This window comes from Flavobacterium sp. (assembly GCF_027484205.1).
GTDB lineage: Bacteria > Bacteroidota > Bacteroidia > Flavobacteriales > Flavobacteriaceae > Flavobacterium.
The window spans coordinates 115,344-228,158 of record NZ_JAIXUB010000026.1 but is presented as its reverse complement, the minus strand read 5'-3'; the positions used below and the strand labels follow the sequence as shown (position 1 = coordinate 228,158).

The window sequence follows — 112,815 nt, the reverse complement described above, 5'->3', positions numbered from 1 at the left end:
TCTTTTTCAATAGGATATAATTATGCGTTTGAAACTTTAGGAACTGATGTAAAAATAACTTTTGAATTGTTGGACATTGATAAAGTTGGAGTAGTAGCTTTTTTATGGAAACAAAGTCCATTTACAGAAACTCAAATGACCAACGTTTCAGGTAACACTTTTACTAAAACTATTACTGGTCAAACAATTGGATCAACAATTATATATGCTGTCAAGTTTGCTTATGCTGGTGGATTGTCGGTTACAAATTATTACACTTATGTTGTAGGAAATAATTGTGCTTTAGAAAATGAAAGTATTTCTGAATTAGATGATTTTTCATTTTTAAATCCAGTAAGTGATTATGTTGAAATTAGCTCTAAAAAGACTATTGATAAAGTTCAAATTTTCGATATTATTGGTAATCTGATTTTAGAAAATAATACCAATCCTAATAATATTGATGTCAAAAATCTTTCCAAAGGAATGTATTTGCTAGTTGTACATTCAGGAAATGGTAAATCTGTAAAGAAAATAATTATAGAATAATTGCCTATAATTTTATGAACCTTGCAATGTAACTTTATTTTGCAAGGTTTTTTTGTCGTTTATTTGCTACTTTTTCTATTTTATTGCATTCAAAATGTTAAAATTTAAAATTTTATTTGCATATTAAGAAAAGTTTATGTTACATTTGGCTATAATTTAATTAAAATTTAACAGTCGCCTATCGAAAAAAATTACTTTTAGAAAAAACATTACGATTTTTTAACTCAAAACTAAAAGGAATTTTTATGGCTACTACAAATCAAATCCCAGACGCTTTATTGGTAAAGAATTATATTGCTGGAGATGAAAATGCTCTGGCTTTATTAATCAACAAACATCAGACTAAAATCTACGGTTTTATTTATTCAAAAATGAATGATCGTGATGTAGCTGACGATATATTTCAAGATACGTTTATTAAAGTTATTAAAACTTTAAAATCAAATTCCTATAATGAAGAAGGTAAATTTTTACCTTGGGTAATGCGTATTTCTCACAACCTTATTGTAGATTATTACAGAAAAAATAAAAAAATGCCAATGCTTCGCGAAACCGAAGAATTTTCAATATTTTCAGTTCTTAAAGATTCTTCCTTAAATATTGAAGGAAAAATGATTAATGATGTAATTGAAAATGATTTGCAAAAAATCATACTTGAACTTCCAGATGATCAAAAAGAAGTTTTAATGATGCGCATTTATCAAGATTTAAGTTTCAATGAAATAGCAGAGCTAACAGGTGTTAGTATCAATACTGCATTGGGCAGAATGAGATATGCTTTATTGAATTTGAGAAAAATAATTGAAAAAAATAATATTATTTTAACCAATTAGACAATAAATCATTTGCTATAACGTTATAGAATTATAATTTAAACTATTCTATGGCAAAACTTTACTCTAAAAAAGCATTAGCAAACACAAAAATGTTACCAAAAAAAGAAACAATTAATTTCATACTTAATTATTCAAAAGCTTTGAAAATGGTCAAAGTGGGTAATATGAACTTCGAACTTCTTGCTAATTAAGAAATATCCCGATAGAATTTATCGGGATATTTTTTTATTAAATTCTTTTAAAAGTTCTTTTCTACCAATAGTTCTTGTAATAATATCTTTTTCTAAATCCCAACCTCTTGCAGGTGAATATTCACGTCCGTACCAAATGATTTGAAGATGTAAATCATTCCATAGTTCTTTAGGAAAAATGGCTTTTGCATCCTTTTCAGTTTCAACTACATTTTTACCTGAGGTTAAGTTCCATCGGTACATCAATCGATGAATGTGTGTGTCAACAGGAAACGCTGGAACTCCAAATGCTTGACTCATAACTACACTAGCTGTTTTATGTCCTACAGCAGGCAATGATTCTAAAGCTTCAAAACTTTGAGGAACTTCTCCATTATATTTTTCTATTAAAATTTGCGACAAACCATAAATTCCTTTAGACTTCATCGGAGATAATCCACACGGACGTATAATTTCTTTAATTTCTTCAACGGTCATTTTTATCATGTCATATGGATTATCTGCCTTTGCAAATAAAAGTGGCGTGATTTGATTGACACGAACATCAGTGCACTGCGCAGATAGTAAAACTGCGATTAAAAGTGTGTATGGATCTTTATGATCTAACGGAATTGGTATAGTCGGATATAATTCTTTTAACGTATTTATAACAAATGTTGCACGCTCTTTTTTGGTCATTTTTAATTAAATTTGGTATGTAAATATAAAACAAAATCATGGCACTATTAAACATTGGAGATAAAGCTCCAAATTTTTCAGCAAAAGATCAGGATGGTAAAACGCACACTTTATCAAATTACAAAGGAAAAAAATTAGTAGTTTTCTTTTATCCAAAAGCAAATACTCCAGGTTGTACTGCTGAAGCTTGTGATTTGAGAGATAATTTTGAACGCTTTCAAGCAAATAATTACGCTTTATTAGGAGTAAGTGCTGATTCTGAGAAAGCACAATTCAAATTCAAAGAAAAGTATGATTTCCCTTTTCCTCTTTTAGCAGATGAAGACAAATCGGTTATTGAAGCCTTTGGCGTTTGGGGTCCAAAAAAATTCATGGGAAAAGAATATGACGGAATCAACAGAACCACTTTTGTTATAGATGAAAACGGAATAATTGCCGATGTAATTTCAGATGTTAAAACTAAAGTTCACGCAAGTCAAATATTGAAATAGTTTATCGTTCCATAACAGGAACACTTCCTGAAAAATTTTCACCTACATCATAATCATCTATGGTGAACATATTATTGTCCCATTTTGATGAAATGACTTTAAACTTATAGTTGTTTTCAAATATTTTATAAGAAATTGTTTTTGTATTCTCATCAAAATAAATTTCGTTTGCTTCCTTTGGTGCTGACATTAAATCTTCAAATTCACATTCTAACAATAAAAAAGGTCTTTTGTTAACGAATTTCTTATTAAAATAGTCTGCATTAACTTGGCCAAAAGCTTTTCCTTTAAAAGCTTCTATAAGTTTCCATGTAGGTTGAGCACTTGAAAACACCATTGCTTTTTTACTTGTTTGTCTATCACCACTTTTTTCAATTAAAAGAATGTTTTTGTCATCTATTTCAAAAATGTTGTCGATATACATCATTCCGGGTTTTCCTTTATAAACTATAGTATTTGAGTTATTATTTTTTACAAAATAAGCTTTTCTAAACCCAGAACTATAACTATATACGGTATAACTTGCATTTTTTGCAGTAAACGTTTCAATGCAAACGTAAATCCTTGAATCGATATTACTAAATTTTACGTTACTATCGTTTAATGCAGTTTTGAAATTAGGTGAATTTTGACTTTCAGAATGAGTTATAAAAAGTGCAAAAGCATCATCTATTTTTTTTACTAATTTGTTATGATTGGCTTCGTTTTGAGGCATAGAAGGTACTTTGCCTAAACAATATTCAATAAAAAAATCTAATTCTTTTCTAAAATTTTCTAATTCAACTTCTTGCGAAAATGAACTTGTAGATGTAATAAATAATAGTAAATAAGTAAGTGTTTTTTTCATTGTTTTAATTTTATATAATAGCAAAAAATCCTTAATCAATTACTTAATTAAGGATTTATAATTTATTTAGCTTTTGTTTTCTTTATTGAAATAAACTAGATAATAATACATTTGCTTTTCTTCATCCCAACCTTTTTCTACAAACTTCTCGGCACTTTCAGGATTGATGAAATCTAATTTTATTTGAATGTTAGTATCTAGATTGATGACATTTTTAATTGATTTTCTTGCATCGCTAACTGCAGCATTTGCAATTGGAAAACTTGTAACATCTTCGATACTATATTTTTCGCCTCTATCTGCTTTGTAATTTTTAAATTCTGGAATCAAATCTGGATTTTCCATAACCTCATTCAAGAAAGCAGTTTCTTCAAACTCATCGTTTTTTGCAAAGTGATTTACTGCACGATTCATAAACATTACTTCTTGTTTTTTATCTTCAGCTGGGAAAACTACCTCTTTAGCAAATTCTTGACAGAATTTCAAATACTTTTTAGTCATGAAATTTTCATCCTGAAAAGCATCAACAGATAGGAAATGTTCTAACCAATATCTAGCGTCATAACGATTGCTATCAACAGTTAAAATTTTGTATCCTTCTTCTTTTTTGTAATTGAAAATTAAACAACCTTTATCTAGTTTATTTAAGTTAATTCCTTCTTGAAGAATCATTTCTAAATTACTATCCTTTTCTTCAAATTGTAAAAAATCGGTTCGCAACTCACTTTTGAATACACCAATGGCATCTACAACATTATTATCGATAGAAACGTTTGTTAAATAAGTAACATAAACTTCTCCATTTTTAATATGTGGATGATTTGATTGCTCAAATAAATGTTGTGTTATTTTTTGAGAAACGTCATGAATTGAACTAGGGTTGGTAAAAACCTCTGTTGCAAAATTGAACATTTCGTTGTATTCTAAATCTACTTCGTGTGCAAATTGAAAATAATTTTCTTCTTTTTCACGAAAGGATTTAAAGAAATATTCCTTCAATAAAGGAACAATTTCATCATTTAATCCATAAGGATTTTCAGATAGAAAAATGGCTTCGCTACGGCTTTTGTTTCCAACTCTATGGATGGATAAATTCTCGATGTGGGCGTTGAATAAATTAATCATTTTTGTGTGAAATTGTTAAAGGGTTTAAAGTTGTTTAAATTGGTTTAAAGTTGTTCGATTAGGAGTCGATATACTTTGTCCCTTTGAAATCTTTTTTGTTTAGATAAGTGATGAAATTATGTATTTTAACACTTAATTTTTCATATTCAGAAATTAAGTTGGTTAATCTTTCTTCATTAATATATTCATTATCAAAAACTCGATATAATTGTGATCTTGTTTCTCCTGCAGAGCCTTTTGCAATAGATAAAAATTGGCGAAACTCTCCGTTTCCATTTCTTTCAAATCCTTCTGCAATATTGTCCATTACAGATCCTGATGAACCTTTAATTTGGTCTTTAAGTTTAAAGTCTTTGCTTAATTCAGTGGTCTTCGAAATTAAAATTATTTCTATTGATAGTCTTCTAGCTTCTATCCAAATTTCTAAATCTTCAAATCTTTTAATAGTAGCCATAGAACAATTTTAAACCAATTTAAACAATTTTAAACTTTTTCCTAATTCCAATTTTCCTCAAATCCATAATCTTCAAAGCTATCGTCACTTCCAAAAGCATCAAGATCATCTTCGTCTAAATCGTCATCAAATTCGTTATAGCTTTCTTCTTCATCAAAATCGGCTTGAAAATGTTTTTCCATCGCTTCGGCTGGCATTTCTCCATGCGAAAAAAGTAAACTTGGATAGATAACTCCGGTTTCAATAGTGTCTTCAACCGCTGCAAGTTCTACTAAAAATGTCCACATATTGATAAAATCATAGACATAGATTATTTTAGTGTTGTCTTCGTCAAGAATATCTGCCAATTCGTAATCGCTCATGATTTTGTTTTCACCAGGAATATCACCAGAGTCAAACATTGGAATTTCATCTTCTTGGTTCCAAGTGTCATCACAAGTATAGAAAGAGGCTACTTCCAAACCATCAAAACCAAAAGCATTAACAATTGCATTGTGTAAATCTTCTAAAGTATCTGTTTCAAGAATTGCAATATCTCTAAAAATATCCTCTTCTGCATCAAGAATCACTCTAAATTTGTAAACCATAATCTTATTTTTAATAAAGCGTCAAAGGTAAAATATTAATTATGAAATACGAATTTTGAATTACGTTTTGTTAATAAGATTTCTATTCCTTTTCATAAAACTCTATGGGTAAATTGTCTGGATCAGAAATAAAGAAAAATCTTTTATTAGTAAATTCATCTGTTCGAATAATTTCACAAGGAATGTTATTTGAAATTAAAAAATCTCTTGTAAACTCAACAGCATCAACTTCAAATGCTAAATGCCTCAATCCACAAGCTTCTGGTTGCGAAACTCTTTGTGGAGGATTTGGAAATGAGAACAATTCAATACAATAAGTACCATTTAGCGATAAATCTAATTTATAGGAATCACGCTCTTTTCGATACACTTCAGAAATGATTTTGAATCCTAAAATTTCGGTATAAAATCTTTTCGAAATATCGTAGTTTGAGCAAATAATAGCAATATGATGGATTTTATTGAGTTGAAGCATTCCTAGATTTTTATGTGACAAAATTACAATTTTTTAAAATTGCTTTTCTTTTAATTTACAATTCATCCATTTAATTCTACAATTCAGTAAATACAAATTTATTTTTTAAAATTGTTACTGCAACTTTGCTTCATCAAAAACAATCAATAATGAAAACAACAATTACATTTCTTTTAGCATTAATTTCAACTTTTGCTTTTTCTCAAACCAAAATTTCGGGTAAAGTTGTAGATGAAAAAAATAATCCAGTGCCAAGTGCTAATATTTATATTGATGGTACTTACGATGGAGCAACATCTACAGAAAATGGAGAATTTACTTTTACAACTTCAGAAACTGGAAGCAAAGTTTTGGTAATTACTTTTCTTTCTTATGAAACTTTAAAAACTCCAATTGTAATTGAAACTTATCAAACTAAGACTTTCAAACTAAAAGAAAGTATGAATACTATTGATGCTGTTGTTATCAATGCAGGAACTTTTGAAGCTGGCGATAAAGCTAAAAACACAGTTTTAAAACCATTAGATATTGTTACAACTGCGGGTTCAAACGGCGATATTGTTTCGGCTTTGCAAACGTTGCCAGGTACACAAACGGTAGGAGAAAGCGGACGATTATTTGTTCGTGGTGGTGAAGCCGATGAAACGCAAACTTACGTTGATGGAATTCGTGTGGCACAACCTTTTGGTTCGACAACTCAAAATTTACCAACTCGCGGACGATTTTCACCTTTTCTTTTCAGTGGAATTTCTTTCTCAACTGGAGGTTATTCTGCCGAATATGGTGAAGCTTTATCTAGTGTTTTATTGCTGAATACAACCGATATGGCAACGGAAAACAAAACTGACATTTCATTTATGACTGTAGGTTTAGGTTTAGCAAATACTCAAAAATGGAAAAAAAGCTCGCTAACATTTAATACGGCATACATTGATTTGGCTCCATACCAAGTAGCAATTCCTCAAAATATAGATTGGAATAGAGCATTTCAATCGCTTTCAGGTGAAGTTGTTTATCGTTATAAATTAGAACGTGGTTTGTTTAAATTATATTCAGCTTTCGACGCATCACGATTTGATTTAAATCAAGAAAGTATCAATTCTGTTGCTAAAACCAGAGTCGATTTAAAAAATAATAATCTTTATGTAAATGCTTCTTATAAGGGAAGTTTTGGTTCAAATTGGCAACTTACAACAGGTTTGAGTTATGGATTAGGAAATAATAAAATTGGTTTGGATAACCAAAGAATAGAAAATACTGAACATGCATCTCATTTAAAACTAAAAATTAAAAAACCAATTTCAGATCGAATTAAATTATCTTTTGGTGCAGATTATTTCTTAACAAAATTTGATGAGGAATATTCATTTGTAACCGAAAGAACTGGTTATAATTCAAATATTGTAGCAGGATTTACTGAAGCTGATATTTTCTTTTCTAAAAAATTAGCAATGAAAGTTGGAGTTAGAGTAGTAAATAATGATTTATTGAATGAAACTTCTATTTCTCCAAGAACATCATTGGCATACAAAATTAGTAAAGCAAGTCAATTTTCTGTTGCTTATGGCGAATTTGAACAAGCTCCAAGACAAGATTATTTGAAATTTAATTCGGATTTTAAAAACGAAAGAGCATCTCACTACATTCTGAATTTTGAATATAATAAGAACAAACGTACTTTTAGAAGTGAAATTTATTTTAAAGATTACAATGATTTAGTAAAATATGACACTCAAGTAGCACAATACAATTCTAATTTTAATAATAATGGAGTTGGTTTTGCAAAAGGTTTAGATGTTTTTTGGAGAGATAATAAATCAATTAAAAATTTAGAATACTGGGTTTCATATTCTTATATTGATACTAAAAGAGATTATAAAAATTATGAAGCTGAAGTTACTCCAAGTTTCGTGGCAAAAAACAATTTTTCGATAGTAACTAAATATTGGATAAGCGATTGGAAATCAAGTGTTGGTTTGTCATATAGTTTCAATTCTGGACGACCTTATGACAATCCAAATGAAATAAATTTCATGAACGGAAAAACTAAAAGTTACAATAATGTGAGTATGAGTTGGGCTTATTTATTAAGTCAACAAAAGATATTATTTGTTTCGATTAGCAATGTTTTAGGAACTCAAAATGTATTTGGTTATGATTATGCAAATTCACCAGATTCAAATGGAGTTTTTCAAAGAAAAGCAATAATTCCTACAGCAGATCGATTTTTCTTCGTTGGGTTCTTTTGGACTATAAGCGATAATAAAAAGGATAATCAACTTGATAATTTGTAAATTAAAATTTTAATGAATCAGGATTTTGGCGTGTATCGTACAATCTTAAAATTTCAATTCTAGTATCCGTCTCTTTATAGTAAAGTGTGTTTTGCTTTGTAACGACACACTTTCTTATTTCAAGTTGTACGTTTAAAAAGGGAAACTGATTTGGGTTTTTATGAATTAAATCAATGCAGTAATCTAATTTAGATATGAATTTTAAACAAACATTTTTATTCCAACGGTGTTCCAAATATTCAAGTAATTTGGCAAAATCATCCTCTGCATGCGAAGACCATTTTATTGGTTTACGCATATTTCTTTTTGTATTTATCCATGATTGTTTTATGGTCAATTCCTTCAGAAGAACTCATTTCTTCAATAGCATCAATTAGACCACTTTGTTGAGAATTTGATAATGAATTCCATTCTTCGGTATCGTTTTCTTTGTTTATAAAATTAACAAATAAACCATAAACTTGTTCCAATTTGGATTTCTCAAGAGTATCAATTTCTCTGAATAATTTTAATTTTAATTCTGCTGAACTCATAACATTATTTTTATCAAATTTACAAAAAAAATCAATTGAATACAATTCATCCCAAAAAATCAACAATTCGGTAAGTATAAATTTCTCAACCAATAGGAACAGTATACTTTTACATCAGAATTAAGAACAAGAGTTTTAATCATCAATAAAAAATCAATTTTATAACAATTTAAAATTTAGAAATCATGACAAAAGTTATCACAACATTAGTAGTATTTTTAGCAACAGTTTTATCTGTAAATGCACAACAGTATGAGCAAGGAATGGGAAAAGCATTCGCAACATGGAGAACAGGAAATGCAACAGAAGCATCAGCTTTATTTGAAAGAATTGCATCGGTTGAAAAAACAAATTGGTTACCAAATTATTATGTAGCTTTAGTAAATACAACAGAAGCTTTTAATCCAGCAAATGCTAAAAATGCGACAGCTTTAATCAATAAAGCACAAGCAGCTTTAGACGCAGCCGAATTGATTTCGCCAAACAATGCAGAAATTCTAATAATGCAAGCTATGATTAATACGGCTTTAATTGTTCAAGATCCTATGACTAACGGAATGAAACTTTCTGCTCCAACAATTGAATTGTATGAAAGAGCATTAAAATTAGCTCCAGAAAATCCAAGAGCTGTTTTTGGTAAAGCAGAATTTGAAATTGGTGGTGCACAATATTGGGGAACAGATACTAAACCAATGTGTGAGCAAGTTGCAAAATCTATCGAATTATTTGCTAAATTTAAACCTGAAACAGAATTTCATCCAACTTGGGGTTTAGATAGAGCACAAGAAACATTGAAAAACTGCGGAAAGTAATATAAATATCCTGCAAGGTATTTAAATCCTTGGAGCTTTAAGTTAATAAAAGATGAAAAACAATAGATATTTAAGAGAATTTCCAAGAGCACTTTTAATAGGATTTGGTATTTTTTGTATCATAACTTTGATAAATGTTCTAAATGGTTCTAGCTTAAAATTTGATGAAAATTTGAAAGTTACTTTTCTATATACTTTGTTATATAGTGTTTCTCTTCATTTGGCTAATACCTCTTTATTTATTTTTCTTGATTCGATTTTTAAAGAAGAGCGTTTTTCTAAAAAGAGAATATTTATAGGCTTTACTTTATCATTTTTCTTATCGCTTTTTGTGATTTTTATATTAAGAGTTTTTGAAGATGTTGTAATTGAAAATAAAACATTTGACTCTTTTATATCAAATGAAAAACCATCAAATTATATTGTTGCATCGGCGTTTTCTTTTATTGTAATATCAATTGTTCATATAATTTATCTCTACAAATATTATCAAGAGACTAAACTTAAAGAACAAAAAATAATTGCAGGAACTGCTAATGCAAAGTTTGAAAGTTTAAAAAATCAAATTGATCCTCATTTTCTCTTTAATAGTTTGAATGTTTTGAGTTCATTGATTGAGGAAAACCCCGAAAATGCACAACAGTTTACCACTTCATTATCTAAGATTTATCGTTACGTTTTAGAACAAAAAGATAAAGAGTTAGTAACCGTTCAAGAAGAATTAGCTTTTGCTAAAACGTATATGAAGTTGTTGAAAATGCGTTTCGAAAACAGCATCACTTTTGAAATTCCAACTGATTTTGAAAATACCGATGCCAAAGTGGTTCCGTTGTCATTACAATTATTATTAGAAAATACCATTAAACACAATGTGGTTAGTGAAAACAAACCACTTCATATCAAAATTTATATAAAAGATAATTTTTTAGTAGTAGAAAATAACCTGCAAAAGAAAGAAGTTTTGCAAGACAGAAAAGGTGTTGGACTTCAAAATATTGTAAGCCGATATGCTATTCTTTCAGAAAGAAAAGTCTTAATTGACGAGAATAAAGAAACATTTGCAGTTTATCTACCTATTTTAACAAAACAAATAAGTATCATGGAAAAAACAAATACATTTAATGAAAACACTTCTTACTTGAGAGCTAAAGAACGTGTAGAAAAACTAAAAGGTTTTTATGGAAATCTGGCTTCTTATTGTGTCGTGATTCCAATTTTAATTATCATAAATTTAAATTCACCACATGATTTTCAATGGTTTTGGTTTCCAATGTTTGGTTGGGGTTTAGGAGTTCTGTTTCATGCTTTTGAAACTTTTGGATACGGAAAATCTTGGGAAGAAAAGAAAATTCAAGAAATATTGAACAAACAAAATAGTAACAATAATAAATGGAACTAATGATGAATTCTAATCAAGATTTTGAAAATTACCAAAAAGCAAAAAAGCAAGTTGAGGAAATTAAAGGATTCTATTCGCATTTAACATTTTTTATAATTTTTAATGCAATAATAATTTTTATCAATTTAAAATATTCACCTAATCATCTTTGGTTTTTTTGGACGACTTTCAGTTGGGGTTTGGGTGTACTTGTTCATGCAGTAAAAGTTTTTAATTGGTTTCCGTTTTTTGGAAAAAGTTGGGAAGAAAAAAAGATGCAACAGTTTATAGAAGAAGAAAACAATAAACAAAATAAATACGAATAATTATGACACCAGAAGAACAAATACAGTACGAAAAAGCATTAAAACGTGTCAAAAAAATAAAAGGTTTTTATACGCATTTATTGGTGTATGTTGTCATCAATTTAATATTTGTTGTGGTTAATATTCAAGACCTTGAAAAAGGTGAAAGTTATTTTCAATTTAAGAACTTTTTTACAGCTTTCTTTTGGGGAATTGGTTTAGCAGCACATGCACTTTCAGTTTTTGGACCTAATTTATTACTGGGAAATGACTGGGAAGAAAAGAAAATTAAAGAGTTGATGGAGAAGGAAAAGAGTGAAAAACAAAAATGGAACTAATGATAAATTTGGAACTTATTTTTAAAATTTTACTTGTGATTCATATCATTGCGGGAAGTGTTGGATTGATTACTGGAACAATAAATATTGCTCGTAAAAAAGGTGATAAATTGCACAAAAATGTTGGTTTGTTTTTTCTTTATGGGATGTTAATCAACGGCTTAGCAGGTTTATTAATGACCTTAATTCATAGTAATCCTTTTCTGTTTATTGTTGGAATTTTTTCAATATACATGGCAGCCACAGGACAACGATATCTTTCTTTAAAAGGATTGTTAAAAGGTGAAAAAGCCAAAAATATAGATTGGATTTTAAGTTCAACAATGTTACTTTTCGGAATTGGGTTTGTTATTTATGGAATCTTACTATTGGTTTCAAGCAATAATTTTGGAATAGTGTTGTTAGTCTTTGGATTTATCAGTGTTTCAATGGTTTATCAAGATTTTAAAAATTATAAAGGCCAAAATTCAATAAAAAACTTTTGGTTATTGGTTCACATTCAACGAATGATTGGTTCCTATATTGCAGCTGCTACGGCTTTTTTAGTAGTCAATAATACTATTTTACCAGGAATTGTAGCTTGGCTTTTACCAACATTAATTTTAACTCCATTAATTTTTAAATGGTCAAATAAATATAAAATCGTTTCAAAATAAGAATATGAACATAATAATTATAGAAGACGAAAAACCTGCTGCAAGATTGTTGCAACGAAAAGTTGAAAAATTAGGATTGCAAGTCAATCAAATGTTGCATTCTGTTGAGGAATCAATCCATTGGTTTAATAACAATTCGCATCCAGATTTGATATTTCTCGATATTCAATTGTCTGATGGTTTATCGTTTGAAATATTTGAACACTTCGGCAAAGCTCAGTGTGACATTAAAAGTGCTGTAATTTTTACAACAGCTTACGATGAATATGCGTTGCGTGCTTTTAAACTAAACAGTATTGATTATCTTTTAAAACCTATTGATGAGGATGATTTAGCAATTGCAATTACAAAATTCAAAAATCAATTTCAAAAAAGTCTAATTTCAGGTTTAGATTTTGAAGCCATAAAAAAGATGTTGGTAAACCCAGTTGACAGAGAATATAAAAAACGATTTACTATCAAAATGGGACAACAACTTAAAATGATAACTATTGATGAAGTAGAATGTTTTTACAGTGAAAATAAAGGAACATACTTGCATACATTCGATGGACGAGATTACTTATTAGACACAACTTTAGAGCAACTCGAAAGTGAATTAGATCCAAAAGATTTCTATCGTATTTCAAGAAAATTTATTATTCCGATGAAAGGAATTAAAGAAATTCAAATGCACAGTAATTCCCGATTAAAGGTAATTTTGCCAACTTACAAAGACGATGAAGTAATTGTGGCTAGAGAAAAAGTAAGCGATTTTAAAAGTTGGTTGGGTTAAGTAATAACTAGTTTCCTAATTCCAATCAATACAAAAATTAACATCGTATAAACAATAAAAAACGGAACTATAAATTCAATCCAACCTAAAGGCAACATTACTGCAATTATTAGCAATTGAAATCCTAATCCATAAATCGAAAGTAATGTCATAAACCAATTAGGAAATGTTTTTACTTTGTAGGCATCTTTATCTAACGCATGAATTATTTTATCAAAAACGCCATAGACTACAGTGTAAATTCCAAATAAAATATCGACTGATTTTTGTTTTTCTCCTGGTAAAGCTTTTGGTGATTTGTATTCAAATACTTTACTAGTAGTATCACCACCAACTGATTTATTTCGAAGAATTACATAGTAATAATTATATAAAGTTCCTTGCAATTGAATTCCTATAAACGCCAATAAGCAAAACCAAATAGTTGTTTTTGATACATAGCAAATAGTCATTAGAAATAAGAAGTTTAAAATAATATCAAAAACACTATCCAAATATCTTCCCACATACGAAGGTGTGTTTTTAAGTCGTGCTAATTCTCCATCGGCAGCATCAATTCCAGATTTTAAAACAATAAAAAATCCAGCCCAAAAATACTGATGTGTAAGTATGCAGTAAATTGCAATTAAACCCGAAATCCCAAATAAAATGGTAACATGAATAGGAGTGAAGCGAGTACTTTTAAGTTGATTTGCAAGGAATTTTCCAAAAGGTCTTCCGTAATCGGATAAGTCAAGAAATTTATCTTGCGCCGTAAGTTTTGACATTTAAAGTTAAGAAATCAAAAGAATGTGACAATATAGTCGGGCTACAAATATACTTTATAAATTGGATTTTTTGTTATTGGATTCTAAAATCATATAAAATTGGAAACCAAATAATAGCGTAGCTAACACAATATGAATGGTTTGCGTTCCAAATGGAAAATCAAAATAGTACATTGAAATTCCTGATATGATTTCAATTACTAACAAAATCATAACCCAATTTAATTTTTTAAAACCTAAATTCAGCTTTTTATTTTGAGTAAATAAATATAAATTAACTAGCAAAACTATTACTGAAAAACTGCGATGAATGTAAAAAGACAAACTCGGATTTTGAAGCCAAAAAACTTCTGGCGCTCCAGTTTCTGCAATGGTATCAACATGTTCTCTAACACTTGTTCCTAAAACGACTTGAATAATTGTTAGAGTTAAAGAAATAATTAAAATCCAATTAAATTTTCTGTTTGAAATTAGGGTTTTTTTATCTTTTTGAACCGTATAAATTGTAATTAATTGGAACGCAACAATAAGTAGTGCTGCCAACATATGTGTAGTTATTTTTACAGGATTTAAAACAGAATCTACAACAGTTTTTCCAAGCCAGGCCTGAAATCCCATTAGAATACAAATTAGAAATGAGAGTATAATGAGCTTTTTATTGTCTTTCCAAAACCAAAATGAAAGGATAAAAGTTACAAAACAAGCAATTCCTGCTAAAGCTCCTAACAATCTATTGATATATTCTACCCAAGTGTGTAGTGGATTGAAAACTGCATAATCATGTTTAGTATATTTTTCCCAATTTGAAGAGTCAAAAGTTGATTTTGATGTAAAATTCGTTTTTGCAACTAATAACGTTTCATCTTTTATAATTACTTGACCTTTATCATATTCTTTTCCGGCAGTAAAAAGTAATTCCTTTTCTTGTGTTGGCGGAATATAATATCCAAAACATTTTGGCCAATCAGGGCAACCCATTCCCGAACCAGTTAGTCGAACAAAAGCACCAGCAAAAATCACAAGGTAAACTAGAACTAAAGCTATTTTGGCCGATTTTAAAAAGTATATTTTCATCAATCTTATTTTAACAAATTTATTTTAATGTTTTTAATCCAAAACTGTAACAAAAGTTAATCTTTACTTATTTTCTACTTTTTTTAACCCTAATTTTTCTGCTCTATTCAGAACAAAATCATAAGCTGCTTGATATTCATTTGGAATTTTTCCATCTAAAATAGCTTCTTTAACTGCTTCTTTCAACATTCCAATTTCTCTTGATGGTTTTAAATTAAAGATTTCCATAATTTCTTCACCCGAAATTGGTGGCTGAAATTGACGTACATGATCGCGTTCTTCAACTTCAATAATCTTCTTTCGAACGATGTCAAAATTGTTGTGGTATTTCTTGAATTTCGCTGGGTTTTTAGTCGTAATATCGGCTTCACAAAGTGTCATTAAATGATCAACGTCTTCACCAGCGTCAAAAACCAAACGTCTTACTGCTGAATCGGTTACAATATCTTCAGCCAAAACAATTGGTCTCGAACTCAACATGACCATTTTCTGAACAAACTTCATTTTTTGGTTCAATGGCATATGCAATCTTTCAAAGATTTTTTTTACCATTTTTCCACCAAGAAATTCATGTCCGTGGAATGTCCAACCTTGTTTTTTGTTGAATTTTTTTGTTGGAGCTTTTCCAATATCGTGCAATAATGCTGCCCAACGTAACCAAACATCATCAGTATTTGGACAAATATTATCAACAACTTCTAACGTATGATAAAAGTTGTTTTTATGAGTATGACCTTCAATTTCTTCTACATTATTTAAAGCAGTTAATTCGGGTAAAATGATGTCTAAAAGTCCCGTTTTATATAAATGTAAAAAACCTATTGATGGTTTATCTGTTGATAGAATTTTGTTTAATTCATCTACAATTCGTTCTCCAGAAATAATCTTGATTCTATCTTTATTTCTTGAAATAGCTTCTAATGATTCGGTTTCAATTTCAAATTTTAACTGCGTTGCAAAACGAATACCGCGCAACATTCGCAAAGGATCATCAGAATAAGTAATATCAGGATTTAATGGCGTTTTTATGGTTTTATTTTCTAAATCGGTCAATCCATTAAATGGATCAACTAATTCGCCATAACTTGTTTCATTCAACGAAAAAGCCAATGCATTTATGGTAAAATCACGACGGTTTTGGTCATCTTCCAATGTTCCGTTTTCTACAATTGGGTTTCTGCTGTCTTGATTATAGCTTTCTTTTCGAGCGCCAACAAACTCAATATCAATTTCTTTGTATCGAAGCATTGCTGTTCCATAGTTTTTAAAAACCTGAACTTTAGGTTTGTTAGGCAACAATTCCGATACTTTCAAAGCCAAATCAATTCCTGAACCTACAGCAACAACATCAATATCTTTTTTAAAATCTCTTTGAAGTAAAAAATCACGAACAAAACCGCCAATTACATAACTATCAACATTGAGTTCTTGGCTAGCTTGAGCTATAATTTTAAATATTGGATTATTTAGTGCTTTAGTGTAGTTCATTAATATTGTTTCAAGTTTCAAGTTTCAAGTATCAGGAACAATAACATGAAACCAGAAACATTTATTTTCTTATTATTTTTACCTGATTGTCTAACGTTAGTTTTATAATCGTGGATGGATTTTTACAAACTTTATCATGTTGCAAATTTACTACATAGTCTACACCTTTAATAATTTCGGGACTAATTTCTTTGAAAGTTTTTGGTGTTACGTTTCCAGAAATATTTGCTGATGTTGAAACAAGCGGTCGTTTCATACGTTCCATTAGCTTGAAGCAAAATGGTTCTTTTACTAATCGTACACCTAATGTTTTATCCTCAGCAATAATATTTGCGGCTACATTTCTTGGATTATCTAAAATTAACGTCGTTGGTTTTTCAGATAAATCTAAAATTTCCCAGGCAACATCAGGAATTTCTTTGAAAACATTGTACATCATTTTTTCACCATTCATCAGCACAATCATGCTTTTAGAATCATCACGCTGTTTTAAGGCATAAATTTTTTTTATTGCTTCTTCATTAGTTGCATCACAACCAATTCCCCATACAGTATCTGTTGGATAAAGTATTATTCCACCATTTTTGATGACTTCAAATGCGTTGTGAACTTCGGTATTAATGTCCATATATTTTTTTTGCAAATATAATGTAAAGTTCAAGAATTTTGTTTTGATTATATTTGCAAAAATTTAAGCGAATGCAACTTTTATTATTTATTTTTTTATATCCAATTCTTTGGCTAATTTCAATACTTCCATTTAGATTATTATATATCTTTTCTGATTTTGTTTATATACTAGTTTACAGAATTATAAAATACAGAAAAAAAATAGTAAGAGATAATATAGCAATGGCATTGCCAAATTTATCTATTGATGAACGAATTTCTATTGAAAAAAAGTTTTACGCTCACATGTGTGATATGTTTTTAGAAATGATTAAAACCATGACCATATCACAAAAAGAGATTGAAAAAAGGTTTTCATTTACAAACTTAGATGTTTATTTAGATTTAGAAAAAAAAGGAAAAAGTGTGGCGTTACTTTGTTCACATTATGCAAGTTACGAATGGGTTTTGTCCATGAATAAATATATTACTTTTAAAGGTTTTGGAATTTATAAAAGAGTAAACAACAAGTATTTTGATAAACTTGTTCGAAATATTCGCTCAAGGTTTAAGGCAGAATTGATAACAACGAGAGAAACTAGACCAACAATCGAAAGAAACTCTAGAGACGGTGTTTTAAGTCTTTATGGATTTGCAAGTGATCAATCGCCACAAATAAAAACAAAAACATATTGGAGTACTTTCATGGGAATTGAAACTCCAGTTCACGTTGGTGCTGAAGTTTTAGCAAAACGATATGACATGAATATGGTTTTTTTGAAAGTTAGAAAAGTAAAACGTGGCTATTATGAAGCTGATTTAGAATTACTTTCGGAAAATGTTACTGAAATTCCCGATTTTGAAATTACTGAGATTTTTCTAAAAAAAGTAGAGGTTTTAATTAAAGAAGCACCAGAGTTTTATTTATGGACACATAAACGTTGGAAGCATAAAAAAAGTGTTTAATTTGTTTTAAATTACAAATTAGTTAGTTGTGCTATAAATGAATTAAAGTTTTGCATATCAAACTATTTATTTTTATGTTTGTGTACTATGAAAATTTCAGTAATAATTTCTACTTACAATTCTGAAGAGTGGTTGCGCAAGGTTTTATTGGGTTACACCATTCAAACAGAGAAGGATTTTGAAATTATTATTGCAGATGATGGTTCCACAAATAAAACTAAAGAACTCATTGATAGTTTTAGAAATCAATTTATCAACAAAATTAAACATATTTGGCATGAAGATAATGGTTTTAGAAAATGTAAAATTTTAAATAAAGCCATTGAAAATGCTACTTCAGATTATTTGCTTTTTACTGATGGTGATTGTATTCCGCGAAAAGATTTTGTAGCTACTCATTTGGCTAATAAAAAGCAAGGATGTTTTTTATCTGGTGGATATTTTAAGCTACCAATAGAAACGTCAAATGCAATTTCTGAGGAAATAATTACTAATGGCGATTGTTTTAAAGTTTCTTGGTTGACAAAAAATGGTTTGAAACTAAATTTTAAAGTTTCTAAACTCATAAAAAATAAACTCTTTTCATCTTTTATGAATTGGGTTACACCAACAAAACCATCGTGGAATGGACATAACTCATCAGGATTCAAATCGGATATTTTAGCAGTAAATGGTTTTAATGAATTGCTTTCTTATGGTGGAGAAGACAGAGAAATGGGCGAAAGATTATTTAATTTAGGAATTTTCTCTAAACAAATTAGATACAGTGCAATTTGTTTGCATTTGTATCATGAAAGAAATTATGTTGATTTAGAAAACATAAAACGTAACATGGAAATTAGAAAATTCAATAAGAAGAATAATGTAGTAAAAATTGAATTTGGAATAAATAAGCATTAATTGTCTATATAAAATAATAGAATTTATGGAAATGTCGGTTATTTTTAGCACTTATAATTCTGAAGAATGGTTAGAAAAAGTAATCATTGGATTTAGTGTTCAAACATTTAGAAATTTTGAAATTATTATTGCTGATGATGGTTCTAGAGAAACAACTAAACAATTAATTGATAAATTAAAAACAGAAATTGACATTCCAATAATTCATGTATGGCAAGAAGATAACGGATTTCAAAAATCACAAATTTTAAACAAAGCTATTCTTGCGTCTACTTCAGACTATTTGATTTTTACCGATGGCGATTGTATTCCTCGACAAGATTTTGTTGAAGTTCACAATAACTTTAGAGAAAAAGGATACTTTCTTTCCGGAGGATATTTTAAATTGCCTATGGATATTTCTAAAGCTATTACAAAAGAGGATATTGTTTATCAGCGTTGTTTTGATATTAATTGGTTAAAACAAAATGGTTTACCATCGAGTTATAAAAACATTAAGTTCACTTCAAAAGGTTTTATGTCAAAGCTACTGAACTTTTTAACTCCTACAAATGCTTCATGGAATGGTCATAATTCATCTGGATGGAAAAAAGATTTAATAGCCATAAACGGTTTTAATCAAGAAATGCAATATGGTGGTCAAGACAGAGAATTAGGTGAACGATTATTTAATTTGGGTTTAAAATCAAAACAAATTAGATATTCTGCTATTTGTGTGCATTTAGACCATAAACGCGGTTATGTAAATGAAGAAACTTGGAAGAAAAACCACGCTATTCGAAAAAATACTCGAGACAATAAAGTTGTAAAAACGCCAATTGGAATCGATTCTAATTAAAATTTTTTAATCGTATTTTCTTGTTTTTTATAATTTGATATTAAAATGTTCAACTAATGCATCCCATTGTTGATTGTTTTTTAGTTTTCCAACGTTTTGTTTTTTTAAAGATACTTTTTGAGTAGCCATTATTGGAATATTTTGCTTAGGTGTAATAGATACTTTTTTAATATTAGTTTTATTAAGTATTGCCATAGCTTTAAACCATAAATCATCTGCCTTTGGGGCTAATTTCATGTACAGTTCAGAATTTAAAGTTTCTTTAGGTAAAGAATTTGGAGGATATAAAATTCCATTATAACCTAATGCTAAAAAAGTACTTGGTTTTGACAAGTCTCTTAATTTCCATTGATTATACGGTAATATATTATTATCGTCATCATATTGAATTTGGCGTAATGTATAAGCAATAATATCTTTTGGACTTTTTAAATGTTCTTCATACAATCCTTTCAACCAATCTTTGTCATACATTAAATCATCATCGCAAGTAACTATAATTTCATTTGGATATTTTTCTAGCGTTGGAACTAGCTTCACATGAGAACTATTTAAAGTTGTAAATTCTATTGTGAAAATATCACCAAAAAGTCTTTTCAAATTATTTGGGATTTTGTTTTCCAAAGAACTATCTAACCACAAAATTATTTTTTTTGGTTTATTGGTTTGAATTAGCAAACTTTTCACTACAAGATGTAACCTGTTTAGTCTGAAAGGGATTGAGGTTAATGAAACGATTACGGGTATTTCATTACCTTCAAAATTTTTTAACTTTTTGGTATTAAGTAATCGTAACTTTAACTCAGAAATTATTGAATAGGGTACTTCCTTTGATTTCATTTATAGCTTAATTTTTGTTGTATTCTTATTTTTTGTTCAAATATACAATTTATCTAACCATTTTTTTATGTAGTCCACTTTAGCATCTGAATATAAATCTAAACTTTGAATATTTAAAAAAATCTTATTGGAGTTGATTTTACCCAAAAATAATCTAAGCTTAATCCAAAATATATTTTTTTTAGGTGAATCAATTTGTATTAGTTGATAATCATTTTTCAGTGTGGCATTATTTTTTTGAACTTCTTCGAAAGCTGATATTGATTGAGTTAAAACATTTTTACCACTTCTAAATTTAAAACTAATATTGTTCAGAAAAATGTCAGGATTTAATTTGTAAAAATTTTCCATGGTAGATTTTCTAAATGTAAATGGAGTATGATTGATACAAATTTTTTTGGATTGATTCATTAATTTGAAAAAGAAATCTTGTTTGCGAGTATATCCTAAATATTCTCTTTTTCTTGGCTTTTTTAAACCCAATTTTAAAGCTAATTTTTTATGAAGTTTATCAGATTCAAATGACATGAATTTACCTCTAATGATTGGAACACCATTACTGTCAAAAAAATCACTTGGTTTTGTAGGTTTAATTAAAATCATATCATCATTAAAACAAATATAATTTTCTGATAGATTTGGAATATTAACTGCCATTGTTTCAATTGCATTTGAATTAAAAACAGGCAAAAAGTCTTCATAACCTTTAAAGATTACCGTGTGATCAATGATTTTAACTTTATTGTATTTTTCTAAATCAGCTTCTTTATAGAAAGGAGGAACTTGGTTATCGGTTATTATGTATATGTTTTTAATGTATGGTGCAAACTTGATAATGGAATCTACACAATATTTAATTTCATTACTTTGATTGTATCGAGTTTTAAATCCTATTAAATTAACAACAGAATCATCTTCTAAATATTTTGAAATTTTAATTCTATGGTTTTCATCATCACCATCTACCCATAAAATTATAGCATCGATATCAAATTTTGCTTCCATAATAAAACCTTAAACTGCTACATCATATTCTCTTAAAGCATCGTTTAGAGAAGTTTTTAAATCTGTTGATGGTTTTCTTTTTCCAATAATTAAAGCGCATGGAACTTGAAAATCACCTGCAGCAAATTTCTTAGTATAACTTCCAGGAATTACCACAGAACGTGATGGAACATAACCTTTATATTCAACAGGTTCACTTCCTGTGACGTCAATAATTTTTGTTGATGCTGTTAAGCAAACATTTGCTCCAAGAACAGCTTCTTTTTCTACACGAACTCCTTCAACAACTATACATCTTGAACCAATAAATGCGCCATCTTCAATAATAACAGGTGCAGCTTGCAATGGTTCTAAAACACCACCAATTCCAACGCCACCACTTAAATGAACATCTTTGCCAATTTGAGCACAACTTCCTACTGTTGCCCAAGTGTCAACCATTGTTCCTTCATCAACATAAGCACCAATGTTTACATAACTTGGCATCAAGATTACACCTTTCGAAATATAAGCACCATATCTAGCTACAGCAGGAGGAACTACACGAATTCCTTTTTCAGCATAACCAGTTTTTAATAACATTTTATCATGATATTCAAAAATCCCAACCTCATGTGTTTCCATTTTTTGAATAGGAAAATACATAACTACTGCTTTTTTAACCCATTCGTTTACTTGCCATGAACTTGTGTTGTTCGATGTCGAAGCATTGTTTATTGGTTCAGCAACTCTAAGTTTTCCACTGTCAAGTAAAAAAATAACTTCTTTAATGGAATTAATTGTAGTTTCTTCTTTTAATAATTCTCGGTTTTCCCAAGCTTTTTCTATAATTGATTGTAAGTTTTGCATTTTTTTAAATTTTCACAAATATAAAACAAGTTAGGTTATTTAGTATCTTTACAAAAAAAATAATGCCAAGAATTCTATCTATTGATTACGGAATAAAAAGAACTGGAATTGCCGTTACCGATGAATTTCAAATAATTGCATCTGGTTTAACAACAATTCCATCAGAAACAACAATTGCTTTTTTGAAAGAGTATTTTACTAACGAAAAAGTTGAAAAAGTAATTATAGGTGAACCTAAACAAATGAATGGTCAACCTTCTGAAAGTGCTGAAATTATCGAAAAATTTGTTACCAAATTCAAATCAGAATTTCCAGATATGAAGTTAGATAGAGTTGATGAACGATTTACTTCTAAAATGGCATTTCAAACCATGATTGATAGCGGATTGAAAAAGAAGCAACGCCAAAACAAAGGTTTGGTAGATGAAATAGCTGCAACAATAATGCTTCAAGATTATTTATTACGATATAAAATTGTATAATGTAATATTGTATTGTTGTATAATGTAAAAATCCATTTTACAATAGTAAATATTATTAACTACAAAAAATACAATATACATAAAAAAGATGAATCAACCTGATGTAATCCTTATCGGAACCGGAATAATGAGTGCCACTTTAGGTGTTTTTCTAAAAGAATTGCAACCTGATATTACCATTGAAATTTACGAAAGATTAGACAAACCGGCACAAGAAAGTTCCTCTGCTTGGAATAACGCAGGAACAGGTCATTCTGCTTTTTGCGAATTAAATTACACACCACAAAAGGAAGATGGAAATATTGACGATAAAAAAGCCATCAAAATTGCTGAACAATTTGAGGTAACACGTCAGTTTTGGAGTTATTTAGTTGAACATAATAAATTATCAAATCCTGAAAATTTTATCCATTCCATTCCACATTTGAGTTTTGTTTGGGGAAAAGAAAATATTGAGTTTCTAAAAAATCGTCACCAAGCATTAATTCAAAATCCGCTTTTTTCAGAAATGAAATTTAGTACTGATTTGGAACAACTAAAATCGTGGATGCCATTAGTAATTCAAAATAGAATTGAAACGGAAGCAATTGCTGCTACGAAAATGGATTTTGGTACTGATGTAGACTTTGGCGAATTGACAAAACGAATGCTTGACTATTTATCAAAACAGGAAGGCGTTTATGTTCATTATAATCACGAAGTTAAAAGAATAAAGAAAAAAGAAGATAAAACTTGGCGTCTGAAAATTAAAGATTTGAAATCCGATGAAAAAATAAAATCCAACGCAAAATTTGTTTTCATTGGCGCTGGTGGAGCATCATTATTGCTTTTGCAAGAAGCCGATATAAAAGAAGCTGAAGGTTATGGAGGATTTCCTGTTGGCGGACAATGGTTAAAATGTAAGAATGAAGAAGTAATTCAAAAACATCATTCCAAAGTTTATGGAAAAGCATCTGTTGGAGCGCCACCAATGTCGGTTCCACATTTAGACACGCGAATCATTAATGGAAAAAAAGAACTTCTTTTTGGACCATTTGCAGGTTTTTCAACCAAATTTTTAAAGAATGGTTCTTACTTAGATTTATTAGATTCAATAGAATTAGATAACATAAAACCAATGCTTTATGCAGGTTGGAATAACATGCCTTTAACAAAATATTTGATTGAACAAGTAATGCAATCAGATGAAAAAAGAATGGATGCTTTACGCGAATATTTTCCAAATGCTGTTATGGAAGATTGGGAATTACTCGATGCTGGACAACGTGTTCAAATCATCAAGAAAGATGATAAAGAAGGAGGAACATTAGAATTTGGTACTGAAATTGTAACCTGCTCTGATGGAACTTTGGCTTGTTTGCTTGGCGCTTCACCTGGAGCTTCGACAGCTGTGTCTGCAATGATTGATGTTTTAAAGCAATGTTTCAAAGAGGAAATGAGTTCTGAAAAATGGCAGAAAAAACTAAAAGATATGATTCCATCTTATGGTCAATCGTTGAATGAAAATCCAGAATTATGTAAAGCAATTAGAGAAAAAACAAGCAAAACCTTGAAATTACAACACTAATTTATTTTTTTAATTACTTTTGCACTTCGGATTAAAAAATCTAAAATTTAAAATAAGAAATCAATAATAAGAATGATATTACCAATTGTAGGCTACGGCGATCCTGTTTTAAGAAAAGTATGTGCTGATATTTCTAAAGATTATCCAAATCTAAATGAATTTATAGCTAATATGTACGATACCATGTATAATGCTTATGGTGTTGGATTAGCAGCACCTCAAGTTGGAGAAGCAGTTCGTTTATTTGTAATTGATACCGAACCATTCAGTGATAGTGAAGATTTATCAAAAGAAGAACAAGAACAGTTAAAAGGATTTAAACAAACATTCATCAACGCCAAAATGTTGAAAGAAGAAGGAGATGAATGGGGTTTTAACGAAGGTTGTTTGAGTATTCCTGATGTGCGTGAAGATGTTTATAGAAATGAAAAAATTACAATTGAGTACTTTGACGAAAATTTTAACAAAAAAACTGAAGTTTATGACGGCTTGATTGCCAGAGTAATACAACACGAATACGATCATATTGAAGGAATTTTATTCACAGATAAAATATCTACACTAAAACGTACGTTAATAAAAAAGAAATTACAAAATATCATGGATGGAAAAGCAAGACCAGATTATAAAATGAGATTTTGCAACAAAAAAGGAAGATAAATTTTGATTTTTGATTTTTGATTTTTAGAAAACAGAAATTTTATTTTTTGATATTGTTATTGAAATTGAAGTTTTATAATATATTTGCCACCGCTTAAAATAATTTTTAGAAAATGAATGTAGATAAAATATTAGCCATTTCAGGAAAACCAGGTTTGTACGAATTAAAAGTTCAAACACGTTCAGGTTTTGTTGCTGAATCATTAATTGATGGAAAAAGAATTACTGTTGGAATGAGAAGTAACGTGAGTTTACTTTCAGAAATTTCAATGTACACGCATACTGAAGAAAAACCTTTAGTTGAAATTTTGAGAGCAATTGCTATCAAAGAGAATGAAGGTGCTGCAATTTCACATAAAGAAGATAATTCAAAATTAATTGCTTATTTTGCAGAGGTTGTTCCAGATTATGATGAAGATAGAGTTTATCCATCAGATATCAAAAAAGTATTGAATTGGTACAACATGCTTCAATCTAAAGGAATGGTTTCTAAAGAAGAACCAAAAGTTGAAAACGCTGAATCTGTTAAAGAACAAGTAGTTGAAGAAGTAAAAGCAAAAAAAGAAACTAAAGCTGACTCGAGCGATAGTGAACAGGCGAAGCAAAAACCAAAAGCTAAAACAAAAAAATAGTTAATTACTTTTTTATAAATACAAATCCTATTGCTCAAAATGTGTAATAGGATTTTTTATTTTTACAAAAATCAAAATTATGAATTCAAGACAGCAACAACTCGATGCATTTAGTAGATTATTAGATATCATGGACGATTTGCGTGCCAAATGCCCTTGGGATAAAAAGCAAACTTTAGAAAGTCTTCGTCATTTAACTATTGAAGAAACATACGAATTAGGCGATGCTATTTTAAATAATGATTTACAAGAAATTAAAAAAGAGTTAGGCGATTTGCTTTTGCATATTGTTTTTTATGCCAAAATAGGTAGTGAAACTAATGACTTTGATATTGCTGATGTTTGTAACGAAATTTGCGATAAGTTAATTCATCGTCATCCTCATATTTATGGTGATGTTGAAGTTGCTGATGAAGAAGAGGTAAAACAAAATTGGGAAAAACTTAAACTTAAAGAAGGAAAGAAATCGGTATTAGAAGGCGTTCCAAAAGGTTTGCCAGCATTAGTTAAAGCTTCAAGAATTCAAGATAAAGTGAAAGGAGTTGGATTTGATTGGGAAGAACCACATCAAGTTTGGGATAAAGTACAAGAAGAAATGCAAGAACTACAAGTTGAGGTAGTATCTGGAAATCAAGACAAGATTGAGGCCGAATTTGGTGATGTTTTATTTTCCATGATAAATTATGCGCGATTTCTAAAAGTAAATCCAGAAGACGCTCTCGAACGTACCAACAAAAAATTCATTAAACGTTTTCAATATCTTGAAAATAAAGCAGGTGAACTTGGAAAACCATTAATGGATATGACTTTAGCTGAGATGGATATTTTTTGGAATGAGGCGAAGAAACTTTAAAAATAGTTATTTATGGAGTTACCTTACTATGCAGTAATTTTCACTTCAAAAAGAACTGAAGTTGACGAAAATTATTCCGAAATGGCTACTAAAATGGTTGAATTAGCTCAACTTCAAGAGGGTTTTCTTGGCATTGAATCTGCTAGAAACGATATTGGTATTACTGTTTCTTATTGGAGAACACTCGAAGATATTAAGAATTGGAAACAAAATTTAGACCATCTTGATGCTCAAAAAATGGGAGTTTTAAAATGGTATGAAAATTATATAGTAAGAATAGCTTTGGTAGAAAAAGAATATAGTTTTGAAAAATAAATGTTATTCTGCCATTCTTTTTAACTTATTTCTGTCAACAATTGCAATCTTTTTACCAATCAATTCAATCAAACCACTTTTGTTAAATTCAGAAAGTAATCTAATACAACTTTCTGTTGCAGTTCCTATCATTCCTGCAAGTTCTTCTCTAGATAATTGTATATGAAGTGTTCCGTCTTCATTTTTTCCAAAAGTATCTTCAAGTTGAAGTAAAGTTTCAGCTAAACGTTCTTTCACATTTTTTTGTGCTAAGGAAACCATGTGATCGTCGGCATCTTTCAAGTCACCACAAATGGTTTTCATTACATTCATTGAAAATTGATTGTTCTCATTGAAGAATTCCATAATTTCCTTTTTTGGAATAAAACATACTTCCATATCTTCAAGAGCAACAGCACTTAGATTTGCAGGTTCATCACTAATCATGGAACGTTGCCCTAATAATTCGCCTGGTTTTACCAATTTTACAATTTGATCTTTACCATTGGCACTCAATTTTGTAAGCTTACAAACACCATCTTTAACACAGTAAATTCCATTTGTTGATTCTCCTTCTTCAAAAATTGGTTCTCCTTTTTTTATGGTATACGAAGTTTTGCATTCCGCCATTTTCAGAAGTTCGTCTTTGTTTAATGCCTTGAGCGAACTAAATTGTCTAACGATACACTGTTCACATTTATTACTCATTGGTGCTATTTATTTGGTTTCACAAAATTACAAATTAGTATGACAAATATCATATTTTACCTCTCTTTTATGTGTGAAATTTGTCTTAGGTAAAATGAGCAAATTTATGGACACAAAAAAATGTTTCCATTGTGGTAATGAAGTTATAGAAAAAGATGAAATTCTATTTGATGAAAAAAAATTCTGTTGTAATGGTTGTAAGACTGTTTATGAGATTTTTAGTCAAAATGATATGTCTTGCTATTATGATTTTCAAGCATCTCCTGGTGCAACACCACTGGATATTAAAGGTAAATATGATTTTTTAGACAATGAAGAAATTGTTACTAAACTTCTCGAGTTTCAAGAGGATGAAACAGCTATTGTTTCACTCTACATTCCTCATATACATTGTAGTTCGTGTATTTGGATTTTGGAAAATCTACAAAAGCTTCAATCAGGAATAAGTACTTCTCAAGTTAATTTTGGTGAAAAGAAAGTTAGAATTAATTACAATTCTGATAAAACTTCACTAAAACAAATTGTAGAACTATTAAGTTCTATTGGCTATGAACCTTATATATCATTAGAAAATTTTGATGAAGGAAAAAAGAAAGTAGATCGAACTTTAATTTATAAAATAGGAGTGGCATTTTTCTGTTTCGGAAATATAATGCTACTATCGTTTCCCGAATATTTCGAAGTAGAAGAATTTTGGATTAATCAATACCGTGGTTTTTTCCGATGGTTAATTTTTGCACTTTCACTTCCTACATTTATATATTCAGCTAGTGGATATTATGTTTCGGCTTGGAAAAGTATAAAATCTGGATTATTAAATATTGATATTCCCATTGCTTTAGGAATTGTAGTAATGTTTATTAGAAGTACAGTTGATATCGTTTTTGATTATGGTCAAGGATTTTTCGATAGCATGTGTGGATTGATTTTCTTTATGTTACTCGGAAAATTATTTCAAATAAAAACCTATGATTTTCTATCTTTTGAACGCGATTATAAATCGTACTTTCCAATTGCAGTGACCAAAGTTGCTTCCGATGGAAGTGAAGAATCGGTTCAGGTATACGATATTGTAAAAGGAGACAGATTATTAATCAGAAATCAAGAGTTACTGCCCGTTGACGGAATTTTAATTTCACCAAAAGCTTCCATTGATTATAGTTTTGTGACTGGTGAAGCTGTTGCTATTGAAAAAAAATCGGGCGATAAAGTTTTTGCAGGAGGAAAACAATTGGGTAAAGTCATTGAAATGGAAGTGCTTTTTTCGGTTTCCAATAGTTATTTAACCCAATTATGGAGCAATGATGTTTTCCAGAAAAGAGTCGAACAACAACACAAAACCATAACCGATAAAATAAGTCGCTATTTCACTCCAGCTTTATTAGGATTGTCTATTGTCTCCTTTTTATATTGGGTATTTATTGATGTTACTACAGCTTTTAATGTGTTTACGGCTATCTTAATTGTGGCTTGTCCGTGTGCATTAGCATTGACTGCACCTTTCACCATGGGAAATGTTTTGAGAATTCTCGGATACAGAAAATTCTATTTAAAAAATGCATTAGTTGTTGAGCAATTAGCTAAAGTGGATAGTATTGTTTTTGACAAAACAGGAACCATTACTACAAATGAAAAAACGGCTATTACTTATGAAGGTTCCGAATTGAATTTCTCCGAATTAAGATTATTGAAAAATGTGTTACGTGGTTCTAATCATCCACTGAGCAGAAGATTGTACGATTTTATTCCGAATCAAGAAAAGTTAGATACAACAAGTTTTGAAGAAATTATAGGAAAAGGAATTTTTGCTGAAATCGAAGGAGTTAAAGTAAAACTAGGATCGTCCCAATTCTTAAAAACCATGACAGAAAACACCCATAAAAAAACAAAAGTACACGTTGAGTTTGATGGAGTTTATAAAGGAAGTTATGTCTTTAATAATCAATATAGAGAAGGTTTAGAACAATTGTTTGAACAACTTTCTAAAAAATATAATCTAATTGTTTTATCTGGTGATAATGATGGTGAGCGTAAAATTTTGGAAAAAATGTTACCATTTAATACTTCTTTGGTTTTCAATCAAAAACCTGAACAAAAATTACAATTCATAGAAAGTTTACAAAAAGAAGGTAAAAACGTAATGATGATAGGCGACGGACTGAATGATGCCGGAGCTTTAGCACAAAGTAACGTCGGAATTTCTATTTCAGAAAATGTAAATGTTTTTTCACCTGCTTGTGACGGAATATTAGACGCATCTCAGTTCAATAAAATAGCTTTTTTTATGAATTATTCTAAAAATGCTTTGAAAACCATTTACATGAGTTTTGGACTTTCACTATTGTACAATATAGTAGGATTGAGTTATGCAGTTTCAGGAAATCTATCACCAATTGTTGCTGCCATTATTATGCCGTTAAGTACCATAACTATTGTAAGTTTTGTTACAATTATGACCAATATTTATGCAACAAAAAAATAGAGTAATGTAACTTTTTAATCAAGAACATCAATAATTTCAGTTCAAAAATTCAAGTATGATAAATATCATATTTTATAAATAAAGGGTAAAGTAATTTTGTTAACACAAATTTAAGGTATGAGTGTCATTTACATGTTAATCACAATTAGTATAGTCGTAGCAGCATTTTTTTTATATGCTTTTATTAGAGCAGTAAAAAATGGTCAGTTTGATGACGATTATACACCATCAGTCAGAATGCTTTTTGACGATGAACTTCTTAAAGAAACTAACAAAAATCAAATACAAATAACAGAAGAAAAACAATTATAATTATGGACAAGCAACAATTTTATTACGACAACAAAATTGTAAGGAATTTCATCTACGCTAGTATCGTTTTCGGTGTGGTTGGGATGTTAGTAGGGCTACTTTTGGCTTTTATGTTTTTATTTCCAAATTTAACAAGCGGAGTTTCGTTTTTAAGTTTCGGTCGATTAAGACCTTTACACACTAATGCGGTAATTTTTGCCTTCGTTGGAAATGCAATGTTTGCAGGTGTTTACTACTCTATGCAACGTTTGTTAAAAACAAGAATGTTTAGCGATTTATTAAGTAAAATCCATTTTTGGGGTTGGCAGTTAATTATTGTTGCAGCCGCAATAACATTACCACTAGGATTTACTACATCTAAAGAATATGCTGAATTAGAATGGCCAATAGATATTGCCATAGCATTAATTTGGGTTGTATTTGGAATTAACATGATTGGAACCATTATTAAAAGAAGAGAACGTCATATATATGTAGCTATTTGGTTCTATATTGCAACATTTGTTACCGTTGCTGTTCTTCATATTTTTAATAGTTTTGAATTACCTGTTTCTTTTTCTGGTATGAAATCATATTCAGTTTACGCAGGAGTTCAAGATGCTTTAGTACAATGGTGGTATGGACATAATGCAGTTGCATTCTTCTTGACAACACCTTTCTTAGGAATGATGTATTATTTCGTGCCAAAAGCAGCAAATAGACCAGTTTACTCATACAGACTTTCAATTATTCACTTCTGGTCTTTAATCTTCTTATACATTTGGGCTGGACCACACCACTTACTATATTCTGCATTACCTGATTGGGCTCAAAATTTAGGAGTTGTATTTTCTGTAATGTTGATTGCACCATCTTGGGGTGGAATGATAAATGGTTTATTAACGCTACGTGGAGTTTGGGATAAAGTTCGTACAGATTCAGTATTGAAATTCTTTGTTGTTGCAATTACAGGTTATGGTATGGCAACTTTTGAAGGTCCAATGCTTTCACTTAAAAATGTAAACGCTATTGCACACTTTACAGATTGGATTATTGCTCACGTTCACGTTGGCGCATTAGCATGGAATGGATTTATGTCGTTTGGTATGATTTATTGGTTGATACCAAGAATGACAAAATCTAAATTATTTTCTGAAAAATTAGCAAACTTCCACTTTTGGATTGGTACTTTAGGTATTATTTTATATGCACTTCCAATGTATGTTGCAGGATTTACACAAGCTTCTATGTGGAAACAATTTAAACCAGATGGAAGTAGTTTAGAATATGGAAATTTCCTTGAAACAGTAACGCAATTAATGCCAATGTATTGGATGAGAGCTATTGGAGGAACTTTATATCTAGTAGGAGTTTTAGTATTAGTATATAATATTATTATGACAGTTAGACAAGGTCAAGCTGTTGAAAATGAATTAGCCGAAGCTCCAGCATTAGAAGTTATAAGTAAAAACAGATTGAAAGGAGAAAAATGGCATGCTTGGTTAGAAAGAAAACCTGTTCAATTTATGATTTATACAACCATTGCAATTTTAATTGGTGGCGCAGTTCAAATATTACCAACTTTATTAGTAAAATCTAATATTCCAACAATAGCAGCAGTTAAACCATATACACCACTTGAATTGCAAGGTAGAGATTTATACATTCGTGAAGGTTGTGTAAGTTGTCACTCTCAAATGATTCGTCCATTCCGTTCAGAAGTAGAACGTTATGGAGAATATTCTAAAGCAGGTGAATTTGTTTATGATCATCCATTCCTTTGGGGTTCAAAAAGAACTGGTCCAGATTTAGCTAGAGAAGGTGTTACCGGAAATCCATTAAGTGGAGGTAGAGATGACGTTTGGCAATTCAATCACTTATACGATCCACAAAGTATTTCTCCAGGTTCATTAATGCCAAGATACCAATGGTTGATTCATAATCAGTTAGATAACTCAACTATTCAGGATAAAATGAAGACTATGGTAACTTTAGGAGTACCATATACTGACCAAGAAATTGCAGATGCTCAAAAATCAATCGACGCACAAGCAAGTAAAATAGAATCAAGATTGTTAGCAAACACTGAAATTAAAAAATCTTTTGGAGCTGAAGCGACAGTTCCTTTAAAAGATAGAGAGATTATTGCTGTTGTTGCTTACTTACAACGTCTTGGAACAGATATTCAAGTAAAAGATAAAAAATAAGTTATGTTAAAGTTTGTAAAACAAAATCTAGAAACAATTGATGGCGTATCAATTTACCCTATCATCTCACTTATCATTTTCTTTTCAGCATTTGTATTATATACTGTTTGGGCATTTACATACAGTAAAGAAAGAATCAAAGAAATGAGTAATCTACCATTAAAAGACGAATAATTATAAAATATAAAAAGTAAGACAATGAAAAAATTAATTCCATCATATGTAAGAGTTCCATTGATATTTGCAATAGTATTTGCAGCTTTGGAATATTTTATTGACTCAGGCGATAGACCAGCTTTCATAAAGTTTCCAATGGTTTCTATTTTCCTTGCAGTGTTCTTATTTTTATTAATTGCAATCGAAATTGTTGTTGGTGCAGTTGATAAAGTAACATATCACTTATTATCAGATGAACAGAAAAAGCAATTAGACGAAGCACAATCTGTTCCATTCACAGAAAGTAAATTCTATCAAGGTATTATGTCTAAACTTACTCGTTCTAAAACTATTGAGCAAGAATCCGATATAGTGTTAGATCATGATTATGATGGAATTAGAGAATTAGACAATGTTTTACCGCCATGGTGGGTGAATTTATTTTATGCAACAATAATTTTCGCGTTAGTTTACTTAGTACGTTTTCATGTCATAGACGATTATACGCAAGCAGAAGAGTTCAATAAAGAAGTTGCAATGGCTGAAGAATTTAAAGCTAGAAATGCTACTACAACTCCAGATAATATGTCTGTTGATAAAGTAACTCTTTTAACCGATGCAGAAAGTATTGCAAAAGGAAAAGAAATATTCACTAATACATGTGCATCTTGCCACAAAGCCGATGGTGGAGGTTTAGTTGGACCAAATTTAACTGACGACAGTTGGATTAACGGTGGAGGAATCAAAAATGTTTATAAAGTAATTTCTGAAGGTAGTCCAAACAATCCATCAATGGTTTCTTGGAAAAAAATCATTAAACCTACAGATATACAAAAAATAGCAAGTTATGTTTTAAGTCTTCAAGGTTCTAAACCTGTTGGTGCAAAAGCAGCTGAAGGTAAAAAATGGGTTGAAGAAGCTGCGCCTGCTACTGAAGTTAAACCTGCAACAGATTCAACTAAAGTAGCTACAACAAAATAAAATCAAGAGGAAAGGTTTTGGGTTTCGCTCAAGACCTTTCAAAATTATGGTTATCAAAATGTAATTGATGTAACCAAAAAAAATAAAAAAATGGCAACAAATAATGTTCCTGAAGAAGATTTCAGAGATTCAATTTCAACAATTGATAAATCAGGAAAAAGAGCTTTTATATTTCCAAAAATTCCAGTTGGGAAGTTTTATGATAAGAGAAAACTTTTAAGTTATGCACTTTTAGCTTTTTTATTAAGTGCACCATTTATAAAAATTAATGGAAACCAATTTTTAATGTTCAATGTTCTTGAAAGAAAATTTAACATTTTTAGTTTCCCTTTTTGGCCTCAAGATTTTCATCTTTTTGTAATCTCTATGATTATCGGAGTAGTTGGATTAGCTCTTTTTACAGTTGCTTTTGGTAGAATTTTTTGCGGTTGGTTTTGTCCTCAAACAATTTTTATGGAAATGGTTTTCCGAAGAATTGAGTTTTGGATTGATGGTGACAGAGCACAACAAATGCGTTTAACAAAGCAATCTTGGGATAGTGAAAAAATCAGAAAACGATTGACTAAATGGTTAGTGTTTTTTGTAATTTCTTTCATCATTGCAAATGTTTTTTTGGCTTATTTAATTGGAAGTGACGAATTATTTAAATTCATAAAAGAAGGTCCAGCACAAAATCAAAGCACACTTATAGCATTATTGATTTTTACAGGTATTTTCTATTTTATTTATGCATGGTTTAGAGAGCAAGTATGTATTATTGCTTGTCCTTATGGAAGAATGCAAGGTGTTTTATTAGATAACAAAACTATTAATGTTGCCTACGATTATGTTCGTGGTGAAGGAGAAAAAGGAAGAGCAAAGTTTAATAAAAATGAGGACAGAACTGCACTAGGTAAAGGCGATTGCATTGATTGTAAAGTTTGTGTTCATGTGTGTCCAACAGGTATTGATATTAGAAACGGTACTCAATTAGAATGTATTAATTGTACAGCATGTATCGATGAATGTGATACAATCATGGAAAAAGTTGGATTGTCAAAAGGATTAATCCGATATGCAAGTGAGGACGAAATTGTAAAAAAAGAAAAGTTCAAATTAACCACTAGAATGAAAGGTTATAGTGCTGTTTTAGCAATATTGATTGGGGTTTTCATCGGAATGCTTTTTTTGAGAAATGATGTTGAAGCAACAATTTTACACATGCCAGGACAATTATTTCAGCATGAAGGAAAAAACATTAGCAATATTTATAATTATAAAATTATTAATAAAACAGAAGGAGCATTTAATAATGTAACTTTTAAATTAGTTGGGATTTCAGGTGAAGTAAAAATGGTTGGAAACCAATCTGTTGTTGTGCCTAATCAAGGTGTTGCTCAAGGAACTTTGTTTATAAAACTCCCTGAAAGTACCTTAAAAGGTGAAAAAATGGAAATTGAAATTGAAGTTTTAAATGATAAAAAAGTTATTGAAACGGCAACAACAAATTTTAATGGTCCAAGAAATTTCAATCAATAAATTAATAAATCATGAAAATAAATTGGGGAACAGCAATTGTAATTGCATTTGGATTATTCATGACTTTCATTTTATATTTTGTTTTCAAAGTACAATCTGATAGTAAATATGATAACGAATTAGTAGTTGATAAGTACTATCAAAAGGAATTGACTTTTGAAGAACAAATGGAAAAAGAGCAAAACGCTCATGACATGACAGAAAGTGTAACCATTATTTCAACAAATGCTGGAATAAAAATTTCATTTCCTAAAGAATATGATATAACAAAAATAAATGGAAAAGTGTCCTTTTACAGACCGTCAAACAAAAAGCTCGATTTCGAAATGCCAATTTCGTTATCAAGTCCACATTTGCTCATACCTAAAAGTAATTTGGTTGGCGGTCGTTGGGACATTTCTGTAGATTGGTCTTATGAAGGCAAAGAATTTTTAAGCAAAGAAACAGTAATTCAATAAAAATGCTTTATACCGCTTTACTATTTGGATTAATAAGTAGTTTTCACTGCATTGGTATGTGTGGACCAATTGCTATGATGTTACCTGTAAATCATAAAAATCAATCGATTAAAGCGTTACAAATTTTAACTTATCATCTAGGTAGATTATCGGCATATGCTACTTTAGGTTTACTATTTGGATTTTTAGGAAAAGGATTTTATCTAGCAGGATTACAACAAACAATGTCAATTGTTGTAGGAGTAATGATGATTATAATTGCTATTGTTCCTGAAAAAATTTTTGCAAAATATAATTTTTCGAAGCCAATTTATAAATTGATTTCTAAAGTAAAATCTACTTTGGGAAGTCAATTCAAAAGAAAAAGTCCCGATGCTTTGTTTACTATCGGTTTGTTAAATGGATTTTTGCCGTGCGGAATGGTTTATGCTGCGCTATTTGGAGCCATCGCAATGCAAAACGAATTAATGGGTGTTTCCTATATGCTTTTATACGGTATTGGAACAATTCCTTTAATGAGTGCTGTTGTTTATGCTTCCAACTTTTTAAGCTTTCCAATAAGAGGAAAAATCCAAAAAGCAATTCCTGTAGTTACCGTTGTCATTGGAACATTATTTATATTAAGAGGAATGGGATTAGATATTGATTATGTATCACCAAGCAATTTAGATTTGTTTGTACAAGCCAATGCTAATTGCCATAAATAAAAACAAAAAAACTAAAATCATGGAAAGACACAATTTATTACACGAGTTCCCTGAATATCAGGAAAAAATACACCAACTAAAAGTTAGTGACCATCATTTTAGAAAATTATTTGATGAGTATCACGAATTAGAGCACAGAATTCATAACATTAATACAGGAGAAGAAGTTGTAATCGATGAGTTTGCTCATGAATTAAAAGCAAAATTACTACATCTTAAAGATGGTATTTATCAGTATTTGAATAAATAGTAATTTAAATTTGGGTTGAAATGAAAAACCATTCGCATTAGTGAATGGTTTTTTTATTTAATATTTTAAGTATAAAAAAAATAATTATTTCTCATTTTCTTAATTTCTAGTTTTATAAACTAAAAGTTTTTAAGTTAAAATAAAAGAGTTAAAGTATATTTTTCTTTTAATTACTTGTTGTCTTTTCGTTATATCTATGGACCGATAAAGAAAACCCTCACGTAAACTTAAATCTTTTTTAATAATTTCACATCAATAATTTAATCTTCAGAGTTTAAATTTTGATTTGTCGAAATAATTAAAACTTTGATTTGGTTTTACTAACAATACTATTTCTTCTTCAGAAGATTCTTTAGTATTATTTCCTCTCCAAAATTTTATAAATTCTTGTTATATGTATTCTATTAAACCAATGACAAGATCAGAAATAGATTAGTTTACGGTAAGTATTTTTTTCGTAACTAATTTTTAAACTTAGAGATTCTAATTTTTAATGAACTACATAATGTTATTTATTACAATTAAATTACAAGTAAATGGCAATTTATCTAATTTATAAGCTTAGTTTGACACAAGTGTTTTAAACTAATTTTCTTGGCAGCAAAGGAAACATTTAAAAAGATAACTTCCTATACGAGTTTTTTCGCTGATATTTTTTTTGGTTTGAATTTTGATTACTTTGGTGTGATATTAATTATCAATCTTTTGGAAAGTTCTATAGTTTTTAATATTTGGATATCTTTAGTATGAGAAGTTTAACATTAGATTATATATTTCAGGTCTTCTAATTCAAATTCAGGTGGTAAAATTTTATCATTAAAAAGAATTGTTGGAGTTGCATCAATTAATGAATATTTACACCATTCTTGATGTATGTTAATTATTTCATCAACATAATCAGTATTTATATCATTATTTATTGAATAGGTTTTAAGCCACTTATTATAATCATAAATACCCTCCGAATACCAATAATCAACTGCATTAATGTATTGTTCAACACCATCTGAAATGTAAATATCTAACATTTTTTGTGTAATTGATTTTATTATTCCCAAGTCATTAGTGATAAAATAAATTGTTTCAACTTCAACATCTTCAACATACTCAATAATTTCTTTCAAAATTCTATATTTTTCTGAACAATATTTACAAAATGGGTTAGTTACAAACGTAATTTTATTAGCACTTTCTTTATTACCAGTAAGTACACTTAATGTTTTTGGAATTGAAATTAATAGAGCACTTTTGTTACTACAATTTTCAAAAACTTCCTCATTGTTAATAAAAAGATTTAATCTCCTCCTTAAGTATTTATTTTCTGTAATGTTTATTGAAATATTTGAAAATAAATTAATAAAAGCTGTAATAATAAAAAAAATTAAAAGTCCAATAATAATTGAGTTAAAACTAACTTCGTATTTAAAATAAAAAATAAATACAACATTTATAATAAGACCTATTTGAATTAGTAAACATAAAGGGCACCAACTTTTTACGATAAAATATTGAAAATATATTGAATAAAAAGGAAATAATGAAGATATTGCAAAAACAAGTATTAAAGGAAACATTTCATTAAAACCTAAAAAAACAGGAGTAAGTAATGCGTAACTAAAATAAAGCAAGCCTATTTTATCGTATGAAATTATTCCTAATAATTTTGAATTTTTATGATTGATAACACTTAGACAGTTAGTTTTTTTTGTTACACTACAAATTTTACTTTTTTCTTGATTTTGTGTAATATTGATTTTATATAATTTAATACAGATAAAAAAACCAAATAGATTATTAGCTAAATAGAGTAAACTATAGGGAAATTTTATGTTTACAAATAAAGATGTTATAGTGATTGTTAAAATGAAAAAAAAAAATATTTTTATACTATTTTCTGTGATAAAATTTTTTATGTAATTTTTTTCTAAAGCTTTAAGAAAGTCTAATTCAATTACATTTTGAGTCCAATCTTTTTCAAAATCATTTTTTTTAATTTTGTAAGAATAGCCATCATTATTTGTATAAAAGAGTATATCATTCTCTAATTTTTCTAAAAGAACAATTTCCTCAGGATTTTTTCTATGAGTTATGAGAGGTAAATTTAGATTTTCTAATTCTATTGTTTCTATTTTTTTTGATACACATCCTACATTGTATTGTTTTAATATAGAAACAATTCCCAAAAAGTTATTACTATTGGGATCTAAAAGAATGTTTTTTCTTAAAATAGAACTTGTGTATTTAACTTTACCAGTTGTTAAAATTTTCTTATAAAAAGTTAATTCACTCATTTGTATCTATATATTTTTTAATTTCATTTAGTTCGTTAATATTATTAATAATTACTTTGCCATTTTGATCTAACAGAATCAAATTAGGAACAGCTTCAATATTGTATTCTTTTTTTATACCAAATTTATCTAATGGTAAGCCTGATAAATTTGACCAAGGCATTTTTTCTTTTAATACAGCTTTTTTCCAATTATCATAACTTTCATCAATACTTAAACTAACCAGACTAATAGTTTTTCCATATTTTTTGTTAAACTCTTTTAAATCTGGTATTTCAGCACGGCAAGGACCACACCAGCTTGCCCAAAAAACTAAAAGCATATATTTTTTATTGTTTAAAGCTTGTTTAAAAGTATGTTTTGTAGAATCAATATCAACCCAATTAAAATTAGTTGTATAACCATTCTTTTCTAAATCAATTTTCTTTACTAAGTACTTTTTTAAAATTTTATAGGATTTAGCCTGTTTTAAATCGTCAGAAAACAATTGCATCATTGAATTTAATTCAGCATTTGAATAATTATCTTTTTGCCAGAATAAATTGTGTAGTATCGCGTAACTATCCGTATTTGATTCAATATCAAAAGGTTGTATTTTGTTTGTGTTAAAATTTTGAAAAATATCATTTTCTTTCGTATTATCACTATTTACAATAAAATTTTTGCCATTACTACTTCTAGGATTTATATTGGTATTTTCTGTTAGAGTGATGTTTTCATTTCCTACATAAAAATTCCCAAATGTCATTGGAATTGTTTTTGAGTTTTTTGTATAATTTTTGTTTGCTAATGATAAACTGCCGACGAACTTTTTTTTCTTTAACAACTCGAATCGAATTAATTTTGATTCAGGAACATTGAATTTATAGGTGAATTTACCATTAATTGCTTCAATTGTATCTGTAGTTATTATTGAATCACCCAATAATTCATAACCACGCATTTCGATTGCAACTGCGTCAAATTTATCTTTCGATAAGTATAAATCCCCGTTAATTATACCTTCATTGTTTTTTTCTTTTTTACATGAAACCAAAATTCCAGTAAAAAAATATAAGTAAATGATTTTTTTTAAAAAACTCATATTTTAATATTTTATTCGAGGTAATAGTAAATATTACCTCGAAAAATTAAAGACTATTATGCCCAACAATGGCTTAAACCACCCGCATTGATATTTGTTGTTCCTCCTGCATCACAGTAACATGTTACAGATGAGCCAGACTGTGACATCTTACAAAATCCTGTTTCAACACTAACTAATTCGTTAAAACTATTTAATGATCTCACAGAGCATTTTGTTCCTGATTTACAATTTGGAGCGGCTATTAAAGCACCCGAAATTTTTCTCATTTCTTCTCTCGAAAGTTTTTTGAAATTTTTCATTTTTTCATTTTTTTAATATTAATAATTTTTTTTAATAAAAACAGCATAATTAATTAAAGGACTATGTACACTATCCAAAAAATAAATGTATTGATGTTTTAATTTGAGGCAAAAATGTATTTAATTTCTGACAAGCTGTATTTAAAAATTTACAGTAAATATGGAAAATTTATTTTTTTATGTTTATTGGTAATAAAATTGTAACAATCTATCAAGCTTATTATTTGTTTTATTATTTTAAAATTTTATGTCAAAATTCATCTTAATTATTAATAAACCAATGTAATACATTTTTTATTTGTTTTAATAAATACAATCAAAATGATAAAACTGAAGAATTTATAAATTAATCTGTGATAATCTTTGACAAAACTCATAAGGAAGAAAAAAAGTAATAAGCCGAAACAAAATACGAATCTACGGAAACTCTAAAGTAACCTACGGAAATTAAATAGTAGCTTACGGAAACTTCAAAGAAAATTCGGAAACTTTAAAGTAACCTACGGAAATTAAATAGTAGCTTACGGAAGCTTCAAAGAAAATTTGGAAACTCTATAACAACTTACGGAAATTAAATAGTAGCTTACGGAAGCTTCAAAGAAAATTTCGAAACTCTTAAGTAACCTACGGAAACTAAACTGTAATCTACGGAAACAAAAAAGCTATATAACTATCAACTTCTTAAAATTTTCTCCATAGCTTTTCCTTTTGCTAATTCGTCAACAAGTTTGTCTAAATAACGAATTTTTTGCATGAGTTTATCCTCAATTTCTTCCACACGATAGCCACAAATGACACCAGTAATTTTTGTAACATTTGGATTAAGTTGAGGAGCATTTTTAAAGAAATCTTCAAAATTTGTTTTATCTTCAATTAAATTTTGTAATTGCTGTTCGTTATATCCAGTAAGCCAAAAAATAATGGTGTGAAGTTCTTCTTTTGTTTTTCCTTTTTTCTCAACTTTAGTCACATAATGTGGGTAAACGCTAGCAAAAGACATTTTAAATACTTTGTGATTTTCCATGGTTGTTATTTTTCATTACTAAAAATTTCTTTTACAGCTTCTTGATAACTTCTTGGATTTGTTGCTTTTTTAATCTTCTTAAAAGTTTTTTGTGGATTGCTAAATGACGTTGAAAAGTATTCCCAAAAACCAAGCATTTTCATTTTTATTGGTGTTGGCCCAGAAAGTGCTGCATCATATTCATGAAAAATAGCGTCATGAAATTCATTGAAAATTTGCCATCTATTTTTTGGATAATCAGTTGAATTATTTTTAATCATACTTGGCAAAAAAGGATCAGCAATTAATCCTCGTCCAATCATGAAATGATCAATACTTGGAAAACGTTCTTGAAGTTCTTTAAATTTTTCAACAGATGTGATATCTCCATTATAATACAATTTATGTTTTGTGTTTTCAGTGCATCGCTGAAAGGCATCTAAATTTACACCACCTTTGTACAATTGTTTCCCAATTCGGGCATGAATAGCAATATTTTTTAAAGGATATTTGTCTAAAATAGGGAAGACGTCTAAAATTTCTTCCGGATTTTCATAACCCATTCGCATTTTCATCGAAACAACAACATCCGTTTCATTGTGAACCCGATTTAAAATATGATCTATTTTTGATGGCTGACAAATTAATCCAGAACCTAAACCTTTGTTAATCACCATTGGATAAGGGCAACCTAAATTCCAATTCAGCTCTTTATATCCTAATTCTTGAATATATTTTACAACAAATAAAAACTCATCAGCATCATTAGTCATTATTTGAGGTATGACTTCTATGGTAGTATTGTTTTCTAATTGAATGTCACGTTGATAGGAATTTTTGATAATCAGTTTCCCATCTAAACGAATATATGGCGAATAAAAAGTATCGATTCCACCAAAATATTTTTGAAAAGCATTTCGAAATCTAAAATCGGTAAAACCTTGTAATGGTGACGAAAGTAGTGTAAGAGTCATAGTTTTAATTGATTAACAAATATAGAATAATTAGATTTAGATATAAAAAATAATCCTCAACTGCTTTCACAATTGAGGATTATAATATTTACAGTTATTACTTATATCGCATTTACGATGGCAACAAAATCATCTGATTTTAAAGCAGCTCCACCAATTAATCCACCATCAACATCAGGTTTACTGAAGATTTCTTGAGCGTTATCTGGTTTAACGCTTCCACCATAAAGGATGGAAACATTTTCAGCAACATCATTTCCATAACGTGAAAGAATAGTTTCTCTAATAAAAGCATGCATTTCTTGCGCTTGCTCAGGCGAAGCAGTTTCTCCAGTTCCAATTGCCCATACTGGTTCGTAAGCTAAAATAATATCTTCCCAAGCATCATTTTCTAAGTGAAATAAACCATCACGTAATTGATTTTCAACTACATTAAAATGTTGTTTGTCTTGTCTGTCTTTCAATTCTTCGCCAAAGCAAAAAATGACAGTCATATCATGTTTTAAAGCAGTATCAACTTTGTAAGCAATAATGGAATCTGTTTCGTTAAAAATAGAACGTCTTTCAGAATGCCCTAAAATTACGGTGTTTACACCAATACTTTTTAACATATCTGCTGAAATTTCGCCAGTGTAAGCTCCATTTTCACTTTGATGCATGTTTTGTGCAGCAACAGTAATATTTGTAAATTCTAAATGGTCAACAGCCGAAGCCAAATTTACAAAGGTTGGAGCTACAATAATTTGTACTTCTTTATCATCAGGAAGTTTGTCGATTAATTCATTTAATAAATCTTCAGTTTCTTCACTGTTTTTATTCATTTTCCAATTTCCGGCAACAATTTTCGTTCTCATTTTTATTATTTTAGTTCTTTATTGATTTTGTCAAAGTCTTTTTCAATTGCTCTGTAAAGGGAAACTTCCATGTCGCCACGAACAATAATATATCTTGGAATCCAATCTAAATCAATCGATTGTCCAAATTCACCTTTCATTCCTTTTTCATCGTTTACCCAATAGTGCTCTCCTACAATTTCGTGTTTTTTGATACCATCTTTCCACTTATCCATAGTTTTATCCATGGATATAAAGATGTAAACTACATCTGAGTTTTCTTTCTGAATTTCCTTTAATTTAGGCATTGCTTTTACACAATCACTACACCAAGAAGCCCAAACTTCTATTAAAACGGTTTTTCCTTTATGCTTTTCAAGAACTTCTTTAAATGAAATTTCTTTTCCTTCACTTGTTGTTAAAGTTCCATTTAATGCTTGTTCAGAAAATTGTTTTTGTTGTGCATTGCTGCAAGAAATTGTTGTCATTACGATACTTAAAATTAAGAGTATTTTTTTCATAGCTAATTTTTTTTTAATTACAATTTTAAATCATCACTATCATTATGATGTAATTTTTGTTTTATTGTTCCTTTTTCTAAAACAATGATACTTGGATTAGCTCTTTCAATTGTTTTAATTGCAATAGCATCGCAGAAATAATAATCAAAAGTTTGACCATATTTTTTCTTTACCGAATCAGAAAGTTCTTTAGCAGATGCCGTTAAACCAATAACCTTATATCCTTTAGCTTTAGCATTTTGATTGATTTTTTCAAGTTTTTTCAAACCTTCAATATCCGATTTTTCTAAATCGTAAGTAGTGAAAATAAGTAATTTAGGTTCTTGTAATAACTCGTCTTTATAATCAGAACCATCAAGTTCTAGTGTAAAATCGTGAATTGGTGGAACATATCCTTCTTTAATAACTTTGTCTTTTCTGTCCACAAATTCAGCACCTTCAGGTAAATTCATTAAATCTTTTTCAGTAAATTCTTTTTCAACGCCATTTACTTTATAGATAAAAATCATTTCAATGACGCTTTTTTCTGCATTGGCTGGAATTTCCATTCCTTTTTGGATATTATTTCCAACTTTATAAGGACGAAAATCTTTTAACGGAAGATGATTTAAAACCCAATATCCCATAAATGCACAAAGTGCAACACTTAAATAAGCTAAAATATTTTGAACTTTTCCTCCAAACAATGGTTTTACCAATTTCATATTGAAGAATAAAATCAATATGAAAAACAACAATACAACATCTTTTGTAAATGATTCCCAAGGAGTTAATTTTAATGCATCACCAAAACATCCACAATCTTTAACTACATTAAAATAAGCAGAGTAGAAGGTAAGGAACGTGAAGAAAACAATTAGTAAAAGTAAACTCCAAATGGTGAATTTTGTTTTGTAACCAATTAATAACATTACTCCTAAAACTACTTCTAAAATCACTAAAAATAGAGCTAAAGCCAATGTATATGGCACAAGAAAAGGCATGTTAAATACTGGTTCACTAAAGTATTCTGCTAATTTATACGAAAATCCAACAGGATCATTTAGTTTAATTAACCCCGAAATAATGAATAATATTCCGACGAAAATTCTTGAAAATTGTGTAATTATGTTTCTCATTTTTTAATTTTTATACAAAGTTAAAACAGATATTTTAATACTGTTGTTAATGAATTGTTATTGACCAAATTCCATCAATATCAATGCAAATATTGAATAGTTAATCATGTCTTGATAATTTGCATCAATTCCTTCAGAAACTAATGTTTTTCCTTTATTGTCTTCAATTTGTTTCACACGAAGTAGCTTTTGCAGAATTAAATCGGTTAGCGAACTAACTCTCATTTCGCGCCATGCTTCACCATAATCATGATTTTTAGCTTCCATCAATGATTTGGTTAAGGCAACTTTTTCATCATAAAGTTGTGTTGCTTTTTCAACACCTAAATCAGGTTGCTCAACTACACCTAAATCCAATTGTATCAATGCCATAATACAATAATTAATGATTCCAATGAATTCGCCAGTTTCGTCTTCATCTACTTTTCTAACATCATTTTCTTGAAGACTTCTTATTCTTTGTGCTTTGATGAAAATTTGGTCGGTTAGTGAAGGTAAACGTAAAATGCGCCAAGCACTACCATAATCGCTCATTTTTTTGATAAATAAATCGCGGCAAATGCCAATAACTTTATCGTATTCTTGTGAAGTATTCTTCATTAAATGTATCTTTGTATTATATTTTTCAAAAGTACAGATTTTTTTTCTGAAATCTGAAATCTGAAATCTGAAATCGAATGACAATTAATTGCAAAGGACAACTTATTGATTTATCTTCTCCCAAAGTCATGGGAATTTTAAATTGTACTCCCGATTCTTTTTTTGATGGAGGAAAATATAAATCTGAAAAAGATATTTTAAATCAAGTTGAAAAAATACTTGATGAAGGAGCAACATTTATTGATATTGGCGCTTATTCTAGCAAACCAAATGCTGCTTTTGTATCTGAAAAAGAAGAAGCAAATCGTTTGTTGCCTATTATTGATTTGGTTTTGAAAAATTTTCCTCAAACGATTATTTCTGTTGATACTTTTAGAAGTGAAATTGCTCGTAAATCAATTGAAAATGGTGCAGCTTTGATTAATGATATTTCGGCAGGAAATTTAGATTCCCAAATGATGTCTGTCGTTGCAAAACTTCAAGTTCCATACATTATGATGCACATGAAAGGAACGCCTCAAACCATGCAATCGTTAACACAATACGAAAACATTGTAAAAGAAATGATCTTCTATTTTTCAGAAAAAGTAAATCAAGCTAGAAGTTTTGGTATAAATGATTTGATTATTGATCCAGGTTTTGGTTTTGCAAAAACATTGGAACAAAACTTTGAGGTAATGCAAAAATTAGATTTATTTCAAATGTTAGATTTACCTATGTTAATTGGAATTTCTCGAAAATCAATGATATACAAAACGTTAGAAACAACTACAGATCATAGTTTAAACGGAACTACTTTCCTGAATGCTATTGCTTTACAAAAAGGAGCTAAAATTTTAAGAGTTCACGATGTTAAAGAAGCAACTGAATGTATTAAATTACATAATAAATTACAATTTTAAAATGAAAAAAATAGCGTTAGTAATTGTTGCACTAGTCTTAGTTTCATGTAACAAACAGGAAGTTTTATTGCCTCAAATTGACAGAACAATTGTCGAAAAAGTTGATGATTTGTCTCCAATTTATATTTTTTTTAAAGTTGATGGAAAAGATACCATTGCCGATTTAAACAGAAAAAATGCCATTAGTTCAACCAATTTTATTTTCAATATTGACAAGCGTTTGCCATTGAAATTAGTCATTCCAGAAGTAATGAAAGTTCAAGCAAAAAAAGCTTCGAGCATACATAGTAATAAAGAATCTGAAAACTTTTATTCTTATTCTGATATTACAAAGAAAAGTTTAGCATTTGTTCCTTTTACAAATGTGATTTATAAACTGGAGAAACCAAATTATGGCGTTCAAATTTATTTTACAAAAGAGGATAAAATTTTAGTTTTTGACTCTTTTAGTAATAAAAACACGGAAGTTAAAAAAGAAGATTTATTTAGGTATTTATTAGCGATTCCAAGTGATAAACCTAATAAGTACGTTTTTTGTCATGATATTAAAAGCAACTACGAAAAGTTTATTAAAAATAATGTTTTCATTAACGAACTTAAAGTTCAAATTCCGAAAATGAATTTAACTAACGAGGAGTTTATTTATTGAAGATTTAAACTTCGTACCACGTATTTTTTACCTCGTACTTTAATTTTACTGATGATGATAAGGTTCGTTTTTCAATATTGTGAAACCTCTGTAAATTTGTTCGATAACAAATAATCGCACCATTTGATGCGAAAAAGTCATTGCTGAAAGCGAAATTTTCCCTTGCGATTTTTTATAAACTTCTTCACTAAAACCATAAGGTCCGCCAATGACAAAAACTAACGTTTTAATTCCTGCATTCATTTTCTTTTGCAAATAATCTGAAAAACCAATACTTGAGAAAGAACTTCCGTTTTCATCTAATAAAATTAGTTGATCGGTTGGAGCTAATTTTGCTAAAATTAATTCTCCTTCTTTTTCTTTTTGCTGACTTTCTGATAAGTTTTTTACATTCTTTAAATCAGGAATTATTTCCAATTCAAATTTGATATAAAAAGACAATCGTTTGCTGTAATCGTCAATTAAAGTTTGTAAATTTTTATTATCTGTTTTGCCAATTGCAAGAAGTTTGATATTCATCTTTTTTTGATTCTATAAGTGGGTAAAAATAATAAAATAGTAATTGATTTTCTCAATAGTAACATCGAAACTTACCATTTTATCGTATATTATTTTAAACTAGATTTTGTATTTTTGACCCAAGCCGATTTTGTGCTGAATAGACAAAGTAAATCATTTAACTTTACATCATGAAAATTGTAATATCGCCAGCTAAATCCTTAGACTTTGAAAGTCAATTGCCAACCCAAAAAAATACAGAATATTTATTTTCTAAACAATCACAGACTATAGATAAGGTTTTGAAAAAACAAAAGCCAAAGCAGTTGATGGATTTGATGTCGATTTCAGATAAATTAGCGGATTTGAATTGGCAACGTAATCAAGAACGAAATGTGGCTGAAATGACTGTTGAAAATGCGCGTCAAGCAGTTTTTGCTTTTAGTGGTGATGTGTATATTGGTTTAGATGCTTATTCACTTTCAGAAGAAAAAATTAACGTTTTGCAAGACAAACTACGAATTTTATCAGGATTGTATGGCTTGTTAAAACCATTAGATTTAATGCAACCCTATCGTTTAGAAATGGGTATAAAATTGCCTATTGGAAAAAATAAAAATCTATATGAATTTTGGAAACCAATTATTGCTAAACAATTAAATTCAGAACTTGAGAAAGAAGAATTGTTTGTTAATTTAGCAAGTAATGAATATTTTGATGCCGTTGATGTAAAGACGCTAAAAGTTCCAATAATTACACCTGAGTTTAAAGATTACAAAGACGGAAAACTAAAAATGATTAGTTTTTTTGCAAAAAAGGCGAGAGGAATGATGGTTCGCTACATTATAGATTCTAATGCTGAAACTATTGAGGATTTAAAAGGTTTTAACTATGAAGGTTATGCTTTTGATGCTAATTTGAGTGAAGGAAATAAATTGGTTTTCACTAGATAGTTAAACATAAAGATATTCTTGATATTCTCTCAAAGTTTCTCTCCTAGCTTTTCTTTGATCGCGAGCTAATTCTCTCATGGCTTCAACACCTTTTTTTGCACAACGTTTTACTTTTGTCATTCTTGTTGAGAATTCTAAAAGTTTAGTTGCATCATCAGGATTTAATTTATTTTTTAATTCGTTTACAAAGTCGTGAAACTCGTTAACTACTTTACGGTTTTCTTCGTATTCTGATTTTAGCTCTACAAACAACTCATCAATTTCATTAGTAATGTCTTTGTTAATGTCTTCGCTTTTTCTACAAAGTTCTTTGATGATTTTTTTATCTGTATTTTGAAAAAGTCCCATAACTAAATTGAATTAAAATTAATAAATTAATAATCGTTCTATCAAATTTATATTATTTTGTGATTCGAAATAATAATCTGTTGATAAATCAATCTTTTAGTTAATAAGAATGATGAATTGAAAGTTTTTTCTAACAAAAATATTAAAAATCAATCAAAATTGGCAATAGTAAAAATCTATTGCTATTTTTTAAATTATTATAAATCAGATTTATAATTTTATTTATATAAAGTTTTAATTTACCTGCTTTAATTTGAAAGCCAATTTGATAAAATGGTTTTCCCGTGAGGTGTTAATATGCTTTCGGGATGAAATTGAACACCTTTTACATTGAAATATCGATGTCTAATTGACATAATTTCTCCATTGTTAGAAACCGAAGTTACTTCAAGTTCATCGGGAAAATTCTCAGGACTGACAACCCATGAATGGTATCTTCCTACTTCGAATGTTTTTGGTAAATCGTTAAAAAGAGTTTCATCTTCAACTAAAGTTGTAATTGGAGTTGCAATTCCATGGTAAACGGTGTTTAAATTTTGCAATGAACCACCAAAAACTTCACCAATAGCTTGTTGTCCAAGGCAAATTCCCAGTATTTTTTTTGTTGAAGCATAAGTTTTAATAACCCCAAGTAATAATCCTGATTCAGAAGGAATTCCTGGTCCAGGAGAAAGTATTATTGAATCGTATTTTGCTATTTCGTCAAGTTCAAATTCATCATTGCGTAACACTAATACTTTACAATTTAATTCCTCTAAGTAATGAACTAAATTGAAGGTAAAACTATCATAATTGTCTATTACAAGTACTTCTTTCATTTAGCAAATAAACAAAAAAAAACCTTAAAGATTGCTCTCTAAGGTTTCTTACTTTTCATAGTAATTATTCCCACTTTATTAGAACTGTAAGTTTACAGTTAAATCAAAATCGTCATTGATTGTTTTATCTCCTAAGTTGTCAAAGAAACTACCTGAACCATATTTAATACCATATTTAGTTCTGTTAACTTTGAAAGAAGTTGTAGCAGTATTTCCTTTTACAGTTAAATCAAATGATACTTTTTCAGTAACGTCTTTAATTTTTAAATCAGCAGTGATTTTGTATAAACCATTTCCTTTTCCAGAGATAGTTTTGAAAACTAAAGTAGCTGTAGGATATTTTTCAACACCAAAGAAGTCATCAGCTTTTAAGTGTCCATCAAGTTTTTCTTTACCTTTTCCAGCTTCTAAATCAGTTGTATTGATTGAAGTCATATCAACAGTAAAGTTACCACCTTTTAAAGTTTTTCCTTTAAAAACTAAAGTTCCTTCAGAAAAATTGATTGTTCCATTGTGTTGACCTGTTACTTTTTTTCCAACCCATTCGATGTTACTTTTCTTAACATCAATTTTTTTGTTTTGTGCGTTTACAGCTGTTGAAACAACTAATAGTAAAGCGATTGCAATTGTTTTTAAATTCTTCATTGTAATTAAATTTTGAGTTATTGATTATTGTTATTAATTATATAGTTACAAATAATTCTTCATTAGATTTTCGTACTTTTGCGTAGTGTTGTGTTGCATCTTCTTCGTGACGATAACCAATTGTAGCTACAAGCGATGCATTCAAACCTAGTTTGTCTAAGCCTAATATTTCGTTGTATTTCTCTGGCTCGAAACCTTCCATTGGAGTTACGTCAATTTTAAGTTCGGCAGCAGCATTCAATAAATTACCTAGTGCCAAATAAGTTTGCTTTGATGTCCAAGTATTTTTCACATCTTCCGATAATCCAACCAATTTAGATTTCATAAAATCTCCATATCCTTGAAGTGCTTCTGCTGGAATATTTCTTGTTGTTGCCATATTATTTATGGTTGCATCAATTTCTGTCTCTCCAAAGTTGGTAATATTTGCAAATACCAATAAATGTGAAGCATCAACAATTTGTGATTGTCCCCAAGAAGCGGGTTGTAATTGTGCTCTAACTTCTGGATTTTCTACAATTAAAATTTTATAAGGTTGTAAACCATAAGAAGATGCAGATAAGCGAATTGCTTCTTTTAAACTTGCAAAATCTTCAGCAGATATTTTTTTTGTTGCATCGAATTTTTTAGTTGCATAACGCCAATTAGCGTCTTTTATAAACTGTGTCATAGTAATTTTTATTTAAGGTTTCTATATTTTTCTAATAAAGTATTCAATTCAATTAATTCATTTTGGTTTAAATTTGCGGCAAACGATTTTTCGTTTTCTAACACTTTTGGATCTAATTCCTCTAGTAATTGTAATCCTTTTTCTGTAATTAAAACTTCAATTTTTCTTCTGTTTTCAGGACAAACTTCTCTAGTAACTAAATCTTTCAATAATAATTTATCGATCAATCGGGTAGTGTTACTGTTTTTAGCAATCATTCGTTCTTGAATGACGCACATGTTTGCAGGATTACCTTTTTGACCTCTCAAAATGCGTAATACGTTATACTGTTCGCCTGATAAATCATAAGGTTTCAAAACCTCATTAAATTTTTCAGAAAGAACATTTTGAGTCACCATAATGTTTAGAACAATTTTTTTAGCATCGTCCATAGCAACATTCGATTTTATAATTTCTTCAATTCGCATAATTGTAACTACCAAATTTGTAGGTACAAATGTAAATATATTTTTATTTGTATATACAAACGTTATGTTATTTTTTTGTTAATACTTTTTATGTTGATGTAAAATGAAATTTATAAATTTGGAAAAAAATAAACGAAATGAACTTATCTCAACAAGAATGGGCTTCACAATTAGAAGCAGATACGAATGCAGTAATTTTAGATGTTAGAACAGAAGACGAATGGAATGAAGGCATTATTCCAGGAGCAATTTTGAATGACATATATAAAGGTCAAGGTTTCATATACAAATTAGAAGAACTTGACAAATCTAAAAACTATTATGTTTATTGCAAAGCAGGAGGAAGAAGTGCTCAAGCTTGTAGCATTATGAAACAAATGGGATTTGAAAATGCGTTCAATTTAGAAGGCGGTTTTATGAATTGGGAAGGTGAAATAGCATCAGTAGAATAGGAAATTACTTTTTTGGAATTTTTTTGACAATAGCGAAATAAAACTCTTTGATACATTTTCGATTAATTTGTGTTGTTTTCACTTCAATAATCGATTGGTCTTTTTCTTTAATAATCAATCTGTAAGCATAAAATTTATGCACAATAGAATATATTAAAAGTGTTATTCCAATTAAAATTAGACCATAGAAAAGTAATAATCGTTCTGATTTGAATATAAAAAAAGTGTAGATAAAAACGGAAATACTTAATATAAAAGATAAGATGTTTAAATAAAAAACTCTACTTTTTATTAAGTTCACTCTATTTATTGCATCAAAATTTACTTTGTTTTTTTTAGAACCATTCGTTATAATTATCTGATTTTCTGTAATTAAACCAAATTTATCATTGAAATGTATGGTTTCGTTATTTGCTTGAAATGTTGTCATAATAGTCGTTTATACCATATACGAAATTGATAAATATTTTGGATTTATTAGCGTAGAATGTTTTCTACAAAAAAAAGGGATAATTCAAAGTATGAATTATCCCTTTTTAAGTGGAGTCGCCGAGAATCGAACTCGGGTCCAAACAAGCAATCAAAAAGCTTTCTACACGTTTAGTTCTTAATTGGATTTTCGTCAAAAAGCAAGGCCAAGAACAGCCACTTTTTGCTTAGTTTTATCAGTGTCAGAAAGGATTTAAAACATTACCTTTCCTAGGTTTACTTTTACGGTTCACCTAAACCAACCGCCATAAACCAAGGCTTTTGAGGTGAATCCAGCTTTCCTACCTTGTAGGAACGTGGCAAAATCGTACTAAAATTCGGATTATGCAGCTAAAGCGTAATTATTTTCGCCGTTTATAAGTTCGCACCTTTGGATTTACGAGCTAAAAGTACAACGCTCGACGTGCTTACTGATCAATTCCACTCGCTGTCAAAACCAGTCGACCCCATTTTTTATAATGTTCAGTGTTCAGTGTTCAGTGTTCAGTGTTCAGTGTTCAGTGTTCAGTGTTCAGTGCTCAAAAATCAGACCACAAATATACTTCTGAATTATCGTTTAAACAATTATAAATAATAAAAGATTATGCAGAAAGTAAAAAACTGCTAGCTGAAAACTGTGACTGCTTACTTATTCTTCCTCTTCGCAGCTCTTTTCTTTTCTACACCACGATTGGTAGGTTTTGTTTTTCTTGGTTTTGTTTTGGCTGGTCCACCAAGATTGACTTTCTGATTTTTTTTAGACTTTTCATGAAAAGCATCACCACCTTCAATTTTCGGTTTTTTTAATAAAAACTTGATTTTCTTTTTGTCTTTTTCAAATTCCAAAAGTCGTGTTGCAATTTCTATATTCGATGGTAAATCAAGAATTTTGATTTCTTTTTCCATCAAAATCTCCGCTTGAATAAAAATTTCCTCTTCATGCGGAGCAACAAAACTTATCGCAATTCCCGATTTGTCCGCTCTTCCTGTTCGTCCTATTCTATGAATGTATTGTTCTTCAACTTCAGAAAATTCAATATTGATAACATGTGTTACGTCCGAAATATCTAAACCTCTTGCCATTACATCAGTTGTAATAATTCCGCGAAGTTCACCAGCTTGGAACGATGCCATCGTATTCAAACGATAATTTTGTGATTTATTGGAATGAATTAATCCAAATTGTTCTGGAAATTCTTCCTCAATACTATTAGCAACCATGTCGGCAATTTTCTTGTTGTTCACAAACATCAAAATGCGACTCATGCTTTCATCTTCTCGAAGTAAACCTTTTAATAAGTTTAATTTGGTTAGAAAATTGGGAGTTTTATATGCTAATTGTTCAATTTTTTCTAATGGTGTTCCTGATGCTGCCAAAGTAACTTCTTCTGGCAAGTCAAAATATTCGTCTAACATGGCATCAACTTCATCTGTCATTGTTGCAGAAAACAGGATGTTTTGACGTTTGTTTTTTAACATCGTCAGTACTGAAGTAACTTGAGCTCTAAAACCTAAATTTAGGATTTCATCAAATTCATCGATAACCAATTTTTGAACTGAATCAAATCGGATAACATTATCTAAAGCCAAATCCATGGTTCTTCCTGGTGTTCCTACCAAAATATCAATTCCTTGATAAACGGCTTTTTTCTGTGTATTTATATTAACGCCACCATAAATTCCGAGTGTTCTTACGGACATGTATTTGGTCAAACTTTCAATTACATCTACAATTTGAACAACCAATTCACGTGTTGGAACCAAAACCACAATTCTAGGAGAATCAGTAGCTATAAATTTCCATTGTTTTAAAAGTGGTAATAAATAGGCAAGCGTTTTTCCTGTTCCGGTTTGTGCAATTCCCATCACATCTCTTCCAGACATAATTACGGAAAAAGATTTTTCTTGAATTGGTGTTGGTGTGGTCAATCCTAATTCATCAATTGCTTTTTGTAATGATTTAGGAAGATTAAATTGCTCGAAAGTGTTCATTTTACTTATAATTTGGCGCAAAGGTAAGCATTTCTTTTTTGTGGTTTAATTTCATAAAAAAACCTTCTCGTTTTAGAAGAAGGTTTGATACTATTATTTTGTTTAAGATTATAACTTATGCATATTTTCAGCCAAAGTTTCAATGAATTTTGAAATCGGACCTTTGATCATCATTGCCATCATTGGATTGAAATCGCCTTCAAAATCTAATTTTACTTCACTAGAATTTTCAGAAATAGCATCAATACTCGCTACTAATGTAAATGGAAGTTTGTCACTTGCGGCTGCAAGATTCACTTTAGAAAAAGGAACGCCTTCTTTTAATCGTAATTTGATTTCTGGCATACCTTTTAAACCAAAGTTGAAAATGTCATCACCAAGAACTTCAAATTTAGCAATATTCTCAGGCATTAATTTCTCAAAATTTTTCACATCTGACAATTGAGTATACAAATACTCAGCCGATTTTTCTACAGTAACCTTTGGACTTTCTAAGTTCATATTTTTTTCTTTACCACAAAGGCACAAAGGCACAAAGTGAATTTTAAATTATTTTTCTTTCGGTTTCAACTCGCAACTTTCAACTCGCAACTCGAAAACTGTTTACACACTCCAAGTCGATGGACTTTTACGCCATTCTTGTAATGTTTTTTGTTCTTCTTCTGTAATGTATTGTTTTTCTACAGCAAGTTCTAAAAGATGTTCGTAATTGCTTAATGTATTCAAAGTTACATTCGCATTTTTGAAATTTTCTTCAGCAACATCAAATCCGTAAGAAAAAATAGCTAACATTCCTTTTACATTGGCACCAGCTTCTTTCAAAGCTTCAACGGCAAGCAAACTACTATTTCCTGTCGAAATCAAATCTTCAACGACAACAACATTCTGACCTTTTTGTAAAAAACCTTCCACTTGATTTTGTCTTCCATGCTTTTTTGGCTCTGGTCTAACGTACACAAATGGCAGTCCTAACTCTTCTGCAACAAGTATGCCAATGCCAATTGCGCCAGTTGCAACACCTGCAATGACATCTGGTTTGCCATAAATATCTTCAATTTGTTTAGAAAATTCATCGCGAATGTAATTTCTAATCGCTGGAAATGAAAGCGTTAGACGATTATCGCAATAAATAGGTGAGTTCCAACCCGAAGCCCACTTAAAAGGATTTGACGGATTCAATTTAATTGCATTTATTTGTAAAAGCAATTCGGCTGTTTTTTCGGCTGTTTCTTTATTAAAAATCATACTGCAAATGTATAAAGTTTTTGTGAACGATAAACCACTTTTTTTGACAAATGAAGTCGCAAAGGAAACCGACTTTCAATTGTTTTTGCTTGAAAGTGTTGACATTGAACAGCTTATTGTAAAGATGTTCAACAATAAGATTAATAAAGCTTATTTGTATTATCCTGACGAAAAGGAAATTCTGAAAAAAGTAAAGGAAAAAATCCCTGTAAAAAAAGCTGGTGGCGGTTTGGTTTACAACAAAAATGGAGAAGTTTTATTCATTTTTAGAGGCGGAAAATGGGATTTGCCAAAAGGCGGTTGCGATAAAGGTGAAGAAATTGAAGCTTGCTCTGTAAGAGAAGTGGAAGAAGAAACAGGTGTAAAAGGTTTGAAAATCACTAAAAAACTCCAAAAAACATATCATGTTTTTAAACGTAATGGTGTTTACCGATTAAAAATTACGCATTGGTTTGAAATGAAAACTGACTTTGAAGAAAAATTAACGCCTCAAAAAGAAGAAGGAATTAAAAAAGCGGTTTGGTTAAAACCTGAAGAAGTTCAAGATGCTTTGAAAAACTCGTATGAAAATATAAAATTGTTGTTTGAAGAAGAAAATAGTTATTCTTAATTTGAACTTCGATGAAATTTACAGCTGAATGTCAAAATTTTGAGGAAAAATTGAAAAATCTCGTTGGAGTGGAACCAAGTTTTTGGTTTTTCACACCAAAAGTTTTCGATGGAAAACCCTTTAACGGAAAATTTGGCAAAGCAAAATTTGATTTAAGTAGCAATACACATAGTGCTTCGCAAAAGTTGATTAGAATTAATGGAACATTTATTAAAAAGTCAGAAACTTATTTAATTACTTATGAAGTTGATTTATTGAAAAGAACAAAAATTGTTTCGTTGATAATAATTATTCTTTTTTTTATTGTACTTAATTTTGAATTGTATAAACAAAGTGAAACTTTTGAGATATTTCCAAATTGTTTTTTCTTGATTTTTATTACTGTTTCATATGTGTTAACAGAAATATTTAAAATTTTAATTAAAAAGAGATTTGAAAAAAAATTTGAGCTTAAAATTATTTCAAAATTAATTTAAACCACATAGTTTCATAGTAAATAGTTTTTCATAGCCAATGAATTGGTTTACATAGCTATGAAAACCTTCAAAAAAGTGAAACGTCTAATTAAGTTTTCTAAAACTATGTTTCTATGTGTTTTAAAACCAGAAGAAGTTCAAGATGCTTTGAAAAACTCGTACGAAAATATAAAATTGTTGTTTGAAGAAGAAAATGAGAATAGTATCAAAATCTGATGTATCATTTGAAGAAAAGGAAATCATCTTCCAACTTTGGAATGACGAATATCCTGAGAAAATTTCGTATAATTCTATTGAAGATTTAGAAACTTATTTAAATAATTTAAATCATGTAAATCATTATTTTCTTTATAACGATTCCAATGAAATTATAGGTTGGGCGATAACATTTACAAGAGAAAACGAAAAATGGTTTGCCATAATCATCAATTCTAAAATTAAAAATCAAGGTTTCGGAACACAATTATTAAATCATTTGAAATCTATTGAAAGTAAGCTATCAGGTTGGGTTATTGATCATATTAATGACCTAAAATCGGACGGAACAGCTTATGTTTCTCCGTTGAACTTTTATCTTAAAAATGGTTTTTCACTTTGTGAACGAATTCGAATTGAAACCGATAAAATTTCGGCTGTTAAAATTATTTCAAAATAAATTTTAAACCACATAGATACATAGAAAATAGTTATTCATAGCCAATGAATTGGTTCACATAGCTCTATGAAATCTCTCAAAAGTGAAACGTCTAATTCAGTTTTCTAAAACTATGTTTCTATGTGGTTTAGAAACTCAATTTATTCTATAAACTGGATATTGCAAGTGTGCTTTTTCGTAATAAATAGAATTTTTATGAACCCAATCCAATTGTGCTTCTGGGTTATCTGCAAAGGCTTTGTCTTCCAATTTCTTTTGTTCTAATTTGGCGCGCAATTCTGGATTTTTGTTCAAATACTCATTGGCTAAATCTTCAAAAACATAATCGGAATAGCCTTCTTTTTGTTGCAACAAAGTGTCAAAAAAGTTCCAATTAAAAAAACTGTCCATCGCCTCTGGTTCTAAGGTTTCTACTAGAAATTTCACACCCATTTGGTCGGTTTTGAACAAATAATCACCTTTTCTAAAATTCATTTTTATTTTAGAGCTTACAATTTTTGTACTGTTGTGTGGATAATGTCCTTCGTAAGCATTTTTCGCTGTTTTATAATCAGCAATTCTATAACTTTCTACTTCAATTATTGTATCCGTTTTCAATCTTCTGAATTCTAATTTGTTTTCTTTCAAACGATCAATTACAGGCCAAAATCCTTGCGGAATGACATAAGCATTCGGAATTTTCACCGTTTGAACCGATTTATAATCTGCCAAGAAAGGAATGTATTTTGTAAACGGAAGTTTTCTATCGTAATACAATCGTTTGCCTGTTGTTACATCACTTTTTTTGTATTTTCCTTCGTAACCAAGAAACGGAATTTTAGTAATTTTGGTCGTGTCAATTTCCCATTTGATTGTGTAATCACTTTTCGGTTGAAATTGGTTTCTGTTTTCTAATCGTTTGGATTTTATGATTTTATAATTTTTATCAGCAAAATTTATTGTGGAAACCATAAACTCATAAGTAGCTTTCACACGACTGGCGTAATTTTTCAACATGTGCGTTTCAACAACAAAACCAATCGTATTGAACAACGAAGTGTAACCTGTGGCATACCTCGGACTTTCAAAAAACTGCTGAAAACCTTCGTCTGGTGTGCCGTGCCAAACATTTACATAAGGCGTGGTTTCTATCTTTTTTTGTTGTAAATCTTTTAAAATCGAAGGCGTCAATTCGTTTTTCATATAATCGCCTAAAGCAGTTCCTAATTTCTTAGGTTCGGTCATGATGTACGTCAACGTATATTGATAATCTGCGCCATTACTCACGTGATTGTCTATGAAAATATCGGGATTGAATTCTTGAAATATTTTATAAAAACTATGTGTGTTTTTAGTGTCTGATTTTATGAAATCTCTGTTCAAATCAAAGTTTCTGGCATTTCCACGAAAACCATATTCCTCTGGACCATCTTGATTGACGCGCGTCGTCGAATTTCTATTCAAACAACCACCAATATTATACACCGGAATAGCAACCACAATCACATTTTTTGGAACTTTGATTTTTCCTAAAGCGAAATCGCGGTACAATTGCATGGTCGCATCAATTCCGTCAGGTTCGCCGGCGTGAATTCCGTTATTGATTAGTAAGATGCTTTTTTCGGAAGACGCAAAATTCAAATCAAATACTTTTTCAGGATTGAAAATCACAACTTGCAAGTCTTCGCCACTATCAGTTTCACCCATATTTAAAACTTGAATGCTTTCAAAATCCAAATCCAATTGCTCATAATAACGAAGGATTTCTTGATAATCAGCACTTTGATTTCCGTTTCCTTTTTCAAAATAAGTAGTGTATTTCGAATCATTTTGAGCCAAAATAATTGTTGTAAATAGGAGGAAAGCAACTTTTATAAAACGCATCGTAATTTTTTTTAGGAGTTCAAATGTAATTAAAAAATCAATTTCAATGTCAATTTCAATTTCAATATCAATAGCAACTTCAATATCAAATATCAATTTCAAAACTCGAAACCTTCAACACGCAACTCGAAACTCGTAACCCGAAACTCGCAACTTTTTTAGTTACCTTTGCCAAATGAATAAAAATCCACATTCCAACAATGTTCTTCTTAATTTAGGTATTGAGGAACTCAACGAAATGCAAGTTGCAGCGCAAGAAACTATCTTGAACGATGCCAATGTTTTACTACTTTCACCAACAGGTTCTGGAAAAACGCTAGCTTTTTTATTGCCAATTTTTCAAATGGTGGACGATACTTGTAAAGACGTTCAATGTTTAATTTTAGTTCCATCGCGTGAATTGGGTTTGCAAATCGAACAAGTTTGGAAGAAAATGGGCACCGATTACAAAGTAAATGTTTGTTATGGTGGACATTCTATTGAAACGGAAATTAAGAATTTGTCAAATCCGCCGGCGATTTTAATTGGAACGCCTGGTCGAATTGCTGATCATTTGGACAGAGGAACTTTTAATGTGGATGCCATTCAGACGTTGGTTTTGGATGAATTTGATAAGTCGTTGCAATTGGGATTTCACGAGCAAATGAGTTTTATCATTTCGAGATTGAACAAGTTGAACAAACGCGTTTTGGTTTCGGCGACTTCCGATATTGAAATTCCGAAATATACACGCGTTTTGAATCCGACGGTTTTGGATTTTATTCCAGCGGAAGATTCGAGTAGCAATTTGAGTTTGAAAATGGTCGTTTCTAAGGAAAAAGACAAAATCAATTCGCTTTTCAATTTGATTTGTTCTTTAAAATCGGAAGCGGCGATTATTTTTTGCAACCATCGTGATGCTGCCGAACGCATTAGCGACACTTTGAACGAAAAAGGAATTTATTCGACGTATTATCACGGTGGAATGAATCAAGACGAACGCGAACGCGCTTTGATTCAGTTTAGAAACGGAAGTGTGAGTTATTTAATCACGACCGATTTAGCAGCACGTGGATTGGACATTCCCGAAATGAAACATGTTATTCATTATCATTTGCCGTTAAAAGAAGACGAATTTACCCACAGAAATGGTCGTACGGCTAGAATGTTAGCTTCAGGAACGGCGTACATTATTGCGCACGAAAGTGAGAAAAAAATGGAGTATTTAGATTATAAAATGCCTGTTTTAAATGTAGAAAACGCGACCACTTTACCAAAACCACCCGAATTTCAAACGATTTATGTAAGTGGCGGAAAGAAAAACAAATTGAATAAAATTGACATTGTAGGTTTCTTTTCTCAAAAAGGAAAACTAGAAAAAGGCGATTTAGGTTTGATTGAAGTAAAAGATTTCATTTCGTTTGCAGCCGTAAAATCTAATAAAGTAAAACAATTTCTGGCTAACATTCGTGATGAAAAAATGAAAGGCAAAAAGTTTAAAATTGAGGTTGCTAGGAAGGTTGTTAAGAAAGAGGAGTAGGTATAAAAAAAACGTACCACGGCTTTGCGACTGTTGCGATGCTAGCGAACTGCGTACTTTCTACTAAGATAAAATATTTTAGTAAAGAAAGAAGTACAACTCAAGAAAAACCAGCAATAGCTGATAGCCGCTGTTATAGGTCGTTTCAATTACCTCTGATATTTGTACAAGTATATTAAACTTGTTTTGCGTAACGAAGAGATTATAAAGATTATACCGTTTATAGGAAATACTAGTAGTCCAAACCACTTAATTAGAAATAGCATAAATGACATCTCATTTGCTGAAACTTTTAAAAATATTGTATAGGTAAAATAGGAAAAAGCTACCATCAAAATTCCTAAAATAAATTCAGTCCAATGATATATTGCTAACTTATACTTTTCTCCACCGTAATTATTTTCAATTGTTTGATCAATCTGATTTTTTACTAATTGATAAGATTTATCATTTGGATTCAGCATCTTTAAAATTTCAAGATCAGATTTAAGAATTTTACGAGTGTTAGCTTCACGATTTTTAAATAGAAGAATTACTGGTACAATCGAAGCAATTATTGCAACTATTTGAGCTGACAAGTTTAAATATGAATCAATCATCATTATGCTGTTTTAAGAAATGACCTATAACGTTCCCAGGCTTTACGCCTGTTGCGTATTTTAAAGACTGGTGATAACAAATATACCGAAAGTTAGAAAGAAAAAACGTGAATAAAAGAAAAAAATAATCACTATTGCTTCCAAATAAATTCCAAGCCTAGCAATAGCGTAAAACCTGTGTTAGCAACAGTGATTATTTATTAAAATTTAAAATACCCAATATCTTCTCCTAATTTTTGATATAATTTATTTTGTAATCCTAAACTTCCAGCTCCAGAAAAGTTTGAAGTTTTTGAAAAATAATGAATTCCTTTATCAGAAATTGGACTCAATATTTTATCAAATTCTTTCTTTAATTCAGTTTCTTCGATAGTATTAAAATCTATTTTCTTTCTAATTAAATCTCTGTATATTGGACTCATTAATTTTATTAAAGCACCCATTCCAGTCGTTTTTACTAAAATGCTATCATACTTTTGTCCTTTTTCATATGTCTCTTTTGGCCAAAAATCTTTAAAATTTTCTTTAATTGATTTCAAGTATGATTTCAAAAATTTAGGTAGAATCTCAAATTTTTTCCCTTCATTTAAATAGTCCATAGGAATATCTGCCCATATACCTTTTGGTTTTAAATGTTCTAATATTGCCTCAACAAAAAATGCTTGCGAAAAATATCCGCTACCAGTACCAAGTAATTTAATATAACCTTTAATTACGGAATCTTTATTATTATTTAAATGAAGAACAAGCATATGGGCTAAAAAAATATCGTTTTTATCTGGATCAGGAAATGATCCAAAAATGTCATAATAAAGGGATTTATTAACTGGTTTTTGATTAAAGTTTACATCAGCAAAAACCTTTCCTTGTTCCCAAATGTCAAAGCCAAGTAAAAGCGTACAATTTAATTCAAATCCATTCAAATACTCTAAAATTGTATCATAATTCAAATTTGGATACTTTTCAATTAATGATTTTCTACCAAATTTTATGTTTTTTTCTTTGGCATCATTAAATAACTTTAACATAGCTGCTAATCTATGTTGACCATCAACTATTAATGTGTTATTTCTATTTAGAATGCTTATCGTTATTATTCTATCATTAATTTCAAAATGTGCGCCAATAAGATCATTTTTATCTAAACTAATAACATTTTTTATGTAATCATCTTTAGATTCAAATTGATCATTTAAATCTATCGCTAATATTATTGAAGTAGGGAATGAACCTAGTGCATTTTTTTTTCTCTCAAATTTGTTATTTATTTCATCAATTAAATATAAATAAATTCCTTTTACTCTGTCATCATTTGTCAATCGTTGAAAGTATTGATCATTAGCTTTGTTAGCCAAATGTTCAATATTTTGCATAGGTTTAAAGGGATCGAAATCACTCGATTCTCTTGCTGTAAATTTTACAATTTTTATTAAGTCTTCAAATTTAATTGAAGTTGTAGCTATTGGTTTGTGGGTCAATTGATTAACTGTAAACCCTTTTATTTCAATTATCTTATTCATTTCCAAATGGGTTTAATGGTTCATTAGTATCAGCATCATTATCAGGTAAATTTTCGTCATCGTTTGGCAAATCATTTTCATTGTCTAAATTTGGGTCGATAGGAGGTTCAAGAGCTTGAATTCTTCTATCCAATTCAATGTATAGAGAATGAATCCTCGCATATTCTGTTTCAAAAGTTTCTGAAAAAGCCTGTGTTGCTTGAGCCATAACTTCTGCTCTATATTGTTGAGTGAAAATTAAATTAAATTCTCTTTCGGACACTTCAATAGCTTTTGTTTCTGCTACGGCACTAGCTTTAATTTCTGCTGCTTCTTTCGCATCTTCAATAGCTTTTTGTTTAATTTCTGATATGTTTTTATATCCAAAAAAACCTGCAATTACTAAAATTACGGCAACTACAATTGAATAGAACTTATTAAAAAAATCTTTTTCTTCATCTTCTTTTATTTCTTTTATCTGTCTCTCGTGAATACTATTGGAAATATTCTTTAACTCTTTGACTAATGAATCGATTTTATTAAATTCCGAATATTTATTTAAAGAATCTTTATTTGTAGAATAAGAAATTATTATTTTTTTTGGTGGATCTTCTTTTTTTAGATGATTGTAACTTAAAAACATAAAACCTAATACAGCCATAAACAAAATTATAGCAGAAAAGTAGTTTAATAGATTATTGAATTGTTTCATATGTTGATGTTTTCGTTTTTAGTCATCATTGTTGCTAACTTGTATGTAGTCGCCACAAACAAACATTTACAATTATTTGTAAGCGTTTGTTATTAATCGTAAATATATAAAATTTGTTTCTACAAAAATTACGGTTTTCCTCATTCCATAAAAAAAAAGCTAAAAATTAGTTTTAATTTTTAGCTTTTTAAATATTTTTTTGCAATTGAAAACTTTAAATTAAATCATGGAAACACCAATTTTTTGAAACCGGTCTTTAAAGAAGTTTTTTAATAATATTCATAAAAAGCTGTTGCCGTAGTTTGTTGAGATGAGCCATTTTGAATTGTAGAATTGATTATTTTAGTTGGTAAATTGTCAACATTGTATGTAATATTTCTTGTTGAAGTGGATGAAGTTGTCCCATGGCTAATAATATTATTTGGATTTATTGAATCAGAGAAAAAACTATTTCTAAATTCAAGATAATAAATGCTATTGTATAATTTTTTATATGAAATATAAATAGGATTTATTTTGTTGTCAAACTGAAAATTTATAGATAAATCTGGCTCATTGTTAACATTACCTGAAAACAAGCAGTTTATCATATTTCCATTAATATCATATGTTAACTCTTCTATTAGATATTGAGATGTGTAAGTAGGAGTCATTTGAACAGTTTTAATTACTCTACCCAAATTATCGATAAAAATTTCAGAGACTAAATTTGTGCTATTATTAGATGAATGTTCAGTAACAATAACTTTACCTGTTGAATAGCTTAAAGTTATATAATCGCTTGTACCATTTTTAATTTCTTTAATCAATCTGTTTTGATTGTCATATTCATAAGAGTATGTTTGGCTTCCATAAGTCTTTAGATGCAATCTTCCTCTATTATCATATTTGAAAGTGGTTGTTCCATAATTAGAATAAGATACTTTGGTTAAGAAATCGTTGTCATATTCATATAATATTTCAGTATCTATAGCATCATTATAATACGATTTAAGATAATTCTTATTTGAATTTGAATCATCAGATTTACAACTAAATATAGTTAATCCTACAATTAAATAAAATATTATTTTTTTCATTTTCCTTAAAATTTCTACTAACTTGTTTATATTTTCAAAAAAAAATTGACAATTGGCAAACATTTATTATCAATCGTAAATGTATAAAATAAGTTTCAACAACAATTACGGTTTTCCTCATTCCATAAAAAAAAAAGCCAAAAATTAGTTTTAGCTTTTAGTGGCTTTGAGATGGTGGAGGTTTAAGTCTGAAACTTTCGATTAAGTTATAAAAACTTATTTTTTTTCAATTTTTACAATTCCTTGTCTTGTTGCTAAAAATAAATTTCCATCTTTATCAAATGCCATAGTAGATATGTAAGATGTTGGAATTTTTGAATTTTCATTATGATAGTTTTCCCAACTATCTTTTAAATCATATCTAACTAAACCTGCTCTGTCTGTTGAAATCCATAATACTTTTTCTTTCTTGTCATAAAGAACGCAGTTTGTATGATTATAAGGTAATCCTGAGTTTGATGTTGTAAGTTGTTGCCATTTACCATCTGAGTTCAAAATTCCGATACCTTCATTTTTGTTAATTTTACCAGGATTTTTCTTTAAATCAAATTCAAATAAACTAAAATATAAATTGCCTTTTTCATCTTCATCCATAGAAGTAATACATTGACCTTTTAATATAGTTTCAGTGTTTTCAAAATTTGTAGCTTTTCCGTTTTCATCAATCATTAATGTTCCACTAAAAGTTCCAATCCAAATTCTGTTTTTTGAATCTCTTTTAGCAAAATAAACCCTATTAGAAGGCAATTCAGGTAATTTTTCTTTATTTAATGTATTCCATTCTCCATTTTTATATATAGTTAATCCTTTGTCGGAACAAAAGAATAGTTCATTATTTTTTTTGTTATTAATTATATCATATGCTCCATCAATTCCAATTTCACTTTGGTCAAGTTTCGACCATTTATCACTGTAATTATAAATACTTTTTAGTCCATCAAACCATTTTACATTATTGTTATCGGTACAAATAGCAAAATAGGAAGAAAAGTTTTTATCGTCAGTTTCATTCTTCTCAATTTTTTCGAAATTTTGACCATTAAATTTTTGAACATCTTTGTTAGCGATTATCCAAAGATTATTGTCATTATCAAAACTAAAATTATCTATTGAATTATCTGATAAACTTGAATTTTCAGAATTCCATATTGAAAATTTATACTTTTTTAAGTTTTTGTTTTTATATGTGTAGTCTTTATTATAAACTTCAGGTTTTGTTGGTTTATCGAATGATTTTTCAAAACTTTCTATGTCAACTCTTTCAACTTTTCCATTCATTTTACCATTATCAATTTCAAATGATAGATTGAATGAAGTTTTTTGTTCATTTTTATCTTTTGTTTTTGCTACTATATAACCATCGAAGTTATTTAATGCTACTACAATATTTTTGGTGATAATATTTTCTGAAACATCAGTATGGCTAAGAACACATGCTTGACCTAAAGAATCAACTAAAACTTGAAATTTTACTTTTCCTTTAATACCATATAAATTATTACTGGAATTAAGTTTTTCAATTAAGATATTGAATTTTGTTTGGTCAACATTGGTTTTTACATCTCCACAATCCAAACAGAATCTATCTGTTTTACAATTCTCTAATTTTTTTGGAAAAATGTTTTGAGCATTAATTGAAACTGAGATTAATAAAGTAATTAATAAGATTAATTTTTTTGTCATTTTTAGTGTTTTATTTCTGTTTGGTATTAATGTTTTAAAAGATTTCTACTTATACATTATGGATGTTTAATTCACAAAAACTCATAAGCATTTCTTATCAATCGTAAATATATAAAAATCCCAACAACAACAATTACGGTTTTCCTCATTCAATAAAAAAAGCTAAAAATTAGTTATAACTTTTAGCTTTTATAGTATATGAAAATGTATTTCTAACTATTTAAAAAAGTAACCAATAGAAATTTTGGCAACGCAGATTGATTTAGAATTAATTTTTTATTAAATAATTTGATTTATTAATAATGCCTTCTCTAACTATAAATAATTTTTTTCCAACAATTTTAAATATTAAAGTATCAGCAGGAAAACCTTGTTCATTTTGGTGTTCATAACAAATTATTTCATTATTTATTTTAACCCAACTTCCTTTAGAATTTATTGTAATTGTGTGAATTTCTTTTCTTTCAAAAGAATTATCGGAATTTAATTTTATTTCAAAAAACGAACTTTTATCAGTTGAATGTTTTGTGTTGTATACTCCATAGATTTTTTTATTACAAGAAATTAAAAAAACAACTAAAAATATTAATAAAAGTTTCTTTTTCATAAGCTAAGTTCTCTAAATCCTCACAGAATCTGGCACCAAAACCGTATAATCGCCACCATTTCGTAATACATCGCGCACAATACTTGAGGAAATGTAAGAGGTTTTGGATGCGGTTAATAGGAACACGGTTTCAATTTTAGATAATTTTCTGTTGGTGTGGGCAATGGCTTTTTCAAATTCAAAATCGGCAGGATTTCGCAAGCCACGTAAGATGAATTCGGCTTTTTCTTTTCGGCATAAATCAATCGTCAAACCTTCGTAAGTGATTACTTTTACTTTAGGTTCGTCTTTAAAAGCTTCCTCGATAAAGCGTTTTCGGTCTTCAAGTGAAAACATGTATTTTTTTTCGGCATTGATTCCAATGGCTACAATGACTTCATCAAACAGCGAAATGCCTCTTTTAATAATGTCGTAATGACCATTTGTAATAGGATCAAAAGAACCTGGAAATATAGCTTTTTTCATTAGTTTCTTTCAATTTCGTAAATCTCATTGTCTTTATACATTTTTCTAATTTGTTCTTTAGAAAAACCATAAAGTTCTTTGTAATTTTCAGGTTTGTCAATGTCACTGATTCCTGATTTTTTGTTAGTTTCCATATCATTTACAAAAACATGAACGCTATCTTTTAGAACGCTTTCTACTTTCATTGTAGAATAAAATCCCGGATTTGATTCAAGTTTATAAACGTCGCCCTTTTTTGGAGCTTTTAAATATTCGGCTTCTTTTTTTCTGTTTCACCAGAACTGTAAATTCCAATAGCAACTAAAACCGCAATAATTCCTAATCCCGAAAACATCCAAATGGGAGTTTTTGCACCACCTTTTTCTTTTTCTCTAAGTAATTTTTCTTGAATAGGTTGTGGTAATTCACTGAATTCAAAAGTTTTTTTACAACTATTACATTCGGTAACAGTAACTCTTCCAATTGGGAAAAACGGAATCCAATAAACATGTGCATATCTACCAAAAACGCTATAAATCATTGAGGTATTGGTTTGACAATGTGGACAATCTACATTGATTATTTGTCCGTTTTTGATGTTGCTTGCTTTTGTTCCGTAAAAAATCATAGTTTTGGTTTTGGTTAGTTTTTATTGGTTTAATTCTGTATTTGTATGAATATAAAAAGATTTCGCAAGATTATAATTAATCTCTATTAATTGCAAAAATAGAATCTTGAGCAAATAAACTTTCTAGTTTTTTCTTAGAATAGGCATCTTTTAAAATACCATAATTTCGGTCAATGTCAATTTCGCTTATTCCTTTCGCTTGGTCGGTTTTCATATTGTTAACCGTAACAAAAACGCTATCATTTCTCACATAAAGCACTTTGGCTGTACTGTAATAACCATCAGCATCAATCATTTCATAAACATCACCAGCTTTAGGATCGTCAACGTATGTTTTTTCTTTGCCTTTTCTGTAGTTGAAATACAATGCTCCAAACGCCATTAAAAGAGCGATTGATACTATTGTAATGGTAACAATCCAAATGGGTTTTAATTTTTTACTTTTGGTTTCCATAGTTTTTTAGTTTTTTAGTTTTCGGTTGTCGGTTGTCTGTTGTCGGTTAACTGAAAACTGACAACTGTTCTACTTTTTCCAAATCAGTTTTCTTTGTAAAGCTAAACTAATTTCGTTATCTAGCAAATCACTCATAGGCATATTTGAGTAGGCAGCTTGTTGCGGAAAAATACTTTGTGGCGATAAACCCGGATTGGTATTGATTTCGATAAAATGAGGAATATCATTCATGATGATAAAATCGGTTCTTGAAAAACCCGACATTCCAAGTGCTTCATAGACTTTTTTAGCTGTTTCTTCGACACGATTTTTAATTTCGTCTGATAAATTAGCAGGAGTAACTTCTTCTGATTTTCCTAAATATTTGGCTTCATAATCGAAGAAATCATTTTCAGATAAAATTTCGGTGATTCCCATCACTTTGGTTTCACCTTTATATTTAATAACACCAACAGAAACTTCACGTCCTTTTAGATACGATTCAATTAAAATGTCATTGTCTTCTGCAAAAGCAAAGGCTAACGCTTTATCAAAATCTTCTAGCGAATTTACTTTAGAAACGCCTAATGAACTTCCGGATTGATTTGGTTTCACAAAAAACGGTAAACCTAATTCTTGCACAACGTCTTTACCATCAATTGCATCACCTTTTGACAGATAAATAGAATTGGCTTTTGGGATATTAAATTTTGATAAAACTGAAAGTGTATCACGTTTGTTAAAAGTCAAACTCGATTGATAAAATCCGCAACCTGTGTATGGAATTTCTAGTAATTCCCAGTAGGCTTGCATGTGTCCATCTTCGCCTGGAGTTCCGTGAATGGTATTGGAAATGACATCAAATTTGATGGTTTGGTTGTCTTTTGTGAATGAAAAATCTGCTTTGTTTATGGGGTATTTTGTACCGTCAATTAGGCAATACCAATCGTTCAAAAGGATGTGAACTTCAAATACTTGGTATTTTGATTTATCTAAATTGTTTAAGATTAATTGACCACTTCTTAAAGATATTACAGATTCATCAGAATATCCACCCATAACAACGGCTACGTTCATTTGATTTTATTTTTAATACAATACAAATTTAGCACAATTGTTGAAACTAAAAATTATATCTTTGCGTTAAATACTAATTTTATGAGTTTCGGAAAATATTTAACAAGTCGTGTCTTTTTTGCGCAAATATTGGCAGCTATTGCTATAGTTGCATTGATTACCTTTTTGTTTTTCTATTGGATTACGTTTATAACGAATCATGGTGATGAGATTGTAGTTCCTAATCTGATAAAATTAAATGAAGAACAAGCCGAAGAAAAACTTGATGATTTAGGTTTAGATTATCAAGTAATTGATACACTTGATTATAACCCAAGTTTTCCTAAATTAGGAATTGTTCAACAAGAACCTATTGCTAATTCAAGAGTTAAAAGTGGAAGAGTGGTTTATGTCAAAATCAATGCAGAAACTTATAAAAAAGTTGCTATTCCAGATTTAATTGAGAAAACGTATCGTCAAGCAGTTCCAACATTGAAAGCTATAGGTTTAGCAGAAGGATCAATTACTTATGTTCCTTATTTAGGTAAAGATATGGTATTGAAAATGATGATTAATGGCAAGGAAGTAAAACCTGGAACTAAAGTATTGAAAGCGACTAAAATTGATTTAGTTCTTGGTGATGGTGAAGTAGTTTTTGATGATACTGAAGTTGATAGTATTGTAAATGAAGCTAAAAAAATTGAAAGTAAATTAGAACGCGATTCCATTCTTAATAATGAGCAATAATATTGATTTTCAAGAGCCAGAAGAAGAACTTTTTGAACATTACAGATTTGATGTACCAAAAGGTCAAGCACTTTTAAGAATAGACAAGTATTTGATGTTGATGGTTCCGAATGCGACTAGAAACAAAATTCAAAATGCAGCTTCTAATGGTGACATTTATGTAAATGATGTCACAGTTAAATCGAATTATAAAGTAAAACCTGGCGATGTTATTCGTATTATGTTATCGCATCCGCCGTTTGAAAATCGAGTTGATCCAGAAGATATTCCGTTAGATATTGTTTATGAAGATGATGCTTTGTTATTGATTAACAAACCGCCAAATTTTGTTGTTCATCCAGGTCATGGTAATTATACCGGAACTTTAGTGAATGCTTTGGCGTTTCATTTTCAAAATTTACCCATGAATAGTTCGGAACGTCCAGGATTGGTTCACCGAATTGATAAAGATACTTCTGGACTTTTGGTTATTGCAAAAACAGAAGCGGCAATGACGCATTTAGCAAAGCAATTTGAAGATAAAACATCAGAAAGAGAATATATTGCGCTTGTTTGGGGAAATGTAAAAGAAGATGAAGGAACGATTGAAGGAAACATTGCCCGACACGTAAAAGATAGAATGCAAATGGCTGTTTTTGCCGATCCTGAAATTGGAAAACCAGCCATAACTCATTATAAGGTTATAGAACGCTTAGGTTATGTAACTTTGATTTCTTGTAAATTAGAAACTGGCAGAACACACCAAATTCGTGTTCACATGAAACATATTGGTCATACGTTGTTTAATGATGAACGTTATGGTGGGAATTTAATTTTGAAAGGAACAACATTTACAAAGTACAAACAGTTTGTAGATAATTGTTTTAAAGTATTACCACGTCAAGCGTTACATGCAAAAACACTTGGATTTACACATCCAACGACTAAAGAATTCATGCGATTTGACACTGAATTGCCTCAAGACATGAAAGATGTCATTGAAAAATGGAGAAATTATTCTAAAAATGTAGCTTCGGAAGAAGAGGAAAATTAGTATTCGGAAAAGTATTATTTTTTGATGGCTGCGTCAAATTTTTCGCTTACTTTTTTCCAATCAATAATTTTATAGAAGTTATCGATGTAATTTTTTCTTTTGTTTTGATAACTTAGGTAATAGGCATGTTCCCAAACATCAATTGCTAAAATTGGAGTTCCAGAAATTACTTGTTTTGGCATCAATGGGTTGTCTTGGTTTGGCGTACTTGTTACTTGTAATTTTCCTGTTTTGTCCACAACTAACCAAGCCCAACCTGAACCAAATTGTTTGTTAGCAGCATCTGAAAATTGCGTTTTAAAATTTTCAAACGAACCAAAGTCTCTGTCAATTGCGCTTGCTAAACTGTCTTTTGGTTTGCCTTGACCTTTTGGAGTAATAATTTCAAAATATAAGGAATGATTGTAATAACCACCAAGATTGTTTCTTAAGTCGGCATTACTCATGTCTAATTTTTTATGTAATTCTTCTATTGGTAAGCTTTCTAAATCTGTTCCTGCTAGAGCTTTATTCAAATTGTTGGTGTAGGTAAGATAATGTCTTGAATAATGTACTTGCATTGTCATTGCATCAATATTAGGACTTAAAGCATCATATTTATAAGGAATTTTAACTAATGAAAATGCACCTTCATTTGCAATTACATCTTCGGGTGAGCCTAAAGTCATTTTTTCCTCTTTTGTAGGAAGTGGCACTTCAACAACTTCTGTTAGTTTCTTTTTTTTACAAGATGTTGTAGTAATTGCAAAAGAAATACTAAGTAGTACTAAAAAAGCTTTTTTCACTGAAATTGTCATGATTGTAAAATTTTTATAAAATGAAAAACTACTTCTTATTTATTAATGCGTTGATGTTTAAAATATATTCTTCTTTAGCTTCTTCAACAGATAAGTGACTGATTTGTAACCAAGCATTCATTTTAAATGCATTTCTCAAATCATAAACCGGAGAAACTCTAACGTCAATAGTTCCCATTGTAGATTGTTTATACAAAGCATAAAGACGCAATTGAACATCTTGTGGCAATGAGGCTTGAGTCATTGTGTTAGCTAGTTCAACAGCTTCTTCAAAACGTGTATCTAAATCTTTTTCTGACATTTATTTTGTTGCAATAATGGTACGATTTCCAACAGCTTTTTCGTTCAATTTAACATTAATATTTGTTCCTAAAGGAAAATAAATATCAACTCTTGAACCAAATTTTATAAAACCTGCATCATCTCCTTGACGAACTTGCATTCCTTCTTCGGCATAATTTACAATTCTTTTTGCTAATGCTCCAGCAATTTGTCTGTAAAGAATTTCACCATAAATTCTATTGTCAATAACGACAGTAGTTCTTTCGTTTTCTGTACTTGCTTTTGGATGCCAAGCAACTAAGTATTTTCCAGGATGATATTTACTATATTTAATTCGTCCGCTACAAGCATATCGTGTAACGTGTACGTTTATTGGCGACATAAAAATAGAAACCTGTAATCTTTTATCTTTGAAATATTCAGGTTCAAAAACTTCTTCAATTACAACAACTTTACCATCAACTGGTGCAACAATATTGTAATCATTAACTTCTAAACGTCTGTCTGGATTTCTAAAAAATTGTAAAACAGTAATTAAAAGTAATAATAAAATTATTTGAACTGTTTTTAAAACCCAAAAATTTGAAATTAATGTTGAGCTCAGCAATAACAAAGCAACAAATAATGTAGTTGAAATTAAGATAATTTTTCCGCCTTCTTTATGAAACATAATATAAAATTTGATAAAACAAAAATACAAAAGGTGCTACAAATATAACACTATCTAATCGATCTAAAATACCACCATGACCAGGCATTATTTTTCCACTGTCTTTTACGCCAGCCATTCTTTTAAATTTAGATTCTATTAAATCACCTAAAGTGCCAAAGATACTGACAATAAGTGCAATTATTATCCAAATAAATGTTGCTGAAGCTCCAATGTAATATTTTGAAATTAAAACACTTGCAATAACACAAAACACTAAACCACCAATAAAGCCTTCAATGGTTTTTTTAGGAGATATTTTTTCTAAAAGTTTGTGTTTTCCAATTGATTTTCCAACAATATAGGCAAACGTATCATTGGTCCAAATTAGAATAAAAATACTAATAATGATTTTAGGATTGAATCCTCTGATTCCAAAAGGAATTTTTGTAATCAAAATAAAAGGAATGATAATGTAACCAACTAGATAAATGTATTTTGATAAAACATCTACTTTTTCCTTCTTAGTATTAAAAAGTAATAAAAGTGCTTTAATACTAACAAAAAGCGAAGCAATCAAAACTAAAATATCATTAGTTTTATTGGTTTTGAATTGTGTACCGAGATAGAAAGCAGTTCCGCCAAGAAGTATTGGAAGGATTTTTTGCAATTGAACCAATTCACAAAATTCATAAATTGCAATCAACAAGAAAACTCCAAATAGTAGAAAAAAACTATTAGTAGAGTAGGATGTAGCTACAATTAACAAAGTTACATAGACTACACCTGAGATTAATCTCGTGAGTGTTTCATTCATTTTATAAATCTTCTAAAAGAAGTAGGTAAAGATTTTTTGCACAACTTCCATAAGTTAAGAAATCTTCTTCTTGAACTTTTTCAAAATATTTTATAGTTGTAATATTTGTAGGATAATCTCTATCGTATTTTTTCTTAATAACTCTCAATCCGTCACTTTTATTTTCTAAAATTTGACTTGTTGTTGCAAGAAGTACAATATTATCTGGAAGTTCGTTAGGTTTTTTTTGTTTAATTTGATTGGATGAAAATAAAATTGAACCTTCATCAGCGATAAGATTTTCACAACTTGCAAGAAAGAATTTAGGTTCAGATGGATTAGTATAATTTAACTTATTTTCATCAAGTAAACTGAAAAGTTTTTCGTCATAGCATAAAACATCATTTTCAAACCAATCGTTTTCTTCTAAAATATTCTCAAATTGCTCTCTTACCTCATTGAGATTTTCGCAATAAATAAATTTACCTCCATTTTTTTTAAAATTGGACATAAATAATTCATCAACAGGAAGTTGTGTAGTTTTTGGAGTGTAATATTCGCTTTGTTTTTCTTCGTCAGAAGCGTCATTACTTGAACCAAATATTTTTCTAAAAAGACTCATATATATAATAGAATTCTTAATTATTATCTTGAAAACCCTCAAAGATAAAAAAATCTTAATTCAAAAGCATTTTTTGAATTAAGATTTTTATTTTTTTTAAAAAAAGGATTCTTTTTTACAAGATTTCTTTTTGTTCTTCTATGGTTTCTCCAAAAGGTCTTTTTCCAAAAATTGTTTCTAGGTCATCTTTGAATATTACCTCTTTTTCAATTAAAATATCTGCAAGTTGCATCAATTTGTCTTGATTATCCTTTAAAATCTGAATAGCCCTTTGATATTGACCTTCTATTAATATTGAAATTTCTTTATCAATTGTAATAGCTGTATCTTCAGAATAAGGTTTACTAAAATTGTATTCACTTTGACCTGATGAATCATAGTAGGTTATATTTCCAAGTTTTTCGTTTAAACCATAGATTGTAACCATGGCACGAGCTTGTTTTGTAACTTTTTCTAAATCTGATAAAGCACCTGTTGATATAGTATCAAAAACTACTTTCTCGGCAGCACGTCCACCCATTGTAGCACACATTTCGTCTAGCATTTGGTCTGGACGAACTATAAGTCTTTCTTCGGGTAAATACCAAGCCGCACCAAGACTTTGACCTCTAGGAACAATGGTTACTTTTATTAGTGGAGCAGCATGTTCTAACATCCAACTTACTGTTGCGTGTCCTGCTTCGTGAACTGCAATTGCTCTTTTTTCTGCAGGAGTAACAATTTTATTTTTCTTTTCTAAACCTCCAACAATTCTATCAACTGCATCAAGGAAATCTTGTTTGTCAACGGCAGATTTATTATTACGAGCTGCAATTAAAGCGGCTTCATTACAAACATTAGCAATATCAGCACCTGAAAATCCTGGAGTTTGTTTTGCAAGAAAATCAGTATCTAAACCTTCTACTTTTTTAAGTGGAGCTAAGTGTACTTCAAAAATTTCTTTTCTCTCACGAATGTCTGGTAAATCAACATAAATTTGTCTATCAAAACGTCCTGCACGCATTAAGGCTTTATCTAAAACATCAGCTCTATTTGTTGCAGCAAGAACAATTACGTGCGTATTTGTTCCAAAACCATCCATCTCAGTAAGTAACTGATTTAATGTGTTTTCTCTTTCATCATTTCCGCCTGACATATTATTTTTTCCACGTGCTCTACCAACGGCATCAATTTCATCGATAAAAATAATAGCAGGTGATTTTTCTTTAGCTTGCTTGAATAAATCTCTAACTCTAGAAGCTCCAACACCAACAAACATTTCAACAAAATCTGAACCAGAAAGAGAAAAGAAAGGAACTTTAGCTTCACCAGCAACGGCTTTTGCTAATAAAGTTTTTCCTGTTCCTGGAGGACCAACTAATAATGCTCCTTTTGGAATTTTTCCTCCAAGAACGGTATATTTTTCTGGGTTTTTCAAGAATTCTACAATTTCTTGTACTTCTTCTTTTGCGCCTTCTAAACCAGCGACATCTTTAAAAGTTGTTTTTACTTGAGAATTTTCGTCAAAAAGTTTAGCTCTTGATTTTCCAATATTGAATATTTGTCCTCCAGCTCCGCCACCAGAACCACCAGACATTCTTCTCATAATGAAAATCCAAACACCTATGATTAATATAAAAGGAAGGAAGTTCATTAAAATACTAGTCCATTCTCCTTCTATTTTAAAATCGTAGCTTTTTAATTTCCCTTGTTTTTTGTATTGTACTACACTTTTTTCAAAATTTTGTGCATCTAATAAATCAAAAACAAAATGTGGACCTTTATTTGGATTTCCAAAAACGTCTTTTGCTATTTTTTTATTTTCTTTTTCTTTTAATGCGGCTTCTGTTAAGTATGCTTCAACAGTTTGTTTGTTGTAAACAATTACTTTTTCAATTTTTCCACTGTTAATTAATTCATCAAATTTTGAAGAAGTTATTTTAGTTGGATTTTCAATACTAGAATTATTAAACATGTTTAAAACGATAAACATTAGAATAATTCCTCCTGTAATCCACCATGGACTAAATTTTAATCCGCTTGGTTTTTTGTTTTCTGACATTATTTTTTAGTGCTTTTAGTTTTTATTTTCTAATGAGGTAATTTTTGCATCACCCCAAAGTCCTTCGATGTTATAGTAATCACGGATTTCTTTTTGAAATACATGAACAACAATACTCACATAATCCATTAAAACCCATTCTGCATTGTCAGTTCCTTCAACATGCCATGGTTTATCTTTTAACTCTTTTGAAACTATTTTTTGAACAGAGTTTACAATTGCGTTAACTTGTGTATTTGATGATCCATTACAAATTACAAAATAATCACAAACAGCTGTGTCAATTGCTCTTAAATCCAAGATATCAATATCATTTCCTTTTACTTCTTCTATTCCTTTAATGATGTTTGTCAATAAAACATCTGTACTTACGGTATTTTTTGCCATTTAATTTTTTATATAATTTGCAAAGGTATCAAAATTTGTCATTATTTTTGATGCTTAACATAAGTTTAAATTATGTTTTATCAAAAATAAATTCAATGAAGATAATCAAACTCAATGCCATAGATTCTACTAATGATTTTTTAAAGAATATGACGAGAAATGAAGTTGTAGAAAATTTTACAGTTGTTGTTACTCAAAATCAAACAAAAGGTAAAGGGCAAATGGGTTCAACTTGGAATTCAGAGATTGGTAAGAATTTAATAATGAGTATTTTAGTTAAAGAAATATTAAATGAGATAGATAAAATTTTCCATTTGAATATAGCCGTTTCTTTAGCTGTTATTCAGGTTTTAGAGGAGTTGAAAATACCTAAAGTTAGTATAAAATGGCCTAACGACATAATGTCAGACAATAAAAAAATTGCAGGAATTTTAATTGAAAACAGCTTTAAATCTGACAACACTATTGATTCTATTGTTGGAATTGGATTAAATGTAAATCAAAAAGAGTTTTCAAGTTTACCTAAGGCTTCTTCACTTTCGGTTATTACCGATTCTGAATTCGATTTAGACATTATTTTAGATAAGATTCTATTTCAAATTAAAAGAAATTGCGCTTTAATTTCTTCAAATCAAAATGCTCATTTATGGAAAAATTATCATGATAATTTGTTTAAAAAAGGTTTGCCAATGGCATTTGAAGATGTGAATAAAAATCAATTTATGGGAATTATTCAAGAAGTATCTGTCGATGGAAAACTAAAGCTTCTTCTTGAAGACGATAGTTTTAAGTTTTATGAGTTAAAACAAATACAAATGTTATATTAAACAAAAAGCTTCTCATTGAGAAGCTTTTTGTTTTTTAAATTGTAATATTTTAGTTAACTATAATTTTTTTAATAGTTGACTGATTTTCAGAAGATAATTTCATGAAATAAAATCCTTTAGGTAAGTTATCTAAGGTGTAAGAATTATTGTTAATTGTAGGTTTATTCATTTCCATAATCAATTGCCCATTGATAGAGAATAACTGAATGTCATTTATTTCAATAGTACTTTCAATAGTTACTTTGTTATCATTTGAAGGATTTGGATAAATTGTGATAGCATTATCAATACTTTCAAAAGTGTCATTTTGCAATAAACTTCCCCATATTGACATGGCATATTCAGGATGGTCAATAAATGGATTTCTATTATTTTGTCTGTTGTAAATAGCATTGTTTCTAGATACTTCTCTAACACTCACAGGATCATTATTGTGCCATGTTAACAACACATTAATTGCGTTTGAGGTAAAAACTTGATTTGAAGTTCCATTAAACATTGGATATGACCATGACGCTACTTGATTTTCATAACGAACAGCAAAATATAATAACATTCTTGCAATGTCACCTTTAAATTCGTCGATTGGTTCAAAAACAGTTCCTGAATATCCAGCTGAATAACCTGAATTTAAGTTTGAACCTCTTTTAGATCCGTTTGTATAAGTGTTATTGGCAACATTAACTCTTCCAAAAGGAAAATCGCCACGTTGAGCGTTTACATATTTATCTGAAGGAACAACAAAATGTGCATCAGAATACATTGGAGTTGCTGAACCAAAAACAGATTGTGGTACAAGATGCTCTCTGTTATATCGTTGACATTCAGCAGTACCAAGAGTTCCATCATCTTGGTTTACACCATAGGTGAATTCACATTCTGAACCTGTAGGATTTTCGGTATACATATCTAACAACGATCCATTGTTTTCATAGAAAAAATCTTTGTCAGAAGTTTGATATGTTGTATATAAACCACCATAACCTTGATCTGTATGACCATTTATAATGTTATATAATTGTGTTTTTAATGTGTAACCTGTTCCTGTTGCAGTATTGTAATATCCAGCAGGAATTTGTCCAAAGGAAATGGTTACAATTAAAAGCGATATTATTTGAATATATTTTTTCATAAATTTATTGTTTTCGTTCTAAAAGCGCCATATAGAATCCGTCAAAACCTGATTGTGAGGCAAGTATTTTAGAATCTTTTACAAAGGTAAAACTTTTACCAATATCTGTAGTTAAGAAACGCTTAATTTGATCCTGATTTTCAGAAGGCAAAACTGAGCAAGTTGCATAAACTAATTTTCCGCCAGGTTTTACAATTTTAGAGTAATTTTCTAAAACCTCAGATTGTACTTTTCTAATATTATCGATGAACTCTGGTTGTAATTTCCACTTTGCATCTGGGTTTCTTTTTAATACACCCAATCCACTACAAGGTGCATCAATTAGAACTCTATCGGCTTTTTCGTGAAGTTTTTTAATCACTTTAGTAGTGTCAATTATTCTGTATTCTATATTGAAAGCTCCGTTTCTTTTAGCTCTCAATTTTAATTGCTTTAGTTTACTTTCATACAAATCCATTGCAATTAATTGACCTTTATTTTCCATCAAAGATGCCATGTGAAGTGTTTTTCCACCTGCGCCAGCACAAGTATCTACAACTCTCATTCCTGGTTTTACATCTAGAAAATGGGCTACAAGTTGTGATGAGGCGTCTTGAACTTCAAACATTCCTTCTTTAAAAGCGTCAGTAAGAAATACATTAGCTCTTTCTGTTAAAACTAAAGCATCAGGTTGTTCTTTTAAGAATTCGGTTTCGATATTCAAATCCATTAAAATAGCACGAAGTTTTTCTTTAGTAGTTTTAAGTGTATTTACTCTTAGTATAACTTTTGCTTGTTGATTTTGCGCTGCGATTTCTTTAGTCCAAAGTTCTTCACCAAGTTCTTTAACGCCAAGTTCATCCATCCAATCTGGAATGGATTCTCTCATTTTTCGGATTTTTGATAATTCGTCAAATTTCCCTTTTATTTTTCTTTCCGGAGTTCCTTCTAATTGTCTCCAATCTGGAATTGGGTAACCTCTTAAAACGGCCCAAACGGCAAACATTCTCCATAAATCATCACGATTGTATGGTTCTTTAACGTCAGCAATTTCAGAATATAATCTTTTCCAACGAACAACTTCGTATATGGTTTCAGCAACAAACTTTCTGTCGGAACTTCCCCAACGTTTGTCTTTTTTTAAAGAGCGAGCGACAACTTTATCAGCATATTCTCCTTCATTGAAAATAGCATTCAATGCGTCAATTGTTGTGTAAACTAAGTTTCTATGTAATCTCATTATTTTTTAATCAGTCTGCAAAGGTATTGCTTTTTAATAGAAAGAAAAAAGTATTCTTTAAAACGTTGTGTGTTAAAGAATACTTCCTTTATTTATTTTATTACTATTTAATTTTCTCTACATTCAATTCTTTTCATTTCAATTTTTTCTGGAGCATGAAGAACTAACGGGAATTGTTCAACTTTTACAGAGCTACTGTCTAATCCAAATCCTTTTTCTTCTGATAAACTGAATTTTTTTAAGAAGAAATAAGCACTCATAACGGTATTCTCGAAGAAAGTTAAATCACTATCGTTTGATAAGAATTTTTCTGAAAGTACAAATTTAAAATCTCCAATAATATTATTTTTATTCAAAGATTCATAACGGCTTGTGATGTCAACTTCGCCACGTTGAACCATATCTTTAAGTACTTGTTTGAACATTAGATTGATTTTTGTAGCTTCTCTAAAACCTAAATAAAAATCAATTCTATAGATATCATCTTTTACGAGTTCAATTACTTTGTATTCTTTTTTGTATGGTTCACTTAAAATATTGACGTGTACAAACCAATATATATCAGCTCTTTTTGGTCTTTTTTGTAAAATAGAGTACATTACTTTTTCTTCAATTTCATCACTTCTCATAGAGTTCGTCATGTAAACTAAGTGAGTTGCGTATTTTGGTATTGATAAATCAACACTTAATTCTGCTAATACTTTTTTGTAAGTGTCAATTTTTACAATTTTAGTGTAAGTTTTACTAATTTGTTTTGCTAAATACCAAGTTGTCATTATTGAAATTAAGACAATTGCAATAATTAATGTTACAAAACCTCCATGTAAAAATTTAGTAACATTAGCATACAAGAAACTGAATTCAATTACTAGATAAAGTGCTATTAGTGGAACTATGTAATACATTTTTACTCTTTTCATTATCAAATAAAAATTAAGTAAAATTGTAGTCATAATCATTGTTAGAACAATTGCTAAACCATAAGCATGTTCCATATTACTTGATTCTTTGAAATACAAAACAATTCCAATGCAACCGATTAATAATAACCAATTTATGGATGGAATATATAATTGACCTTTTTCTTCTGTTGGATACTTAATTTTAGCTTTTGGCCAAAAATTCAATCGCATTGCTTCATTAATCAATGTAAACGATCCACTAATTAATGCTTGAGATGCAATTACAGCTGCTAATGTTGCAATTACAACTCCAATAGGTTGAAACCAAGTTTCCATTATTAAATAAAATGGATTTCCGTTTTTTCCACCAAGTTCGGCTAGTGTTTTTCCTTCATGAGAGATTAAATAAGCACCTTGACCAAAGTAGTTTAAAAGCAGCATTATTTTTACAAAAATCCAACTCACTCTGATGTTTTTTCGACCACAATGTCCCATGTCAGAATATAATGCTTCAGCTCCTGTTGTACACAAGAAAACAGCTCCAAGAACGAAGAAACCTTCTGGATGTGCTGATAACAAATGATATGCGTAGTAAGGATTTAAAGCTTTGAAAACTGCAAAATTTTGAACTACTTGAAGACTTCCTAAAATTCCTAACATGGCAAACCAAACTAGCATCATTGGGGCAAAAAACTTCCCAACTAATTTAGTTCCATATTGTTGGATTATAAATAATATTATTAAAATTACTATTACAATTGGAATGGTATTCAATTCTGGTTTGAATATTTTTAAACCTTCAACTGCTGAAGAAACAGAAATTGGTGGTGTAATAATTCCATCGGCTAAAAGTGTACTTCCTCCAATAATTGCAGGAACAATAAGCCATTTTATTTTGGTTTTTTTTACTAAGGCAAAAAGCGCAAAAATTCCTCCTTCACCATGATTGTCTGCACTTAAAGTAATAATTACATATTTAAGTGTTGTTTGTAGAGTTAACGTCCAAAAAATACATGAAATTCCTCCTAAAACAATATCAGATGTGATGGTATAATCTCCAAGTATGGCTTTCATTACATACAATGGTGATGTACCGATATCTCCAAAAATAATTCCTAAAGTAACTAATAATCCAGCAGTAGATAATTTGCTATGAATGTTTTGATGGCTGTGTGAGCTCATAATTTGTTATTAAAAAAGAATGCAAAGTTATTCATTTTACTAATTTGAAATAAAAAAAGCACCGAATATTTTCGATGCTTCTTAATTTGTACTGATTAAATTTTATCTTCTTCCTGAATTTCCTCCTCTGTTGCTTGATTCTGTGCTTCTTGAAGATGAATTACCTCTTGAAGAAGAACTTCTTTGAGAAGTGCTTTCTGTTCTTCTTGGTGAAGAATTTACATTGCTGTTTTCACTTCTTTGAGATGAATTTCTTGTTGGACGAACGTCATTATTTCTAGTTGGAGAATTAACTTTAATTTCATCATTTCCTCTTGAAGGTCTAACGTCGTTATTTCTAGTTGGAGAATTAACTTTAATTTCGTCATTTCCTCTTGAAGGTCTAACGTCATTATTTCTAGTAGTGTTTACTTTGATTTCATCATTTCCTCTAGTAGGTCTAACGTCGTTATTTCTAATAGTATTCTCTCTGATTTCGTCATTTCCTCTTGTAGGTCTAACGTCGTTATTTCTTATTGATGTATTTCTAATACCATTATTTGATGCATCATTTCTAGTACTTCCAACAGTTCTAACATCTCTTGTTCTATCTAATTCATATCTATTAGTAAAACCTGAATTTCTTCTTTCAAAAGAACGATTTGGATATTGTCTTTCATAATAGTTTCCTCTTCTGTTGTAATAGTTATTGTAAGCAACTTGACATCTTCTAGTATTTACATAATTATAGTGATGATTGAAGTTGATAAACAAACCTATGTTACTTCTATATCTGAAAACTGGAAATGGTGACCAATATGTGTAATAACTTGGATAATAACCCCAATACCAAGAAGAACAATATGGTCTGTAATAAGGAGTCCAAAAGTAATCATAGATTATTGGTGTTGAAACATATATTGGTTCATAGATGTAATTATTTCCATACATATAAACATCACCTACAACTTGAACTTGAATTCTATTGTTTGAATCTTTTTCAACTTCAACAGTAGCAACATCTTGATAATTGTCTTTTCCTAAAACAGATTGTAAAACAATTAAATGTGTTCTACCTTCAACAGATTCGATTACTCTTAAATAATCAACTTGATTGTCATAGTTTAAATCAAGGTTAGATATTTGATTTTTAGGATCATTTAAACGTCTTTCAAAATCTTCTAAATCTCTTGAATCACCAAAAATGGAAGCAACTGCTCTTAAATCGAGGTTGTCACTAATTTCTGAACTTGTAGCATTAACCGTAGTTCTGTCTTGTGCAAATGAGTTTGAAATGAATAAACTCAGTAAGGTCGAAAGTATAATTTTAGTTCTCATAATAATATATTTTAATAGTTTATAATAGCATTTGATTCTGATAATCCAATTTTTGTGCCAAGAATGTTGCATTTGCAAATCATTAACAAATACAATTTGTACTTTAGCAAAGAATTTAAAATAATTTTATGAAATCGCCACTAAAAACCCGTTTGTGCAAACAAACATCTATGAATAAAAGGCGATAACATATATGACCAAATAAAAATTAACTTTTACATATATGAGAAGAATAGGAATAGTAGTTATTGTTTGCATTTTATTGATTTCTTGTAAATCGACACAAGTTTCAAATGAAAAAATATTTACGAGTGTTAAAATTGATACTATTTTAAAAGATAAAATTAGCATCAGACCAATAACGGTCTCTAATGATAAAGTTTGGTATGCTGCCGATAAAAACAGGGTAGGTTATAAAAGTATAAATGATGGAAATAAAATGGAACGTGCTTTAAAAAAGGATTCTATAAAAATGGAATTCAGAAGTATTGCTCAAACATCGAACTCCATTTTTGTTTTGAATGTTGGAAATCCGGCATTGTTGTATAAATTTTCTAAAGATTTGACTCAGAAAAAGTTAGTTTATGAGGAAAAACATGAAAAAGTGTTTTATGATTGTATGCAATTTTGGAATGACCAAGAAGGAATTGCCATTGGTGATCCAATAGAAAATTGTTTTTGTATTATTATTACTCGTGATGGTGGCGAAACATGGACTAAAATTCCATGTGAAAAATTACCAAAAATGGAAGATGGAGAAGCTGCTTTTGCGGCAAGTAATTCAAATATTGTTATCAAAGGAAATGATACTTGGATAGTTTCAGGAGGAAAAAAATCAAGAGTTTTTTATTCGTCAGATAAAGGAAATTCTTGGAAAGTTTATGAAACACCAATAGTTCAAGGAGAAGCCATGACTGGGATTTTCACATCTGATTTTTACAACAATAAAATAGGTTTTATTGCTGGAGGAAATTATGAAAAACCAAATCAGAATTTTCAGAATAAAGCATTGACTATTGATGGCGGAAAAACTTGGAAACTAGTAGGAGAGAACACAGGTTTTGGATATGCTTCATGTGTACAATTTGTACCAAATAGTAATGGAAATCAACTGGTTTCTGTTGGCGCAAGTGGTTTATTTTATTCCTATGATAGAGGAAATTCATGGAAACAATTCAGTACAGATGCATCACTTTATACTATTAGATTTGTTAACAATACTACTGCAATCGCTGCTGGAAAAGATAAGATCGTGAAAATAGTTTTCAGATAGCAGATTTCAGTTTGCATAAAAAAAGCGATTTTCATTTGAAAATCGCTTTTTTTATAGTAGATATTTTAATTTTGAACACTGAACACTGAACACTGAACACTGAACACTGAACACTGAACACTGAACACTGAACACTGAACACTGAACACTGAACACTGAACACTGAACACTAATTATCTTCCTACTTTTTTATCTCTATATTGTTGTAACAGTTTTCTATTAAATTCGTCTTCTGCTTTTTTGAGTTTTAAAATTTTTACAGAAGGTAAAACTCCTTTTAAACTTGCAACAAATTTTTTTCTCAATTGGTGCAATTCTTCTTCAGCACTTTCCATTTGACTAATTAAAGTTGTTGCTTCTTTTTCGCTCAAATCATCAGCATTTTCGGCTCTATCAAGATAATTTTTTAATTTATCTTTTCGTAGTGTCATTTGCTTTTCTTCAAAAGCATTGTATAATGGCCAAAATTTTTCTGCTTCACTTGAAGTTAATTTTAGTTCTTCAGTAATATAAGCAACTTTAAGCGATTTAACTTGCTCTTTCTTTTGTTGAAATCGTTCTCTTAACTTTCCGCCTTGTGCAAATGTTGTAGTGGAAATCAAGAAAATAAGTAGCGTAATAATTTTATATTTTTTCATGATTTTATGTTTAGTTTGTTATGTAGTTTTCAATATCAATGTTTTCTGTAAGTTCGTCTTCCATCGTTTGATTATCGATTGAATTATTTACTTCAATTTTTGCAATATCTTCTTCATCTAATAATTCAATAATGTCATCACTAGTCAACGAAGAATGATAAGCCAAGTAGTTTTCAATTTCAGAAGTTTCTTCTTGAGTAGTATTTTGAAGCTGATTTGCTAATGGAATTGCTAATGAAAGTACAATAACAGCTGCAGCACCATAAATCCATTTTTTGTTTCTATTCCAAAGGGAAATAACTTTTGGCTCCTGATTTGGTAATTTAGTCATTACTTTTTCAGAAAATTGCTCAAAATAATTCTCAGGAATTTGAAATCCTGTTTTTATTTTGGGTTCGTTATCTAGTTTAAAATCTTTCATATAGTTAAGACAATAATAGTTTTAAAAGGTTTAATTTCTATTCATGTATTCTTCAATTTTTTTCACAGCATGATGATAGGATGCTTTTAATCCACCAACACTTGTGCCAAGAATTTCAGATATTTCTTCATATTTTAATTCTTCAAAATATTTCATTTTAAAGATTAATTGTTGTTTTTCGGGTAATAAATGTATGGCTTTTTGAAGTTTTATTTGAATTTCATTTCCGTCAAAATAGTCATCGGCTTTCAAATTTTCTACAATTTTACTTTGCATTGCTTCGCTTGTAGTTCCATTTCTTTTGGCTTTAGCATTAATAAAAGTGATGGCTTCATTTGTGGCAATGCGATACATCCATGAGAATAATTTACTATCACCTTTAAAACCATTCAAATATTGAAAAACTTTGATAAATGTGTTTTGTAAGACATCGTCAGCATCATCATGATTGAGAACGATATTTCTTATGTGACTGTATAATGGTCGTTGATATTCACGCATAAGTTTTTGAAACGCTGTGTTTTGCGTTTTTGGGTTCAATAACTCTTGAATGAAATCCTTTTCTTCTAGCAAAGTGAAAATTTATCTGTTAGAATAAAGATAATTGAAAAGGTTTAATCTGAACTTTTTCAAATTATTTTTTTTCTACATTCTGATTAAAATAAATATTTGACATAATGTAATTATGATGAAATAAAGAAATGGCAATATTCCCGAAAAAGATTGACTAATTTTATTGGTATTGTATGGTTCAAATATATTTTTTTCTATAATTAAGAGAAAAGGAAGTAATAAACTCAACCCAAGAATATTTATTATATCATTTTTTTTGATTTCTAGTTTTTCTAAGTCAATATATTTTTGGAGCATTAATAATGACAAGCAATATAAAATAACTAGGGCAAGTCTAAGTAATCTGTTTTCATTTTTTATAATCTGCTTTAAGACTATCAAATTTGGAATCAAGAATATTAATAGAATTGTTATTTTTATGATCATATTTGACTTTTAATAGGCGTCAAATCTAAGGAGTTTGAACTTCCGTTGGAGTAGGAGTTACACTAACCGAAGTTGAATCACTTCTTTTTCTGTAAACTGGTTTTTTTGGAACTACTTTTGGATAAACAGGAATATAAATTTCTGTAATCCATTTTGATGGTTGTTTAACATCTTCCATTCCTTTTACATAAACCTCAATAATTTGTTGCGATGTATTTCTAACCAACTTGTTTTTTGCCATATAATTATAAGTGGCATTCCAAGTTTTTTGAGTGTGACAGTAATCTCCTGTTAAGGTAGATTTTACTGCTGTATAGGGTTTCATGTCAGCCCATTCAATATCACTTCCTGATGAAAAATGCAATGAATCTTTCACCGGAATACATACAGAAAGTCCAATTAAATCATTAGTTCGGTCATATTTATTGTAGATAATAAATGGTTTCCCATTCATAACAATATTATTTTTTTCGAAGAAATTTTTCATTCTTGGAACTAATATTTTTAAATTCTTAGCCACACTTTTTTCTCTACAAACGATGGATTGCTTTAAGTAAAATCCACCAGGACGAGCCACAATTCCGTTAACTTTTATAGTATGTGTATTGATTTCGTAATCTAATGTTTTGTCAAGATTTGCTAAACTTTTTTCGTAAGTATCACCTACAGTTGAATTAATTCCTCCATTAAAAAATGCTAAAATTTTTGATTTAAAATCCAATTTTCCTTTGCTTGTCCAAGTCACTTTTGTACCGCCAATAGTATCTTTAAATTTCCATGAAACAGATGATTCTTCTCCGTTAGAAATCATTTTTTGAGAAATGCTATCGTTTTCTTTTACAAAAAGTGTAGTCAAATTCCCATCACTATTATTTCCTTCCCAAGAACAGTAAGCACCTTTCCCAACTGTTTTTAAAGGATAATAGAATTCAATTCCTTTATCTTCTGAAATCCAAGAACCAAAAGTTTCCCAATTTCTTAAATCATTTACATAATTGTAAAGGGTTGCTTTAGGAGTTTTAATTACTTTACTTCTAACAACATCAAAATTTGCCTTTTGAGTAGATACAAAAACCGAAAGCCCGATAAATAGGAGTAGAATTAAAAGTAGCAGGTATTTGAGAATTCTCATTACAATTTAAGTAGTTTGGTGGCGTAAAAATAATAAAATTATTAATCCGTTGAACAATTCTTAATGTAGAAATTACTTTACAAAAGAAATTAATGCTTAAAGAATATTTTGATTAGAAATAACAACAATATGAAGAGTATAAAACCAATCAAAACCCAATAACTTCCTTTGTAAAACTTTTTATGCAAATCTTTATCACCTTTATAGGCATAAACCATTGCTATTACAAAAGCTACAACAAAAAAAGCTGCAAAAATCCATTGTCCTTTAGAAAACATAATTCAATTTATTTTTCAACAAAAATAGTTAATTGTTTTTGATTTGTTGTTGTCAAAGTTGTTAGGATTCTTTCTATTTTTAAAAATTAAAATTATTAATCGTATGCAAAATAAACTAAACGCTGTTAAAGAATTCCATACCGCATTTGGACTTGGTTATAGTGAAACAATGCGCGCCGATTTAGGTGAACAAAAAAACCTTCTTCGTTATAATTTAATGAAAGAAGAAAACGAAGAATATCTTGAAGCCGTTCAAAATAAAGATATTGTTGAAATTGCTGATGCTCTTGGTGATATGCTTTATATTTTGTGTGGAACCATTATTGAACACGGATTACAAGATAAGATTGAAGCGGTGTTTAACGAAATTCAAAGAAGTAATATGAGTAAATTAGGTGAAGATGGAAAACCAATTTACAGAGAAGACGGAAAAGTTATGAAAGGACCAAATTATTTCAAACCTAATTTTGAAGAGATTTTGAAGTAATTTCGGATTTCAAGTTTTATTAAATCAAAAAGCGATTTTCATTTGAAAATCGCTTTTTTTTATAGTAGATATTTTAATTTTGAACACTGAACACTGAACACTGAACACTGAACACTGAACACTGAACACTGAACACTACACTTTAACTGTCCAACCAAAAGTATCTTCAGCTAATTTGTATTGAATTTTAGTTAAATCTTCTTTTAATTTAAGTGCAAATGAATTTTCAATTTTTGGTAATTGATATTCTGTTCCTTGATAAGCAAAAGCTACAATTGGACTAACAACTGCGGCTGTTCCTGCACCAAATATTTCTTTCAAACTTCCATCTTTAGCGGCATTAACTAATTCTTCTACTAAAACAGAACGTACTTCCACACTCAATCCATCGCGTTGCGCTAATTCAATTAAACTTTTTCTTGTAACACCATCTAAAATTCTTTCACTCGTTGGCGCAGTGTATAAGGTATCATTAATTCTAATAAAAACATTCATTGTTCCAGCTTCTTCAAGCTTGGTATGTGTTGCATCATCAGTCCAAATGATTTGTTGGTATCCTTTTTCATTAGCTAATTTCGTTGGGTAGAATTGTGCTGAATAATTTCCAGCCGCTTTTGCAGCTCCAATTCCTCCATTTGCGGCTCTACTGTAATGTTCAGCAATAATTACTTTCACTTCACCAGAGTAATACGATTTTGCTGGCGAAAGAATAATCATAAAACGATATTCATTTGATGGTTGAGCAATAACTCCATGTCCAGTTGCAATCATAAAAGGACGTAAGTATAAGGTATTTCCAAGTCCTTTTTTAACCCATTCTCTATCTAAATCAACAACCATTTTTAAACCTTCCATGAAAACATTTTCAGGAACTTCGGGCATTGCCATTCTTTTTGCTGATTTATTAAATCGCTTAAAATTTTCATCAGGACGAAATAACCAAACGTCCTCATTATCATCTTTATAAGCTTTCATTCCTTCAAATATGGCTTGTCCATAATGAAAAACTTTTGCAGATGGATCAATTAAAAAGGGTTCGTAAGGTTTGATAATTGGCTTTTGCCATGCGTCATCTTTGAAATCACAAATTAACATGTGGTCAGAGAAAATATTTCCAAAGGTTAAGTTTTCAAAATCTACTGAAGCAATTTTTGATGATGAAGCTTTAACTATATCGATTTCGATAGTGTTGTTTAAAGTCATTTAATGTGAGTTTATTTCTTAATTAATTTTATAAACAGCTATTAGTTAAATAGTTATATAAAATAATTAAATATTATTTAGTTTTTGCTAAACTAATAAAAAAATAGTTTCAAATTGTTGCCTTCAAAATTTATTTATTCACTATTTATTGATATTATTAACTAATGAATTTTATCTTAAAAATAGTGTGAAAAATCGTAATAAACTACTTAATTTTGTTCTAATTAAATTTTAAATATTATGAGAAGATTACTTTTATTATTGTTTATCGTTAGTGTAACAAGTTTAAATGCGCAAACAAAATCTGCATTTAACACAAATGATTATGTTTCTTTTGGAGATAAATTTCAACCTAAAAAAGTCTTGACAGAAAAACAAATGCTAAAAAAATACAAATCGCTTAAAAAAGGTGATTCTGTAAAAGTTGTTTTTCAATCGAATATTAAATCGGTTTGCAAGAAAAAAGGATGTTGGATGAATTTAGACTTAACCGATGGAAATAAAGCCTTCGTTAAATTTAAAGATTATGGTTTTTTTGTACCATTAAATGCTGATGGAAGTGATGCAATAGTTAGCGGTTATGCTTTTGTTGATGTTGTTAGTGTTGCTGAGTTAAAGCATTATGCAAAAGACGCTGGAAAATCGCAAGCTGAAATTAATAAAATAAAAAAACCTGAAGTTACTTATTCATTTATGGCTGACGGTGTTTTAATAAAAAAATAATGAAAAAGTTAGTATTGTTACTTCTTTCTGTTGGTATTATTTCTTGCCAAAATAAGGAAGTTAAAAAATCGGAAGATAAAGAAGCTTGTGCCACTGATTCTGTAAAAGAAAAGAAATTTGAGATGTATGAAATGTCTGAAATGGCTTCGCTTATGGAACAAATGTATGCGCATAATCAACAATTGCGATTGCGAATTATAAAAGGTGATACCATTGGGAAATTTCCAGAATTTTTTAATAAAATTTATACAGCAAAATTCACAACTCCAAGTGACAACGATGCTTTTTTTAAAGAAAATGCAGATAAATACATTGCTGCTCAAAAATTGATTTATTCGGATACAGAAAATGTAAAAGATAACTTCAATAAAGGTGTTGATGCTTGTGTAACTTGTCATCAAGGTAAATGTGGTGGACCAATTCCTAGAATTAAGAAATTATACATCAAGTAATCTTGAAAAGAGAAATCCTTACTACAAATGATGGCTCAACAACCATTCATTTAACAGAATGGAATGAAAGTTATCATTCTAAACACGGTGCTATTCAAGAAGCTTATCATGTATTTATAAAAAGTGGATTTTCTTTATTTGATGGAAAGTCGGTTTCAATTTTAGAAATCGGTTTCGGAACTGGATTGAATGCTTTTATAACTTATTTAGAAGCTCAAAAAACAAATCAAATAATTGATTATGTTGGAGTAGAAGCCTATCCTGTTGATATTGTGGAAGCTTTGCAAATGAATTACGTTTCTGAATTGAATGCTTCTAATGAAAAGGATGTTTTTGATAAAATGCATCAAATTTCTTGGGAAGAAAAACAGGCAATTTCCAATAATTTTTCGCTAACAAAAAGGAAGCAATTCTTTCAAGACATATCAGATGTAGATTCTTTTGATTTGATATATTTTGACGCTTTTGGATTTCGAGTTCAGCCCGAATTATGGTCGTTTGATATTTTTAAAAAAATGTATGAAGCGCTTAAAATAAATGGTATTTTGGTTACTTATGCTTGTCGTTCATCCATTAAAAATGCTATGATTGAATGTGGATTTAAAGTTGAAAAATTGCCAGGCGCACCTGGAAAAAGAGAAATGTTACGTGGAACAAAGTAATATTCGAGATTTTTTTCTAAAATGTTACGAGGATCAAAACTTTAACTTTTTATTTCAAAAATCATATTTTAAAAATAGTTAACTTTGGATATAATAAAAACCCAATAGCTACGTTCTTATTAAATCGAAGATTTAAAAGTCTAACCAATTTAACTATTAATTATGTCAAGATTGATTTATGACTACACTAAATCGGTGTTGGAAAGGGTAAGTTTTGATACAAGACTTTTCTGCAAAGAATTAGATAAAGCAGTCAGAGTGCTTTTACCTTATGAAATTGAACAACTAACAGAATGGTTGCTCAATTTCACTAAAGAAAAGCCAGAATTAAGGCAATGTTTACTGATTATCAACAAATAAAACTAAAAGGAACTTAAACGGTTCCTTTTTTTATTTAGTAGCTTTCGGACTTATGATTTCCACATTTTGAAAAGCGATTGCGCCTTTTACAACTCCACTAATTGAAGTTCTTAGAGCATCGATGATGTGAATTTTTAATTCGTTTTTTGGATAAATTAAACTTACTTCACGAGCAGGTTTTGGTTCTTTAAACTGCCTAAGTTTTAACTGATCTTTTTCTTTTAAATCTAAAGTGTGTAAATAAGGAAGTAAGGTTGTTCCTAGTCCTTCATCAGCTAATTTTATTAAGGTTTCAAAACTTCCACTTTCAATTTGAAAATGATTGTTTTCAGAATTGTTATTGTTTTTGCATAAATTTAAAACGCTATCTCTAAAACAGTGTCCGTCTTGAAGAAGTAAAATTTCATCCAAATTTAAATCTGAAATTTCAATCTCTTTTTTAGAAAAACTCTCATGATTTTCTGGTATGTAGGCTACAAAAGGTTCAAAGTAAAGTACGACTTCTTTAATTTTTTCTTCGTTTAATGGTGTTGCTGCAATAGCTGCGTCTAAATGTCCATTGTTTAATTTGAAAATAATATCTTCAGTATTTAATTCTTCAATAATCAATTTAACTTTAGGATGTTTCTTTATAAAATTTTTCAAAAACATTGGTAAAAGTGTTGGCATAATAGTTGGAATTATCCCTAATCTAAATTCACCACCAATAAACCCTTTTTGTTGATGAACAATGTCTTGAATTCTATCGGCTTCATTTACAATGTTTTTAGCTTGATTTACAATTTTTTGGCCAATTTCGGTTAATTGAATTGGTTTCTTACTTCTGTCAAATATTTGGATATCAAGTTCATCTTCTACTTTTTGAATTTGCATACTTAAAGTAGGTTGCGTAACGAAGCATTTTTCGGCTGCAAGGGTAAAATTCTTGTGTTCAGCAACTGCTAAAACATATTGAAGTTGTGTAATTGTCATGATATAATAAAATTTGATGCAAATATAAAAACTATCAATTTAATTTATACTATCGAATTTGATTAAAGCGTAAATTTGTTTAAAATATAGATATCATGAAATTAAATACCTTAGGATTGCCAGTAAAAGAGACAGAAGTTTTAGTAGCAGAATTAAATATTTTGCTTGCTAACTTTCAAGTATATTATCAAAATCTACGAGGATTACATTGGAATATTCGCGGAAAACGTTTTTTTGATCTACATATTAAATTTGAAGAATTGTATAATGATAGTCAGTTAAAAATTGATTTAATTGCTGAACGAGTTCTAACACTTGGAGGAACACCTTTGCATACTTTTGAAGATTATGTTAAGAATAGTAAATTGCCAATAGGTAAAAATATTCATAATGATGAAGAAGCTATTTCTTTAATAGTAAATTCGTTATCTCATCTTTTAAAAATTGAAAGAGTTATTCTTAATCAAGCGAGCGAAATTAATGACGAAGGAACGAATGCTATGATGAGTGATTTTATTTCTGAACAGGAAAAAACCATTTGGATGATGAGTGCTTGGTTAGAACAAGAAATATGATGAATTTATTTGTTAAAAAATATACAATAGCTTTTCATTTATCTAACTGAAAAGCTATTTTTGCAATATGAAGTCGGTAGCAAGAATATTAGTAGTTCTTTTTATAGCTTTTCTTTCAACGCCAACTGTTGTCTCGTTGATTGAAAAGAATACTGATGTATCAATATTTTATAGCTTTTCAGAAGAAGAAATTCACAAAGATTTAAAAGAGATTAAAGCAGAATTAAAGCAACAATTTGATTATCCTTTTATGGATTTAAAAATCAAGTTAAATTCAAAAATCATTTCAGAAAACTTATCTCACCATGATAATGTTACTTCATCAATTTTTTCTCCTCCACCAGAATTAGTTTAATACATTTCGTTTATTCGGACTAAATTGTTTGGTTCGACTTTTATGTATTTAATTAATTTATCGGTATGACAAAAAAAATCAATCTTTTTGCTAATCTAAAATCTGATTTTGCTTCAGGTTTAGTAGTTTTTTTAGTGGCATTGCCATTGTGTCTCGGAATTGCATTAGCAAGTGGAGCACCATTATTTTCAGGAATTATATCAGGTATTATTGGAGGAATTGTTGTTGGTTATTTAAGCCAATCTCATTTAAGTGTTTCTGGTCCAGCAGCAGGATTAACAGCAATAGTTTTAACTGCAATAACCGACTTAGGTTCGTTTACTGCATTTTTATTAGCCGTTTTAATTGCGGGAATTATCCAATTGATATTAGGATTCCTCAAAGCAGGAACGATTTCTAATTATTTTCCAAATAATGTTATTGAAGGTATGCTTGCCGGAATTGGTGTAATCATTATTCTAAAGCAAATTCCACATGCTTTTGGTTATGATCCAGATTTTGAAGGTGATGAATCTTTTTTTCAACCCGATGGAGAAAATACATTTTCTGAAATATTTCATATATTTAATCATGTGCAAATGGGTTCCATTGTAATTGCATTAATTTCATTGGCAATTTTAATATTATGGAATAAAGTAGATTTTTTAAAGAAAATAAAGTTAGTTCCGCCAGCATTAGTAGCTGTGATTGTTAGTATTTTACTCAATGAATTTTTTATTCAATCGGGAAGTAATTTAGCTATCGCAAAAGAGCATTTAGTAAGTTTGCCTGTTCCAACAACCTTTGAAGAATTTAAAAACATCATAGTATATCCAGATTTTGCTTCCATAACAAATTCTAAAGTTTGGATTGTTGCCGTTACTATTGCTGTTGTAGCATCTATTGAAACACTGCTTTGTATCGAAGCTGCTGATAGAATGGATGCTCAAAAAAGATATACTAATACCAATGTTGAACTAAAAGCACAAGGAATTGGAAATATTATTAGTTCGCTTTTAGGTGGTTTGCCGATGACTTCTGTTGTTGTTAGAACTACAGCAAATAATACTGCTGGTGCAAAATCAAAAATGTCGGCGATAATTCATGGAGTACTTTTGTTAGTGAGCGTTTTAGCAATACCATCAATTTTAAATAAAATTCCATTAGCAACTTTAGCAGCGGTTTTATTGTTGGTAGGTTATAAGTTGGCTAACCCAAAAACAATTAAGCATTTCTGGGATAAAGATAAAATTTATCAGTTTATTCCTTTCATATTTACTTTTGGAGCTGTAGTTGCTACAGACCTTTTGAAAGGAGTTGCACTTGGTATGGTTATCAATATTATTTTTATTTTGATAGGTAATTCAAAACGTGCCTATAATTTTAAAATTGAAGATTATCATGAAGGTGATATCATTCATATCGATTTAGCCCAAGAGGTTTCTTTTCTAAATAAATCGGCAATTAAAGATACCTTAAATAAGATTCCCGAAAATTCAAAAGTAGTTATAAATGCCAATGCTACAGTGTATATTGCTCATGATGTTTTAGATTTAATAAGAGAGTTCAAAAAAATAAAAGCCAAAGAGTTGAATATTAACGTTAAATTAGTTGGCTTCAAAGAGGCTTATAATCTTGAAAATAGTGATGGATATCAAAATACTGTAACCATTGAGCACAAGTATAACGTACTTAAAAGAAAATTAGAAACCATTGAAAATAAAAACATAATATTTAAATAGTAAAAAAGATGAGTAACGATTTTTATAAAAAGATTCTAGATAACAACAAAAAATGGGTTGAAAGTCAATTAGCTCTTGATGCAGAATATTTTAAAGATTTAGCAAAAGGACAACAACCACCTTTGTTGTGGATTGGCTGTTCTGATAGTAGAGTTCCTGCAAACGAAATAATTGGTGCAAAACCAGGTGAAGTTTTTGTACATAGAAACATTGCCAATATGGTAATTCATAGTGATATGAACATGTTAAGTGTATTAGATTATGCAGTAAATGTTTTGAAAGTAAAGCATGTCATTGTTTGTGGTCATTACGGTTGTGGTGGAGTTAAAGCAGCAATGGGAAATCAATCTATTGGTTTAATCGATAACTGGATTAGACATATAAAAGATGTTTATAGACTACATGAGCACTATCTAAATACTATCGAAGATGAAGAGGAACGTTTTAATAAATTTGTTGAAGTAAATGCTCAAGAACAAGTATTTGATTTAGCTAAAACTTCAATTGTTCAAAATGCATGGCGAAATGGTCAAGAATTAACCCTTCATGGTTGGACTTATGGTTTAAATTCTGGTTATGTAACAGATTTAGGTGTAAATATGAGTTCTAATGATGAGTTAGATGAAGTTTATCAATTAAAATTTTCAAATTAGTTTTAAATAGAAAGACTACATTACTTTTGAATGTAGTCTTTCAAACCAAAACATGAATGAAACAAAATTTAACTGTTAATTACTTATCTGAATTATTGTTAAATAGATAGGCATTCCTAAAGTTATGTTGAAAGGAAATGTAACAGCTAGTGCCATAGGAAGAAATAGACCAGGATTTGCTTTTGGTACTGCTATTTTCATAGCTGCTGGAACAGCTATATAAGAAGCACTTGCTGCTAAAACAGATAGCATAAATCTATTACCGATATCATTTGTTACTAGATGGCTTAGAACTGCAACCAAGCATCCGTTAATTAATGGTATTGCTATTGCAAAAATTACAGCAAACCATCCACTTTTAAGAAAATCACTTAATTTTTTTCCGCTTACGATTCCCATGTCTAAAAGAAAAATTGCAAGGAAACCTTTGAATAAATCATTTGTAAATGGTTTTATTCCCATTGCCTGTTCGTCACTAGCAAGTAAACCAATAATTAAACTTCCTAATATTAAAAGTACACTACCATTGGTAAACGAATGTCTAACAATTGACAAAATAGAGGTATTTATTTCTTTTTTGGTGTCAAATAATCTAATTAAAATTACTCCAACGACTATAGCTGGTGCTTCCATTAAAGCCATTACTGCTACCATGTGTCCGCTAAAACTCATGTGTTGAATTTCTAGAAAAGATGCTGCTGTTACAAAAGTTACTGCACTCACAGAACCGTATGCAGCTGCAATTGCTCCAGAATCATAAATACTAAATTTTTTTCTTAAAATGAAATAAGAATAAATTGGTATAACTAATGCAATAAATACACCAAATAATACAGACCAAACTATTTCGAGGTTAAAGTGGCTATGCGCTAATTCTTGTCCGCCTTTAAATCCAATTGAAAACAACAAATAGAGTGAAATAAATTTGGAAGAATTTGGTGGTATTTCCAAATCACTTTTTAGTTTTACTGCAATTATTCCAAGTAAAAAAAACAGTAAAGCTGGATTGGTTAAATTATCTAAGAGTAAATTTAAGTTCATTGAATTTATTTTTTTGTTGCACGTTCTAAACGATCGTTTATTGATTTTCCTAAGTCGTTTTCAGGAAATTTCTCGGCTATAATTAAGTCTAAACCTTTTTTATCTAATCGATGCATCGCAGCATATAAGTTAGCAGTAGCTTCTTTTAAAGTACCGTTGCTTGAAAGTATTTCTGTTTCAATATTTACATTATTTAAATTCAATTCTTTAAATGATAAAATACCAACTTTGGATGTTGGATAATTTTTTATTTCATCCTCAATATTTTCTGATAATATCGTTTTAGTCTTTGGTGCGTAATGTCTTGAAAGCATTCCAGGTGCATTTGGAGAATTATCATTTTTATTTATAATTTCAATAGGTCCAATTATAGATTCTATGTCTTCAACAGAAATTGATCCTAAACGATAAAGAATGGCCTTCTCATTTTCAAAACCAACAATCGTTGATTCTATTCCATTTTCACAATTACCACCATCAAGAACCAACTCTAAACTATCTGTAAAATAATCGGCGACGTGTTGAGAAGTGGTTGGACTTATGGAACCAAAAGGATTTGCACTTGGAGCAGCTAATGGAAAATCAAGTTGTTTTAACAATTCTAAAGTTAATGAATGATTGGGAATTCTCACCGCAACAGTTTCTTTTCCTGCTGTAACAGAATAGGGTATACTTTCTTTTTTCTTTAAAACTAAAGTTAGCGAACCTGGCCAAAAAGCATCTGCTAATTTTTTTGCTTTTTCAGGAATTTCTTGTGCTATATTCTCTAATAATTCTTTAGAATGTAGATGAACAATTAATGGATTATTGAAGGGTCTATTTTTTGTTTTAAAAATTTTATTTATTGCTTTTTCACTATAAATATTTCCAGCCAAACCATAAACTGTTTCAGTAGGTATAGCAACTAAATTTTCATTTTCGAGAATTTGTTTGGCTTTAAATATGTCTCTAGATATTTGTATCATAATTATTTTTAAGGATTGCAATTGTCACAATAAGTTGGGTCTTCAAATTTTATTCCTCTCGGATAATGTAATTCTTTTTCATAGCAACATTTTTTACATTTGTATAAATAACTTAATGTAGATCGAGTAGGTAATAAACAATTTTCGCAAAGTAAACCCGGATTTGCATGGATAATGTCAAAACCAGGTAAGGCACATTTCGGACATAAGCTTTTAATTTTTTCAATTAATTTTTGAGTCACTTTTTCAATTACTTGCATTCGAGTTGGATTGAACATAGCTCTCATATCAGTTTCGGCGTAAACACTGTTGAATTCTTGTTTTAATTCGTTATAATTTTCTATTAAAACATCTTTGTCAGTTATTCCTTTAATGATTTTTGAAAAATTTTTTTCTTCTGGTTTCAGAATTATGGCATGACTTGGAAAATTTATTTGTTCTGCAAATGCCAATAAATCGGCTTCATTAGTTATTAGTTTTCCATTGAAATTGGTTTCCATGCTAATTTCTCTTGCAACAATTTCAATATCATTTTTAAAATCTTTAAGCATCATCAACTCTTCATTTGCTTGTGCAAAAAATAGTGTAGGATGTGCTCCAAAAGAACCTTCGCTTGCAACGACTAAATCACAATTTGTAGCTTTGTGTGCTAGAATACATTTTTCTCTTAACGTTGATAGTGCATCTTTTTTTCGATCTATTTCGCCAGAAAAAGTACCAAGAGAATCGGTGTCAAATGCATCAGAAGTGAAACAGTAATTTCTAAATTCTTTCCAGAATAAAGGAGCAATTACTGATTCCTTCTGATGTTTTGTTGCAATAAGAAGCTTTCTTTCTTCAAACATTTTATTTTTCTAACTCAATTGAAATATTACTTTTTATCACAAACTTCATATCTTTTGATTTTGAATTTTGGATAAGATTTTTTATTTGTTCTTTCGTTTCTTTAAGTTCTTGAATACGTTTTTTGGAATGTTCAATGTCTTTATTAAAACGAATATGATTACTAAAATCTTCTCTCTTGTGATAATCAATTTTGTAGTTTAGTAATGTTGTAAGTACACTGTCTGCATCTTCTAAAGAAAATGTTCCATCGATAAGTTTAAATTCTTGATTGTTTTCCATTTTTATTTATTTGATAGTTTCATAAATCCGTATCCGCTTGTTATAATTCCTATTCCAATGATTATATCATTTGTAAAAGTTTCACTAATTGTCGCTTGGTAAAGTCCTGTTAGTATAATAATCATTGAAAATAGCATTAGTAGATTGTGACTTGTTTTTGAATAAATTAAGTTTTTTGTTATTGTTTTATTGTCTTTGTCTAATTTTAGATTGTCTAAGTTTGATTTAATAATTTCATTATTATTTCTATTCATACTTTATTTAGTTAAAATTGATTGTACAAAACTCTTAATTATAAATCATATATTTTTATTTATATTTGTAATGATATATATAAAATATTTTTATGAATTATACCTTGCATCAACTTCAAGTTTTTTTGAAAATAACACAAACTAAAAGTATTACCAAGGCTTCAGAGGAGTTGCATCTAACACAACCCGCAGTTTCAATTCAATTAAGAAATTTTCAAGATCAATTTGAAATTCCTCTTACAGAAGTTATTGGAAGAAAATTGTATATAACTGATTTTGGTAAGGAAATTGCTTTAGCAGCCGAAAATATAATAAATGAAGTTTATGCAATAAATTATAAGACTCAAGCCTTTAAAGGACAATTATCTGGTAGGTTAAAGTTATCTGTTGTTTCAACAGGAAAATATGTTATGCCTTACTATTTATCTGAATTTATGAAAAATAATTCTGAGGTAGAACTTGAAATGGATGTAACTAATAAAAGTAAAGTTATAAAATCACTAAAAAATAATGAAATAGATTTTGCATTAGTGTCAATACTTCCAAATGACATAATTGTTGAATCATTACCACTAATGGATAATAAATTATTTTTGGTAGGGAATAAGTTTTCTGAAATAAATCAAGATTCTAGTTTATCAAACTATGTTTCAAGTCAGCCGCTAATTTATAGAGAACTTGGTTCAGCAACGAGATTTTCAATGGAAAATTTTCTTGATAAAAAAGGAATAGTTCCCAATATGAAAATACAATTAACATCTAACGAAGCTGTTAAACAGTCAGTTATTGCTGGTTTAGGGCTTTCTATCATGCCTCTTATCGGATTAAAAAATGAATTGGAAAAAGGTGATATTAAAATTTTACCTGTTGACAAACTTCCAATAGTTTCAAGTTGGAGATTGATTTGGTTGAAAGGTAAAAAGTTAAGCCCAGTTGCTAAAGCATATCTTGATTTTGTTTCTAAATTTAATGAAGAAATTAAAAACAAACATTTTGAATGGATAAAAAATTATTAATCTTCTAAATTTTCATTAAAAGCAGAAGGCAATAATTGCGGAATAAATTTTATCAAAATTGGTAATAACAATCCGCCACCAGGAAGTAAAAAAATAGTTAAAGACGGAATGCTTTTGCAAATGTCGAGTAATTGTTTTTTTACTTTCTTTTTTTCCTCTGTGCTCAAATCTTTTTGAGTGGATTTGGCTAAAAGTTTCATCAATTCTTTACTTTCAGAAATTTCTTTAGTCAATCGTTTTTGATTTCTTTTAATCAAAACTTGAACGCCTGTGGTAGTTTGATCGTAAAAATGTTTTACCGGATTGGAATAATTAAAATATTGAATATCCTTTTTATGAAGTGTTATGAAATCATTGGTTTTAACCACACTTTCGTTTACAAATTCACTTGAAATTGACATAGCTTCGGCCAATTTATGAAGAAAGTAAACTTCATCATTTTCAACTTTGCCATCATTCCATAGTGTAATTCCAGCTAAATCTAACAAATAATACTTTTCTAAATCATTTGTAAAGTAATCTAATGGTAACTCTTCTAAATTTTGAATACTTACTTTTGAAAATTTGGTATATCGAACTGATGCTTCAAATAATTTAATCAATAAATCATCGTGTTGCGATTTAATAGTCTTTACTTTTAGTGCTAAAGAAACAATACTCATAATCGTTTCTTCCATGCGTTTCAAGTATTTTTCTGGAATTTTTCCTTCTTGTAAATAGTGGTAAAATGCTAAAACATCAACAAATAATAAGGCATTAGTTACAATATGAGAGAAGTTTTTACTGATGATATCTTTATTCGTTTGAACACGTTCATTTATCAAACTCTCTAATTTTGAACTAGGATTAGAAGTTATTAACTTATCAAAAAGTACAAAACCTTTTGGCGTCATTTCTTTATAAAATGCAACTGTTTTTTTGATAAAATCATCCGTGTTTTCTTTTTTATTTGAAAACAGATAAACATCATGAAGTGTTGTCAATAAAGCTACTTTAGAAATTTCATCCGATTTCCATTGAGATATGTCTATAGCAGGATTGGAATTTATTGCAATAATATGTCCATAAATAAAACCTGTCTCACGGATGGTTTTATAAAATGGTAAAGCATCGATACTTGTGTCGAACAATAATTTTTGCTCTACAAAATATTTATCAATCCAACCGTGTGCTGAAGGGTTTATCATAGCTTTATTTTGAGCTACAAAGCTAGGTATTTTTAAGAAAGTTCAGATGTATAAATGTTAAGAATTTATGGTCTTGATTTAATGTTTTCTTCACAAAGGCGAATGATTTCTGCAATTCGAAGGTTACGTGTTTCTTCACGTTTGGCTTGATTCAACCAATACAAATAACTTTTTCTGTAGGAAGGACTAAAGTTTTGGTAATTATCAAAGGCAGTTTTATTTTGCTGAAAAGCAGATTCTAAGTCTTTTGGTAGTTCTAAATTTTCAACTGCATCTAGTGATTCCCATGAACCGTTTTGTTTTGCAATTTCAATTTTTCTCAAACCGCTTTCATGAATCAAATTTTCTGCAAGGAGTTTTTCAATGTAAGTTTTATTGAGTTTACTCCACACACTTTTGTCTTTTCTTGGTGTAAACATCTGCTTGCGTCGTTGGTCATCTATTTTTTTAACTGTAGAATCAATCCAACCATAGCAAATAGCAACTTGAACGGCTTCTTCCCAACGCATACTTTCTTCAGCACTATTTACATTATAAAACAATAAACAAATTCCATCTGACGAATGATGATTTTCGTGCAACCAATCGCGCCATTCTTGAGTGTTTTTAAAATAATGTAAGTCTTTTTTGTCCAAAGTTTATTGAATTTGATGCGTTATGAAGATTTGTTATTTCCAATTTTTATCAATTCTTCTTCAACAAATTTAAAATATTCTTTGAATTCATTACTTACTTTTCCCGTATAAAAATCAAGGATAACAAAATTGGAAATTTCAAATTTCAATTGAAAAAAGTCAAAATACATTTGCATGGTATTTTCAAAATCAATTTCTAACATTATACTCATTTGTACACTAAAATCCTCTTTATAATGAGCCGCAATTTTGTTTCTAATTTTACCAATTTTTTCAATATTGTATTTTCTTCTAAACTGTTTTAATTTTTCTTTAATTTCAATAGTTTTTTCATTTTCTTCTGAAAAAATAAACTTGCCATTATCATCAATAAAATTAAAGGTTTCATACACAATTCTATAAATGGATTTTATATAAAACATTTTATACAAAAAGCTATCAGAATTATTAAACGACATTCCTATTGTTGCTAATTCTGAGGTGATAATTAAAAAGTTAGAATTTATATTTAGTCTTTTTATACTATCTTTTATGTTTTGAGGAGTTTCAATTTTGAACGCTTCATATTCTTTAATCTTTTCGTTCCAATCAATAGTAATATCGATACATTGAGTGTAAATTTCAAAGTGTTTTTCAAAATCTGTGATTGGTTGTTGCATTTGATAAACGGTTATTATATTTTTATTTATTCTAATGCTTTAATAAATTGGTTCATTTCTTTCATTGTGCCAATTGTGATTCTTGACCATTTTCCCTTTTCTTCATAAAGCTTAGTTCCCAGAATATTATTCTTTTTTAACTGCTCAAAAAAGTCTTTGCTATAATTTTCTAATGAAAAATAGACAAAGTTTGTATGCGAAGCAATACATGGTATTTTTAAATTCTCTAATTGTTCAATAGTATATTTTCGGGCTTCTGCATTAAGCAAAATAGTTTCTTTTACAAATTTGTAGTCCTTTAATGATGCTAAAGCTCCAGAAGCAGACACTACACTTACACTAGCATTTGTAGAAAATTGTAATTGACCTATTTCTTGTATGGTTTCGGAATGTGCAATTGCATATCCAACTCGTGAACCTGCTAAACCATATATTTTTGAAAAGGTTTTGGCAATAATTAGGTTTTTATTTTCCGATACTAAATTTGCAAGTGATGGTTGGTCAGTATAATCAAGGTAAGCTTCATCGACTAAAACTTTTGTTTTTTTTGTAGCTTCATTTATGAAATTTATAAGTGCTTCATTCGTACAAATTGTTCCCGTTGGGTTATTAGGATTGCATATATAAACCATTTTTGTGTCAGTGTCAATGGCACTTAACATTGCAGATAAATCATGTTTTTTATCTTTCGTTAATGGAATTGCAATTTTTTTAAGACCTGCATTTTCTGCGGTTACTGTCCAATAATCAAACGTAGTTTCCGCAATAATTAAATTTCCAGATTTTTTTGAACAATATAAAGCAACTGTATTTAAAATTTCAGATGAACCTGCACCCAATAGTATGTTTTGATCCGTGAGATTATGTTTTTGAGCAATTTTCCCAATCAATTCGTCTAACAACTCCCAATCATAGCGATTGCTGGCATTTATACTATTACTCATTGCATTTTTTGCCAATGAAGATGGTCCATATGGATTTTCGTTAGACTTTAATCGAATTAGGCTTGTATTTTTCTCTTCAAAGATGTTTTCTTTTGTTGGATTTGAAAAACTCTCAAACGGAATAATCCCTAAACCTACAATCCCTAAACTTGTTTGCTTCAACCAATTTCTTCGATTATTCATAATTTTAATTTTAAAAAATAAAATAGTTTATCATCAAAGTAATAGGTCGATTTATTTTAGATTTGTTACGATTTTTTACTTTTAGTTTTGGTTAAACTAAAATAGTAAATAATGTTTCGTGGATTCATGAAGTGGCGATGAGCTGAAACCAAGCCTTTACAAAAATAGATAAAACTTTAAATTAAAAAACCTTTCCATTTTTTATAAATCTCAAGTCTAGTAATTTCTTGTAAAAGGTGATTAAAGATAGTGCATTTAGTTAATTACATTTATTACTAATGCAATAATCAAAATAGGAGTCATTATTACGATTGCTGGTAGTATTAAATTCAAAATCGATTTTCCAATTGATAATTTTTGAACTTCGGATATCGCAATTACACATAATACTATACTCCATATTCCAAGGGCAAATTCTATAATCATTGAACCGTAAACAATTACATTCGAAACAATTCCACCGCTTACAATGTCTCCATCTGATTTAAATATTTCGTTGCCATATATTATAATTTGAGGTATGAGAAAGAGCAAAGAAACTATTGAAGGTATTAAAGCGTATGATAAAACTCTTAAAATTGAATCAGTATTTCCTTTTCCATTTATCCATTTTCCAGTCCAACTTATTAATGCTGAATACAAATAGTAAGTAATCCAACCGAATATTACGCCAATTAAGATACTAAATGCAATTATTCCCCAAATCGAAAAATAATCACCCATATTTTTCATCGATGCTCTATCAAAAGTTCTTGAAATTCCTGCTAAAATTAATAAAACCGTTACATACTTATTATATTTGTATGTATTTATAAATTTAAAAACTTCTCTTGGTGAAGTCCAAATTTTGGTAAAAATATTTTCTTCAGAAATATAGTTTGTGTTTAATTTATCCTCAAGGTCTTTAAAATTTTCAACCATATTTTTTTATTGTTTAATTTTCGTTTTGATTTTATAGTATTTCTAAAAACGTATTCCGATTATTTAAACGGCTTTTAGTGACAGATTTTCTTTATGTTATTCATAAATTCCGTGTATTGTCCAACTAAGTTTGGATCAGATTGTAAAATACTTGCCTTTTCTAAAGTTTCTCTAGCTTTTTGTCAATCTTTATCAACGTTAAAATAAAATAAAGCCAAATACATATTTCCATAAGCTTTCCAATATTCAGAATCAGAATTGGAAATCATTTTTTTTAATATTTTTTTCCCTTTTTCATATTTTTCTGTTTTTAAATAGCACCGTGAAATATTTATGAAAGTTGGATAATAAGTTGAGTCTAAAACAATAGATTTTTGATAGTATTTAATTGCTTCATCAAATTTTTTTTGAGCCATTAATGTTATTCCAATTTCATTATAAATTATTGGGTTTTCTTCAAGAATGAGAGATTTTTCTAAAAATATTTTTGCAGAGTCATGTTCTGAAATTTTGTTTTTCTCTGAAGCTTTTTCAAAAAGTCTTTCAGCTTCAGGATTTATAATGATTTGAGAAATTTCATTTTGAGGATTATGAGTTTTTAATTTTCCTATATGTTTAGTTTCTTTTTGACAAGAAATAATAAATAGTACAATTATAAAGGCATAAAAGTTTTTCATAAGGAATTCTAGGTTTTAATGTACTGTTTTTTTTTTATACTTACCGCTAATGTTCCGTCGCTTGGAAAGGTTGCTAAATTCTGAACCGATTATTTTATTAAAGATAAAATTTCTTGTGGAATGTAAACGTGAATTTTGCAGAAAATTCGCAATCTTGCCAAGCGCTTGTTAGCAAATGTTTCTTATTATTTCGTTTATTGTTTTTAGAGTATTTGTTGAAGTTTCTCGGATGATAATTTTATTTTTTTTGTCTTTTATGAGTTCTGTAAATAAGTTGTCTTCTGTGTTTATGTCAACTATTGTTCCTCCATATTTTAATGTTGTTTCAGCAATTGCCATAGGCAAATTTGTTGCGCCAGATGTTCCGACAATAAAAAGAACGCCTGAATTTTTGGCAATTTTTAACGAGCTAAATTTTTTATTTGTTTTTTCGTCATAGTATTCGTCAAACCATAAAATGTTAGGTCTCATCCAAGCTCCACATTCTTTGCATTTTAATAGTTCAATTTCTTTTTCTGTTAAATCTTCATCAATTTCTTTTCCTTTAATTTCATCAGGTAGAAATTGTATGCCTTTACAACCATTAGAACATTTAATTTCTCTATTATTTCCGTGAATTTCATAAATTCTTTTTGATCCAGTTCTTCTATGAAGATTATCTATATTTTGAGTGATTAAGTGGAATTTGTCATTTAATTGATTTTCAATCTCTACAATTTGCTTATGACTTTCATTTGGCGATGCATTCTCAAACATTTTTTTTCTAAAAAGTGAATATTGCCATACTTCTTCAGGATTTTCTTTAAAATATTTAAATGTTCCAAACTCTTCTGGTTTATGAAATTTAGTTCCTTTTATCCATATACCATCAATTCCTCTGTATGTAGGAATTCCACTGTCTGAAGAGATTCCTGCACCAGTTAAAAAAGTGAATAAATTTCTATTTTTTTTATTATAAACTTGTTTTATTATTTCCTCAAGTTGTTCTTTCATTTTGCGTTTTTAAAATATCTGCTAACTTATTAATAGCCGCGTGTTCATCATACAAATATTTATAATCGGTTGTAAGTATTTATAATTGTAAATGTATAAAATTATTCCACAATTCTTCCTTCAATAATCACGTTGTCAATTAAATAGGTTCCAAAGCAGTAAGGCAATTGGTAAAACGAAGTAATTGGTTTTGTAATAATAAGGTTTGCTTTTTTTCCTATAGTGATGCTTCCGTGGGTTTTTTCAATTCCCATGGCATAAGCTCCATTTATTGTGGCTGCATTTATGGCTTCTTCGGGTGTCATTTTCATTTTGATGCAAGCCGTTGCAACTACAAAATTCATGTTTCCTGATGGAGTTGTTCCTGGATTGAAATCGGTTGCTAATGCTAGAGGTAAACCTGCGTTTAACATTTTTCGTGCTGGCGTGTATGGAATACTTATAAAATAAGAACATGAAGGCAACGCAACAGGCATGGTATTCGAGTTTTTTAGAGCTTCAATATCGTCATCGTTTACAATTTCTAAATGATCTACTGAAAGTGCGTCGTGTTTTACACAAGCTGCAATTCCGTCAATGGCGTTGAATTGGTTCACGTGAATTTTTGCTTGCAAACCATACTTTTTTCCGGCTTCCATAATGCGTTCGGTTTCATCCACTGAAAAATAACCTGTTTCGCAAAAAGCATCAATATAATCAGCAAGATTTTCTTGAGCAATTTTGGGTAACATTTCATTAACAATCAAATCAATATAAGCAGAATGATTTTCTTTAAATTCAATAGGAAAAGCATGTGCACCAAGAAAGGTTGCTTTGATTTTTATAGGATAATTTTGGGCCAATTTTCTAATTACGCGAAGCATTTTCAACTCGCCATCAACCGTTAATCCATAACCCGATTTGATTTCGACTGCGCCAGTTCCTTGTTTCATCACTTCTTCAAGACGCAACTTCGATTGTTCATAAATTTCCTCTTCGGAAGTTTCATTTAGTTTTTTAGCAGAATTTAGAATTCCGCCACCACGATTTGCAATTTCTTCATAGCTCAAACCGTTGATTCTATCTACAAATTCCTGCACACGATTTCCTGCATAAACAATATGAGTATGACTGTCGCACCAAGTAGGAAGTACCACTTTTCCTGTAGCATCGATAGTTATATCTGCGTTGATTTTTGGGCAATTTTCCATTAAACCAAAATCGGAAATGAGATTGTTTTCTATTAATAAATAGGCATTTTTTATGGAAGGCAAAATGGCCATTTCTGCTCCTGAAACTTTTGAAACAGTGGAATCTCTAATTTGTAGTAGTTCTTGTATGTTGGTGATTAAGGTTGTCATGAAACTAAATTTTCGTAAAAATACTTTTTAAAAAATAATTATTTATAAATTTAGACAAAATTTAATTTAGTGCGAAAAATCAAATACAAGAAAGGCAGAAAAGTCCAACCAAGTTTTTTAGACTACACAGGTTTACATAAATCTGTAGAAACAGAAATGCAACTCTTTGTTTATGATACGAATGAGTTAGTTGAGTGTAAGGATTTAAATGTAAATGAATTAGATCAAAATGTTGATTTAACAAAAGTCAATTGGTTAAACATTCACGGATTGAATGATGTCAATTTCATTAAATCCATTGGTGATTATTTGAAAGTTGATAATTTTATGCTTGGTGATATTTTAAATACTACAAAACGCACCAAACTTGATGAATATCATGATGTTTTGTTTTTCAATATAAAATCGTTGTTGCCTGTTGAAAATTCAGATAATATTTCGGTTGAGCAAATAAGTTTTCTTTTGAAAAATGGAATTTTAGTTTCATTTCAAGAAAAAAGAAGTGATTTCTTTACGCATTTGCGCGAACGCATTCGAACACATTCAGGAATTGTACGAGAAAAAAAAGCAGATTATTTATTGTATTTATTATTAGATGCAATAATGGAAAACTTCTACATAACACTTGAAAATGAAGAAGATAGAGTAGAGGAGTTGATTAATATATCGAAAACAAGTTCAAGTCCATCAACATTGGAGCAAATTGAAAAACACCGCGATAATTTTAATTATTTAAAACGTTCTATCATTCCTTTGCGCGATTCATTGTATTCAATTAAAAGTATGAAAGATGATAATGTTTTCAATTCGATAGAAAAAGAAAATTATAGTTTTTTTGATCGATTACATCAAAAGAGTCTAGAACTTTTAGAACAAATAGATTATGATTCTTCTACTTTAGACAGTGCGTCCAATTTTTATTTTTCGATGCAAAACCACAAAATGAATGAAGTGATGAAAACCTTAACTGTAGTTTCGGTGTTTTTTATGCCTTTAACGTTCATTGTTGGAGTTTATGGAATGAATTTCGATAATATGCCTGAATTGCATTGGGAATATGGCTATTTTATCATTCTGAGTTTTATGTTTTTGCTGCTTCTAGGAATGATTATTTATTTCAAAAAACGTAAATGGTATTGATTGTTCAAAAAGTAGTTAATAATTATTTGAGATTTATTGCTCAAAAGAAAATTATCAATTACCTTTGACGAGTATATACATAAAATTCTGTAAAAACATGTTTACTTTACAACAGTATTTAGGTTTCTTACTTTTCTTAACCATTTTAACTATTGGTTTTTGGTTAATGATTTTCTTAATTCACTTTGTGTTCTATTGGATATTTGGTGCAACTAGAGAGTTGTTGAGAGAAAGAAAAGCTAACAGAGAATTAGAACAAGCTTAATCGTTTTGTTTTAAAATAAAAAAGTCCCAGAAATTGGGACTTTTTTTATGCTTTGATTTTTAGAAATCACCACCGCCATCGCCGTTCTCTTGCATTGACTTTTTAGGTTTTTCTCTATCGTTTTTAGATTTATTAAATCTGTAAGTAAATGAAAGTGTAATTTGTCTTTCTCTCCACTGCATTTCCGTATGAGAATCAAATTCACCTGCGCTATAACTATCAAATATTCTTTTTCTAGAGTTTAATAAATCATTAACACTTAATGCAACAGTTGCCTTATCTTTTAAAACATCTTTACTGAACGCTAGATTAGCTGCAAAAATTCCATATACTCTTCCTTGTCTTGTATCTTGTGGACCATTGTAAGTTAAGTTTGTTTGCCAATCGATTTTATAAGGCAATGAAATTTTAGAATTTAAACGTGTAAACCATGAGCTTGTCGTATTATCAAAATTTTGTGTAACAACAACATCAGCAAAATTTGTGTAAGTGTAATCACCTTCTGTTTTGATATTGAAGAAATTGAAATTACTATTTAATTTCCACCATTTGTAAGGAGAATAATTCAAAGTAAATTCAAATCCTGTTCTGTATTCAGTTGCCAGATTGACTGGAGTTGAGACAATTAATGGTATTCCGGTTGTTGTTGTCAAACCAGATTCTTTTCGTACCATTTGGATAACATCATTTGTTTTATTTACATAAAGCGATGTACTCAAAGTTACTTTTCCAATTTTAGTTAAATATCCAAAATCTAGCGCATCAGTCATGGAAGGATTCAAATCAGGATTTCCAATAAATGTATTGATGTTACTAGAAAGGTTATTGAAAGGAATGATTTGTCTTCCTCTTGGACGTTGAATTCTCTTGCTGTAACTTAATGAAATGCTAGATTCTTTGTTTAGTTCATAAGTGGTAAAAGCACTCGGAAAAAAATTATTGTATTTTTTATTGTTCGATAAACCTGCATTTTCCGATGAAATAGTAATATTTGAATCTTCCCAACGTAGTCCAAACAAGAATGAAAACTTGTTTACTTTTGTTCCATATTGCGTATAAAGTGCATTTACATGTTCTTTATATCCAACGACATCTGTTAAATCATCATTTGCAATACCATCATTAAAAACAGCATATTTTGTTGTCAATTCACTAAAATCACCACGATAACCTGCTTCAAATTGACTTCCTTTTCCAAAGGGTAAAACATAATCCGTTTGAATTAAATTTCTGTTTTGTTTTTGGTCATTCAAAGATTCATCGATTATTACATCTGAATTTAAGTTGTTTTTGTCAGTAATAAATGAAGTATTCAAATCCATATTTTGTGAAAACGAACCATCGATAGTTAATTTATGACCATCTCTTTTAAACTTTTTAACTAAACCTGTAGTAAACTCAACGTTTTCACTATTGCTGTCCTCTTGATTGATTCTGTTTGTAGTTGAAAGATACGTTTTTGAAGCATCAAAATAATCTTGAAAAACATTATCACGATTATCACCGCTATTTTTTCTGTAGTTTAAAGCATTAGACCATGTTGTAGAATCATCTAAATACCAATCAAAACCAAAGTTACCGTTGTATCCTTTTCCTAAACGTGTGTTAGTTCTACTTTCGTCTATATAACCACTTGTTGTATTATCGTCGTTAAGATATTCTGTTTCAAAAATACCATTTCCAGGATTGTCTCTGTAATTGTAACCTTGCGTAGTAAACAAATTAAATTGTTCTGTTTTATAGTTTATAGTTCCACTCAAACCATGATTGTCTGGATAACCAGTTGTTGCAATTATAGTTCCATTTAAACCATTTGTTTTTCCTTTTTTAAGTACAATATTTAAAATTCCACCGCCACCTTCAGCATCATATCTAGCTGATGGATTGGTTACAACTTCAACTTTATCTATGGCATCAGCTGGAATTAATTTTAAAGCATCTGTAACATTGATAGCATTTGAAGGTTTTCCGTCAATTAAAATTCTAACATTTTCGTTTCCTCTTAAGCTTACAGTTCCTTCTGCGTCAACAGTTACCGACGGAATATTGTCTAAAACGTCGCTCACTGTTCCACCTTTTACCATTAAATCTTGCCCAACATTATATACTTTTTTGTCAAGTTTAATTTCAACAGTAGTTTTCTCAGAACGAATTACAACTTCTTCAATTTGTTTAGAATCTTCTTGAAGAGTAATTGTGCCAAGATTTGTCGTTCCAGTAATCACTTTGCCTTTAATTTCTAAAGGTTTGAACGAAATAAAATCTACTTTAATATCGTAAGTTCCAGGTGAAGCATCAAAACTAAAATTACCTTTATCATCTGTAATTCCGCCTGCAGAGACTTTATTAGTTAGTGTGTTTGTCAAAGAAACCGAAGTATATTCTAAGGGTTGATTTGAAATTTTGTCAACTACTTTTCCGCTGACTTTAACTTTTGGACCTTGTTGTTTTTCTTGCGAATAATTTAAAAAAGTGGTAAAAATAAGCGCAACAGTAAAAAATAATTTAATGATTTTCATACAATCTTTTGTTTTTTATTATAAAACATTTGACTGCAAAAATAAACTTTCGTTTAACCTTCAAATCACAAAGGTTTGTTAAAAGTAAAATTGAATTAATCTAAATAATTTCGTTTACTCGCTCAAATGGTCTTGCAATTACTGCTTTATTTCCTTTTACAGCAATAGGTCGTTCCATTAAAATTGGAAAATCAACCATAGATTGGACGATTTCTTTGTCGGTTAGTGTTTTACCTTTAAAACGTTCTACCCAAATTGATTCTTTTGTTCTGATGAGTTCAATTGGTTTGATATTCAATTTTTTAATTATAGTTTCTAATTCTTTGAATGTTAATGGATTTTCAAGATATTTTACAACTTCAAATTCTTGTTTAGAATTTTCAACAAATGCTATACATTCTCTAGATTTTCCACATCGTGGATTATGGTAAATTGTTATCATTATTTTTTATTACAAAGTAAAGAAATTTGCAATAAATATTTTAACTTAGTCGAAATATTAAAAGCTATGTTTATACAACAAGGAATTAAAA

Annotated in this window: 132 protein-coding genes and 1 other RNA gene (2 of these 133 running past the window's edge); 52 read left to right on the top strand and 81 right to left on the bottom strand. The window is 29.5% G+C overall.

What is annotated here, in order from left to right:
- Both Q0049_RS15040 and Q0049_RS15035 read left to right on the top strand, forming a co-directional pair.
- Window positions 1-528, top strand: the 3' portion of a protein-coding gene (locus tag Q0049_RS15040; protein WP_298121545.1) for a family 16 glycosylhydrolase. Its footprint begins 1,248 nt before the window's first position; only the last 528 of its 1,776 coding nucleotides appear in the window; its start codon lies off the left edge, out of view; its stop codon occupies window positions 526-528.
- Between the two features lie 245 nt (window positions 529-773).
- On the top strand, window positions 774-1,361 hold the full coding sequence (locus tag Q0049_RS15035) for a sigma-70 family RNA polymerase sigma factor (protein ID WP_298121542.1): 588 nt from the start codon (window positions 774-776) through the stop codon (window positions 1,359-1,361).
- A 212-nt stretch (window positions 1,362-1,573) separates the two neighbouring features.
- Here Q0049_RS15035 and nth read toward each other — a convergent pair whose 3' ends face one another.
- Entirely contained in the window at window positions 1,574-2,233 is a 660-nt protein-coding gene (gene nth, locus Q0049_RS15030) for an endonuclease III (protein WP_298121539.1), read from the bottom strand.
- A gap of 38 nt (window positions 2,234-2,271) precedes the next feature.
- Between nth and bcp the strand changes: the two genes are divergently transcribed.
- Window positions 2,272-2,724 carry a thioredoxin-dependent thiol peroxidase gene (gene bcp, locus Q0049_RS15025; protein WP_298121537.1) on the top strand — a complete coding sequence of 151 codons (453 nt, stop codon included), beginning with the start codon at window positions 2,272-2,274 and terminating at the stop codon, window positions 2,722-2,724.
- A gap of 1 nt (window position 2,725) precedes the next feature.
- On the opposite strand, the gene Q0049_RS15020 is transcribed toward bcp, so the two are convergent.
- From Q0049_RS15020 to Q0049_RS15000, 5 genes are all read right to left on the bottom strand, one after another.
- Window positions 2,726-3,571, bottom strand: a complete 846-nt coding sequence (locus Q0049_RS15020) for a hypothetical protein (RefSeq protein WP_298121534.1) — start codon at window positions 3,569-3,571, stop codon at window positions 2,726-2,728.
- A 66-nt stretch (window positions 3,572-3,637) separates the two neighbouring features.
- On the bottom strand, window positions 3,638-4,696 hold the full coding sequence (locus Q0049_RS15015) for a nucleoid-associated protein (protein ID WP_298121533.1): 1,059 nt from the start codon (window positions 4,694-4,696) through the stop codon (window positions 3,638-3,640).
- A 58-nt stretch (window positions 4,697-4,754) separates the two neighbouring features.
- Window positions 4,755-5,150: a four helix bundle protein gene (locus tag Q0049_RS15010; protein WP_298121531.1), complete on the bottom strand. Its 396-nt coding sequence runs from the start codon at window positions 5,148-5,150 to the stop codon at window positions 4,755-4,757.
- 41 nt (window positions 5,151-5,191) lie between these two features.
- Window positions 5,192-5,737, bottom strand: a complete 546-nt coding sequence (locus Q0049_RS15005) for a hypothetical protein (protein WP_298121528.1) — start codon at window positions 5,735-5,737, stop codon at window positions 5,192-5,194.
- A gap of 82 nt (window positions 5,738-5,819) precedes the next feature.
- Window positions 5,820-6,212, bottom strand: coding sequence for a VOC family protein (locus Q0049_RS15000; protein ID WP_298121931.1), 393 nt, complete (start codon window positions 6,210-6,212; stop codon window positions 5,820-5,822).
- A gap of 149 nt (window positions 6,213-6,361) precedes the next feature.
- Between Q0049_RS15000 and Q0049_RS14995 the strand changes: the two genes are divergently transcribed.
- Window positions 6,362-8,506: a TonB-dependent receptor gene (locus Q0049_RS14995; RefSeq protein ID WP_298121525.1), complete on the top strand. Its 2,145-nt coding sequence runs from the start codon at window positions 6,362-6,364 to the stop codon at window positions 8,504-8,506.
- Between the two features lies 1 nt (window position 8,507).
- Here Q0049_RS14995 and Q0049_RS14990 read toward each other — a convergent pair whose 3' ends face one another.
- Both Q0049_RS14990 and Q0049_RS14985 read right to left on the bottom strand, forming a co-directional pair.
- A complete protein-coding gene (locus Q0049_RS14990; protein WP_298121522.1) occupies window positions 8,508-8,804 on the bottom strand; it encodes a type II toxin-antitoxin system RelE/ParE family toxin in 297 nt (98 codons plus the stop codon).
- Entirely contained in the window at window positions 8,797-9,039 is a 243-nt protein-coding gene (locus Q0049_RS14985; RefSeq protein ID WP_298121519.1) for a hypothetical protein, read from the bottom strand. The genes Q0049_RS14990 and Q0049_RS14985 overlap by 8 nt, the downstream gene beginning before the upstream one ends.
- 185 nt (window positions 9,040-9,224) lie before the next feature.
- On the opposite strand from Q0049_RS14985, the gene Q0049_RS14980 reads away from it, so the two are divergent.
- The 6 genes from Q0049_RS14980 to Q0049_RS14955 are packed head-to-tail and all read left to right on the top strand — an operon-like array spanning window position 9,225 to window position 13,303.
- Complete coding sequence (locus tag Q0049_RS14980; RefSeq protein ID WP_298121516.1) at window positions 9,225-9,851, top strand: hypothetical protein; 627 nt, start codon at window positions 9,225-9,227, stop codon at window positions 9,849-9,851.
- Between the two features lie 52 nt (window positions 9,852-9,903).
- The gene (locus Q0049_RS14975; RefSeq protein WP_298121513.1) at window positions 9,904-11,250 is read left to right on the top strand and encodes a 2TM domain-containing protein; all 1,347 of its coding nucleotides are present in this window, start codon (window positions 9,904-9,906) and stop codon (window positions 11,248-11,250) included.
- On the top strand, window positions 11,250-11,555 hold the full coding sequence (locus Q0049_RS14970) for a 2TM domain-containing protein (RefSeq protein ID WP_366521563.1): 306 nt from the start codon (window positions 11,250-11,252) through the stop codon (window positions 11,553-11,555). Before Q0049_RS14975 ends, Q0049_RS14970 begins: the two co-directional genes overlap by 1 nt.
- A gap of 2 nt (window positions 11,556-11,557) precedes the next feature.
- Complete coding sequence (locus tag Q0049_RS14965) at window positions 11,558-11,872, top strand: 2TM domain-containing protein (protein WP_298121506.1); 315 nt, start codon at window positions 11,558-11,560, stop codon at window positions 11,870-11,872.
- Window positions 11,873-11,907: 35 nt separating this feature from the next.
- On the top strand, window positions 11,908-12,528 hold the full coding sequence (locus Q0049_RS14960; RefSeq protein ID WP_298121504.1) for a hypothetical protein: 621 nt from the start codon (window positions 11,908-11,910) through the stop codon (window positions 12,526-12,528).
- 4 nt (window positions 12,529-12,532) lie between these two features.
- On the top strand, window positions 12,533-13,303 hold the full coding sequence (locus tag Q0049_RS14955) for a LytTR family DNA-binding domain-containing protein (RefSeq protein WP_298121501.1): 771 nt from the start codon (window positions 12,533-12,535) through the stop codon (window positions 13,301-13,303).
- Here the strand turns inward: Q0049_RS14955 and Q0049_RS14950 are convergent.
- From Q0049_RS14950 to Q0049_RS14935, 4 genes are all read right to left on the bottom strand, one after another.
- On the bottom strand, window positions 13,300-14,070 hold the full coding sequence (locus Q0049_RS14950) for a CDP-alcohol phosphatidyltransferase family protein (RefSeq protein ID WP_298121499.1): 771 nt from the start codon (window positions 14,068-14,070) through the stop codon (window positions 13,300-13,302). The genes Q0049_RS14955 and Q0049_RS14950 overlap by 4 nt on opposite strands.
- A gap of 54 nt (window positions 14,071-14,124) precedes the next feature.
- Window positions 14,125-15,144 (bottom strand): heme A synthase, encoded by a 1,020-nt coding sequence (locus tag Q0049_RS14945; RefSeq protein WP_298121496.1) that lies wholly within the window; start codon window positions 15,142-15,144, stop codon window positions 14,125-14,127.
- Between the two features lie 63 nt (window positions 15,145-15,207).
- Window positions 15,208-16,632 carry an HD domain-containing protein gene (locus tag Q0049_RS14940; protein ID WP_298121493.1) on the bottom strand — a complete coding sequence of 475 codons (1,425 nt, stop codon included), beginning with the start codon at window positions 16,630-16,632 and terminating at the stop codon, window positions 15,208-15,210.
- 61 nt (window positions 16,633-16,693) lie between these two features.
- Entirely contained in the window at window positions 16,694-17,260 is a 567-nt protein-coding gene (locus tag Q0049_RS14935) for an L-threonylcarbamoyladenylate synthase (protein ID WP_298121491.1), read from the bottom strand.
- Window positions 17,261-17,331: 71 nt separating this feature from the next.
- Between Q0049_RS14935 and Q0049_RS14930 the strand changes: the two genes are divergently transcribed.
- The 3 genes from Q0049_RS14930 (at window position 17,332) to Q0049_RS14920 (ending at window position 19,945) form a co-directional block, all read left to right on the top strand.
- Window positions 17,332-18,207 carry a lysophospholipid acyltransferase family protein gene (locus Q0049_RS14930; RefSeq protein WP_298121488.1) on the top strand — a complete coding sequence of 292 codons (876 nt, stop codon included), beginning with the start codon at window positions 17,332-17,334 and terminating at the stop codon, window positions 18,205-18,207.
- An 87-nt stretch (window positions 18,208-18,294) separates the two neighbouring features.
- Window positions 18,295-19,107 (top strand): glycosyltransferase family 2 protein, encoded by an 813-nt coding sequence (locus tag Q0049_RS14925; RefSeq protein ID WP_298121486.1) that lies wholly within the window; start codon window positions 18,295-18,297, stop codon window positions 19,105-19,107.
- A 25-nt stretch (window positions 19,108-19,132) separates the two neighbouring features.
- Window positions 19,133-19,945 carry a glycosyltransferase family 2 protein gene (locus Q0049_RS14920; RefSeq protein ID WP_298121484.1) on the top strand — a complete coding sequence of 271 codons (813 nt, stop codon included), beginning with the start codon at window positions 19,133-19,135 and terminating at the stop codon, window positions 19,943-19,945.
- 27 nt (window positions 19,946-19,972) lie between these two features.
- Here Q0049_RS14920 and Q0049_RS14915 read toward each other — a convergent pair whose 3' ends face one another.
- The 3 genes from Q0049_RS14915 to Q0049_RS14905 are packed head-to-tail and all read right to left on the bottom strand — an operon-like array spanning window position 19,973 to window position 22,639.
- Window positions 19,973-20,785: a glycosyltransferase gene (locus Q0049_RS14915; RefSeq protein WP_298121482.1), complete on the bottom strand. Its 813-nt coding sequence runs from the start codon at window positions 20,783-20,785 to the stop codon at window positions 19,973-19,975.
- A 36-nt stretch (window positions 20,786-20,821) separates the two neighbouring features.
- On the bottom strand, window positions 20,822-21,790 hold the full coding sequence (locus tag Q0049_RS14910) for a hypothetical protein (RefSeq protein ID WP_298121480.1): 969 nt from the start codon (window positions 21,788-21,790) through the stop codon (window positions 20,822-20,824).
- Between the two features lie 9 nt (window positions 21,791-21,799).
- Window positions 21,800-22,639 carry a 2,3,4,5-tetrahydropyridine-2,6-dicarboxylate N-succinyltransferase gene (locus Q0049_RS14905; RefSeq protein ID WP_298121478.1) on the bottom strand — a complete coding sequence of 280 codons (840 nt, stop codon included), beginning with the start codon at window positions 22,637-22,639 and terminating at the stop codon, window positions 21,800-21,802.
- 62 nt (window positions 22,640-22,701) lie between these two features.
- Here Q0049_RS14905 and ruvX point away from each other — a divergent pair, with 62 nt between their 5' ends.
- The 6 genes from ruvX (at window position 22,702) to Q0049_RS14875 (ending at window position 27,148) form a co-directional block, all read left to right on the top strand.
- Window positions 22,702-23,121, top strand: a complete 420-nt coding sequence (gene ruvX / locus Q0049_RS14900) for a Holliday junction resolvase RuvX (protein ID WP_298121475.1) — start codon at window positions 22,702-22,704, stop codon at window positions 23,119-23,121.
- Between the two features lie 73 nt (window positions 23,122-23,194).
- On the top strand, window positions 23,195-24,688 hold the full coding sequence (locus tag Q0049_RS14895) for a malate:quinone oxidoreductase (RefSeq protein ID WP_298121929.1): 1,494 nt from the start codon (window positions 23,195-23,197) through the stop codon (window positions 24,686-24,688).
- A 72-nt stretch (window positions 24,689-24,760) separates the two neighbouring features.
- A complete protein-coding gene (def, locus tag Q0049_RS14890; protein WP_298121472.1) occupies window positions 24,761-25,348 on the top strand; it encodes a peptide deformylase in 588 nt (195 codons plus the stop codon).
- Window positions 25,349-25,461: 113 nt separating this feature from the next.
- Window positions 25,462-25,980 carry a DUF5606 domain-containing protein gene (locus Q0049_RS14885; RefSeq protein ID WP_298121469.1) on the top strand — a complete coding sequence of 173 codons (519 nt, stop codon included), beginning with the start codon at window positions 25,462-25,464 and terminating at the stop codon, window positions 25,978-25,980.
- Between the two features lie 79 nt (window positions 25,981-26,059).
- The gene (gene mazG / locus Q0049_RS14880; RefSeq protein ID WP_298121467.1) at window positions 26,060-26,833 is read left to right on the top strand and encodes a nucleoside triphosphate pyrophosphohydrolase; all 774 of its coding nucleotides are present in this window, start codon (window positions 26,060-26,062) and stop codon (window positions 26,831-26,833) included.
- Between the two features lie 12 nt (window positions 26,834-26,845).
- A complete protein-coding gene (locus tag Q0049_RS14875; protein ID WP_298121466.1) occupies window positions 26,846-27,148 on the top strand; it encodes an antibiotic biosynthesis monooxygenase in 303 nt (100 codons plus the stop codon).
- A gap of 3 nt (window positions 27,149-27,151) precedes the next feature.
- Here Q0049_RS14875 and Q0049_RS14870 read toward each other — a convergent pair whose 3' ends face one another.
- A complete protein-coding gene (locus Q0049_RS14870) occupies window positions 27,152-27,835 on the bottom strand; it encodes a Crp/Fnr family transcriptional regulator (protein WP_298121463.1) in 684 nt (227 codons plus the stop codon).
- Window positions 27,836-27,941: 106 nt separating this feature from the next.
- On the opposite strand from Q0049_RS14870, the gene Q0049_RS14865 reads away from it, so the two are divergent.
- The 9 genes from Q0049_RS14865 to Q0049_RS14825 all read left to right on the top strand — a co-directional run bounded on the left by Q0049_RS14865 (window position 27,942) and on the right by Q0049_RS14825 (window position 36,885).
- Window positions 27,942-30,317, top strand: coding sequence for a heavy metal translocating P-type ATPase metal-binding domain-containing protein (locus Q0049_RS14865; protein WP_298121462.1), 2,376 nt, complete (start codon window positions 27,942-27,944; stop codon window positions 30,315-30,317).
- 117 nt (window positions 30,318-30,434) lie between these two features.
- On the top strand, window positions 30,435-30,629 hold the full coding sequence (ccoS, locus tag Q0049_RS14860) for a cbb3-type cytochrome oxidase assembly protein CcoS (RefSeq protein WP_298121460.1): 195 nt from the start codon (window positions 30,435-30,437) through the stop codon (window positions 30,627-30,629).
- A 2-nt stretch (window positions 30,630-30,631) separates the two neighbouring features.
- Window positions 30,632-32,815, top strand: a complete 2,184-nt coding sequence (gene ccoN / locus Q0049_RS14855) for a cytochrome-c oxidase, cbb3-type subunit I (RefSeq protein ID WP_298121458.1) — start codon at window positions 30,632-30,634, stop codon at window positions 32,813-32,815.
- 3 nt (window positions 32,816-32,818) lie between these two features.
- Window positions 32,819-32,989, top strand: a complete 171-nt coding sequence (locus Q0049_RS14850; RefSeq protein ID WP_298121455.1) for a CcoQ/FixQ family Cbb3-type cytochrome c oxidase assembly chaperone — start codon at window positions 32,819-32,821, stop codon at window positions 32,987-32,989.
- A 24-nt stretch (window positions 32,990-33,013) separates the two neighbouring features.
- A complete protein-coding gene (locus Q0049_RS14845) occupies window positions 33,014-33,952 on the top strand; it encodes a cbb3-type cytochrome c oxidase N-terminal domain-containing protein (protein ID WP_298121453.1) in 939 nt (312 codons plus the stop codon).
- 90 nt (window positions 33,953-34,042) lie between these two features.
- Window positions 34,043-35,470, top strand: a complete 1,428-nt coding sequence (ccoG, locus tag Q0049_RS14840; RefSeq protein ID WP_298121450.1) for a cytochrome c oxidase accessory protein CcoG — start codon at window positions 34,043-34,045, stop codon at window positions 35,468-35,470.
- Window positions 35,471-35,481: 11 nt separating this feature from the next.
- Complete coding sequence (locus Q0049_RS14835; RefSeq protein ID WP_298121447.1) at window positions 35,482-35,928, top strand: FixH family protein; 447 nt, start codon at window positions 35,482-35,484, stop codon at window positions 35,926-35,928.
- Window positions 35,929-35,930: 2 nt separating this feature from the next.
- Window positions 35,931-36,635, top strand: a complete 705-nt coding sequence (locus tag Q0049_RS14830) for a sulfite exporter TauE/SafE family protein (RefSeq protein WP_298121445.1) — start codon at window positions 35,931-35,933, stop codon at window positions 36,633-36,635.
- A gap of 19 nt (window positions 36,636-36,654) precedes the next feature.
- Window positions 36,655-36,885 carry a DUF465 domain-containing protein gene (locus Q0049_RS14825; RefSeq protein WP_298121444.1) on the top strand — a complete coding sequence of 77 codons (231 nt, stop codon included), beginning with the start codon at window positions 36,655-36,657 and terminating at the stop codon, window positions 36,883-36,885.
- Window positions 36,886-37,646: 761 nt separating this feature from the next.
- Here the strand turns inward: Q0049_RS14825 and Q0049_RS14820 are convergent.
- From Q0049_RS14820 to Q0049_RS14780, 9 genes are all read right to left on the bottom strand, one after another.
- A complete protein-coding gene (locus tag Q0049_RS14820) occupies window positions 37,647-39,176 on the bottom strand; it encodes a vitamin K epoxide reductase family protein (protein WP_298121442.1) in 1,530 nt (509 codons plus the stop codon).
- Entirely contained in the window at window positions 39,169-40,260 is a 1,092-nt protein-coding gene (locus Q0049_RS14815) for a TlpA disulfide reductase family protein (protein WP_298121441.1), read from the bottom strand. Before Q0049_RS14815 ends, Q0049_RS14820 begins: the two co-directional genes overlap by 8 nt.
- Before the next feature lie 56 nt (window positions 40,261-40,316).
- Complete coding sequence (locus tag Q0049_RS14810; protein WP_298121439.1) at window positions 40,317-40,562, bottom strand: hypothetical protein; 246 nt, start codon at window positions 40,560-40,562, stop codon at window positions 40,317-40,319.
- A 673-nt stretch (window positions 40,563-41,235) separates the two neighbouring features.
- Window positions 41,236-41,586, bottom strand: a complete 351-nt coding sequence (locus tag Q0049_RS14805) for a DUF2200 domain-containing protein (RefSeq protein ID WP_298121437.1) — start codon at window positions 41,584-41,586, stop codon at window positions 41,236-41,238.
- Window positions 41,587-41,591: 5 nt separating this feature from the next.
- Window positions 41,592-42,539 carry a tRNA-dihydrouridine synthase family protein gene (locus Q0049_RS14800; protein WP_298121435.1) on the bottom strand — a complete coding sequence of 316 codons (948 nt, stop codon included), beginning with the start codon at window positions 42,537-42,539 and terminating at the stop codon, window positions 41,592-41,594.
- A 101-nt stretch (window positions 42,540-42,640) separates the two neighbouring features.
- A complete protein-coding gene (gene tpiA, locus Q0049_RS14795; RefSeq protein ID WP_298121434.1) occupies window positions 42,641-43,393 on the bottom strand; it encodes a triose-phosphate isomerase in 753 nt (250 codons plus the stop codon).
- Window positions 43,394-43,398: 5 nt separating this feature from the next.
- Window positions 43,399-43,893 carry a TlpA disulfide reductase family protein gene (locus Q0049_RS14790; RefSeq protein WP_298121432.1) on the bottom strand — a complete coding sequence of 165 codons (495 nt, stop codon included), beginning with the start codon at window positions 43,891-43,893 and terminating at the stop codon, window positions 43,399-43,401.
- 17 nt (window positions 43,894-43,910) lie between these two features.
- The gene (locus tag Q0049_RS14785; protein WP_298121430.1) at window positions 43,911-45,011 is read right to left on the bottom strand and encodes a BT_3928 family protein; all 1,101 of its coding nucleotides are present in this window, start codon (window positions 45,009-45,011) and stop codon (window positions 43,911-43,913) included.
- Between the two features lie 57 nt (window positions 45,012-45,068).
- Complete coding sequence (locus tag Q0049_RS14780; protein WP_298121427.1) at window positions 45,069-45,611, bottom strand: DUF1599 domain-containing protein; 543 nt, start codon at window positions 45,609-45,611, stop codon at window positions 45,069-45,071.
- A 77-nt stretch (window positions 45,612-45,688) separates the two neighbouring features.
- Between Q0049_RS14780 and folP the strand changes: the two genes are divergently transcribed.
- Both folP and Q0049_RS14770 read left to right on the top strand, forming a co-directional pair.
- The gene (folP, locus tag Q0049_RS14775) at window positions 45,689-46,513 is read left to right on the top strand and encodes a dihydropteroate synthase (protein WP_298121425.1); all 825 of its coding nucleotides are present in this window, start codon (window positions 45,689-45,691) and stop codon (window positions 46,511-46,513) included.
- Between the two features lies 1 nt (window position 46,514).
- A complete protein-coding gene (locus Q0049_RS14770) occupies window positions 46,515-47,162 on the top strand; it encodes a hypothetical protein (protein ID WP_298121422.1) in 648 nt (215 codons plus the stop codon).
- Between the two features lie 45 nt (window positions 47,163-47,207).
- On the opposite strand, the gene rlmH is transcribed toward Q0049_RS14770, so the two are convergent.
- Complete coding sequence (gene rlmH / locus Q0049_RS14765; RefSeq protein ID WP_298121419.1) at window positions 47,208-47,681, bottom strand: 23S rRNA (pseudouridine(1915)-N(3))-methyltransferase RlmH; 474 nt, start codon at window positions 47,679-47,681, stop codon at window positions 47,208-47,210.
- A 170-nt stretch (window positions 47,682-47,851) separates the two neighbouring features.
- Here rlmH and yaaA point away from each other — a divergent pair, with 170 nt between their 5' ends.
- Entirely contained in the window at window positions 47,852-48,613 is a 762-nt protein-coding gene (yaaA, locus tag Q0049_RS14760) for a peroxide stress protein YaaA (RefSeq protein ID WP_298121416.1), read from the top strand.
- Here the strand turns inward: yaaA and Q0049_RS14755 are convergent, their stop codons facing one another.
- The 5 genes from Q0049_RS14755 to Q0049_RS14735 form a co-directional block, all read right to left on the bottom strand.
- The gene (locus Q0049_RS14755; protein ID WP_298121392.1) at window positions 48,614-48,961 is read right to left on the bottom strand and encodes a hypothetical protein; all 348 of its coding nucleotides are present in this window, start codon (window positions 48,959-48,961) and stop codon (window positions 48,614-48,616) included.
- A gap of 248 nt (window positions 48,962-49,209) precedes the next feature.
- Window positions 49,210-49,779, bottom strand: a complete 570-nt coding sequence (locus Q0049_RS14750; RefSeq protein WP_298121386.1) for an aminodeoxychorismate/anthranilate synthase component II — start codon at window positions 49,777-49,779, stop codon at window positions 49,210-49,212.
- A gap of 78 nt (window positions 49,780-49,857) precedes the next feature.
- Window positions 49,858-50,424, bottom strand: a complete 567-nt coding sequence (locus tag Q0049_RS14745) for a YceI family protein (RefSeq protein WP_298121383.1) — start codon at window positions 50,422-50,424, stop codon at window positions 49,858-49,860.
- A 37-nt stretch (window positions 50,425-50,461) separates the two neighbouring features.
- Window positions 50,462-51,094, bottom strand: a complete 633-nt coding sequence (locus tag Q0049_RS14740; RefSeq protein ID WP_298121380.1) for an NAD(P)H-dependent oxidoreductase — start codon at window positions 51,092-51,094, stop codon at window positions 50,462-50,464.
- 8 nt (window positions 51,095-51,102) lie between these two features.
- Window positions 51,103-51,561: a MarR family transcriptional regulator gene (locus Q0049_RS14735; RefSeq protein ID WP_298121377.1), complete on the bottom strand. Its 459-nt coding sequence runs from the start codon at window positions 51,559-51,561 to the stop codon at window positions 51,103-51,105.
- 137 nt (window positions 51,562-51,698) lie between these two features.
- Here Q0049_RS14735 and Q0049_RS14730 point away from each other — a divergent pair, with 137 nt between their 5' ends.
- Window positions 51,699-52,013 (top strand): rhodanese-like domain-containing protein, encoded by a 315-nt coding sequence (locus Q0049_RS14730; RefSeq protein WP_298121374.1) that lies wholly within the window; start codon window positions 51,699-51,701, stop codon window positions 52,011-52,013.
- A gap of 4 nt (window positions 52,014-52,017) precedes the next feature.
- Here the strand turns inward: Q0049_RS14730 and Q0049_RS14725 are convergent, their stop codons facing one another.
- From Q0049_RS14725 to pyrE, 5 genes are all read right to left on the bottom strand, one after another.
- Window positions 52,018-52,443: a hypothetical protein gene (locus tag Q0049_RS14725; RefSeq protein WP_298121371.1), complete on the bottom strand. Its 426-nt coding sequence runs from the start codon at window positions 52,441-52,443 to the stop codon at window positions 52,018-52,020.
- 108 nt (window positions 52,444-52,551) lie between these two features.
- Window positions 52,552-52,950, bottom strand: a transfer-messenger RNA (tmRNA) gene (gene ssrA, locus Q0049_RS14720).
- Between the two features lie 176 nt (window positions 52,951-53,126).
- Window positions 53,127-54,473 (bottom strand): DEAD/DEAH box helicase, encoded by a 1,347-nt coding sequence (locus tag Q0049_RS14715; RefSeq protein ID WP_298121368.1) that lies wholly within the window; start codon window positions 54,471-54,473, stop codon window positions 53,127-53,129.
- Between the two features lie 108 nt (window positions 54,474-54,581).
- A complete protein-coding gene (locus tag Q0049_RS14710; RefSeq protein WP_298121365.1) occupies window positions 54,582-54,974 on the bottom strand; it encodes an SRPBCC family protein in 393 nt (130 codons plus the stop codon).
- A 102-nt stretch (window positions 54,975-55,076) separates the two neighbouring features.
- Window positions 55,077-55,718, bottom strand: coding sequence for an orotate phosphoribosyltransferase (gene pyrE, locus Q0049_RS14705; RefSeq protein ID WP_298121361.1), 642 nt, complete (start codon window positions 55,716-55,718; stop codon window positions 55,077-55,079).
- 7 nt (window positions 55,719-55,725) lie between these two features.
- Here pyrE and Q0049_RS14700 point away from each other — a divergent pair, with 7 nt between their 5' ends.
- Together Q0049_RS14700 and Q0049_RS14695 are read left to right on the top strand one after the other, a co-directional pair.
- Window positions 55,726-56,328 carry an NUDIX domain-containing protein gene (locus tag Q0049_RS14700; RefSeq protein WP_298121359.1) on the top strand — a complete coding sequence of 201 codons (603 nt, stop codon included), beginning with the start codon at window positions 55,726-55,728 and terminating at the stop codon, window positions 56,326-56,328.
- Between the two features lie 669 nt (window positions 56,329-56,997).
- Window positions 56,998-57,459, top strand: a complete 462-nt coding sequence (locus tag Q0049_RS14695) for a GNAT family N-acetyltransferase (RefSeq protein WP_298121356.1) — start codon at window positions 56,998-57,000, stop codon at window positions 57,457-57,459.
- Between the two features lie 135 nt (window positions 57,460-57,594).
- Here the strand turns inward: Q0049_RS14695 and Q0049_RS14690 are convergent, their stop codons facing one another.
- Entirely contained in the window at window positions 57,595-59,322 is a 1,728-nt protein-coding gene (locus Q0049_RS14690; RefSeq protein WP_298121926.1) for a hypothetical protein, read from the bottom strand.
- Between the two features lie 175 nt (window positions 59,323-59,497).
- On the opposite strand from Q0049_RS14690, the gene Q0049_RS14685 reads away from it, so the two are divergent.
- Window positions 59,498-60,841 (top strand): DEAD/DEAH box helicase, encoded by a 1,344-nt coding sequence (locus Q0049_RS14685; protein ID WP_298121354.1) that lies wholly within the window; start codon window positions 59,498-59,500, stop codon window positions 60,839-60,841.
- Window positions 60,842-60,990: 149 nt separating this feature from the next.
- Here Q0049_RS14685 and Q0049_RS14680 read toward each other — a convergent pair whose 3' ends face one another.
- From Q0049_RS14680 to Q0049_RS14630, 11 genes are all read right to left on the bottom strand, one after another.
- A complete protein-coding gene (locus Q0049_RS14680) occupies window positions 60,991-61,443 on the bottom strand; it encodes a hypothetical protein (protein WP_298121353.1) in 453 nt (150 codons plus the stop codon).
- Between the two features lie 197 nt (window positions 61,444-61,640).
- A complete protein-coding gene (locus tag Q0049_RS14675) occupies window positions 61,641-62,960 on the bottom strand; it encodes a DGQHR domain-containing protein (protein WP_298121352.1) in 1,320 nt (439 codons plus the stop codon).
- Window positions 62,953-63,651 carry a hypothetical protein gene (locus tag Q0049_RS14670; RefSeq protein WP_298121351.1) on the bottom strand — a complete coding sequence of 233 codons (699 nt, stop codon included), beginning with the start codon at window positions 63,649-63,651 and terminating at the stop codon, window positions 62,953-62,955. Before Q0049_RS14670 ends, Q0049_RS14675 begins: the two co-directional genes overlap by 8 nt.
- Window positions 63,652-63,920: 269 nt before the next feature.
- Window positions 63,921-64,730: a hypothetical protein gene (locus Q0049_RS14665; protein WP_298121349.1), complete on the bottom strand. Its 810-nt coding sequence runs from the start codon at window positions 64,728-64,730 to the stop codon at window positions 63,921-63,923.
- Between the two features lie 216 nt (window positions 64,731-64,946).
- Window positions 64,947-66,413 (bottom strand): two-component regulator propeller domain-containing protein, encoded by a 1,467-nt coding sequence (locus tag Q0049_RS14660; protein ID WP_298121347.1) that lies wholly within the window; start codon window positions 66,411-66,413, stop codon window positions 64,947-64,949.
- Between the two features lie 268 nt (window positions 66,414-66,681).
- Window positions 66,682-67,020: a hypothetical protein gene (locus Q0049_RS14655; protein WP_298121344.1), complete on the bottom strand. Its 339-nt coding sequence runs from the start codon at window positions 67,018-67,020 to the stop codon at window positions 66,682-66,684.
- Between the two features lie 12 nt (window positions 67,021-67,032).
- Window positions 67,033-67,485: a pantetheine-phosphate adenylyltransferase gene (gene coaD, locus Q0049_RS14650; protein WP_298121341.1), complete on the bottom strand. Its 453-nt coding sequence runs from the start codon at window positions 67,483-67,485 to the stop codon at window positions 67,033-67,035.
- The gene (locus Q0049_RS14645; protein WP_298121338.1) at window positions 67,485-67,670 is read right to left on the bottom strand and encodes a hypothetical protein; all 186 of its coding nucleotides are present in this window, start codon (window positions 67,668-67,670) and stop codon (window positions 67,485-67,487) included. The genes coaD and Q0049_RS14645 overlap by 1 nt, the downstream gene beginning before the upstream one ends.
- A 59-nt stretch (window positions 67,671-67,729) precedes the next feature.
- Entirely contained in the window at window positions 67,730-68,092 is a 363-nt protein-coding gene (locus Q0049_RS14640; protein WP_298121335.1) for a zinc-ribbon domain-containing protein, read from the bottom strand.
- 76 nt (window positions 68,093-68,168) lie between these two features.
- Window positions 68,169-68,546 carry a hypothetical protein gene (locus Q0049_RS14635; RefSeq protein ID WP_298121333.1) on the bottom strand — a complete coding sequence of 126 codons (378 nt, stop codon included), beginning with the start codon at window positions 68,544-68,546 and terminating at the stop codon, window positions 68,169-68,171.
- 69 nt (window positions 68,547-68,615) lie between these two features.
- On the bottom strand, window positions 68,616-69,602 hold the full coding sequence (locus Q0049_RS14630; protein ID WP_298121330.1) for a D-alanine--D-alanine ligase: 987 nt from the start codon (window positions 69,600-69,602) through the stop codon (window positions 68,616-68,618).
- 81 nt (window positions 69,603-69,683) lie between these two features.
- Between Q0049_RS14630 and Q0049_RS14625 the strand changes: the two genes are divergently transcribed.
- Window positions 69,684-70,328, top strand: a complete 645-nt coding sequence (locus Q0049_RS14625; protein ID WP_298121328.1) for a PASTA domain-containing protein — start codon at window positions 69,684-69,686, stop codon at window positions 70,326-70,328.
- On the top strand, window positions 70,318-71,361 hold the full coding sequence (locus Q0049_RS14620; protein WP_298121326.1) for an RluA family pseudouridine synthase: 1,044 nt from the start codon (window positions 70,318-70,320) through the stop codon (window positions 71,359-71,361). The genes Q0049_RS14625 and Q0049_RS14620 overlap by 11 nt, the downstream gene beginning before the upstream one ends.
- Window positions 71,362-71,375: 14 nt before the next feature.
- On the opposite strand, the gene Q0049_RS14615 is transcribed toward Q0049_RS14620, so the two are convergent.
- From Q0049_RS14615 to rsfS, 7 genes are all read right to left on the bottom strand, one after another.
- Window positions 71,376-72,158, bottom strand: a complete 783-nt coding sequence (locus Q0049_RS14615; RefSeq protein ID WP_298121323.1) for a superoxide dismutase — start codon at window positions 72,156-72,158, stop codon at window positions 71,376-71,378.
- A 28-nt stretch (window positions 72,159-72,186) separates the two neighbouring features.
- Window positions 72,187-72,459, bottom strand: a complete 273-nt coding sequence (locus tag Q0049_RS14610) for an acyl-CoA-binding protein (RefSeq protein WP_298121320.1) — start codon at window positions 72,457-72,459, stop codon at window positions 72,187-72,189.
- Window positions 72,460-73,110, bottom strand: coding sequence for a phosphatidylserine decarboxylase family protein (locus tag Q0049_RS14605; RefSeq protein ID WP_298121317.1), 651 nt, complete (start codon window positions 73,108-73,110; stop codon window positions 72,460-72,462).
- Entirely contained in the window at window positions 73,100-73,906 is an 807-nt protein-coding gene (locus Q0049_RS14600) for a phosphatidate cytidylyltransferase (RefSeq protein ID WP_298121316.1), read from the bottom strand. Before Q0049_RS14600 ends, Q0049_RS14605 begins: the two co-directional genes overlap by 11 nt.
- A 1-nt stretch (window position 73,907) precedes the next feature.
- A complete protein-coding gene (locus tag Q0049_RS14595) occupies window positions 73,908-74,507 on the bottom strand; it encodes an LUD domain-containing protein (protein ID WP_298121314.1) in 600 nt (199 codons plus the stop codon).
- A 115-nt stretch (window positions 74,508-74,622) separates the two neighbouring features.
- Entirely contained in the window at window positions 74,623-76,548 is a 1,926-nt protein-coding gene (gene ftsH, locus Q0049_RS14590; RefSeq protein ID WP_298121311.1) for an ATP-dependent zinc metalloprotease FtsH, read from the bottom strand.
- 15 nt (window positions 76,549-76,563) lie between these two features.
- Window positions 76,564-76,935, bottom strand: a complete 372-nt coding sequence (gene rsfS / locus Q0049_RS14585) for a ribosome silencing factor (protein ID WP_298121308.1) — start codon at window positions 76,933-76,935, stop codon at window positions 76,564-76,566.
- Window positions 76,936-77,030: 95 nt separating this feature from the next.
- On the opposite strand from rsfS, the gene Q0049_RS14580 reads away from it, so the two are divergent.
- Window positions 77,031-77,762, top strand: a complete 732-nt coding sequence (locus Q0049_RS14580) for a biotin--[acetyl-CoA-carboxylase] ligase (RefSeq protein WP_298121305.1) — start codon at window positions 77,031-77,033, stop codon at window positions 77,760-77,762.
- A gap of 49 nt (window positions 77,763-77,811) precedes the next feature.
- On the opposite strand, the gene Q0049_RS14575 is transcribed toward Q0049_RS14580, so the two are convergent.
- From Q0049_RS14575 to Q0049_RS14560, 4 genes are all read right to left on the bottom strand, one after another.
- A complete protein-coding gene (locus tag Q0049_RS14575) occupies window positions 77,812-78,894 on the bottom strand; it encodes an endonuclease (RefSeq protein WP_298121302.1) in 1,083 nt (360 codons plus the stop codon).
- Between the two features lie 4 nt (window positions 78,895-78,898).
- Window positions 78,899-80,113: a methyltransferase domain-containing protein gene (locus Q0049_RS14570; protein ID WP_298121300.1), complete on the bottom strand. Its 1,215-nt coding sequence runs from the start codon at window positions 80,111-80,113 to the stop codon at window positions 78,899-78,901.
- A 107-nt stretch (window positions 80,114-80,220) separates the two neighbouring features.
- Complete coding sequence (locus Q0049_RS14565; protein WP_298121299.1) at window positions 80,221-82,197, bottom strand: KUP/HAK/KT family potassium transporter; 1,977 nt, start codon at window positions 82,195-82,197, stop codon at window positions 80,221-80,223.
- A 102-nt stretch (window positions 82,198-82,299) separates the two neighbouring features.
- The gene (locus Q0049_RS14560) at window positions 82,300-83,514 is read right to left on the bottom strand and encodes a hypothetical protein (protein ID WP_298121296.1); all 1,215 of its coding nucleotides are present in this window, start codon (window positions 83,512-83,514) and stop codon (window positions 82,300-82,302) included.
- Between the two features lie 223 nt (window positions 83,515-83,737).
- On the opposite strand from Q0049_RS14560, the gene Q0049_RS14555 reads away from it, so the two are divergent.
- Complete coding sequence (locus Q0049_RS14555) at window positions 83,738-84,787, top strand: oxidoreductase (protein WP_298121294.1); 1,050 nt, start codon at window positions 83,738-83,740, stop codon at window positions 84,785-84,787.
- A gap of 173 nt (window positions 84,788-84,960) precedes the next feature.
- Here Q0049_RS14555 and Q0049_RS14550 read toward each other — a convergent pair whose 3' ends face one another.
- From Q0049_RS14550 to Q0049_RS14530, 5 genes are all read right to left on the bottom strand, one after another.
- Window positions 84,961-85,425, bottom strand: coding sequence for a sensor of ECF-type sigma factor (locus Q0049_RS14550; RefSeq protein WP_298121292.1), 465 nt, complete (start codon window positions 85,423-85,425; stop codon window positions 84,961-84,963).
- 10 nt (window positions 85,426-85,435) lie between these two features.
- On the bottom strand, window positions 85,436-85,846 hold the full coding sequence (locus Q0049_RS14545) for a hypothetical protein (protein WP_298121290.1): 411 nt from the start codon (window positions 85,844-85,846) through the stop codon (window positions 85,436-85,438).
- 30 nt (window positions 85,847-85,876) lie between these two features.
- On the bottom strand, window positions 85,877-86,419 hold the full coding sequence (locus Q0049_RS14540) for a sigma-70 family RNA polymerase sigma factor (RefSeq protein ID WP_298121287.1): 543 nt from the start codon (window positions 86,417-86,419) through the stop codon (window positions 85,877-85,879).
- A gap of 451 nt (window positions 86,420-86,870) precedes the next feature.
- Window positions 86,871-87,977, bottom strand: a complete 1,107-nt coding sequence (locus Q0049_RS14535) for a GyrI-like domain-containing protein (RefSeq protein WP_298121285.1) — start codon at window positions 87,975-87,977, stop codon at window positions 86,871-86,873.
- An 89-nt stretch (window positions 87,978-88,066) separates the two neighbouring features.
- A complete protein-coding gene (locus tag Q0049_RS14530; protein ID WP_298121282.1) occupies window positions 88,067-88,255 on the bottom strand; it encodes a hypothetical protein in 189 nt (62 codons plus the stop codon).
- A gap of 103 nt (window positions 88,256-88,358) precedes the next feature.
- On the opposite strand from Q0049_RS14530, the gene Q0049_RS14525 reads away from it, so the two are divergent.
- The gene (locus Q0049_RS14525; RefSeq protein WP_298121279.1) at window positions 88,359-88,742 is read left to right on the top strand and encodes a nucleoside triphosphate pyrophosphohydrolase family protein; all 384 of its coding nucleotides are present in this window, start codon (window positions 88,359-88,361) and stop codon (window positions 88,740-88,742) included.
- Between the two features lie 135 nt (window positions 88,743-88,877).
- On the opposite strand, the gene Q0049_RS14520 is transcribed toward Q0049_RS14525, so the two are convergent.
- The gene (locus Q0049_RS14520; protein ID WP_298121276.1) at window positions 88,878-89,945 is read right to left on the bottom strand and encodes a branched-chain amino acid aminotransferase; all 1,068 of its coding nucleotides are present in this window, start codon (window positions 89,943-89,945) and stop codon (window positions 88,878-88,880) included.
- A gap of 240 nt (window positions 89,946-90,185) precedes the next feature.
- Between Q0049_RS14520 and Q0049_RS14515 the strand changes: the two genes are divergently transcribed.
- The 4 genes from Q0049_RS14515 to Q0049_RS14500 all read left to right on the top strand — a co-directional run bounded on the left by Q0049_RS14515 (window position 90,186) and on the right by Q0049_RS14500 (window position 92,142).
- On the top strand, window positions 90,186-90,668 hold the full coding sequence (locus tag Q0049_RS14515; protein WP_298121273.1) for a DUF4920 domain-containing protein: 483 nt from the start codon (window positions 90,186-90,188) through the stop codon (window positions 90,666-90,668).
- Window positions 90,668-91,120, top strand: a complete 453-nt coding sequence (locus tag Q0049_RS14510; RefSeq protein ID WP_298121271.1) for a hypothetical protein — start codon at window positions 90,668-90,670, stop codon at window positions 91,118-91,120. The genes Q0049_RS14515 and Q0049_RS14510 overlap by 1 nt, the downstream gene beginning before the upstream one ends.
- 2 nt (window positions 91,121-91,122) lie before the next feature.
- A complete protein-coding gene (mnmD, locus tag Q0049_RS14505; protein WP_298121269.1) occupies window positions 91,123-91,782 on the top strand; it encodes a tRNA (5-methylaminomethyl-2-thiouridine)(34)-methyltransferase MnmD in 660 nt (219 codons plus the stop codon).
- A 162-nt stretch (window positions 91,783-91,944) separates the two neighbouring features.
- The gene (locus Q0049_RS14500; RefSeq protein WP_298121267.1) at window positions 91,945-92,142 is read left to right on the top strand and encodes a hypothetical protein; all 198 of its coding nucleotides are present in this window, start codon (window positions 91,945-91,947) and stop codon (window positions 92,140-92,142) included.
- Between the two features lie 30 nt (window positions 92,143-92,172).
- Here the strand turns inward: Q0049_RS14500 and Q0049_RS14495 are convergent, their stop codons facing one another.
- The gene (locus Q0049_RS14495; protein WP_298121264.1) at window positions 92,173-93,114 is read right to left on the bottom strand and encodes a LysR substrate-binding domain-containing protein; all 942 of its coding nucleotides are present in this window, start codon (window positions 93,112-93,114) and stop codon (window positions 92,173-92,175) included.
- A 95-nt stretch (window positions 93,115-93,209) separates the two neighbouring features.
- On the opposite strand from Q0049_RS14495, the gene Q0049_RS14490 reads away from it, so the two are divergent.
- The 4 genes from Q0049_RS14490 (at window position 93,210) to can (ending at window position 96,418) form a co-directional block, all read left to right on the top strand.
- Entirely contained in the window at window positions 93,210-93,689 is a 480-nt protein-coding gene (locus Q0049_RS14490) for a Dps family protein (protein WP_298121261.1), read from the top strand.
- 67 nt (window positions 93,690-93,756) lie between these two features.
- On the top strand, window positions 93,757-94,044 hold the full coding sequence (locus tag Q0049_RS14485) for a hypothetical protein (protein WP_298121258.1): 288 nt from the start codon (window positions 93,757-93,759) through the stop codon (window positions 94,042-94,044).
- A gap of 65 nt (window positions 94,045-94,109) precedes the next feature.
- Window positions 94,110-95,765, top strand: coding sequence for a SulP family inorganic anion transporter (locus tag Q0049_RS14480; protein WP_298121255.1), 1,656 nt, complete (start codon window positions 94,110-94,112; stop codon window positions 95,763-95,765).
- A gap of 8 nt (window positions 95,766-95,773) precedes the next feature.
- Window positions 95,774-96,418, top strand: a complete 645-nt coding sequence (can, locus tag Q0049_RS14475) for a carbonate dehydratase (protein ID WP_298121254.1) — start codon at window positions 95,774-95,776, stop codon at window positions 96,416-96,418.
- A gap of 75 nt (window positions 96,419-96,493) precedes the next feature.
- On the opposite strand, the gene Q0049_RS14470 is transcribed toward can, so the two are convergent.
- The 5 genes from Q0049_RS14470 to Q0049_RS14450 are packed head-to-tail and all read right to left on the bottom strand — an operon-like array spanning window position 96,494 to window position 99,803.
- Complete coding sequence (locus Q0049_RS14470) at window positions 96,494-97,459, bottom strand: sodium-dependent bicarbonate transport family permease (protein ID WP_298121252.1); 966 nt, start codon at window positions 97,457-97,459, stop codon at window positions 96,494-96,496.
- A 5-nt stretch (window positions 97,460-97,464) separates the two neighbouring features.
- The gene (locus tag Q0049_RS14465; protein ID WP_298121249.1) at window positions 97,465-98,424 is read right to left on the bottom strand and encodes an L-threonylcarbamoyladenylate synthase; all 960 of its coding nucleotides are present in this window, start codon (window positions 98,422-98,424) and stop codon (window positions 97,465-97,467) included.
- Window positions 98,425-98,432: 8 nt separating this feature from the next.
- Window positions 98,433-99,269, bottom strand: coding sequence for a DUF6671 family protein (locus tag Q0049_RS14460; RefSeq protein ID WP_298121246.1), 837 nt, complete (start codon window positions 99,267-99,269; stop codon window positions 98,433-98,435).
- Window position 99,270: 1 nt separating this feature from the next.
- Window positions 99,271-99,549: a hypothetical protein gene (locus tag Q0049_RS14455; RefSeq protein ID WP_298121244.1), complete on the bottom strand. Its 279-nt coding sequence runs from the start codon at window positions 99,547-99,549 to the stop codon at window positions 99,271-99,273.
- Between the two features lie 2 nt (window positions 99,550-99,551).
- Window positions 99,552-99,803, bottom strand: coding sequence for a hypothetical protein (locus tag Q0049_RS14450; RefSeq protein ID WP_298121241.1), 252 nt, complete (start codon window positions 99,801-99,803; stop codon window positions 99,552-99,554).
- 92 nt (window positions 99,804-99,895) lie between these two features.
- On the opposite strand from Q0049_RS14450, the gene Q0049_RS14445 reads away from it, so the two are divergent.
- On the top strand, window positions 99,896-100,819 hold the full coding sequence (locus tag Q0049_RS14445) for a LysR family transcriptional regulator (protein ID WP_298121239.1): 924 nt from the start codon (window positions 99,896-99,898) through the stop codon (window positions 100,817-100,819).
- Here the strand turns inward: Q0049_RS14445 and Q0049_RS14440 are convergent.
- From Q0049_RS14440 to hutI, 8 genes are all read right to left on the bottom strand, one after another.
- Complete coding sequence (locus tag Q0049_RS14440; protein WP_298121236.1) at window positions 100,816-102,006, bottom strand: LETM1-related biofilm-associated protein; 1,191 nt, start codon at window positions 102,004-102,006, stop codon at window positions 100,816-100,818. The genes Q0049_RS14445 and Q0049_RS14440 overlap by 4 nt on opposite strands.
- A gap of 65 nt (window positions 102,007-102,071) precedes the next feature.
- Complete coding sequence (locus Q0049_RS14435; RefSeq protein ID WP_298121233.1) at window positions 102,072-102,641, bottom strand: YdeI family protein; 570 nt, start codon at window positions 102,639-102,641, stop codon at window positions 102,072-102,074.
- A gap of 20 nt (window positions 102,642-102,661) precedes the next feature.
- Window positions 102,662-103,300, bottom strand: a complete 639-nt coding sequence (locus tag Q0049_RS14430) for a hypothetical protein (protein WP_298121231.1) — start codon at window positions 103,298-103,300, stop codon at window positions 102,662-102,664.
- 26 nt (window positions 103,301-103,326) lie between these two features.
- Entirely contained in the window at window positions 103,327-104,427 is a 1,101-nt protein-coding gene (locus Q0049_RS14425) for an aminotransferase class I/II-fold pyridoxal phosphate-dependent enzyme (RefSeq protein WP_298121228.1), read from the bottom strand.
- A gap of 255 nt (window positions 104,428-104,682) precedes the next feature.
- Window positions 104,683-105,348 carry a Yip1 family protein gene (locus tag Q0049_RS14420; RefSeq protein WP_298121226.1) on the bottom strand — a complete coding sequence of 222 codons (666 nt, stop codon included), beginning with the start codon at window positions 105,346-105,348 and terminating at the stop codon, window positions 104,683-104,685.
- 182 nt (window positions 105,349-105,530) lie between these two features.
- Window positions 105,531-106,025 (bottom strand): tetratricopeptide repeat protein, encoded by a 495-nt coding sequence (locus Q0049_RS14415; protein WP_298121223.1) that lies wholly within the window; start codon window positions 106,023-106,025, stop codon window positions 105,531-105,533.
- Window positions 106,026-106,193: 168 nt separating this feature from the next.
- Window positions 106,194-107,018: a Sir2 family NAD-dependent protein deacetylase gene (locus Q0049_RS14410; RefSeq protein ID WP_298121220.1), complete on the bottom strand. Its 825-nt coding sequence runs from the start codon at window positions 107,016-107,018 to the stop codon at window positions 106,194-106,196.
- Between the two features lie 101 nt (window positions 107,019-107,119).
- Window positions 107,120-108,358: an imidazolonepropionase gene (hutI, locus tag Q0049_RS14405; protein WP_298121217.1), complete on the bottom strand. Its 1,239-nt coding sequence runs from the start codon at window positions 108,356-108,358 to the stop codon at window positions 107,120-107,122.
- 69 nt (window positions 108,359-108,427) lie between these two features.
- On the opposite strand from hutI, the gene corA reads away from it, so the two are divergent.
- Window positions 108,428-109,498 carry a magnesium/cobalt transporter CorA gene (gene corA / locus Q0049_RS14400; protein WP_298121214.1) on the top strand — a complete coding sequence of 357 codons (1,071 nt, stop codon included), beginning with the start codon at window positions 108,428-108,430 and terminating at the stop codon, window positions 109,496-109,498.
- 97 nt (window positions 109,499-109,595) lie between these two features.
- Window positions 109,596-109,763, top strand: coding sequence for a hypothetical protein (locus Q0049_RS14395; protein ID WP_298121212.1), 168 nt, complete (start codon window positions 109,596-109,598; stop codon window positions 109,761-109,763).
- Between the two features lie 59 nt (window positions 109,764-109,822).
- Here Q0049_RS14395 and Q0049_RS14390 read toward each other — a convergent pair whose 3' ends face one another.
- Both Q0049_RS14390 and arsC read right to left on the bottom strand, forming a co-directional pair.
- Window positions 109,823-112,282: a TonB-dependent receptor gene (locus Q0049_RS14390; RefSeq protein ID WP_298121209.1), complete on the bottom strand. Its 2,460-nt coding sequence runs from the start codon at window positions 112,280-112,282 to the stop codon at window positions 109,823-109,825.
- Window positions 112,283-112,382: 100 nt separating this feature from the next.
- Entirely contained in the window at window positions 112,383-112,724 is a 342-nt protein-coding gene (gene arsC, locus Q0049_RS14385; protein ID WP_298121206.1) for an arsenate reductase (glutaredoxin), read from the bottom strand.
- A 66-nt stretch (window positions 112,725-112,790) separates the two neighbouring features.
- On the opposite strand from arsC, the gene Q0049_RS14380 reads away from it, so the two are divergent.
- Window positions 112,791-112,815, top strand: partial view of a CPBP family intramembrane glutamic endopeptidase gene (locus tag Q0049_RS14380; protein ID WP_298121205.1) — the 5' portion only. The gene runs 1,145 nt beyond the window's last position; the window shows 25 of its 1,170 coding nt (coding positions 1-25); its start codon is at window positions 112,791-112,793; its stop codon lies off the right edge, out of view.

Coding starts and splice junctions, on each gene's coding strand:
- Q0049_RS15035 (WP_298121542.1), top strand. CDS start 774: ATGGCTACTACAAATCAAATCCCAGACGCTTTATTGGTAAAGAATTAT.
- nth (WP_298121539.1), bottom strand. CDS start 2,233: ATGACCAAAAAAGAGCGTGCAACATTTGTTATAAATACGTTAAAAGAA.
- bcp (WP_298121537.1), top strand. CDS start 2,272: ATGGCACTATTAAACATTGGAGATAAAGCTCCAAATTTTTCAGCAAAA.
- Q0049_RS15020 (WP_298121534.1), bottom strand. CDS start 3,571: ATGAAAAAAACACTTACTTATTTACTATTATTTATTACATCTACAAGT.
- Q0049_RS15015 (WP_298121533.1), bottom strand. CDS start 4,696: ATGATTAATTTATTCAACGCCCACATCGAGAATTTATCCATCCATAGA.
- Q0049_RS15010 (WP_298121531.1), bottom strand. CDS start 5,150: ATGGCTACTATTAAAAGATTTGAAGATTTAGAAATTTGGATAGAAGCT.
- Q0049_RS15005 (WP_298121528.1), bottom strand. CDS start 5,737: ATGGTTTACAAATTTAGAGTGATTCTTGATGCAGAAGAGGATATTTTT.
- Q0049_RS15000 (WP_298121931.1), bottom strand. CDS start 6,212: ATGCTTCAACTCAATAAAATCCATCATATTGCTATTATTTGCTCAAAC.
- Q0049_RS14995 (WP_298121525.1), top strand. CDS start 6,362: ATGAAAACAACAATTACATTTCTTTTAGCATTAATTTCAACTTTTGCT.
- Q0049_RS14990 (WP_298121522.1), bottom strand. CDS start 8,804: ATGCGTAAACCAATAAAATGGTCTTCGCATGCAGAGGATGATTTTGCC.
- Q0049_RS14985 (WP_298121519.1), bottom strand. CDS start 9,039: ATGAGTTCAGCAGAATTAAAATTAAAATTATTCAGAGAAATTGATACT.
- Q0049_RS14980 (WP_298121516.1), top strand. CDS start 9,225: ATGACAAAAGTTATCACAACATTAGTAGTATTTTTAGCAACAGTTTTA.
- Q0049_RS14975 (WP_298121513.1), top strand. CDS start 9,904: ATGAAAAACAATAGATATTTAAGAGAATTTCCAAGAGCACTTTTAATA.
- Q0049_RS14970 (WP_366521563.1), top strand. CDS start 11,250: ATGATGAATTCTAATCAAGATTTTGAAAATTACCAAAAAGCAAAAAAG.
- Q0049_RS14965 (WP_298121506.1), top strand. CDS start 11,558: ATGACACCAGAAGAACAAATACAGTACGAAAAAGCATTAAAACGTGTC.
- Q0049_RS14955 (WP_298121501.1), top strand. CDS start 12,533: ATGAACATAATAATTATAGAAGACGAAAAACCTGCTGCAAGATTGTTG.
- Q0049_RS14950 (WP_298121499.1), bottom strand. CDS start 14,070: ATGTCAAAACTTACGGCGCAAGATAAATTTCTTGACTTATCCGATTAC.
- Q0049_RS14945 (WP_298121496.1), bottom strand. CDS start 15,144: ATGAAAATATACTTTTTAAAATCGGCCAAAATAGCTTTAGTTCTAGTT.
- Q0049_RS14940 (WP_298121493.1), bottom strand. CDS start 16,632: ATGAACTACACTAAAGCACTAAATAATCCAATATTTAAAATTATAGCT.
- Q0049_RS14935 (WP_298121491.1), bottom strand. CDS start 17,260: ATGGACATTAATACCGAAGTTCACAACGCATTTGAAGTCATCAAAAAT.
- Q0049_RS14930 (WP_298121488.1), top strand. CDS start 17,332: ATGCAACTTTTATTATTTATTTTTTTATATCCAATTCTTTGGCTAATT.
- Q0049_RS14925 (WP_298121486.1), top strand. CDS start 18,295: ATGAAAATTTCAGTAATAATTTCTACTTACAATTCTGAAGAGTGGTTG.
- Q0049_RS14920 (WP_298121484.1), top strand. CDS start 19,133: ATGGAAATGTCGGTTATTTTTAGCACTTATAATTCTGAAGAATGGTTA.
- Q0049_RS14915 (WP_298121482.1), bottom strand. CDS start 20,785: ATGAAATCAAAGGAAGTACCCTATTCAATAATTTCTGAGTTAAAGTTA.
- Q0049_RS14910 (WP_298121480.1), bottom strand. CDS start 21,790: ATGGAAGCAAAATTTGATATCGATGCTATAATTTTATGGGTAGATGGT.
- Q0049_RS14905 (WP_298121478.1), bottom strand. CDS start 22,639: ATGCAAAACTTACAATCAATTATAGAAAAAGCTTGGGAAAACCGAGAA.
- ruvX (WP_298121475.1), top strand. CDS start 22,702: ATGCCAAGAATTCTATCTATTGATTACGGAATAAAAAGAACTGGAATT.
- def (WP_298121472.1), top strand. CDS start 24,761: ATGATATTACCAATTGTAGGCTACGGCGATCCTGTTTTAAGAAAAGTA.
- Q0049_RS14885 (WP_298121469.1), top strand. CDS start 25,462: ATGAATGTAGATAAAATATTAGCCATTTCAGGAAAACCAGGTTTGTAC.
- mazG (WP_298121467.1), top strand. CDS start 26,060: ATGAATTCAAGACAGCAACAACTCGATGCATTTAGTAGATTATTAGAT.
- Q0049_RS14875 (WP_298121466.1), top strand. CDS start 26,846: ATGGAGTTACCTTACTATGCAGTAATTTTCACTTCAAAAAGAACTGAA.
- Q0049_RS14870 (WP_298121463.1), bottom strand. CDS start 27,835: ATGAGTAATAAATGTGAACAGTGTATCGTTAGACAATTTAGTTCGCTC.
- Q0049_RS14865 (WP_298121462.1), top strand. CDS start 27,942: ATGGACACAAAAAAATGTTTCCATTGTGGTAATGAAGTTATAGAAAAA.
- ccoS (WP_298121460.1), top strand. CDS start 30,435: ATGAGTGTCATTTACATGTTAATCACAATTAGTATAGTCGTAGCAGCA.
- ccoN (WP_298121458.1), top strand. CDS start 30,632: ATGGACAAGCAACAATTTTATTACGACAACAAAATTGTAAGGAATTTC.
- Q0049_RS14850 (WP_298121455.1), top strand. CDS start 32,819: ATGTTAAAGTTTGTAAAACAAAATCTAGAAACAATTGATGGCGTATCA.
- Q0049_RS14845 (WP_298121453.1), top strand. CDS start 33,014: ATGAAAAAATTAATTCCATCATATGTAAGAGTTCCATTGATATTTGCA.
- ccoG (WP_298121450.1), top strand. CDS start 34,043: ATGGCAACAAATAATGTTCCTGAAGAAGATTTCAGAGATTCAATTTCA.
- Q0049_RS14835 (WP_298121447.1), top strand. CDS start 35,482: ATGAAAATAAATTGGGGAACAGCAATTGTAATTGCATTTGGATTATTC.
- Q0049_RS14830 (WP_298121445.1), top strand. CDS start 35,931: ATGCTTTATACCGCTTTACTATTTGGATTAATAAGTAGTTTTCACTGC.
- Q0049_RS14825 (WP_298121444.1), top strand. CDS start 36,655: ATGGAAAGACACAATTTATTACACGAGTTCCCTGAATATCAGGAAAAA.
- Q0049_RS14820 (WP_298121442.1), bottom strand. CDS start 39,176: ATGAGTGAATTAACTTTTTATAAGAAAATTTTAACAACTGGTAAAGTT.
- Q0049_RS14815 (WP_298121441.1), bottom strand. CDS start 40,260: ATGAGTTTTTTAAAAAAAATCATTTACTTATATTTTTTTACTGGAATT.
- Q0049_RS14810 (WP_298121439.1), bottom strand. CDS start 40,562: ATGAAAAATTTCAAAAAACTTTCGAGAGAAGAAATGAGAAAAATTTCG.
- Q0049_RS14805 (WP_298121437.1), bottom strand. CDS start 41,586: ATGGAAAATCACAAAGTATTTAAAATGTCTTTTGCTAGCGTTTACCCA.
- Q0049_RS14800 (WP_298121435.1), bottom strand. CDS start 42,539: ATGACTCTTACACTACTTTCGTCACCATTACAAGGTTTTACCGATTTT.
- tpiA (WP_298121434.1), bottom strand. CDS start 43,393: ATGAGAACGAAAATTGTTGCCGGAAATTGGAAAATGAATAAAAACAGT.
- Q0049_RS14790 (WP_298121432.1), bottom strand. CDS start 43,893: ATGAAAAAAATACTCTTAATTTTAAGTATCGTAATGACAACAATTTCT.
- Q0049_RS14785 (WP_298121430.1), bottom strand. CDS start 45,011: ATGAGAAACATAATTACACAATTTTCAAGAATTTTCGTCGGAATATTA.
- Q0049_RS14780 (WP_298121427.1), bottom strand. CDS start 45,611: ATGAAGAATACTTCACAAGAATACGATAAAGTTATTGGCATTTGCCGC.
- folP (WP_298121425.1), top strand. CDS start 45,689: ATGACAATTAATTGCAAAGGACAACTTATTGATTTATCTTCTCCCAAA.
- Q0049_RS14770 (WP_298121422.1), top strand. CDS start 46,515: ATGAAAAAAATAGCGTTAGTAATTGTTGCACTAGTCTTAGTTTCATGT.
- rlmH (WP_298121419.1), bottom strand. CDS start 47,681: ATGAATATCAAACTTCTTGCAATTGGCAAAACAGATAATAAAAATTTA.
- yaaA (WP_298121416.1), top strand. CDS start 47,852: ATGAAAATTGTAATATCGCCAGCTAAATCCTTAGACTTTGAAAGTCAA.
- Q0049_RS14755 (WP_298121392.1), bottom strand. CDS start 48,961: ATGGGACTTTTTCAAAATACAGATAAAAAAATCATCAAAGAACTTTGT.
- Q0049_RS14750 (WP_298121386.1), bottom strand. CDS start 49,779: ATGAAAGAAGTACTTGTAATAGACAATTATGATAGTTTTACCTTCAAT.
- Q0049_RS14745 (WP_298121383.1), bottom strand. CDS start 50,424: ATGAAGAATTTAAAAACAATTGCAATCGCTTTACTATTAGTTGTTTCA.
- Q0049_RS14740 (WP_298121380.1), bottom strand. CDS start 51,094: ATGACACAGTTTATAAAAGACGCTAATTGGCGTTATGCAACTAAAAAA.
- Q0049_RS14735 (WP_298121377.1), bottom strand. CDS start 51,561: ATGCGAATTGAAGAAATTATAAAATCGAATGTTGCTATGGACGATGCT.
- Q0049_RS14730 (WP_298121374.1), top strand. CDS start 51,699: ATGAACTTATCTCAACAAGAATGGGCTTCACAATTAGAAGCAGATACG.
- Q0049_RS14725 (WP_298121371.1), bottom strand. CDS start 52,443: ATGACAACATTTCAAGCAAATAACGAAACCATACATTTCAATGATAAA.
- Q0049_RS14715 (WP_298121368.1), bottom strand. CDS start 54,473: ATGAACACTTTCGAGCAATTTAATCTTCCTAAATCATTACAAAAAGCA.
- Q0049_RS14710 (WP_298121365.1), bottom strand. CDS start 54,974: ATGAACTTAGAAAGTCCAAAGGTTACTGTAGAAAAATCGGCTGAGTAT.
- pyrE (WP_298121361.1), bottom strand. CDS start 55,718: ATGATTTTTAATAAAGAAACAGCCGAAAAAACAGCCGAATTGCTTTTA.
- Q0049_RS14700 (WP_298121359.1), top strand. CDS start 55,726: ATGTATAAAGTTTTTGTGAACGATAAACCACTTTTTTTGACAAATGAA.
- Q0049_RS14695 (WP_298121356.1), top strand. CDS start 56,998: ATGAGAATAGTATCAAAATCTGATGTATCATTTGAAGAAAAGGAAATC.
- Q0049_RS14690 (WP_298121926.1), bottom strand. CDS start 59,322: ATGCGTTTTATAAAAGTTGCTTTCCTCCTATTTACAACAATTATTTTG.
- Q0049_RS14685 (WP_298121354.1), top strand. CDS start 59,498: ATGAATAAAAATCCACATTCCAACAATGTTCTTCTTAATTTAGGTATT.
- Q0049_RS14680 (WP_298121353.1), bottom strand. CDS start 61,443: ATGATGATTGATTCATATTTAAACTTGTCAGCTCAAATAGTTGCAATA.
- Q0049_RS14675 (WP_298121352.1), bottom strand. CDS start 62,960: ATGAATAAGATAATTGAAATAAAAGGGTTTACAGTTAATCAATTGACC.
- Q0049_RS14670 (WP_298121351.1), bottom strand. CDS start 63,651: ATGAAACAATTCAATAATCTATTAAACTACTTTTCTGCTATAATTTTG.
- Q0049_RS14665 (WP_298121349.1), bottom strand. CDS start 64,730: ATGAAAAAAATAATATTTTATTTAATTGTAGGATTAACTATATTTAGT.
- Q0049_RS14660 (WP_298121347.1), bottom strand. CDS start 66,413: ATGACAAAAAAATTAATCTTATTAATTACTTTATTAATCTCAGTTTCA.
- Q0049_RS14655 (WP_298121344.1), bottom strand. CDS start 67,020: ATGAAAAAGAAACTTTTATTAATATTTTTAGTTGTTTTTTTAATTTCT.
- coaD (WP_298121341.1), bottom strand. CDS start 67,485: ATGAAAAAAGCTATATTTCCAGGTTCTTTTGATCCTATTACAAATGGT.
- Q0049_RS14645 (WP_298121338.1), bottom strand. CDS start 67,670: ATGAAAGTAGAAAGCGTTCTAAAAGATAGCGTTCATGTTTTTGTAAAT.
- Q0049_RS14640 (WP_298121335.1), bottom strand. CDS start 68,092: ATGATTTTTTACGGAACAAAAGCAAGCAACATCAAAAACGGACAAATA.
- Q0049_RS14635 (WP_298121333.1), bottom strand. CDS start 68,546: ATGGAAACCAAAAGTAAAAAATTAAAACCCATTTGGATTGTTACCATT.
- Q0049_RS14630 (WP_298121330.1), bottom strand. CDS start 69,602: ATGAACGTAGCCGTTGTTATGGGTGGATATTCTGATGAATCTGTAATA.
- Q0049_RS14625 (WP_298121328.1), top strand. CDS start 69,684: ATGAGTTTCGGAAAATATTTAACAAGTCGTGTCTTTTTTGCGCAAATA.
- Q0049_RS14620 (WP_298121326.1), top strand. CDS start 70,318: ATGAGCAATAATATTGATTTTCAAGAGCCAGAAGAAGAACTTTTTGAA.
- Q0049_RS14615 (WP_298121323.1), bottom strand. CDS start 72,158: ATGACAATTTCAGTGAAAAAAGCTTTTTTAGTACTACTTAGTATTTCT.
- Q0049_RS14610 (WP_298121320.1), bottom strand. CDS start 72,459: ATGTCAGAAAAAGATTTAGATACACGTTTTGAAGAAGCTGTTGAACTA.
- Q0049_RS14605 (WP_298121317.1), bottom strand. CDS start 73,110: ATGTTTCATAAAGAAGGCGGAAAAATTATCTTAATTTCAACTACATTA.
- Q0049_RS14600 (WP_298121316.1), bottom strand. CDS start 73,906: ATGAATGAAACACTCACGAGATTAATCTCAGGTGTAGTCTATGTAACT.
- Q0049_RS14595 (WP_298121314.1), bottom strand. CDS start 74,507: ATGAGTCTTTTTAGAAAAATATTTGGTTCAAGTAATGACGCTTCTGAC.
- ftsH (WP_298121311.1), bottom strand. CDS start 76,548: ATGTCAGAAAACAAAAAACCAAGCGGATTAAAATTTAGTCCATGGTGG.
- rsfS (WP_298121308.1), bottom strand. CDS start 76,935: ATGGCAAAAAATACCGTAAGTACAGATGTTTTATTGACAAACATCATT.
- Q0049_RS14580 (WP_298121305.1), top strand. CDS start 77,031: ATGAAGATAATCAAACTCAATGCCATAGATTCTACTAATGATTTTTTA.
- Q0049_RS14575 (WP_298121302.1), bottom strand. CDS start 78,894: ATGAAAAAATATATTCAAATAATATCGCTTTTAATTGTAACCATTTCC.
- Q0049_RS14570 (WP_298121300.1), bottom strand. CDS start 80,113: ATGAGATTACATAGAAACTTAGTTTACACAACAATTGACGCATTGAAT.
- Q0049_RS14565 (WP_298121299.1), bottom strand. CDS start 82,197: ATGAGCTCACACAGCCATCAAAACATTCATAGCAAATTATCTACTGCT.
- Q0049_RS14560 (WP_298121296.1), bottom strand. CDS start 83,514: ATGAGAACTAAAATTATACTTTCGACCTTACTGAGTTTATTCATTTCA.
- Q0049_RS14555 (WP_298121294.1), top strand. CDS start 83,738: ATGAGAAGAATAGGAATAGTAGTTATTGTTTGCATTTTATTGATTTCT.
- Q0049_RS14550 (WP_298121292.1), bottom strand. CDS start 85,425: ATGAAAAAATATAAAATTATTACGCTACTTATTTTCTTGATTTCCACT.
- Q0049_RS14545 (WP_298121290.1), bottom strand. CDS start 85,846: ATGAAAGATTTTAAACTAGATAACGAACCCAAAATAAAAACAGGATTT.
- Q0049_RS14535 (WP_298121285.1), bottom strand. CDS start 87,977: ATGAGAATTCTCAAATACCTGCTACTTTTAATTCTACTCCTATTTATC.
- Q0049_RS14530 (WP_298121282.1), bottom strand. CDS start 88,255: ATGTTTTCTAAAGGACAATGGATTTTTGCAGCTTTTTTTGTTGTAGCT.
- Q0049_RS14525 (WP_298121279.1), top strand. CDS start 88,359: ATGCAAAATAAACTAAACGCTGTTAAAGAATTCCATACCGCATTTGGA.
- Q0049_RS14520 (WP_298121276.1), bottom strand. CDS start 89,945: ATGACTTTAAACAACACTATCGAAATCGATATAGTTAAAGCTTCATCA.
- Q0049_RS14515 (WP_298121273.1), top strand. CDS start 90,186: ATGAGAAGATTACTTTTATTATTGTTTATCGTTAGTGTAACAAGTTTA.
- Q0049_RS14510 (WP_298121271.1), top strand. CDS start 90,668: ATGAAAAAGTTAGTATTGTTACTTCTTTCTGTTGGTATTATTTCTTGC.
- Q0049_RS14500 (WP_298121267.1), top strand. CDS start 91,945: ATGTCAAGATTGATTTATGACTACACTAAATCGGTGTTGGAAAGGGTA.
- Q0049_RS14495 (WP_298121264.1), bottom strand. CDS start 93,114: ATGACAATTACACAACTTCAATATGTTTTAGCAGTTGCTGAACACAAG.
- Q0049_RS14490 (WP_298121261.1), top strand. CDS start 93,210: ATGAAATTAAATACCTTAGGATTGCCAGTAAAAGAGACAGAAGTTTTA.
- Q0049_RS14485 (WP_298121258.1), top strand. CDS start 93,757: ATGAAGTCGGTAGCAAGAATATTAGTAGTTCTTTTTATAGCTTTTCTT.
- Q0049_RS14480 (WP_298121255.1), top strand. CDS start 94,110: ATGACAAAAAAAATCAATCTTTTTGCTAATCTAAAATCTGATTTTGCT.
- can (WP_298121254.1), top strand. CDS start 95,774: ATGAGTAACGATTTTTATAAAAAGATTCTAGATAACAACAAAAAATGG.
- Q0049_RS14470 (WP_298121252.1), bottom strand. CDS start 97,459: ATGAACTTAAATTTACTCTTAGATAATTTAACCAATCCAGCTTTACTG.
- Q0049_RS14465 (WP_298121249.1), bottom strand. CDS start 98,424: ATGATACAAATATCTAGAGACATATTTAAAGCCAAACAAATTCTCGAA.
- Q0049_RS14460 (WP_298121246.1), bottom strand. CDS start 99,269: ATGTTTGAAGAAAGAAAGCTTCTTATTGCAACAAAACATCAGAAGGAA.
- Q0049_RS14455 (WP_298121244.1), bottom strand. CDS start 99,549: ATGGAAAACAATCAAGAATTTAAACTTATCGATGGAACATTTTCTTTA.
- Q0049_RS14450 (WP_298121241.1), bottom strand. CDS start 99,803: ATGAATAGAAATAATAATGAAATTATTAAATCAAACTTAGACAATCTA.
- Q0049_RS14445 (WP_298121239.1), top strand. CDS start 99,896: ATGAATTATACCTTGCATCAACTTCAAGTTTTTTTGAAAATAACACAA.
- Q0049_RS14440 (WP_298121236.1), bottom strand. CDS start 102,006: ATGATAAACCCTTCAGCACACGGTTGGATTGATAAATATTTTGTAGAG.
- Q0049_RS14430 (WP_298121231.1), bottom strand. CDS start 103,300: ATGCAACAACCAATCACAGATTTTGAAAAACACTTTGAAATTTACACT.
- Q0049_RS14425 (WP_298121228.1), bottom strand. CDS start 104,427: ATGAATAATCGAAGAAATTGGTTGAAGCAAACAAGTTTAGGGATTGTA.
- Q0049_RS14420 (WP_298121226.1), bottom strand. CDS start 105,348: ATGGTTGAAAATTTTAAAGACCTTGAGGATAAATTAAACACAAACTAT.
- Q0049_RS14415 (WP_298121223.1), bottom strand. CDS start 106,025: ATGAAAAACTTTTATGCCTTTATAATTGTACTATTTATTATTTCTTGT.
- Q0049_RS14410 (WP_298121220.1), bottom strand. CDS start 107,018: ATGAAAGAACAACTTGAGGAAATAATAAAACAAGTTTATAATAAAAAA.
- hutI (WP_298121217.1), bottom strand. CDS start 108,358: ATGACAACCTTAATCACCAACATACAAGAACTACTACAAATTAGAGAT.
- Q0049_RS14395 (WP_298121212.1), top strand. CDS start 109,596: ATGTTTACTTTACAACAGTATTTAGGTTTCTTACTTTTCTTAACCATT.
- Q0049_RS14390 (WP_298121209.1), bottom strand. CDS start 112,282: ATGAAAATCATTAAATTATTTTTTACTGTTGCGCTTATTTTTACCACT.
- arsC (WP_298121206.1), bottom strand. CDS start 112,724: ATGATAACAATTTACCATAATCCACGATGTGGAAAATCTAGAGAATGT.